The organism is Methylobacterium marchantiae (assembly GCF_042679825.1).
Lineage (GTDB): Bacteria > Pseudomonadota > Alphaproteobacteria > Rhizobiales > Beijerinckiaceae > Methylobacterium > Methylobacterium marchantiae.
The window spans coordinates 112583-222410 of sequence record NZ_JBHTND010000002.1 but is presented as its reverse complement, the minus strand read 5'-3'; the positions used below and the strand labels follow the sequence as shown (position 1 = coordinate 222410).

Annotated in this window: 113 protein-coding genes (2 of these 113 cut by a window edge); 66 read left to right on the top strand and 47 right to left on the bottom strand. The window is 67.5% G+C overall.

What is annotated here, in order from left to right; translation table 11 throughout:
- Positions 1–1101 carry the 3' portion of a UDP-N-acetylglucosamine 1-carboxyvinyltransferase gene (murA, locus tag ACFQ4G_RS02510; RefSeq protein ID WP_238203344.1) on the top strand. It extends 189 nt beyond the left edge of the window, so 1101 of the gene's 1290 nt are visible here — the last part of the coding sequence; its start codon lies off the left edge, out of view; it ends in the stop codon at positions 1099–1101.
- Between the two features lie 12 nt (positions 1102–1113).
- Here murA and ACFQ4G_RS02505 read toward each other — a convergent pair whose 3' ends face one another.
- Positions 1114–1485 (bottom strand): hypothetical protein, encoded by a 372-nt coding sequence (locus ACFQ4G_RS02505; protein ID WP_379039624.1) that lies wholly within the window; start codon positions 1483–1485, stop codon positions 1114–1116.
- Between the two features lie 197 nt (positions 1486–1682).
- On the opposite strand from ACFQ4G_RS02505, the gene ACFQ4G_RS02500 reads away from it, so the two are divergent.
- From ACFQ4G_RS02500 to ACFQ4G_RS02485, 4 genes are read left to right on the top strand one after another with little or no spacing between them, the layout of a single operon-like run.
- On the top strand, positions 1683–2192 hold the full coding sequence (locus ACFQ4G_RS02500) for a DUF2948 family protein (protein ID WP_238203342.1): 510 nt from the start codon (positions 1683–1685) through the stop codon (positions 2190–2192).
- Positions 2192–3487: a histidinol dehydrogenase gene (gene hisD, locus ACFQ4G_RS02495; protein WP_238203340.1), complete on the top strand. Its 1296-nt coding sequence runs from the start codon at positions 2192–2194 to the stop codon at positions 3485–3487. The genes ACFQ4G_RS02500 and hisD overlap by 1 nt, the downstream gene beginning before the upstream one ends.
- 7 nt (positions 3488–3494) lie before the next feature.
- On the top strand, positions 3495–4007 hold the full coding sequence (locus tag ACFQ4G_RS02490) for a UPF0262 family protein (RefSeq protein ID WP_238203339.1): 513 nt from the start codon (positions 3495–3497) through the stop codon (positions 4005–4007).
- A 39-nt stretch (positions 4008–4046) separates the two neighbouring features.
- Positions 4047–4508 carry an arsenate-mycothiol transferase ArsC gene (locus ACFQ4G_RS02485; protein WP_238203337.1) on the top strand — a complete coding sequence of 154 codons (462 nt, stop codon included), beginning with the start codon at positions 4047–4049 and terminating at the stop codon, positions 4506–4508.
- Here the strand turns inward: ACFQ4G_RS02485 and ACFQ4G_RS02480 are convergent.
- Positions 4486–5352: a C40 family peptidase gene (locus ACFQ4G_RS02480; RefSeq protein WP_238203385.1), complete on the bottom strand. Its 867-nt coding sequence runs from the start codon at positions 5350–5352 to the stop codon at positions 4486–4488. The genes ACFQ4G_RS02485 and ACFQ4G_RS02480 overlap by 23 nt on opposite strands.
- A gap of 289 nt (positions 5353–5641) precedes the next feature.
- On the opposite strand from ACFQ4G_RS02480, the gene ACFQ4G_RS02475 reads away from it, so the two are divergent.
- A complete protein-coding gene (locus tag ACFQ4G_RS02475) occupies positions 5642–5974 on the top strand; it encodes a hypothetical protein (protein ID WP_238203335.1) in 333 nt (110 codons plus the stop codon).
- Positions 5975–5981: 7 nt separating this feature from the next.
- Here ACFQ4G_RS02475 and ACFQ4G_RS02470 read toward each other — a convergent pair whose 3' ends face one another.
- The 3 genes from ACFQ4G_RS02470 to ACFQ4G_RS02460 form a co-directional block, all read right to left on the bottom strand.
- The gene (locus tag ACFQ4G_RS02470) at positions 5982–6668 is read right to left on the bottom strand and encodes an SDR family oxidoreductase (RefSeq protein WP_238203333.1); all 687 of its coding nucleotides are present in this window, start codon (positions 6666–6668) and stop codon (positions 5982–5984) included.
- 100 nt (positions 6669–6768) lie between these two features.
- Positions 6769–7485: an MgtC/SapB family protein gene (locus ACFQ4G_RS02465; RefSeq protein ID WP_238203331.1), complete on the bottom strand. Its 717-nt coding sequence runs from the start codon at positions 7483–7485 to the stop codon at positions 6769–6771.
- 49 nt (positions 7486–7534) lie between these two features.
- Positions 7535–8437, bottom strand: a complete 903-nt coding sequence (locus ACFQ4G_RS02460) for an alpha/beta fold hydrolase (protein WP_238203330.1) — start codon at positions 8435–8437, stop codon at positions 7535–7537.
- A gap of 384 nt (positions 8438–8821) precedes the next feature.
- Between ACFQ4G_RS02460 and ACFQ4G_RS02455 the strand changes: the two genes are divergently transcribed.
- The 9 genes from ACFQ4G_RS02455 (at position 8822) to panC (ending at position 16980) form a co-directional block, all read left to right on the top strand.
- A complete protein-coding gene (locus ACFQ4G_RS02455; protein WP_238203328.1) occupies positions 8822–9835 on the top strand; it encodes an AAA family ATPase in 1014 nt (337 codons plus the stop codon).
- Positions 9836–9860: 25 nt separating this feature from the next.
- A complete protein-coding gene (locus tag ACFQ4G_RS02450) occupies positions 9861–10793 on the top strand; it encodes a DUF58 domain-containing protein (RefSeq protein WP_238203326.1) in 933 nt (310 codons plus the stop codon).
- A gap of 3 nt (positions 10794–10796) precedes the next feature.
- Positions 10797–11264, top strand: coding sequence for a DUF4381 domain-containing protein (locus tag ACFQ4G_RS02445; protein WP_238203324.1), 468 nt, complete (start codon positions 10797–10799; stop codon positions 11262–11264).
- A gap of 4 nt (positions 11265–11268) precedes the next feature.
- A complete protein-coding gene (locus ACFQ4G_RS02440) occupies positions 11269–12282 on the top strand; it encodes a VWA domain-containing protein (protein ID WP_238203322.1) in 1014 nt (337 codons plus the stop codon).
- The gene (locus ACFQ4G_RS02435) at positions 12279–13208 is read left to right on the top strand and encodes a vWA domain-containing protein (RefSeq protein ID WP_238203320.1); all 930 of its coding nucleotides are present in this window, start codon (positions 12279–12281) and stop codon (positions 13206–13208) included. Before ACFQ4G_RS02440 ends, ACFQ4G_RS02435 begins: the two co-directional genes overlap by 4 nt.
- Positions 13208–14137: a tetratricopeptide repeat protein gene (locus ACFQ4G_RS02430; RefSeq protein WP_379039618.1), complete on the top strand. Its 930-nt coding sequence runs from the start codon at positions 13208–13210 to the stop codon at positions 14135–14137. The genes ACFQ4G_RS02435 and ACFQ4G_RS02430 overlap by 1 nt, the downstream gene beginning before the upstream one ends.
- Before the next feature lie 194 nt (positions 14138–14331).
- Positions 14332–15570, top strand: a complete 1239-nt coding sequence (locus tag ACFQ4G_RS02425) for a hypothetical protein (RefSeq protein WP_238203381.1) — start codon at positions 14332–14334, stop codon at positions 15568–15570.
- Between the two features lie 84 nt (positions 15571–15654).
- Positions 15655–16026, top strand: coding sequence for a hypothetical protein (locus tag ACFQ4G_RS02420; RefSeq protein WP_379039616.1), 372 nt, complete (start codon positions 15655–15657; stop codon positions 16024–16026).
- Between the two features lie 90 nt (positions 16027–16116).
- A complete protein-coding gene (gene panC, locus ACFQ4G_RS02415; protein ID WP_238203316.1) occupies positions 16117–16980 on the top strand; it encodes a pantoate--beta-alanine ligase in 864 nt (287 codons plus the stop codon).
- A gap of 102 nt (positions 16981–17082) precedes the next feature.
- Here panC and ACFQ4G_RS02410 read toward each other — a convergent pair whose 3' ends face one another.
- From ACFQ4G_RS02410 to ACFQ4G_RS02385, 6 genes are all read right to left on the bottom strand, one after another.
- On the bottom strand, positions 17083–18345 hold the full coding sequence (locus tag ACFQ4G_RS02410; RefSeq protein WP_238203314.1) for an extracellular catalytic domain type 1 short-chain-length polyhydroxyalkanoate depolymerase: 1263 nt from the start codon (positions 18343–18345) through the stop codon (positions 17083–17085).
- 181 nt (positions 18346–18526) lie between these two features.
- Complete coding sequence (gene dnaQ / locus ACFQ4G_RS02405; RefSeq protein WP_238203312.1) at positions 18527–19252, bottom strand: DNA polymerase III subunit epsilon; 726 nt, start codon at positions 19250–19252, stop codon at positions 18527–18529.
- Positions 19253–19287: 35 nt separating this feature from the next.
- Positions 19288–19893, bottom strand: a complete 606-nt coding sequence (coaE, locus tag ACFQ4G_RS02400) for a dephospho-CoA kinase (protein ID WP_238203310.1) — start codon at positions 19891–19893, stop codon at positions 19288–19290.
- Positions 19890–20732: a shikimate dehydrogenase gene (locus ACFQ4G_RS02395; RefSeq protein ID WP_238203308.1), complete on the bottom strand. Its 843-nt coding sequence runs from the start codon at positions 20730–20732 to the stop codon at positions 19890–19892. Before ACFQ4G_RS02395 ends, coaE begins: the two co-directional genes overlap by 4 nt.
- A gap of 40 nt (positions 20733–20772) precedes the next feature.
- Positions 20773–21387, bottom strand: a complete 615-nt coding sequence (locus ACFQ4G_RS02390) for a Maf family protein (RefSeq protein ID WP_238203306.1) — start codon at positions 21385–21387, stop codon at positions 20773–20775.
- Positions 21388–21407: 20 nt separating this feature from the next.
- Positions 21408–22238, bottom strand: a complete 831-nt coding sequence (locus ACFQ4G_RS02385) for a pyruvate, water dikinase regulatory protein (RefSeq protein ID WP_238203304.1) — start codon at positions 22236–22238, stop codon at positions 21408–21410.
- Between the two features lie 639 nt (positions 22239–22877).
- Between ACFQ4G_RS02385 and hemE the strand changes: the two genes are divergently transcribed.
- From hemE to ACFQ4G_RS02370, 3 genes are read left to right on the top strand one after another with little or no spacing between them, the layout of a single operon-like run.
- Entirely contained in the window at positions 22878–23948 is a 1071-nt protein-coding gene (hemE, locus tag ACFQ4G_RS02380) for a uroporphyrinogen decarboxylase (protein WP_238203296.1), read from the top strand.
- Positions 23949–23956: 8 nt separating this feature from the next.
- The gene (hemJ, locus tag ACFQ4G_RS02375) at positions 23957–24409 is read left to right on the top strand and encodes a protoporphyrinogen oxidase HemJ (protein WP_238203294.1); all 453 of its coding nucleotides are present in this window, start codon (positions 23957–23959) and stop codon (positions 24407–24409) included.
- Positions 24410–24423: 14 nt separating this feature from the next.
- Positions 24424–24774 carry a lysozyme inhibitor LprI family protein gene (locus ACFQ4G_RS02370; RefSeq protein ID WP_238203380.1) on the top strand — a complete coding sequence of 117 codons (351 nt, stop codon included), beginning with the start codon at positions 24424–24426 and terminating at the stop codon, positions 24772–24774.
- Positions 24775–24777: 3 nt separating this feature from the next.
- Here the strand turns inward: ACFQ4G_RS02370 and hisG are convergent, their stop codons facing one another.
- The 3 genes from hisG to hemH form a co-directional block, all read right to left on the bottom strand.
- Positions 24778–25758 carry an ATP phosphoribosyltransferase gene (gene hisG, locus ACFQ4G_RS02365; RefSeq protein ID WP_238203371.1) on the bottom strand — a complete coding sequence of 327 codons (981 nt, stop codon included), beginning with the start codon at positions 25756–25758 and terminating at the stop codon, positions 24778–24780.
- Positions 25759–25792: 34 nt separating this feature from the next.
- On the bottom strand, positions 25793–26947 hold the full coding sequence (locus ACFQ4G_RS02360) for an ATP phosphoribosyltransferase regulatory subunit (protein ID WP_238203293.1): 1155 nt from the start codon (positions 26945–26947) through the stop codon (positions 25793–25795).
- Positions 26948–27054: 107 nt separating this feature from the next.
- On the bottom strand, positions 27055–28137 hold the full coding sequence (gene hemH, locus ACFQ4G_RS02355) for a ferrochelatase (protein ID WP_238203291.1): 1083 nt from the start codon (positions 28135–28137) through the stop codon (positions 27055–27057).
- Positions 28138–28238: 101 nt separating this feature from the next.
- Between hemH and ACFQ4G_RS02350 the strand changes: the two genes are divergently transcribed.
- The 10 genes from ACFQ4G_RS02350 to ACFQ4G_RS02305 all read left to right on the top strand — a co-directional run bounded on the left by ACFQ4G_RS02350 (position 28239) and on the right by ACFQ4G_RS02305 (position 38364).
- Positions 28239–29192: a class I SAM-dependent methyltransferase gene (locus ACFQ4G_RS02350; protein ID WP_238203289.1), complete on the top strand. Its 954-nt coding sequence runs from the start codon at positions 28239–28241 to the stop codon at positions 29190–29192.
- 111 nt (positions 29193–29303) lie between these two features.
- Complete coding sequence (locus tag ACFQ4G_RS02345; protein WP_238203287.1) at positions 29304–30824, top strand: bifunctional metallophosphatase/5'-nucleotidase; 1521 nt, start codon at positions 29304–29306, stop codon at positions 30822–30824.
- Entirely contained in the window at positions 30821–31510 is a 690-nt protein-coding gene (locus tag ACFQ4G_RS02340; RefSeq protein ID WP_238203285.1) for a uracil-DNA glycosylase, read from the top strand. The genes ACFQ4G_RS02345 and ACFQ4G_RS02340 overlap by 4 nt, the downstream gene beginning before the upstream one ends.
- A gap of 103 nt (positions 31511–31613) precedes the next feature.
- A complete protein-coding gene (locus tag ACFQ4G_RS02335) occupies positions 31614–32033 on the top strand; it encodes a hypothetical protein (RefSeq protein ID WP_238203278.1) in 420 nt (139 codons plus the stop codon).
- 94 nt (positions 32034–32127) lie between these two features.
- A complete protein-coding gene (gene rlmN, locus ACFQ4G_RS02330) occupies positions 32128–33414 on the top strand; it encodes a 23S rRNA (adenine(2503)-C(2))-methyltransferase RlmN (RefSeq protein WP_238203276.1) in 1287 nt (428 codons plus the stop codon).
- 9 nt (positions 33415–33423) lie between these two features.
- Complete coding sequence (locus ACFQ4G_RS02325) at positions 33424–33906, top strand: hypothetical protein (RefSeq protein ID WP_238203274.1); 483 nt, start codon at positions 33424–33426, stop codon at positions 33904–33906.
- An 85-nt stretch (positions 33907–33991) separates the two neighbouring features.
- Positions 33992–35743 (top strand): gamma-glutamyltransferase, encoded by a 1752-nt coding sequence (ggt, locus tag ACFQ4G_RS02320; protein ID WP_238203273.1) that lies wholly within the window; start codon positions 33992–33994, stop codon positions 35741–35743.
- Between the two features lie 72 nt (positions 35744–35815).
- A complete protein-coding gene (locus ACFQ4G_RS02315; RefSeq protein WP_238203272.1) occupies positions 35816–36595 on the top strand; it encodes a lysophospholipid acyltransferase family protein in 780 nt (259 codons plus the stop codon).
- A 197-nt stretch (positions 36596–36792) separates the two neighbouring features.
- Positions 36793–37164, top strand: a complete 372-nt coding sequence (locus ACFQ4G_RS02310; protein ID WP_238203271.1) for a hypothetical protein — start codon at positions 36793–36795, stop codon at positions 37162–37164.
- A 105-nt stretch (positions 37165–37269) separates the two neighbouring features.
- A complete protein-coding gene (locus tag ACFQ4G_RS02305; protein ID WP_238203270.1) occupies positions 37270–38364 on the top strand; it encodes a DUF2125 domain-containing protein in 1095 nt (364 codons plus the stop codon).
- Between the two features lie 135 nt (positions 38365–38499).
- On the opposite strand, the gene ACFQ4G_RS02300 is transcribed toward ACFQ4G_RS02305, so the two are convergent.
- The 3 genes from ACFQ4G_RS02300 to ACFQ4G_RS02290 form a co-directional block, all read right to left on the bottom strand.
- Positions 38500–39459, bottom strand: coding sequence for a prephenate/arogenate dehydrogenase family protein (locus tag ACFQ4G_RS02300; RefSeq protein WP_238203269.1), 960 nt, complete (start codon positions 39457–39459; stop codon positions 38500–38502).
- Entirely contained in the window at positions 39452–40573 is a 1122-nt protein-coding gene (locus ACFQ4G_RS02295; protein WP_238203268.1) for a pyridoxal phosphate-dependent aminotransferase, read from the bottom strand. The genes ACFQ4G_RS02300 and ACFQ4G_RS02295 overlap by 8 nt, the downstream gene beginning before the upstream one ends.
- Positions 40574–40659: 86 nt before the next feature.
- The gene (locus tag ACFQ4G_RS02290) at positions 40660–41523 is read right to left on the bottom strand and encodes a chorismate mutase (protein WP_238203267.1); all 864 of its coding nucleotides are present in this window, start codon (positions 41521–41523) and stop codon (positions 40660–40662) included.
- A gap of 314 nt (positions 41524–41837) precedes the next feature.
- Between ACFQ4G_RS02290 and metX the strand changes: the two genes are divergently transcribed.
- From metX to ACFQ4G_RS02270, 4 genes are all read left to right on the top strand, one after another.
- Positions 41838–43046 (top strand): homoserine O-acetyltransferase MetX, encoded by a 1209-nt coding sequence (gene metX / locus ACFQ4G_RS02285; RefSeq protein WP_238203266.1) that lies wholly within the window; start codon positions 41838–41840, stop codon positions 43044–43046.
- Positions 43043–43735: a methionine biosynthesis protein MetW gene (gene metW, locus ACFQ4G_RS02280; RefSeq protein ID WP_238203265.1), complete on the top strand. Its 693-nt coding sequence runs from the start codon at positions 43043–43045 to the stop codon at positions 43733–43735. Before metX ends, metW begins: the two co-directional genes overlap by 4 nt.
- A 156-nt stretch (positions 43736–43891) precedes the next feature.
- The gene (locus ACFQ4G_RS02275) at positions 43892–45208 is read left to right on the top strand and encodes an adenylate/guanylate cyclase domain-containing protein (RefSeq protein WP_238203264.1); all 1317 of its coding nucleotides are present in this window, start codon (positions 43892–43894) and stop codon (positions 45206–45208) included.
- Positions 45209–45431: 223 nt separating this feature from the next.
- Positions 45432–45692, top strand: coding sequence for a hypothetical protein (locus ACFQ4G_RS02270; protein ID WP_238203263.1), 261 nt, complete (start codon positions 45432–45434; stop codon positions 45690–45692).
- A gap of 178 nt (positions 45693–45870) precedes the next feature.
- Here the strand turns inward: ACFQ4G_RS02270 and ACFQ4G_RS02265 are convergent, their stop codons facing one another.
- Positions 45871–46638, bottom strand: a complete 768-nt coding sequence (locus ACFQ4G_RS02265; RefSeq protein ID WP_238203262.1) for a methyltransferase — start codon at positions 46636–46638, stop codon at positions 45871–45873.
- 192 nt (positions 46639–46830) lie between these two features.
- Between ACFQ4G_RS02265 and ACFQ4G_RS02260 the strand changes: the two genes are divergently transcribed.
- The 5 genes from ACFQ4G_RS02260 (at position 46831) to ACFQ4G_RS02240 (ending at position 50690) form a co-directional block, all read left to right on the top strand.
- The gene (locus ACFQ4G_RS02260; protein WP_238203261.1) at positions 46831–47874 is read left to right on the top strand and encodes an extensin-like domain-containing protein; all 1044 of its coding nucleotides are present in this window, start codon (positions 46831–46833) and stop codon (positions 47872–47874) included.
- 128 nt (positions 47875–48002) lie between these two features.
- Entirely contained in the window at positions 48003–48470 is a 468-nt protein-coding gene (locus ACFQ4G_RS02255) for a hypothetical protein (RefSeq protein WP_238203260.1), read from the top strand.
- Positions 48467–49126, top strand: coding sequence for a ribonuclease T2 (locus ACFQ4G_RS02250; RefSeq protein WP_238203259.1), 660 nt, complete (start codon positions 48467–48469; stop codon positions 49124–49126). The genes ACFQ4G_RS02255 and ACFQ4G_RS02250 overlap by 4 nt, the downstream gene beginning before the upstream one ends.
- An 18-nt stretch (positions 49127–49144) precedes the next feature.
- The gene (locus ACFQ4G_RS02245) at positions 49145–49990 is read left to right on the top strand and encodes a 23S rRNA (adenine(2030)-N(6))-methyltransferase RlmJ (RefSeq protein WP_238203258.1); all 846 of its coding nucleotides are present in this window, start codon (positions 49145–49147) and stop codon (positions 49988–49990) included.
- Between the two features lie 25 nt (positions 49991–50015).
- Positions 50016–50690 carry a spermidine synthase gene (locus tag ACFQ4G_RS02240; protein ID WP_238203254.1) on the top strand — a complete coding sequence of 225 codons (675 nt, stop codon included), beginning with the start codon at positions 50016–50018 and terminating at the stop codon, positions 50688–50690.
- Between the two features lie 37 nt (positions 50691–50727).
- On the opposite strand, the gene ACFQ4G_RS02235 is transcribed toward ACFQ4G_RS02240, so the two are convergent.
- Together ACFQ4G_RS02235 and ACFQ4G_RS02230 are read right to left on the bottom strand one after the other, a co-directional pair.
- Entirely contained in the window at positions 50728–51015 is a 288-nt protein-coding gene (locus tag ACFQ4G_RS02235) for a hypothetical protein (RefSeq protein ID WP_026176297.1), read from the bottom strand.
- A gap of 125 nt (positions 51016–51140) precedes the next feature.
- Positions 51141–52574: an FAD-linked oxidase C-terminal domain-containing protein gene (locus ACFQ4G_RS02230; RefSeq protein WP_238203252.1), complete on the bottom strand. Its 1434-nt coding sequence runs from the start codon at positions 52572–52574 to the stop codon at positions 51141–51143.
- 303 nt (positions 52575–52877) lie between these two features.
- On the opposite strand from ACFQ4G_RS02230, the gene ACFQ4G_RS02225 reads away from it, so the two are divergent.
- On the top strand, positions 52878–53246 hold the full coding sequence (locus ACFQ4G_RS02225; RefSeq protein ID WP_238203250.1) for a c-type cytochrome: 369 nt from the start codon (positions 52878–52880) through the stop codon (positions 53244–53246).
- Positions 53247–53512: 266 nt separating this feature from the next.
- Here the strand turns inward: ACFQ4G_RS02225 and ACFQ4G_RS02220 are convergent, their stop codons facing one another.
- Positions 53513–54025: a MarR family winged helix-turn-helix transcriptional regulator gene (locus ACFQ4G_RS02220; RefSeq protein ID WP_238203248.1), complete on the bottom strand. Its 513-nt coding sequence runs from the start codon at positions 54023–54025 to the stop codon at positions 53513–53515.
- A gap of 274 nt (positions 54026–54299) precedes the next feature.
- Here ACFQ4G_RS02220 and ACFQ4G_RS02215 point away from each other — a divergent pair, with 274 nt between their 5' ends.
- Positions 54300–54722, top strand: coding sequence for an organic hydroperoxide resistance protein (locus ACFQ4G_RS02215; protein ID WP_238203245.1), 423 nt, complete (start codon positions 54300–54302; stop codon positions 54720–54722).
- Positions 54723–54820: 98 nt separating this feature from the next.
- Here ACFQ4G_RS02215 and ACFQ4G_RS02210 read toward each other — a convergent pair whose 3' ends face one another.
- The 4 genes from ACFQ4G_RS02210 to ACFQ4G_RS02195 all read right to left on the bottom strand — a co-directional run bounded on the left by ACFQ4G_RS02210 (position 54821) and on the right by ACFQ4G_RS02195 (position 58755).
- Positions 54821–55255: an NfeD family protein gene (locus ACFQ4G_RS02210; protein WP_238203243.1), complete on the bottom strand. Its 435-nt coding sequence runs from the start codon at positions 55253–55255 to the stop codon at positions 54821–54823.
- Positions 55252–56244: an SPFH domain-containing protein gene (locus ACFQ4G_RS02205; RefSeq protein ID WP_238203241.1), complete on the bottom strand. Its 993-nt coding sequence runs from the start codon at positions 56242–56244 to the stop codon at positions 55252–55254. The genes ACFQ4G_RS02210 and ACFQ4G_RS02205 overlap by 4 nt, the downstream gene beginning before the upstream one ends.
- A 174-nt stretch (positions 56245–56418) precedes the next feature.
- Positions 56419–57891 (bottom strand): thermonuclease family protein, encoded by a 1473-nt coding sequence (locus ACFQ4G_RS02200; protein WP_449288986.1) that lies wholly within the window; start codon positions 57889–57891, stop codon positions 56419–56421.
- A gap of 15 nt (positions 57892–57906) precedes the next feature.
- Positions 57907–58755 (bottom strand): hypothetical protein, encoded by an 849-nt coding sequence (locus tag ACFQ4G_RS02195; RefSeq protein WP_238203232.1) that lies wholly within the window; start codon positions 58753–58755, stop codon positions 57907–57909.
- Positions 58756–59261: 506 nt separating this feature from the next.
- Here ACFQ4G_RS02195 and ACFQ4G_RS02190 point away from each other — a divergent pair.
- Together ACFQ4G_RS02190 and ACFQ4G_RS02185 are read left to right on the top strand one after the other, a co-directional pair.
- Positions 59262–60176: a lipid kinase gene (locus ACFQ4G_RS02190; RefSeq protein WP_379039602.1), complete on the top strand. Its 915-nt coding sequence runs from the start codon at positions 59262–59264 to the stop codon at positions 60174–60176.
- 27 nt (positions 60177–60203) lie between these two features.
- Positions 60204–60950, top strand: coding sequence for a TerC family protein (locus ACFQ4G_RS02185; protein ID WP_238203224.1), 747 nt, complete (start codon positions 60204–60206; stop codon positions 60948–60950).
- 458 nt (positions 60951–61408) lie between these two features.
- Here ACFQ4G_RS02185 and ACFQ4G_RS02180 read toward each other — a convergent pair whose 3' ends face one another.
- From ACFQ4G_RS02180 to dapD, 3 genes are all read right to left on the bottom strand, one after another.
- Positions 61409–62299, bottom strand: coding sequence for an acid phosphatase (locus ACFQ4G_RS02180; RefSeq protein WP_238203222.1), 891 nt, complete (start codon positions 62297–62299; stop codon positions 61409–61411).
- 205 nt (positions 62300–62504) lie between these two features.
- The gene (locus tag ACFQ4G_RS02175; RefSeq protein ID WP_238203220.1) at positions 62505–63383 is read right to left on the bottom strand and encodes an alpha/beta fold hydrolase; all 879 of its coding nucleotides are present in this window, start codon (positions 63381–63383) and stop codon (positions 62505–62507) included.
- A 179-nt stretch (positions 63384–63562) separates the two neighbouring features.
- A complete protein-coding gene (gene dapD / locus ACFQ4G_RS02170; RefSeq protein WP_238203218.1) occupies positions 63563–64405 on the bottom strand; it encodes a 2,3,4,5-tetrahydropyridine-2,6-dicarboxylate N-succinyltransferase in 843 nt (280 codons plus the stop codon).
- A 231-nt stretch (positions 64406–64636) separates the two neighbouring features.
- Here dapD and ACFQ4G_RS02165 point away from each other — a divergent pair, with 231 nt between their 5' ends.
- Positions 64637–65941, top strand: coding sequence for an HlyC/CorC family transporter (locus tag ACFQ4G_RS02165; protein ID WP_238203216.1), 1305 nt, complete (start codon positions 64637–64639; stop codon positions 65939–65941).
- 85 nt (positions 65942–66026) lie between these two features.
- On the opposite strand, the gene ACFQ4G_RS02160 is transcribed toward ACFQ4G_RS02165, so the two are convergent.
- Positions 66027–66455, bottom strand: coding sequence for a cupin domain-containing protein (locus ACFQ4G_RS02160; RefSeq protein WP_238203207.1), 429 nt, complete (start codon positions 66453–66455; stop codon positions 66027–66029).
- Between the two features lie 22 nt (positions 66456–66477).
- Entirely contained in the window at positions 66478–67326 is an 849-nt protein-coding gene (locus ACFQ4G_RS02155; RefSeq protein ID WP_238203205.1) for a hypothetical protein, read from the bottom strand.
- Positions 67327–67659: 333 nt separating this feature from the next.
- Between ACFQ4G_RS02155 and ACFQ4G_RS02150 the strand changes: the two genes are divergently transcribed.
- Complete coding sequence (locus ACFQ4G_RS02150) at positions 67660–70557, top strand: phosphoenolpyruvate carboxylase (RefSeq protein ID WP_238203203.1); 2898 nt, start codon at positions 67660–67662, stop codon at positions 70555–70557.
- Between the two features lie 160 nt (positions 70558–70717).
- Here the strand turns inward: ACFQ4G_RS02150 and ACFQ4G_RS02145 are convergent, their stop codons facing one another.
- Complete coding sequence (locus ACFQ4G_RS02145) at positions 70718–71437, bottom strand: YggS family pyridoxal phosphate-dependent enzyme (protein ID WP_238203201.1); 720 nt, start codon at positions 71435–71437, stop codon at positions 70718–70720.
- Positions 71438–71632: 195 nt separating this feature from the next.
- On the opposite strand from ACFQ4G_RS02145, the gene leuS reads away from it, so the two are divergent.
- From leuS to ACFQ4G_RS02110, 7 genes are all read left to right on the top strand, one after another.
- Positions 71633–74233 (top strand): leucine--tRNA ligase, encoded by a 2601-nt coding sequence (gene leuS / locus ACFQ4G_RS02140; RefSeq protein ID WP_238203199.1) that lies wholly within the window; start codon positions 71633–71635, stop codon positions 74231–74233.
- Positions 74234–74362: 129 nt separating this feature from the next.
- The gene (gene lptE, locus ACFQ4G_RS02135) at positions 74363–74914 is read left to right on the top strand and encodes an LPS assembly lipoprotein LptE (RefSeq protein WP_238203190.1); all 552 of its coding nucleotides are present in this window, start codon (positions 74363–74365) and stop codon (positions 74912–74914) included.
- A complete protein-coding gene (holA, locus tag ACFQ4G_RS02130; protein ID WP_238203369.1) occupies positions 74911–75942 on the top strand; it encodes a DNA polymerase III subunit delta in 1032 nt (343 codons plus the stop codon). The genes lptE and holA overlap by 4 nt, the downstream gene beginning before the upstream one ends.
- Positions 75943–76050: 108 nt before the next feature.
- Positions 76051–77970 (top strand): tRNA uridine-5-carboxymethylaminomethyl(34) synthesis enzyme MnmG, encoded by a 1920-nt coding sequence (mnmG, locus tag ACFQ4G_RS02125; RefSeq protein WP_238203188.1) that lies wholly within the window; start codon positions 76051–76053, stop codon positions 77968–77970.
- On the top strand, positions 77960–78601 hold the full coding sequence (gene rsmG, locus ACFQ4G_RS02120) for a 16S rRNA (guanine(527)-N(7))-methyltransferase RsmG (RefSeq protein WP_238203186.1): 642 nt from the start codon (positions 77960–77962) through the stop codon (positions 78599–78601). Before mnmG ends, rsmG begins: the two co-directional genes overlap by 11 nt.
- Positions 78598–79443 (top strand): ParA family protein, encoded by an 846-nt coding sequence (locus tag ACFQ4G_RS02115; RefSeq protein WP_238203185.1) that lies wholly within the window; start codon positions 78598–78600, stop codon positions 79441–79443. The genes rsmG and ACFQ4G_RS02115 overlap by 4 nt, the downstream gene beginning before the upstream one ends.
- Positions 79444–79495: 52 nt before the next feature.
- Positions 79496–80389, top strand: coding sequence for a ParB/RepB/Spo0J family partition protein (locus ACFQ4G_RS02110; protein ID WP_238203367.1), 894 nt, complete (start codon positions 79496–79498; stop codon positions 80387–80389).
- A 41-nt stretch (positions 80390–80430) separates the two neighbouring features.
- Here ACFQ4G_RS02110 and mnmE read toward each other — a convergent pair whose 3' ends face one another.
- The 5 genes from mnmE to ACFQ4G_RS02085 form a co-directional block, all read right to left on the bottom strand.
- Positions 80431–81741, bottom strand: coding sequence for a tRNA uridine-5-carboxymethylaminomethyl(34) synthesis GTPase MnmE (gene mnmE, locus ACFQ4G_RS02105; protein ID WP_238203182.1), 1311 nt, complete (start codon positions 81739–81741; stop codon positions 80431–80433).
- Between the two features lie 288 nt (positions 81742–82029).
- Complete coding sequence (rho, locus tag ACFQ4G_RS02100) at positions 82030–83373, bottom strand: transcription termination factor Rho (RefSeq protein ID WP_238203180.1); 1344 nt, start codon at positions 83371–83373, stop codon at positions 82030–82032.
- A 376-nt stretch (positions 83374–83749) separates the two neighbouring features.
- Complete coding sequence (locus ACFQ4G_RS02095) at positions 83750–84409, bottom strand: Smr/MutS family protein (protein ID WP_238203178.1); 660 nt, start codon at positions 84407–84409, stop codon at positions 83750–83752.
- The gene (gene mltA, locus ACFQ4G_RS02090) at positions 84406–85626 is read right to left on the bottom strand and encodes a murein transglycosylase A (protein WP_238203176.1); all 1221 of its coding nucleotides are present in this window, start codon (positions 85624–85626) and stop codon (positions 84406–84408) included. Before mltA ends, ACFQ4G_RS02095 begins: the two co-directional genes overlap by 4 nt.
- A gap of 26 nt (positions 85627–85652) precedes the next feature.
- A complete protein-coding gene (locus ACFQ4G_RS02085) occupies positions 85653–86381 on the bottom strand; it encodes a Tim44/TimA family putative adaptor protein (RefSeq protein WP_238203174.1) in 729 nt (242 codons plus the stop codon).
- A gap of 417 nt (positions 86382–86798) precedes the next feature.
- Here ACFQ4G_RS02085 and secB point away from each other — a divergent pair, with 417 nt between their 5' ends.
- From secB to ACFQ4G_RS02060, 5 genes are all read left to right on the top strand, one after another.
- Entirely contained in the window at positions 86799–87308 is a 510-nt protein-coding gene (gene secB / locus ACFQ4G_RS02080; RefSeq protein WP_238203172.1) for a protein-export chaperone SecB, read from the top strand.
- A gap of 428 nt (positions 87309–87736) precedes the next feature.
- The gene (locus ACFQ4G_RS02075) at positions 87737–88018 is read left to right on the top strand and encodes a tautomerase family protein (RefSeq protein ID WP_238203170.1); all 282 of its coding nucleotides are present in this window, start codon (positions 87737–87739) and stop codon (positions 88016–88018) included.
- A gap of 122 nt (positions 88019–88140) precedes the next feature.
- On the top strand, positions 88141–88626 hold the full coding sequence (locus ACFQ4G_RS02070) for a DUF3429 domain-containing protein (RefSeq protein ID WP_238203168.1): 486 nt from the start codon (positions 88141–88143) through the stop codon (positions 88624–88626).
- Positions 88627–88704: 78 nt separating this feature from the next.
- Positions 88705–90228 carry a histidine--tRNA ligase gene (gene hisS / locus ACFQ4G_RS02065; RefSeq protein ID WP_238203166.1) on the top strand — a complete coding sequence of 508 codons (1524 nt, stop codon included), beginning with the start codon at positions 88705–88707 and terminating at the stop codon, positions 90226–90228.
- A 269-nt stretch (positions 90229–90497) separates the two neighbouring features.
- A complete protein-coding gene (locus ACFQ4G_RS02060; protein ID WP_238203164.1) occupies positions 90498–90791 on the top strand; it encodes a GIY-YIG nuclease family protein in 294 nt (97 codons plus the stop codon).
- Positions 90792–90993: 202 nt separating this feature from the next.
- Here ACFQ4G_RS02060 and ACFQ4G_RS02055 read toward each other — a convergent pair whose 3' ends face one another.
- Positions 90994–91419, bottom strand: coding sequence for a MarR family winged helix-turn-helix transcriptional regulator (locus ACFQ4G_RS02055; protein WP_238203162.1), 426 nt, complete (start codon positions 91417–91419; stop codon positions 90994–90996).
- 159 nt (positions 91420–91578) lie between these two features.
- Between ACFQ4G_RS02055 and ACFQ4G_RS02050 the strand changes: the two genes are divergently transcribed.
- Positions 91579–92904: an MFS transporter gene (locus ACFQ4G_RS02050; RefSeq protein WP_238203160.1), complete on the top strand. Its 1326-nt coding sequence runs from the start codon at positions 91579–91581 to the stop codon at positions 92902–92904.
- 12 nt (positions 92905–92916) lie between these two features.
- Here ACFQ4G_RS02050 and ACFQ4G_RS02045 read toward each other — a convergent pair whose 3' ends face one another.
- A complete protein-coding gene (locus ACFQ4G_RS02045; protein WP_238203158.1) occupies positions 92917–93468 on the bottom strand; it encodes a L,D-transpeptidase family protein in 552 nt (183 codons plus the stop codon).
- A gap of 298 nt (positions 93469–93766) precedes the next feature.
- On the opposite strand from ACFQ4G_RS02045, the gene ACFQ4G_RS02040 reads away from it, so the two are divergent.
- The gene (locus tag ACFQ4G_RS02040) at positions 93767–94453 is read left to right on the top strand and encodes a response regulator transcription factor (protein WP_238203148.1); all 687 of its coding nucleotides are present in this window, start codon (positions 93767–93769) and stop codon (positions 94451–94453) included.
- Positions 94454–94456: 3 nt separating this feature from the next.
- Here the strand turns inward: ACFQ4G_RS02040 and ACFQ4G_RS02035 are convergent, their stop codons facing one another.
- Complete coding sequence (locus ACFQ4G_RS02035) at positions 94457–94678, bottom strand: hypothetical protein (protein ID WP_238203147.1); 222 nt, start codon at positions 94676–94678, stop codon at positions 94457–94459.
- Positions 94679–94864: 186 nt separating this feature from the next.
- Here ACFQ4G_RS02035 and ACFQ4G_RS02030 point away from each other — a divergent pair, with 186 nt between their 5' ends.
- Together ACFQ4G_RS02030 and ACFQ4G_RS02025 are read left to right on the top strand one after the other, a co-directional pair.
- Positions 94865–95317, top strand: coding sequence for a cyclic nucleotide-binding domain-containing protein (locus ACFQ4G_RS02030; RefSeq protein ID WP_238203365.1), 453 nt, complete (start codon positions 94865–94867; stop codon positions 95315–95317).
- Between the two features lie 95 nt (positions 95318–95412).
- Entirely contained in the window at positions 95413–95676 is a 264-nt protein-coding gene (locus ACFQ4G_RS02025) for a YARHG domain-containing protein (protein ID WP_238203145.1), read from the top strand.
- A 108-nt stretch (positions 95677–95784) separates the two neighbouring features.
- On the opposite strand, the gene ACFQ4G_RS02020 is transcribed toward ACFQ4G_RS02025, so the two are convergent.
- The 3 genes from ACFQ4G_RS02020 to zapE form a co-directional block, all read right to left on the bottom strand.
- Positions 95785–98136, bottom strand: a complete 2352-nt coding sequence (locus tag ACFQ4G_RS02020; protein ID WP_238203143.1) for a xanthine dehydrogenase family protein molybdopterin-binding subunit — start codon at positions 98134–98136, stop codon at positions 95785–95787.
- Positions 98133–98612 (bottom strand): (2Fe-2S)-binding protein, encoded by a 480-nt coding sequence (locus ACFQ4G_RS02015; RefSeq protein WP_238203141.1) that lies wholly within the window; start codon positions 98610–98612, stop codon positions 98133–98135. The genes ACFQ4G_RS02020 and ACFQ4G_RS02015 overlap by 4 nt, the downstream gene beginning before the upstream one ends.
- Positions 98613–99087: 475 nt before the next feature.
- Positions 99088–100233, bottom strand: a complete 1146-nt coding sequence (gene zapE / locus ACFQ4G_RS02010) for a cell division protein ZapE (protein WP_238203364.1) — start codon at positions 100231–100233, stop codon at positions 99088–99090.
- A gap of 318 nt (positions 100234–100551) precedes the next feature.
- Between zapE and ACFQ4G_RS02005 the strand changes: the two genes are divergently transcribed.
- The 3 genes from ACFQ4G_RS02005 (at position 100552) to ACFQ4G_RS01995 (ending at position 101891) form a co-directional block, all read left to right on the top strand.
- Positions 100552–101142 (top strand): GNAT family N-acetyltransferase, encoded by a 591-nt coding sequence (locus ACFQ4G_RS02005; protein WP_238203139.1) that lies wholly within the window; start codon positions 100552–100554, stop codon positions 101140–101142.
- Positions 101143–101258: 116 nt separating this feature from the next.
- Positions 101259–101552, top strand: a complete 294-nt coding sequence (locus ACFQ4G_RS02000; RefSeq protein ID WP_238203137.1) for a hypothetical protein — start codon at positions 101259–101261, stop codon at positions 101550–101552.
- A 120-nt stretch (positions 101553–101672) separates the two neighbouring features.
- Positions 101673–101891 carry a hypothetical protein gene (locus tag ACFQ4G_RS01995; protein WP_238203135.1) on the top strand — a complete coding sequence of 73 codons (219 nt, stop codon included), beginning with the start codon at positions 101673–101675 and terminating at the stop codon, positions 101889–101891.
- Between the two features lie 12 nt (positions 101892–101903).
- Here ACFQ4G_RS01995 and ACFQ4G_RS01990 read toward each other — a convergent pair whose 3' ends face one another.
- The gene (locus tag ACFQ4G_RS01990; protein WP_238203133.1) at positions 101904–102590 is read right to left on the bottom strand and encodes a spermidine synthase; all 687 of its coding nucleotides are present in this window, start codon (positions 102588–102590) and stop codon (positions 101904–101906) included.
- A 341-nt stretch (positions 102591–102931) separates the two neighbouring features.
- On the opposite strand from ACFQ4G_RS01990, the gene ACFQ4G_RS01985 reads away from it, so the two are divergent.
- Entirely contained in the window at positions 102932–103153 is a 222-nt protein-coding gene (locus ACFQ4G_RS01985; protein ID WP_238203131.1) for a hypothetical protein, read from the top strand.
- Between the two features lie 69 nt (positions 103154–103222).
- Here the strand turns inward: ACFQ4G_RS01985 and ACFQ4G_RS01980 are convergent, their stop codons facing one another.
- A complete protein-coding gene (locus tag ACFQ4G_RS01980) occupies positions 103223–104896 on the bottom strand; it encodes a formate--tetrahydrofolate ligase (protein ID WP_238203128.1) in 1674 nt (557 codons plus the stop codon).
- 289 nt (positions 104897–105185) lie between these two features.
- Entirely contained in the window at positions 105186–105407 is a 222-nt protein-coding gene (locus ACFQ4G_RS01975; RefSeq protein ID WP_238203126.1) for a heavy-metal-associated domain-containing protein, read from the bottom strand.
- A gap of 281 nt (positions 105408–105688) precedes the next feature.
- Between ACFQ4G_RS01975 and ACFQ4G_RS01970 the strand changes: the two genes are divergently transcribed.
- Positions 105689–107179 carry an EAL domain-containing protein gene (locus tag ACFQ4G_RS01970; RefSeq protein ID WP_238203124.1) on the top strand — a complete coding sequence of 497 codons (1491 nt, stop codon included), beginning with the start codon at positions 105689–105691 and terminating at the stop codon, positions 107177–107179.
- Between the two features lie 105 nt (positions 107180–107284).
- A complete protein-coding gene (locus ACFQ4G_RS01965; protein ID WP_238203122.1) occupies positions 107285–108193 on the top strand; it encodes a TIGR01459 family HAD-type hydrolase in 909 nt (302 codons plus the stop codon).
- A 42-nt stretch (positions 108194–108235) separates the two neighbouring features.
- Here ACFQ4G_RS01965 and ACFQ4G_RS01960 read toward each other — a convergent pair whose 3' ends face one another.
- Both ACFQ4G_RS01960 and ACFQ4G_RS01955 read right to left on the bottom strand, forming a co-directional pair.
- A complete protein-coding gene (locus tag ACFQ4G_RS01960) occupies positions 108236–108775 on the bottom strand; it encodes a protein phosphatase CheZ (protein ID WP_238203113.1) in 540 nt (179 codons plus the stop codon).
- A 56-nt stretch (positions 108776–108831) separates the two neighbouring features.
- Positions 108832–109215: a response regulator gene (locus ACFQ4G_RS01955; protein WP_018046001.1), complete on the bottom strand. Its 384-nt coding sequence runs from the start codon at positions 109213–109215 to the stop codon at positions 108832–108834.
- A 274-nt stretch (positions 109216–109489) separates the two neighbouring features.
- Here ACFQ4G_RS01955 and ACFQ4G_RS01950 point away from each other — a divergent pair, with 274 nt between their 5' ends.
- A protein-coding gene (locus ACFQ4G_RS01950; RefSeq protein ID WP_238203111.1) for a bifunctional riboflavin kinase/FAD synthetase crosses the window boundary here: on the top strand, positions 109490–109828 show its 5' portion. The gene runs 675 nt beyond the window's last position; only the first 339 of its 1014 coding nucleotides appear in the window; the start codon lies at positions 109490–109492; its stop codon lies beyond the right edge, outside the window.

Below are 109828 nucleotides of genomic sequence, written 5' to 3'. Positions count from 1 at the left end.
CACATGGTGGTGGGCAAGCGCCCGGGTGATACGACGGAAACCGGCCAGACCATCCGGCTCACCGCCTCCAATGTCATCGACACCACCGCGCCCTACGAGCTCGTCTCCACCATGCGGGCGAGTTTCTGGGTGATCGCGCCGCTGCTCGCCCGCTTCGGCGAGGCCCGCGTCTCGATGCCCGGCGGCTGCGCCATCGGCACCCGCCCCATCGACCTCATGCTGATGGCGTTGGAGCGCCTCGGCGCCACCGTCGAGATCGACGGCGGCTACGTGGTGGCGAAGGCCAAGAACGGCCTGCGCGGCGGCGAGATCCACTTCCCCAAGGTCACGGTGGGCGGCACCCATGTGGCGCTGATGGCGGCGTCTCTCGCCAACGGCTCCACCCTCATCGAGAACGCCGCCCGCGAGCCGGAAGTGGTCGACCTCGCCGACTGTCTGAAGAAGATGGGCGCGAAGATCGAGGGGGCGGGCACCCCCCGCATCACCATAGAGGGCGTCTCGCGCCTGAACGGCGCCCGTCACATCGTGCTGCCGGACCGGATCGAGACCGGCACCTACGCCATGGCCGCCGCCATGGTCGGCGGCGACGTGACCCTGGAGAATACGCGGGCCGATCTCCTGCACAGCGCCCTCGACGTGCTGAGCACCACCGGCGCCGAGATCACCTCCACGGCCGATACGATCCGCATCCGGCGCAACGGCGGCGGCATCGCGGCGGTGGATGTCACCACCGACCCGTTCCCGGGCTTCCCCACCGATCTCCAGGCGCAGTTCATGGCGCTGATGACCCTGGCCAAGGGCCAGTCGCACATCCGCGAGACGATCTTCGAGAATCGCTTCATGCACGTGCAGGAACTGGCGCGCCTCGGCGCCAGGATCCGGCTCGAAGGCGATCTCGCCATCGTCGACGGCGTGGAGCGCCTCAAGGGCGCGCCGGTGATGGCCACCGATCTGCGCGCCTCTGTCTCCCTCGTCATCGCCGGCCTCGCCGCCGAGGGCGAGACCAGCATCAACCGGGTCTACCATCTCGACCGCGGCTTCGAGGCGCTGGAGGCCAAGCTCGGCCGCTGCGGCGCCGAGATCAGCCGCGTCAGGACCTGACCGCGACCTGCGCTACTGCAGGACGGCACCGCGCTTGGGACCGAAACCGGGAATGTCGCAGCGGCACGGCGTCTGGATCGGGCTCGGATAGGCCGGACAATTGCCCCGCGCGGTGACGCAGACGCTGCCGATGCGCTGGCGGCCGTTGCCGTACTGGCGCGGCAGCGGCCGGCGCTCGCCGTCGTCCTCGTAGGGCTGCCCGTAGCCCTCAGAGCGGTCGTAGCCCCGCGGCTGACCGTATCCGTAGGGCGTCTGACCATAGGGCGCCCGGCCGTTGCCATAGTCGGGGTAATGCGGGACCTGGGCCTGGGCCTGTCCCATTCCGAGGCCCGTCGCCGCGATGAGGGTGGCAAGGGCGATGAGACGTGTGCGTCGGAGAGTCATGGCTGTGGTCGTTCCGATTCGTGATCGTCTTCAGCATGGACCGCACCGCCTGAACGCCGGGTGAGTTCGGCGGAGCCGCCTCGCACAATGATCGCCCTCCCGCAGTTGCCGCAGGGCGGCCACCTCGCTACCTACGGCCGACCTCTCTTCCACATCCGGCACCGATCCCACGGTGTCCGGCCAGATGCGAACCCATCATGGAGCTCCTCAAGCTCGCTGCCCTCGACGCGGAGGATCTCGCCATCCTCTCGGCCCATCTGCAGGATGCGGTCCTGCGCCCGCAGGATCTCGCCTATCTTGCGCCGTCGCACCGCTTCGTCCTGGTGGGGCGGCGTTTCGACTGGTCGGCTCCGGAAGGCACCCCGCCGCGCCGCCGCCTGACCGCCCTCCATTTCGAGCGGGTCATGGCCGTGCGGGCTCGGGGCCTCGCGCCGGGCGCACCATCGAGCAAGCCGCTCGACCTCCTCGCCATCACCTTCGATCCGAAGGAAGATCCGTCCGGCACGATCACCCTGGTCTTTGCCGGCAAAGCGGCGATCCAGCTCGATGTCGAATGCATCGAGGCGAGGCTCAAGGATCTCGGTCCGGTCTGGGAGGTGGAAGGCCGCCCCGACCACGAAGCGGCGGAAGCCGGCCGAGCCGCGATCCAGGGTCATGCCAGCACCGACCTCTCCACCGAAGACGACGCCCGGAAAGATCACGCCTGATGGTGCGCCTCGACAGCCGCGACGCCGATTTCGCCGCCGCCTTCACCAGCCTTCTCAGCGTCAAACGCGAGATCTCGGAGGATGTCGACGAGACCGTGCGCGGCATCATCGCCGGCGTGGTGTCCGGCGGCGACGCGGCGCTGGTGGACTACACCCGCCGCTTCGACCGGCTGGGCGAGGACTTTTCCACCGCGACCCTGCGGGTAACGCCGGAGGAGGTGAAGGCCGCCATCGCCGCCTGCCCGGCCGATTCCCTCGACGCCCTTCGGCTCGCGGCGACCCGCATTGAGGCCTTCCATCGCGGGCAGGTGCCGCAGGATCACATGGCCACCGACGATCTCGGAGTCACGTCCGGCTGGCGCTGGACCGCGCTCGAATCCGTCGGCCTCTACGTGCCGGGCGGGACGGCGAGCTATCCCTCCTCCGTCCTCATGAATGCCGTTCCCGCTCGCGTCGCAGGCGTGCCGCGCGTGGTCATGGTCGTGCCGATGCCGGAAGGGCAGATGAACCCCCTGGTCCTGGCCGCGGCCGATCTCGCCGGCGTGACCGAGATCTACCGGATCGGTGGAGCCCAGGCGGTAGCGGCGCTCGCCTACGGCACCGAGACGATCGCGCCCGTGGCCAAGATCGTCGGGCCGGGCAATGCCTGGGTCGCGGCGGCCAAGCGCCGGGTCTTCGGGCAGGTCGGCATCGACATGATCGCAGGCCCGTCCGAGGTGCTGATCCTCGCCGACGGCCACGCCAATCCAGACTGGGTCGCCGCCGACCTGCTGGCCCAGGCCGAGCACGACGTCGCCGCCCAGTCGATCCTCATCACCGATTCGCCTGACCTCGCCGACGCCGTGGAGAGCGCCGTGGAGCGGGCTCTCGCCACCCTGCCGCGGGCCGACATCGCACGGGCGAGCTGGCGCGATTACGGCGCGATCGTCCTCGTCTCGAATTTCGACGAGGCCGTACCGCTGGTGGACCGCCTCGCCCCCGAGCACCTGGAGATCGAGACCGCCGACCCGGAAGCGCTGGCCGCCAAGGTCCGTAATGCCGGCGCGATCTTCCTCGGCAGCCACACGCCGGAAGCCATCGGCGATTATGTGGGCGGCCCCAACCACGTGCTGCCCACCGCCCGCTCGGCCCGTTTCTCGTCGGGCCTCGGCGTGCTCGACTTCATGAAGCGGACGACGATCCTGCGCTGCGATCCCGCGGCGCTGAGGGCCTTGGGGCCGGCAGCCATCGCCCTCGGACGGTCGGAGGGCCTCGACGGCCACGCCCGCTCGGTGGCGATCCGCCTGAATCTGTGAGGGGACGATGGCAGGCGCAGAACACCCGAGAGCGGGACAACCGGCAGACGCCAAATCCGCCCATCGCCTCGCGGCGGTGACCCTCGACGAGGATTCCATCGGCCGGGGCAACCCCGACCAGGAGCACGAGCGCGCCATCGCGATCTTCGACATCCTGGAGGAGAACCACTTCTCGATCCCCGGACGCGAGGGCCCCTACGCCCTCAATCTCGGCCTCGTGGAGAACAAGCTCTCCTTCGCGATCCGCCGCGAGGACGGCGATCCGGTGATGACCCACCTGCTGTCGCTGACCCCGTTCCGACGGGTGATCCGCGACTACGAGATGATCTGCGAGAGCTACTATAACGCCATCAAGACCGCCTCGCCCACCCAGATCGAGGCGATCGACATGGGCCGGCGCGGCCTGCACAACGAGGCCTCCGAGCTTCTCCGGCAGCGTCTCGAGGGCAAGGTCGACCTCGACCACGACACCGCACGCCGCCTGTTCACCCTGGTCTTCGCCTTGCACTGGAAGGCGTGAGCGCCCTCCCCGTCGTTTGAAGCCCGAGGCGATCCCCGCATGGCGGAAGAGGCCGGCCCGAAGAAGACGCGCGTGCAGTCGGTGCTGTTCATGTGCAACTTCAACGCCGTGCGATCCCTCGCGGCAGAGGCGATCGCGCGCCATTATTTCGGCAAGTCGACCTACGTGCAGTCGGCCGGCGTCCGCTCGGGCGAGCCGGCGGATCCGTTCATGGTGGCGGCCCTCGACGAGATCGGCATCAACGCGTCCAAGCACCGGCCCCGGACCCTCCTCGAGCTGGAGGAATGGGAGGGGCTGAACTTCGACCTCATCATCACCTTGGCGCCCGAGGCCCATCACGCCGCCCTGGAGCTCACCCGCACCAATGCCGTCGATGTCGAATATTGGCCAACTCCCGATCCGACTCTGATGCAAGAAGCATCGCGCGAGCAGCGTCTCGACGCCTACCGCGACGTCCGCGATGGCCTGATCTACCGCATCAAGACGCGATTGAAGGCGTGATCCTGCGGAGCGAGGTCACCGCGCCGTAGCTCTTCTCGGCGATACGCTCCACCGCTCCCGACAAAGGCTCCACTGCCACTGCCATGTGATATCCGTTGGCATGGATGAGGCGGGTCTCGTCCAGCATCATCCCCACATGCCCGCGCCAGAACACCAGGTCGCCCCGCCTCAGACCGTCGAGGCTCAGCGGGAGCGGCGCGCCGAGGGCCGCTTCCTGCTGGTCCGCGTCCCGGGGCGAGGCAATGCCGGCCATGGCAAGGCAGAGCTGGACGAGGCCGGAGCAGTCGAGTCCGAGGCTGGTACGTCCACCCCAGAGATAGGGCGTGCCGACGAGACGCTCCGCGGTGGCGGCATGATCGGGCGCCACCGTACCGACGGGGACGCAATGATCGCCGAAGACGTGAGCGCCATCGGCGAGGCGCAGGAAATCGCCCTCGCGGCCGACGCAGTGGAGCCCCGCGCCGAGACTGACATGGCCGAGCGGCGGCCGCTTCATGTTGGCCGCCGGGTAGAGGAACGTACGCAAGGCCGTCACCCGGTGGGTGGGAGCCGGAGCGTCCGATGAGACGGAAGTCTCCGGCAGGTAACCGACATAGCCATCGCTCCCGAGTTGCACGAAAGCATAGCCGTCCCGGGTCTCGTAGACGGCTACGGAATCGCCCATGACCGCCTCCGTCTCGATCCCCGCCTCCAAGGTTGGCCGGCGCCGCAACGGTGCCGATGGCACGATCACCCGACCGTTCCGGCCCGCGACGTAGCGCTCGGCATCGACGCGGCCATGCAGGCGGAGATCGGCGAGATCGGGACGGGCCGGGATCAGCCTGGGATCGGTAAGATCGGTGATGGGAAACATGATCGCGGCAGTATCGGGGGGAGCGTGGCGTTGTGCAACGACCGCGAGGATGGCCTGATCGACGGATGCGTCGTGCGACATAGTGACGCTTATCTCTGCTTACTTGATAGGCACTTGTCCGGTAAATCGGCCGTCGAAGCGACAGCACGCCAGGGCCCTGATCGAAATTCCGGCGGTGAGGAGGGAATGCGCCGGACGCGTGGGTGTATCGTCAAAATGGTGCAATGCACTGAAGGTCGGGTCGCGCTATCGTTGAGTGATGATGAGCGCGGGCCGAGTCGTGAAGAAGACTTCGAAATCCTTTCAGGATCTGCCGCCGATCCGTGTCCGGCGGGAGCCACCGACGATTTCCGAGGCGGTGGCGGCCGCACAGGATCTCGCGGACGATGTCGAGCAGCAGGTGGAGATCGCCGCCGGCCTGATCGGGCTTCCGGCCGACGAGGTCCGCCCGCACGTCCTCGCCGCCGAGAAACCGAAGCCCGAGAAGATCTCCGAGCGCATCCTCACTTCGGGCAGCCCCAGCCGGGCACCGCGCACCGTGATCGTCGAGCGCCGTACCCGTCCCCCGGTCATCGTGGAGCGGCGTGGCCGCCCGTTGGACGGGAGGCGCTGAGCTCCTCTTACCAAGTCAGAGTTTCGCCGGTGTAGTCCAGATAGACGATCCCAGCCTTGCCGACCTGTCGCTCGAGGATGTCGGCCATCCCGGTAACGCTTGTCTCGACATCGATATCGGCCTCCTCGCCGCCCATCTCCGTCCTGACCCAGCCGGGATGGATCAGAGCGACGCCGAAGCCCTCCTCGCGGTGACGGATCTCGAAGCTGATCGCCAGTGTGTTCAGCGCCGCCTTGCTCGCCCGATACGTCTCCCATCCGCCGCTCTCGTTGAGGGAGACGCTGCCGAGGATGGAACTCATGAAGGCGATGAGACCGCTGCCGTTGAGCCGGTCGCGGAACAGTTCCGCGAAGCGGATCGGGCTGATCGCGTTCGTCAGGTAGACCTGGGCGGCGACATCCCGTGGGACGTCGTGGGCGGGGTCGTGCGCCTGCGTCGCGACGCCGGCCACCAGGAAGATGAGGTCGTAGCGCTGGCCCGAGAGCCGGTCGTGCAGGGCGGTCACGGCTCCGTCATCGTCGATATCGGCGGTCTCGATGGTGAGCGCGTCCGACGCCAGGGCCGCCAAGCCCTGGGATGGGGAGCGCTGCGTCGCGGTGACGGCCCAGCTGCGCTTCAGGAACGCGTCCACCAGACCGAGCCCCAGGCCGCGCGAGGCCCCGACGATCAGTGCGTTCTTGCGTGTCTCGGTCATGACGAGGTTTCTCCGCTGCCGAGTTCGAGAGCCGGCATCACGAGGCTAAGGTTGGGCGATGGTCGCAGGGTGGCAATGGCCGCCGGAGACATGGGTCCCCTCAATCGGCCGTCTGCACCGACCAGGTCGCGTGGCTGATCCGTCCGTCGCGCTCCAGTCCGGCGACCACCGCATCGAGTTCGACGGATTCGACCGCCGTCGCCACCAGGGTCGCCACCACCTCCACGGTATCTTCGCCGCGCTCCACCACCTCGATGCCGCCGACGGGATAATGTGCCGCCTCCAGCCGCTCGACGAGGAGGTCGCGGGCAGGGCCGGCATGGTCGGCCTGTACCGTCACCTGGACCTCGTAGGTGGCCTCGGTCTGGCTCTCGTCGATGGGGACGCGGTTGATGGCATTGACCAGCGGCCGCAGCAGCGTGTTGCCGGACAGAACCGCAGCCGTGACGAAGCACGCCTCCAGGGGAAAGTCCGCCCCGGCAAAGGCGCCCACCGCCGCCGAGCACCAAAGGGTGGCGGCGGTGTTGAGACCGCGGACGTTCATGCCTTCCTTCATGATGACGCCGGCTCCGAGGAAGCCGACGCCCGAGATGACATAGGCGACCGTCCCCACGGCACCGCGGGAGCCTTCGAGGCGCATGCCGAGATCGACGAAGGCCGCTGCTCCGACGGCGACCAGGACATTGGTGCGCAGGCCCGCCGTCCGTTGGCGATATTGCCGCTCGGCCCCGATCATCGTGCCCAGGGCGAAGGCGACGATCAGGCTGATGGCGGAATTGACGAATTCGGGGAGCGGCGAGGAGAGAAGCGAGGTCATCGGTGCTGCATGTCGTCCGCCCATGACGGAACGGTGACGGCATGCGTCCTCACGCCTTCAGGAAGCCGAGAAGGGCATCGAGAGTGGCGGAGGAATTCTCCTCGGCGAGAAAATGCCCGGAGACGATCTCGGCGGATCGCCCCTTCGGCGCGAAGGTACGCTGCCAGGCCGCCAGCGGGCTCTCGTGCGAACAGTCGAGATAGCCGTCCCCGGTGAGGATCAGGGTCGGACAGGCGAGGGTCTTTCCCGCAGACAGGTCGTCGAGATCGGCCTCGCGGTCGCGGGTCGCTCCGGCACGGTAATCCTCGCAGAAAGCGTGGATGCGCCCGGGCACGTTCCAGTTCTCGCGATAGAGGCGAAGGGCCTGCGGAGCGAAGGGGTCGAGACTCTTGGCCTGGCTCCACTTGCGCAGAAGCCCCTCGAAATAGGCCACCGGATCGCGGCCGATCTCGTCTTCGGGTTCAGGAGCCGGTCGGGCCAGGGATTCCCAATGCGACGAGACGCTGGGATCTGCGCCGATCCGTTCCCACTGGACGATGGTGGGCAGGATATCGAGGAGGGCGAGGCGTTCGATCCGGCCCGGTTCGTCGAGGGCCAGACGATAGCCCACCCGCGCGCCGCGATCGTGCCCGACGAGCCCGAACCGGACATGGCCGAGGTGCTCCATGATCGCCACCACGTCGCGGCCCATCCGCCGCTTGGAATAGGTCTCGTGCCGGGCGTCGCCCGCGGGTGCCTCCGACCAACCGTAGCCCTTGAGATCGAGGCACACGACGCGGTGGGTCTCCGCGAGGGTCGGTGCGATACGGTGCCAGCAGGCATGGGTCTGCGGAAAGCCGTGGAGCAGGATGAGGGGAGGCGCGCCCTCCGGCCCACCGCTCCGGGCGAAGAAGCGACCTTCCGGAAGGTCGATCCAGTCCGCGCTGAAACCGGGGAAGAGGTCTGCGCTCACTGTTCGGCCTCCGGGTCCGTCGATCGTGACGGTAAGAAACCGGAAGACCGGCCCAGGGTTTCACAGCCATTACCGGAGATGCGACATAACGCCGATCTTCGATGCGAATTCGGCTCGATTGCGCAGGAAAGCCCCTACGCATGCCTCCTTCTTCACGACATCGCGACGGTCGGGCATTTTGCCCGATCTCATCCTCGTGTTTCACGGGAAACGTCACACGGGATTGACGCCGGTGCTCCGCAGCAGGCACACCCGATCGACATAGGGATCTCTTAAGAATCCGCCCGAGGAGACGCGCATGGTGCTGTACGCCGGCCCTGCCACGATCATGACCCGCTCATCCGTTGCTGCTGCCCTTCGGGCGGCCACGGGCGGCGCTCGCTCATGAGCGATGCCACATTGGCCCCGCGTCCCGCCGCCACGGCGCCGCGCGCTGCCGAGGATGCACTGCGCAGCCGTATCCTCGCCCTTCGCGACGGGCTCAGTCACGGGCTCATCGGCGCCGAGACGCTGGTGGAGCGGCTGCTCATCGGCCTTCTCACCGGCGGGCATCTTCTCATCGAGGGCGCGCCCGGCCTCGCCAAGACCCGCGCGGTCAAGCGCCTGTCCGACGGGCTCGACGGCAGCTTCGCCCGCATCCAGTGCACGCCCGACCTGATGCCGGCCGATCTCACCGGCACCACCGTGTGGCGCCAGGATGCCGGCGATTTCGAGTTCCTGCCGGGCCCGCTGTTCCATTCCCTCATCCTCGTGGACGAGGTGAACCGTGCTCCGCCGAAAGTGCAATCGGCTCTGCTCGAATCCATGGCCGAGGGCCAGATCACGGTCGCCGGACATACCCATGTCCTGCCCGACCCGTTCATGGTGGTGGCGACCCAGAACCCGATCGAGCATGCGGGCACCTTCCCGTTGCCGGAAGCCCAACTCGACCGCTTCCTCCTCCACGTGGTGGTGGAGATGCCCGACGAGGCTTCCGAGCGGCGCATCCTCGACCTCGTCGAGGGAGAGCTGAACCATCATGCCGAGGCGATGCCGGTGAAGCTCACGGTCGCGGAGATCCGCGCCGCGCGTGCCGCGGCCCTCAACGTCCACGTCTCGCCGGCCCTGAAGGACTACCTTGTCCGGCTCGTGGCCGGGACCCGGAACGACAAGGCCGCGCCGGACCTGCGCGCATCGATCGAGCATCCGGCCTCCCCGCGCGGGACGCTGGCGCTGATGCTCGCCGGCAAGGCCCGGGCCTATCTGCGCGGCCGTGACCACGTGATTCCGGAGGATATCTCGGATCTCGCCGCCGATGCCTTGGCGCACCGGATCGGCCTCACCTGGAGGGCGGCCGCCGAGGGACACACCGCGCGCGGCATCATCAAGGGCCTCGTCCAGCGGGTCCGGGCGCTCTGAGCCGGAAGGGCCGCGTAGAACAATCATGGAGTCCTCCCCCGGCCCGACCGCAGATTCCGACCACGGCCCCGGAATCCATCTTTCGGGCGAGGCCCTGATGGGCCTGCGCCACCTCGCCCGTCGCGGAGTCTCCCCCGCGACCCGGACCCTGGCGGGCCTGCCCGGCGGCATCGTCACGCGTCGGCGCGGACGCGGTTCCGAGCCCGACGATGTCAGGCTGTGGTCCGAAGGCGACGACCGCCGCCATATCGACCGCAATGCCACGGCCCGCACCGGCATTCTCCACGTGCGGACTCACCACGACGAGCGCGACCGCGCCGTGGTGCTGCTAGCGGATTTCCGCCCCTCCATGCTGTTCGGCACGCGCCGGGCCCTGCGCTCGGTGGCGGCCGCGGAAGCGCTGGTCCTGCTCGGCTGGCGGATCGTCGGCGATGGCGGCCGGATCGGTCTCGTGGCCGCCTCCTCCGGCGAACCGGTCGTGGTCCGTCCCGGAGGCGGAGAGCGGGCGATGACCGCGGTGACCGGCGCACTGGCCATGGCGCATGCCCAGGCGCTCGCAGCCTCGGACAACGGCGACCCGCCGCTCGACCGCAGCCTGACTGTCGCAGCGAGCCTCCTGCCCTCCGGCGGCCACCTCGTCATCGGCAGTGCGCTCGACGCGCCGGGAGCGGAATTCGATCACCTGCTCACCGTGCTGGCCGAGCGCCTGTCGATCCGCCTCGTTCTCGTCAGCGATGCGTTCGAGCGCACGAAGCCCGCCGGATTCTTCCCGTTCTCCACGAGTGACGGGCAGCGCGGGACGGTCCAGGTCGGCCGCTCCGCGGCGAGGACAGGTCCAGCACCCGACGACCGGCTCATCGACTACGCCCGGCGCGGAATCGAGGGTCTGCGCCTCGATGCGGAAGCCGGGCCCGAGGCCTATGCCCCGCTGATGGAACGTCTCGATGCGGTCCTATAGCGCGTGAACCCCGTGGATTCCCCGACCGGCCTCTCCCAGTTGCGCGGCCTGCACCTGCCGGCCGATGCGAGCAGCGGCGCGCAGGGCGAGGTGGTTTTGGCCATCGCGCTCGGATTCGTCGCCGCCCTGCTGGTCGGTCTCGTCAGGCTGATACGAGCGAGGGCCAGGAACTCGGTGCGGGCCTCGGCCCTGCGCGGCCTCTCCGAGACACGCGCATTACCCTCGGAGGCCCGCCTGATCGCGCAGGCGCGGCTGCTGCGTCGCCTCACCCGGACGCTCGCCGGCGACGAGGCCGCTTCGACGCAAGGGAGTGAGTGGGCGGCGATCCTCGACCGGCTCTTCGCCACCGACTTCTTCAGCAGGGGTGCCGGCGCAGTCGTGACGGAGGGCCTCTATCGGCGCTCGCCATCGGCCGATCCAGAGACCATCGATTCCGAGCTCGGCCGTCTCTTCGCGCGGATCAGGGCCTGACCCGATGCCAGCCTGGTTCACCGCCTTCCTCTCGGCCTTCGATCTCGCCGCACCCCTGGCGCTGCTGCTCCTGCCGCTGCCCGTCCTCGCGGCCAGGGTGCTACCGCCCGAGCGGATGGGATCGAGCGGTGCCCTGCGCGTTCCTGCTTCGCTGGTTGCGGGTTCGGCCCGTGGCGACAGCGTGGCGGCGCGGGGCCGGGGCCGCGCTATCCTGATCTGGACCCTGTGGACGGCGCTGGTGGCGGCTCTGGCCGGCCCCCGCCTCGTCCTGCCCGCCACCGCGCTTCCGGCCTCGGGCCGCGAGATCATGCTGGTCATGGACCTGTCCGGCAGCATGGAGAGACGCGACTTCGACATCGACGGGGAGACCGTGACGCGGCTCACGGCCGTGAAGCGGGTGGGCACCGACTTCATCCGCCGCCGGGCCGGGGACCGGATCGGCCTCGTGATCTTCGCCAACGAATCCTACGTCGCCGCGAGCCCCAGCTTCGACACCGCCACCGTGGCGCGCGCCCTCGACGACGCCACGATCGGCCTCGTCGGCCGTTCCACCGGCATCGGCGACGGTCTCGGCCTCGCCCTCAAGCGGCTGGTGCCGGCGACCTCCGGCGAGGCCGCCGACACACCACAGGCCACCTCGAAAGTCGTGGTGCTGATGACGGACGGTGCCAACAATGCCGGCCAGACCACGCCGCGCGACGTAGCAGCACTCGCCAAGGAGCTCGGCGTCAAGGTCCACACCATCGCACTCGGCCCCCGCGACATGTCCAATGCCGATGGTGAGCAGGACGTGGTCGATGCCGAGACCCTGCGGGAGATTTCGGCCTCCACCGGCGGCACCTTCTTCCGGGTGAAGACCACGGACGATCTCATCGCCATGGCCGATTCCATCGACGCGATCGAGGGCGGTCGCGCCAAGGCCCCCCCGGTGCCTCTGCGCCAGGATCTCTGGCCCTGGCCGGCCGCCCTCGCCTTCCTCTGCGCGGCGGGCCTGCTGGCAGCGAGGCGCAAGGCATGAGCGCGCTCCTCTCCTTCGCCATCCTACGGCCGTGGTGGCTCCTCGCCATTCCCGTCGTCGTGGTGCTCGCCCTGCGCGCAGCCTGGCGCTCGGCACCGTTGGGCGATTGGGCGAAGGCCGTCGATCCCGGCCTGATGGCCTTCCTCGAGAAGCGTGGAGCCGTGCTCGGCGGGCGGCGCCAAGCCAATCTCGCCGCCGCCGTGGCGGCCGGCATCGTCGCCATCGCCCTCACCGGACCGGCCATCGAGCGCCCGGACGCGGCGACCTTCCGCAATCTCGACGCCACAGTGGTGGTGATTGATCTCTCACGTTCCGTCGCCGAGGGCGGCCATCTCAAGGAGGTGCGCCAGATCGCCGACGGTGTGGCCCAGGCGGCGGGGACCCGCAGCGTCGCCGTGGTGGTCTATGCCGGCGATGCCTATCTCGCCGCCCCACCGACCACGGACCGGGACGCCCTGAGCCTCGTCCTGTTCGCCCTGGACGGCGACACCGTGCCCGATCGCGGCACCCATCCCGAGCGCGGGCTCGCCATCGCGCGCCGGACGTTGGAAGAGGCCGGCGTCATCGCCGGGGACGTGGTCCTCGTCACCGACGGAGACGGGATCGGCGACGCGGCCATGCGCGAAGCCACCGCAATCCGGAACAAGGGGTGGCATCTCCACGCCGTGTTCGTACCCGCGACGAAGGCGTTGCCGGCCGGCTCGCCGAAGCCCGACCGGGCGGCCCTCGACCGCGTGACGGGCACGGGAGGCGGCATCACCGTCGATCTCGATACGCCCTCCGCCCTCCTCGATACAGTGGGCGCCAGCACGGCCCAGCATCTGGCGGCAGGGGGCTATACCGTGCTCGCCTTCGCCGATCTCGGGCGGTGGCTGATCCTGCTCGCTCTCCTTCCCGCCCTCGCCCTGTTCCGCAGGAGCGCGTGATGATCGCAGGCCGCCTTCCCTTTCCCTTCATGGGCCGTCTTGCTCTCGCCGGCCATCTCCCCCGGCACTGGACAGGATGGGCCAGGATCGGCGGCATCGCCCTGGCGGGGGCCGGCATCCTCGGCCTCACCCTGGTCTCTGAGCCGCGCACGTCGCTCGGACGCAGCCTGATGAGCCTCGGCTTGCCGGGCGCGGCGGCGTTCGTCCTCACCGATCCGGCCTGGCGCGGACCGGCGCTCTACGAGGCCGGCCGCTACGACGAGGCGATCGCGATCTTCCAGAATGGCGGGCGGCGCAACGCCTACAACCTCGCCAACGCCCTGGCGCGCTCGGGCGATTACCAGGGCGCGATCGACACCTACGACGTCGCCCTGCAATACAATCCGCGCGATGCGGATGCGCAGGCCAACCGCTCCCTCATCGCACGCCTCGTGGCCGAAGGGCCGCCCGACCGCGGCAAGGGTGGCGGCCTCGCCAATGCCACGGCGACGGTGGGCGCGCGCTACAACAAGACCTCGAACCAGGACCCGAACGACGAGGTGAAGGCCTCTTCCGTGGGCGAGGGGCTGGCCGGCAACAAGGAGGGCGGCACCTCCTCCTCGACGCCGGGCAACAGCAAGGTGGCGCGGCGCGGCAAGGCCGAGCAGCAATCGGTGGACTCGGGCAAGGGCGAGGCCCGCGGTTCGGCCAGCGACGCGGCGGGGCGCGGGCGCACCGGTGCCGGTTCGGCCATGGTCGCCGCCGCCCCCGAGCGCGAGGCGCGGCGTGTGACGAAGAGCTTCGAGGCCCACGAGATCCGCCCGGACCGGCTCTGGCTTCAGACCCTGCCGGACGATCCGGGCCGCTATCTCAAGCTGCGCCTGAAGGCGGAGCAGGCGGTGAGGGTGGAAGCCGGCACGGCGGTCCCGGCAGGAAGCAACCCATGGTGAGCCGAGTGTATCCCCCGGATGCCGACCCTCCTCCCTCTGCGGGGGAGGGTGGCCCGCGAAGCGTGGTGAGAGAGGGAAGTGTTGTGATCGGAAAGGTCGCCTCCTTTCCCGCCTGCTCCGCAGGCACCCTTCCCTGCAAAGGGGGGAGGGATCACGGACGGCGCGCCATCCTCCTGCTCGGTGCGCTCCTGCTGATGGCCGGGCCCATGCCCGCCCGGGCCGAAATCTCTCCGGGCGACCTCACCCTGACGGTGACGCCGGAGCTCAACGGCAATGCCTCGCCCTTTTCCCGCGAGATGGTGCTGCTCCACATTCGCGGCGTCTATCGGCAGGCCATCCTCCTCGAGGAGGTGGTCCAGCCCTCGCTGGCGAATTTCAGCTGGACCCAGCTCGGCCGCGACACCTGGTCGAAGACCCGGTTGCCGGACGGACAGGTGGCGGTGGCCTTCGACCGCACGATCGCGATCTTTCCCCATCATCCGGGCGATTTCACCATCGAGCCGTTCATCCACCGCCTGACCGTCAACGACGGCGGCACCCGCAAAGTGGTGGACGTTCCCTCGGCTCCCGTCTCCCTGCCCGTCGCCACATGGACGAAGGAGATCGGCGGCCCAGACGTGAAGGAGCCGTGGTGGCTGCCGGCACGGGACGTGACCATCACCGATTCCTGGAGCCCCGACCCGGAGACGGTGAAGATCGGCGAGACCACGAGGCGCATCGTCACCCTGGAGGCGCAGGGTCTGGTGGCCGAGGGGCTGCCGCCGCGGCCGGTCATGCGCACGCGCGGCATCCTGACCTTCGCCGGACCGGTGACGCGGGAGACCATCATCACACCGACGGGGCCGGTGGCTCGGGCGACCTATCAGTGGGATGTACGCCCCGCCGTGTCCGAGATCGTGCCGTTGGAAGCGATCACCATTCCCTGGTTCGACACCGTCTCACGGACCCTGCGCGAGGCGGAGATCCCGGCGCGCCAGATCGGCGGCGGCCTTCCCGACCGTGAGGAGGATGCCAAGCCCATCGCTACGGCCTCGCCGATGATGGTCGCCGCCGCGGCGATCGGAGCCTTCGGCCTCGGTCTCGCCCTCATCGGCTTCGGCATTCCGGCACGCGGGCGTTCCTCGCGCCTCGACCGCGCTACGCGGCGGGCACTCGCGCGGCATGCGGAGACGGGTGACCGAAAGGCCTTCCGCGCGACGCTCGACCCGGTCTTCCAACGCGAGCCCGAACTGGTAAGGGCCTGGCACTCCACGCCCGTGATCGCCGAAGAGCTGGCGGCCCTGGATGCAGGACTCTACGGCCGAAGCGAGGAGGCGACGCCCGATCTCCGGACATTGGCCGGTTATCTGTCGAAACCCGTGAGAAGCTCCACCGTCCCCGCCCCACCTCCGTCCCGTCTGGCGGAACTCGATGGCAGGGCGCAGCCGCTGTAACCTTTGGTTTACCCTGTCCTGTCAGCCTCGCGCGGGAAGCGGGGTGACATGGACCAGGGGTGCGAGACAGCGAGGGGCCAAGCCATGCGGGCCCTGTTCGGGGCCTTCTTCGTCATCCCGGCATGGTTCGGAGCCGCTCAGGCGGCCGATTTCCGCGAGCGCTGGCCCACTCCTTACGGTGCCGAATCGCAATCTCGCGGTACGATCGTCGAGGTCGAGCCGCCGCCGCGCTATTTTCCACGGGCGGAGGAAGACAGCACGCCGCGACGCTACCGGGCCGCGCCGCGACGGGTCGCCTGCATCCCGAGAAGCGTTCCGATCCCCACCGATGCGCCGGATGATCCGAGCTATGTCGGATCGACCTACGGTCTCGGAAAGCCGAGCTATTACGGCATCAAGCCGGCCCTCGGCGTCGACGATCCGTTCGGCCGCTCCCTGCTGCCCTATTGCAACTGAGACCGCTGGCTCGCCGTCTCTGGCGTCCGGCCGCCGAGTTGGGGTAGTCGCAGGATCGTCCGACAGCGCCCGAGATCCAGAAGAATCCCGATGAGCATCCAAGCCTCGTCCGTCGTCCCTCTCCGGTTCGATGCGGTGGCGCCTCTGCGCGCCTGCGTCTCCGATTGGAAGGCGTCGGGTGACCGCGTCGTCCTGGTGCCCACGATGGGCGCGCTGCACCAGGGCCACCTCTCCCTCGTCGACCGAGCACGGGAACTCGGACGGCGGGTCGTCGTCAGCATCTTCGTCAATCCGACTCAGTTCGGGCCGAGCGAGGATTTCTCGCGCTATCCGCGCGACACCGAGACCGACCTCGCACTCCTTGCCGAAATCGGGGTGGACGCCGCCTACCAGCCTTCGGTGGAGACGATGTATCCGAAGGATTTCTCCACCAGCCTCACGGTCGCCGGCATCACGGACGGGCTGTGCGGCGCCTTTCGGCCCGGTCATTTCTCCGGCGTCGCGACCGTTGTGACGAAGCTCGTCAATCAGGTCCAACCGGACGTCGCCCTGTTCGGTGAGAAGGACTTCCAGCAATTGCAGGTCATCCGCCGCGCCGTGCGTGATCTCGATATCCCCGTCGAGATCGGCGGTGTGCCCACTCTGCGGGAAGAGGACGGGCTCGCTCTCTCCTCTCGCAATCGCTACCTCGACGCGGAGGAGCGGAAGGTCGCGCCCGCTCTCCATCGGGAGTTGGTGCGGATCGCCGAGGGATTGAGAGCCGGCGGAGCGGCCTCGACCCTCGTCGCGGCTTCGACCGATCGCCTGATCGAGGCCGGGTTCGGCACCATCCAGTATCTCAGCGTGTGCGATGCCGAGACCCTGGCCCCGGTGGAGCATGCCACGGGACCGACCCGCGTCCTCGTAGCGGCCTATCTCGGCTCGACGCGGCTCATCGACAACGTCGCGGTCTGATCCGGTCTGCCGGTCGATCGAACTCGGGACTGGATCAACAAGCTTCGGAATCCGCCTTGCCGAGCGGCCATGCGGATTCCGTCCGGCTTTACGGCGATCGATTCAGTAGCGCGGCCGATCCAGGCGATGGGCCAGGAAGAAATCGACCATCGCGCGCGATGCATCGGGTCCGCGTCGATCGGTATGGCTGCCCGACGGATCCCCGCCCGACCAGGCATGGCCGAGGCCGCGCACGACCCAGCTTTCCACCACCACGCGATCCGTCTCGTCGGCGTAGCGCGTGCGGGTGAAGGCGAGGCCGCCTGGGCTCACACCCTCCGAGGTCGAGGGATTCAGGGCCTCGACACCGGCCTGGATGAGCACGTGCTCGCCATTGCGAGGGTTGACCGTGGTGTCGCTCTCGCCATGAACCATGATGGTCGGAACCCGTGCGGCCTGAGCCTGCGCGACACCGACGGGCGTCGACGGGCCGAGGCGCATGGTCGTCAGAGCCGAGGAGATATCGCCGGCGCAACCGGCTGCGAGACCCGAATGGACGCCGACGGCGGCGTAGAGTTCGGGATAGGCCAGGGCGATGTTGGCGGCCGCTGCCCCGCCCGCTGAGAGACCGGCGATATAGACCCTGCGCGGATCGACATTGTGCTCGCTCATCACCGCACGGGTGAGACCCGCGATGATCTCCGCTTCACCGGCGCCGCGCGTCTGGTCGCCGGGCTGATACCAGTTCCAGCAGCGCTGGCCGTGAGCCCGCATGCTCTGACCGGGATAGGCCACGATGAACCCTTCCGCATCGGCGAGCTGGTTCATGGCGGTACCCGCGGCGAAATCGTCAGGCGACTGGGTACAGCCATGGAGCATGACGATGAGAGGAGGCTGCGCCACCGTACGGCTCGGAATGTAGAGCTTGTAGTCGCGCGATCCGGCAGCGTTGGAGAAGGCCCGCTCCGTGAACGTTCCGTCTCCGGCCGGTGGTCCCTTGGCAGTGCCGTCCCGGAAGAAGGAGGTCGGATCGAACGCTTCGAATGCGGAGCCTTGGAGTCCCGAGCCTTGGAGCCCGGTTGGAGAAAGACCCGAATTTCCCGGGAGATTGAACTTGCGGGCCACTTGGCCCAGAGCATCGCGCAGGCGCTCCTGCAGACCTTCGGGTATGATACCGGCCGAACCCATCGGCTTTGCCGTCTCGCCGGAACTCTCGATCCGGTAGGATGCATCGATCGTCTGCCCAGATGCCGAAGGCGTCTGGCGCCCGAACAATCCGCGCTGGATCATGTCGGTGGCTTCCTGTAGCCGGCCCGCTCCTGTCAGCTTGGTCGCTTCGACGATCTCGGCCAGACGCGTCTGTATCCGATTGTGCTGATCATCCATCGCTGGATCGCTTTCATGGGTGATGGGATGCAGCCGACGGGATCCGATCGATGCTGGATGCGAAGTGATCCCGCATCGACGATGGGCTTGTTTCGCCTCCGCGCCGACTCGATGTCTGGAAATGTAAGCGGGTTTTATTGCAATGCAATATGTCTTTTATTGCATTGCACCCTCGCATCCCTCAATCGCCGTCGTTCTCGCTGACGTAATCACGCCAGATCGGACTGGCACCGAGATTTGCGACGAAGGTGGCGTGCTGGCTAACTTCCAGAGGGCTCAGACGGTTGCGCAATCGGCGAGGTCCTGTGGCGATCGGTCCATCACTCACCGTGACGCGGCGTAACGGCTCGGGAGATTCCGCGCTCGCGAGACCGAGGCTGGCCTGCTTGCCCCCTAGGAGTTCGACATAGACCTCTGCCAGGATCTGGGCGTCGAGGAGTGCACCATGCTTGGTGCGCCGCGTCGTATCGATCCCGTAGCGGACACAGAGCGCATCGAGGGTGTTGGACGCGCCCGTATGCTTGCGCCGCGCCATCTGCAGCGTGTCGACGACCGTATCGAGGTTGATTTGCGGCGGTCCCTTTTCGCCGAGCCGGGCGAACTCCATGTTGAGGAAGCCGACATCGAAGGGCGCATTGTGGATGACGAGGGGCGCGTCGCCGCAGAAGGCGACGAAATCCGCGACCACGGCCGAGAAGAGCGGCTTGTCGGCGAGGAACGCATCGGACAGGCCGTGGACGCCGAAGGCACCCTGGGACACCGGCCGTGTCGGGTTGACGTAGCGGTGGAACGTGACCCCGGTCTGGACGTGGTTGATGAGCTCGACGCAGCCGATCTCGATGAGCCGGTCCCCGTTCTTGGCATCCGTCCCGGTGGTCTCGGTATCGAGGACGATCTCACGGAGCATGGTGCGGTCCATTCGAGAGGATACGGAACGATCGGTCAGGCGCGACGGCCGTCGGAGAGGCGCTCGATGAGAGCGTCGACCTGATTTTCGGCACCAGCAAGGCCAAGCCCGGTATCGATGAGGAAGTCGGCGCGTGCGCGTTTCTCCGCATCTGGCATCTGCTTGGCGAGGATGGCGGCAAACGCCGCCTCGGACATGCCGGGACGCGCCAGGACACGCTGCCGCTGAACCTCGGAATCCGCCGTCACCACCAGGACCGCGTCGCATCTCGCGTCCCCGCCGGTCTCGAACAGGAGGGGAATGTCGAGGATCATCAGGGATGCGGCGGCGTGCTCGTCGAGGAAGCGTTGCTCCTCCTCACGGACGAGGGGATGGATTGCGGCCTCCAGCTGAGCAAGGGATTCAGGCCGGCCGAGCACGTGGTCCCGCAGGCGTGCGCGGTCGACGGAGCCATCACTTCCGATCGCATCGGGAAAGAGATCGGCGATGAGGCGGGCACCCGCTCCTCCCGCCGAGTAGAGCCGCCGCACTGCCGCATCCGCGTCATGGATCGGTATGCCGCGCCGGGCGAACATGGCGGCGGTGGTCGATTTTCCCATGCCGATGGACCCGGTGAGCCCGAGAATGAAGGGCCGGGTCATCGCTTCGCCACCAGATCGGCGACGATCAGGGCGCGCAATTCCCGCGTCACCACGGGACGGGTTCCGAACCAGCGCTCGAAACCCGGCACGGCCTGGTGCAGCAGCATGCCGAGCCCGTCGATCACGCGATGCCCTCTCGCCGCGGCTGCCGCGAGAAGCGGCGTCTCCAGCGGCGAATAGACGATATCGGCAACGGCACAGTCAGCGGGCAAGTTTTCCAGCGCGATGTCGAGTTGCGGCTTGCCGGTCATGCCGAGGGAGGTGGTGTTGACGAGAAGCCGCGCGCCGCGGAGAGCATCATCGAGTCCGTCCCAGTCAACGGCTTCGACGCGGGTAGGGTCGAGGCCGGCAATGGCCTCGGACCGCGAGCGCGTACGGTTGGCCACGAGGATGCGGGTCGCCGGACGGTCGAGGAGGCCCGCGACCACGGCCCGTGCCGCTCCCCCCGCCCCGAGGATCACGACGTCGCCGGCATCCACGCTGAGCCAGTCCGGTCCGAGGGTCTCGTCGAGATGGGCGGTAAAGCCGACGGCGTCGGTATTGTCGCCCACGAGACGCCCCTGCCCGTCGAAGGAGAGCGTGTTGACCGCGCCGATCCTCCGGGCGGCGTCCGTCAGCACGTCGGCCCCGGTGAAGGCAGCTTCCTTGTGCGGCAGGGTCACGTTTCCGCCGGCGAACCCATCTGCTTTCAGGCCGCGCAGAAAAGTCCCGAAATCCTCCGGCGCCACGTCGATCCGCTCGTAGGAACCGTCGAGCCCGAGGGTGGCGAGCCAATGTCCGTGGATCATCGGCGACCGGGAATGGGCGATCGGATGACCGACGACGAAGGCTTTGATCATGAATGGGTCTCGCGAGGCGTTCGGGATCAGAAGGCCGGGATCAGAAGGCAAGCCAGCCTTGGCTTCGCAACCGGTCGAGCAATCCGGTCAGCGGCAGGCCGAGGATGGTGGCATGAGCCCCCTCGATCGCTGTGAACAGATGAATGCCGAGGCCTTCCAACTGGTATCCGCCCACCGTGCCGGTGACGCGATCATGCCCGGCGATCGCCAGATAGGTATCGATGGCGGACGCGCTCAGATCCCGCATGGTCAGACGGGCCTCGTCGTGAAGGAGGTCAGGCTCCCGTCCCGGCACGATGAGGGCAGCGGCGGAATGCAACGAATGCGTCTTGTTCGATAGCCGGCTCAATTGAAGTCTGGCAACGTCGAGAGAGGAGGATTTATGAAACACCTCCCCCTCGCAGGCGAGAACCTGATCCGCGGCCAGGACGATCCTGTCTCCGACCGTGGCTGCCACCGCACGTGCCTTGGTGAGGGCCAACCGGAGGGCGAGATCGGCGGGAGTGAGAGGGCCGGCCTCGGCCTCGATGGCGCGCTCGTCGACATTCGGGACCACGACCTCCACGTCGAGGCCGGCAGATTCGAGGAGATGCCTGCGCGTCGGCGAACCGGAGGCGAGGACGAGCGGACGTTCGGGCAGCCAGAGACGGGTCATCACGGATCTCGCTTCGCGCGTCATGCCACGATGAATTTGAGGCGGTGCTCGCGGTGCAGATCGAGGATCGACGCAGCTGTCTCCTCGATCGAGCGCCTGGTCACGTCGATGGTCGGCCAGCGATGCCGGTTGCAGAGTTTGCGGCAGGCAGCGATCTCGTCCGCCACCGCATCGCGATCGACATAGAGCGAGGTGTCGTCGGCCTTCAGGCTGAGGAGGCGGTTCTGCCGAATCTGCACGATCCTCTCCGGAGAGGCGAGCAATCCGACGATGAGCGGCTTGCGGGCATTTTCCAGACTGGGCGGTACCGGCATGCCTGGCACCAGGGGGAAATTCGCGGTCTTCAGGCCGCGATTGGCGAGATAGATCGCGGTGGGTGTCTTCGATGTCCGGCTGACGCCCACGAGGATCACGTCGGATTCGTCGATGTCGAAGGGCAGGTTGCCGTCGTCATGGGCAAGGGTGAAGTTCATCGCGTCGATGCGCTTGAAATACTCGGCGTTCAGCATGTGCTGCGCCCCCGGCCGGGCGGTCGTCTCCGCACCGAGATAGGATTGGAGCAGGGCGTGGACCGGCTGCAGGACGGAGAGGCACGGTGAACCGGTCTCGCGGCAGGCGGCTTCGAGCCGCTCCGTCAGGTCGTGCCCGACCAGGGTGTAGAGGACGAGGCCTGGAGCCGCCTCGATCTCGGAGATGACACGCTCGAGCTGCGCGGAGGACCGGACCAGCGGGTAGACGTGCTCGATGGCCGAGACGCCTTCGTACTGCGCCGCCGCGGCGCGTCCGACATTGATGAGGGTCTCGCCGGTGGAATCCGAGACTAGATGGAGGTGGAAGTAGCTGCGACTCATCGGAAATTCCCATCCCAGGCCATCGGATGGGCGTGAGGGATCACCGGGTTATCCAACACACCTGAGAGCCGGAGTCGACAGATGGGGATAAAGCCACCCGTCAGAGACCCGATCGGAATTCCTCACCGAATTGTCGACTCTTCCGTCAACATGCAACACCAGTGCCCTCGCTCCGATCTCGTTTTGGGAGATTCAAGGAGGGTTCGGGCGGACGGGTACCGTGGTGGCGCACAAGTCCCTGATCGGACTTCCGCTTCTGGAAAGTTAGCGCGAACCCGTTAAAGTCCCGTTAACGCCGGTGCCGAGGGGATGGGGTGTGGATAAGTCCGCGTTCCCATCATCCCCCGTCCAATAGAAAAAACAGAGTCCTAGAATCTCTCTTTTCCTATTAGATAGGCGGGACGGGACAGGCCTTTCCGGCCACCTTCGAAGGCGCTCGAAGCGAAGGGGCTTTCGAGGAGAGGCTCTCGGATCGAGAAGGCCCTCGGTGGTAAAAGGACGTTCCGGGGCGAAGGGATTTCCCGATGCGAAGGGACCTACCCATGCAAAGGGACTTCCCGAGAGCACGCAGTGACGTCATAGCTCTGTCCCGATAGGACCGAACTCTTCCAATCAACGATGGACCGGGCAGAGAGACGCATGACACGTCGTGACACCACCGATCGTGCGCTGATCCAGGTTCTCGAGGGCAAAGCCGCCAGGATTCCGCCCGCCTGGATGATGCGCCAGGCCGGGCGATACCTTCCGGAATATCGCGAGGTGCGGGCCAAGGCCGGCTCCTTCCTCGATCTCTGTTACAACCCGGATTTCGCCACCGAAGTGACGCTGCAGCCGATCAGGCGTTTCGGCTTCGATGCGGCGATCCTCTTCTCGGACATCCTCGTCGTACCCGATGCCCTCGGGCAGAACGTCCGCTTCGTCGAGGGTGAAGGTCCCAGGCTCGATCCGGTCCATGGCCGGGACGAATTCGCCCGCCTGAAACAGGCGGAGGATCCGAGCATCTTCCAGCATCTGGAACCGGTCTTCGAAACCGTTCGACGCCTGCGCCATGAGCTTCCCGCGGAGACGACGCTGCTCGGATTCTGTGGTGGTCCCTGGACGGTGGCGAGCTACATGATCGGCGGCCGCGGAACGCCGGACCTCGCCCCGGCCCGGGCCCTCGCCGATAGCGACACGGCGCTGGTGCAGGAACTCATCGACCGGCTGGTCTCGGTGCAGATCGAGTATCTGTCGCGGCAGCTCGAAGCGGGTGCCGACGCGGTCCAGATCTTCGAATCCCATGCCGGTTCGCTCCCCCAGGCGCCGGATGCGAGCGCCGACGCCCTGAAGCATTGGAGCTTCGCGCCCATCGCCCGGATCGTCGACGGGGTCCGAGCCCGCGTACCAGGGGCCAAGATCATCGTCTTCGCCCGCGGTTCGGGCCTGGAAGGCCATGCCCGCGTCATGGATGAGACCGGGGCGGACGCCGTCGGCGTCGATTGGAGCGTCGACCTGAAGGCCCTGCGCAGTGCCGTAGCGCCACGCACCGTGACCCAGGGCAACATTCACCCCGAAACGCTGATCGAGGGTGGCGAGGCCCTCGACGCCGCCGTGGATGGCGTCCTGGAAGCGACGGCGGGAGTGCCGCACATCTTCAACCTCGGACACGGCATCACGCCGCAGACGCCGATCGCCCATGTGGAGCGGATGCTCGCCAGATTGCGGCGCTGACGGTCCACATGGGCGACACGCTCTATCCCTGGATCAAGGCCATCCACGTCATCGCGGTGATCTCGTGGATGGCTGGGCTGCTCTATCTGCCGCGCCTTTTCGTCTACCACGCGTCGCTGCCCGCCGATGCGGCCTCCTCGGCCCAGTCGGAGACGTTCAAGGTCATGGAGCGGCGCCTGATGAAGGCGATCATGAACCCGGCCATGATCGTCACATGGTTGCTCGGCCTGTTCCTCGCTTGGCAGAGCGGGTTCTACGCCTCCGGCTGGATGCAGGCGAAGTTCGTCCTGGTCCTGGCAATGAGCGGCTGCCACGGCTGGTTCTCGCGGATGGTCAAGGATTTCGCCGCCGACCGGAACATTCGGAACCACCGCTTCTACCGGATGGTCAACGAGGTGCCGACGCTCCTCATGGTCGCCATCGTCGTCCTCGTCGTCGTCAAACCGGGATTCGGTTCATGATTTCATCGCGTAGAATGCAGCAGCGCTACCGGGCATGGGGCTTTGCCGCCGCCGCGATGCTGGGCGCGTCCGGTGCCGAGGCCGCGAGTTTCCCCTGCGAGAAGGCCGAGACGCCCGACGAGAAGGCGATCTGCGGCCACCTGTCCCTCAACGATCTCGACGTCGAGATGGCGGTCCGGTTCGAGATCCTGCGCGGGCTCCTGCCCATGGGCGGCAATGCCAAGCTGCGCGACGACCAGGAGGCGTGGCTGGAGGAAAGACGGACCTGCGCAGCCGACGTCGCCTGCCTGACCAGGGCCTACGAGGCGCGGCTGAAGACCCTGCGCGGCGTCTTTTCGGAATTCGCCAAACAGGGTCCGCTATAGAGCTCAGCCCAGCCGGGCGAGCAGGCGGTCGATCAACGGATTGTCCGCACCGAAGGCGTAGTCGATCCGTCTGACGCTGACCGCACTCGCTCCCGATTTCACGAGGTCGTCGACGAGATCGAATGTCGCATCGACCGGGCAGTGGAGCACGATCTCGGCGCCGCGATGTTCCGGCATGCCGTAGGGGAGCTGCGCATCGTGCAGGGCGCTGATTCCGGCGAGATCGAGATTGCCGTCCTGGGGCATCGCTGCGCGGATCTCGCGGGTCAGGCGGGCGCGCTCCTCCGCCGCGATCCGGCCGAGCACGGTGCGCAGGGCCTTCTTCTGGCTCTGGCCCCAGGAGGCCGTCAGAGAGGCGACGAGATTGGCCTCCGAGCGCAGGATGATGCCGTCGTCGAGGATCTTCAGGGCGTTGGCCGCGAGCGTCGCACCCGTCGTCGTGATGTCGACGATGATCTCCGAAGAGCCGGAAGCGGGAGCCCCCTCGGTGGCGCCGAGGCTTTCCACGATCCGGTAATCGGCGACCCCGTGTTCGGCGAAAAAACGCCGTGTCAGATTGACGTATTTCGTGGCGATGCGCAGGCGTCGCCCGTGGCGAATGCGGAGTTCGGCCGCGACCTCGTCGAGATCGGTCATGGCGCGGACATCGATCCAGGCCTGCGGCACGGCGACGACCACCGTCGCCTGGCCGAAACCGAGGGGCGTCAGCAATTCCACCTGTCCGCGCGCATCGGGGAGGCTCTCGCGGATGAGATCCTCGCCGGTGACGCCGAGATGGGCCGTGCCGCTGGCGAGCTGGTTGGCGATCTCCGAGGCCGAGAGGTAGCGCACCTCCACATCGGGTACGCCCACGAGCTTGCCGCGATAGTCGCGCGCACCCGCTCCTTGCGCGAGCTTCAGCCCGGCTCGCGCGAAGAACGCGGAGGCGTTCTCCTGCAGGCGTCCCTTCGAGGGTACGGCGAGAACGAGGGGACCGTTGGGCACGTCTCGGCCGGAATCCTGCGGAATCGGAGCGGTCTCAGCCACGGGATGATCCTTCCGACGTAAGCACGCGTGACAGCCAGATGGCGCAGCCCACTGCCGGCATCGGGGTCGGGCTGCCCAGATGCTGGAGCAGTCCGTCGTAACGGCCGCCGCCGACGAGGGGAGCACCCGCCCGCTCCCGCGTCACCTCGAAGATGAAGCCGGTATAGTAATCGAGATTGCGCGCGAAGCTGCCGGAGAAGCGGAAGCGCTCCACGTCGAGACCGCGAGCGGCCATGAAGCCGGTGCGCTCCTCGAACAGGCCGAGGGCCGCCTCCAGGGGCGCGTAGATGATGCCCGCCGAGGATGCGAGCTCGCGCATGGAGCGGGCGGCCTGATCCGGATCGCCCGAGATGGCGCGGTAGCGCTCGACGACGGCACGGTTCTCCGCATTGAGTCCGGCTCCGCCATTCGCCTGCGCCGAGGCCTTGGCGAGGAAGCGCTCCGCGATCTCGCCGGCGCTGCGGCCCCCGACGCGGGAGATCCCGGCGATCGACAGTACGTCCTCGACGAAGGCGCGCACGCCCTTCGGATCCTGGCCCTGGATCGCGGCGAGAAGCCCGGCATGCGGGTCTTCCACCGTCGCGACATTGGTGACGTCGTCGAGGGAGCGTCCCGCCGCGAGCGCCCGCAGGGTCCGTCGCTTGGCGGCCGGCGGCACGTTGAGACCGTCGAGGAGGGCATCGATGACGCCCATATCGCCGAGCCTCACCGAAACATCGCCGGCTCCGAGGAGGTCGAGGCCTTCGAGGGCGAGGCCGAGCACTTCGGCATCCGCCGCCGGGACATCGGTACGGCCGATGGATTCGATGCCGGCCTGCAGGAACTCCTCCGCCTCGCCCGAGCCGAGCCGGAAGACCGGGCCGAGATAGCTGTAATCGGCGGTCGCGCCCACGCCCTTTGTCAGATGCTGGCGGCAGACCGGGATCGTGAATTCCGGCCGCAGGCAGAGTTCGGCCCCGGACGCATCCTGCGTCACGAAGATGCGCCGTCGGATCTCCTCGCCGGACAATTCGAGGAACGGCTCGACCGGCTGGAGCACGGCCGGGGTCACCGCGCCGTAGCCGTATCCCGAGAAATGCGCGAGGAGCCGCGTTCCCTCATCCGCTCGCACGGTGTCGATCGGATCGACTGCCTCCGGTCTCGTCATGATTCACTCGCCGTCTGATGCGCGTCCTTTATCAACCGCATCCGGACTTGGCGACCACCCTGGGAGCGCGAAGAACGCCGATCCCGCATGCGGATAGGAAGCCCGGATCAGATCCAGCCCTGCAATTCGCGGCGGACCACGTTCTCGATCACCTTCATCCCGAGATCGCTGTCGTTGAGGCACGGAATGTAGGCGAAGCGCTCGCCGCCATTCTCCTCGAAATAATGCCTGTTCTCGCCGTCGAGCTCCTCCAGGGTCTCGAGGCAATCGGCGGTGAAGCCCGGCGCCACGATGGCCATGCGCTTCACACCGGACTTGGCCAGGTTCTGGACGGTCTCGTCGGTATAGGGCTTGAGCCATTCCTCGTTGCCGAAGCGCGACTGGAAGGTCGTTCGCATCCGCTCCGTCGAGAAGCCGAGGGCCTCACGGATCAGGCGGCCGGTCTTCACGCACTGGCAATGATAGGGATCGCCCTTGAGAAGATAGCTCTTCGGCACGCCGTGGAACGAGGTGAGGATCACCTCCGGCTCGAAATCCAGCTTGGCGAGTCCCTCGCGGATGGAAGTGGCCATGGCCTCGATATAGACCGGGTCGTCGTGATAGGGCGCAGAGACTCTGACGGTCGGCTGCCAGCGCATCTGCATCAGCGCCTTGAACGCCTGGTCGCAGGCGGTGGCCGAGGTGGCTGCGGCATATTGCGGGTAGAGCGGCACCAGCAGAATGCGGTCGCAGCCCTGGTCGAGCAGGGCCTGGATGCGCAGCGATACTTCCGGCTTGCCGTAGCGCATGGCCCAATCGACCACCACCGCATCGCCCATCGCCGCCTGCAGCCGCTCGGATTGCCCACGGGTGATGGTCTTCAGCGGCCCCTCGTCGCGCTCGTTGTTCCACACGCTGGCATAGTCGCGCCCCTTCGGCCCGGGACGCTTGGTGAGGATGATGAGATTGAGGATCGGCCACCAGATCAGTCGCGGCACTTCGATGACGCGCCGGTCGGACAGGAATTCCTTGAGATAGCGGCGCATCGGCCAGTAGCTCGTGCCCTCCGGCGTGCCGAGATTCATCAGGAGCACGCCGACCCGGCCCCAGCGCACGCGAGGATGCTCCGGCGGGAGGGCGGCGGTCTCGGAGGAGCCTGTCTGCAACGGCATGATGTCCTTGAGGGACGTCGGTTCGACGCGTTCGTTCATCGGGTTTCCGAAGCGCCCGGGTTCGGCGCAGTTGTCTGGGGAAGCATATCTATCTAGAGCACGAGACCTGCCAGCGACCATCTCGTCAATGAAGGCGCGACATGCCGTCTCCCCGGTACTTCTTCAACCACTTCATGCCGTTCACCGGCTACCCCTATAAGGGGGCACCGACCGTCTGCAATCTCTGCGGATCGGGCGAGACGGTGACGGTGGCCGAAACCGACCGGCGACTGAAGACGCTGAAATCCATCGCCTGCGCCCAATGCGGACTGATTCGCACCGACCCTATGCCGACCCCGGACGAATTGGCGCATTACTACGCCCATGCCTACCGGGCGGATTACCAGCTGGCCTTCGCTGGCGGACCGCCGCGCCATCACCTCAACCGAAGCGCCCGTGAGGCGACCTTTCGTGCGGATCTCCTCGCTCCGAAACTGAAGCCCGGCGCGCGAGTCCTGGATTTCGGTTCGGGCTCCGGCGAGTTCCTGGCGGCCGCCCGGGCGAAGGGCTGCGAAGCGGTCGGCGTCGAGCCCGGGCGGGACTACTCGGCCTATGCCCGCGAGCATCACAAGGTCGAGGTCCTCGACGATGCCGATGACGACCGCTTTCCCGCCGGGCATTTCGACGTGATCTCGACCCACCACGTGCTCGAACACCTGCGCGATCCGGCGGTGGTGATGGAGCGGCTGTCGCGCTGGCTGAAACCCGACGGGGTCCTCTACGCCGCGGTTCCGAATATGGCCGCCACCGGCAAGCCGCCGCACGAGCGTTTCCATTTCGCCCATGTCCACGGCTACGTCCGCGAGACCTTCGATCTCCTCGCCCGCCGGGCCGGCCTCGTGCCCCATCCCGATTACTGGCGCGAGGACACGACGGTGATCTACCGGAAGACCGATGCGCCGGTGGGCGAACTGGCCAATCCCGGCCTCGCCCAGCGCCTCGCCGTCGATCTCAAGCCGATGCCGGCCGCCGCCTACCTGGTCTCCGGCGCCTGGATCTGGCCGATGATCCGCCGCAACGCCAAGGCGGTCCGGGACGGTTTCGCGTCGCGCTAGGAACGATCCCGGTTTCATGAGGCCGGTGTCGCATCGGTTTCATCCTCGGTGTCCACATTCGGCGGTGAGAGGGTCGTCCACTGCCTGTCCCGCTCGTGGAGATCTGCCGCAATGCCTCGTCCTACCCGTCGTCAGACCCTGAGCCTCGGACTCGGGGCGGGTCTCGCGACAGGCTGGCCGTCTCCGGCCTCCGCCGGGTCGATCGAACCGACCTTCACCCTGCTTCTCGTCAACGACGTCTACCTGATGTCGGAGGTGGACGGCCGCGGCGGCTTTCCCCGTCTCAATGCGGTGGTGAAGGCCGAGCGGGCCCGCGGCGTGCCGATGCTCTACGCCCATGCCGGCGACACCCTGTCCCCTTCGCTGATGTCGGGCTTCGATCGCGGTGCGCATATCATCGAGCTCCTGAACATCGCCCCCCCCGACGTCTTCGTGCCGGGCAACCACGAATTCGATTTCGGCCCCACCACTTTCGCCCAGCGTATGCGGGAAGCGGCCTTTCCCGTCTTCGCCGCCAATCTTCGGAGTGCGGAAGGCAAGCCGCTGACCGGAATTCGCGACCGGACGATCGTGACCCTCGGAGGCATCCGGATCGGGATCGTCGGCATCGCCCTCGCGAGCACGCCCGAGAAGTCGCAATCGGGCGATCTCGTCTTCGGTCCCGAGATCGAGACATTGCGGACGCAAGCCCAGGCCCTCCGCGACGAAGGGGCCGACTTCATCGTCGGGATCTGCCATACGGCGCGCGTCACGGACGAGGCCATCGTGGCGGCGCGGATCGTCGACATCCTGCTGTCGGGCCACGATCACGACCTCATCATGCAGTATGACGGCCGCAGCCTCCTGGTCGAGTCGAGCTTCGACGCCCGCTACGTCACCGCCATCGACGTTGCCGTGACGGTAAAGGGGGACGGAAAGACCAGATCCCTGTCGTGGCATCCGAACTTCCGTGTCTACGACACCGCCGACGTCACGCCCGATCCCGAGACCCTCGCTCTGACGCAGCGCCTCGAAGGGCGGTTGTCGCGGGAGCTCGACGTGTCGGTCGGGACCATCAGCACACCCCTCGACAGTCGCATCTCCACGGTGCGTCTCCGCGAGGGGAGTTTCGGCAACCTCGTCGCCGACGCCCTTCGCGCGGCGACAGGGGCGGAGATCGCCATCACCAATGGCGGCGGCATCCGTGGCAACCGGCTCTATCCAGCGGGCACCGTCCTGACCCGGCGCGACATCCTCACCGAACTCCCCTTCGGCAACACGACGGTTCTGGTCTCGCTGAAAGGGGCACAGGTGCGCGACCTGCTGGAATCGGCCTTCGCCGATCTCGGCCGTCCGGCCGGACGGTTCCCGCAGGTCTCCGGTCTCGTCGTCACCCTCGACCCGGCGGCGGGTGCGGGACACCGCATTCTGTCCATTCTGGTGGATGGGAGACCGCTCGACGAGGCGCGCTCCTACACCGTGGCCTCGAACAACTTCCTCTACGATGGCGGCAACGGCTACGGCATCCTCGCCGACGGGCGCACTCTCATCGGCGCCACCGACGGCAAGCTCGTCGCCAACGAGGTCATGGCCTATATCGGCCGGCATGACCCCCTCTCCGTTCCCGATGATGGCCGGATCGTGATTCGGTGACGGCATCCGGTCCTGTCTCCACCGCCCTCGACCGATTCCGGTCCTCCGGCTCGTCCTGGCTCCGGCTGCCGTTCTTTTCCGGAGATGCGGCCGATGCCGTATGCGCGCGGGTCGATCGCCGGATCGCGGAAGGTTCGAGCGTCCTGCCCTCCCCCGACACCGTCTTCCGTGCCCTGACCCTGACGCCCCTGGAAGCAGTCAAGGCCGTCATCCTCGGCCAGGACCCCTACCCGACACCGGGCGACGCCAACGGTCTCGCCTTTTCCTATGTCGGTCCCCGCCGGCTTCCGGCCTCGCTCAAGGTGATTCTCGCCGAACTACCGGGTGCTCCTACGAGCGGTGATCTCACACCCTGGGCACGGCGTGGCGTGCTACTCCTGAACTCGGCCCTCACCGTCGAGGCCGGCAAGTCGGGTGCGCATCTGCGCTACGGCTGGTCCGCCCTCACCGATCAGGCCGTGAAGGCCGTGTCTGATCGTTCCGAACCTGCCGTGTTCCTGCTCTGGGGCGCGCAGGCGCGGTCACGCGCGGCGCTCATTGATCGGGCGCGCTGCGGAGTGGTCGAGACCGGCCATCCCTCCCCCCTCAACCGCCATCGCGACTTTTCCGGAACACGACCCTTCGACGAGGCCAATGCCTGGCTCGTCTCCAGGGGCGCCACACCCGTCGACTGGTCCCTCGGCTGACAGGGCGAAAGGGTCGCTTTGACAGGCTGATCGGGCAGTCTATCTCGGAAGAGCAGCATAAGCGGAACTTAAGAATCCGCATCGCCTCGAGGAAACGCCGTCCATGCGCCTGAAACCCGTTCTCGCCGGTGGCCTCGCCGCTGGTCTGCTCCTGACTAGCCTGGCCGAGGCCCAGATCCGAAATGCGCCGCCGCCGCGGGCCCTGGAATTTGCCGCCTACATCTTCGCCGCCGCCAATGTCTGCGGCTACCGGATCGGCGTCGATGAGTTCGACGCCCTGCTGCAGAAGCAGGGTGTGAAGGCCGCCGATGTCGGACCGCGAGGCCCCTTCGGCGGTAAGGTCCAGACCATCTTCGCGCTGATGTCGAACCAGATGCAGCTCAACCGCGAACAGGCCTGCCTCGCGGTGGCCGGTGAATACGGCCCGGAGGGCAATGTCACCAAGAACGTGCTGCTGCCGCCCGCTATGGAAGGCGCACCAGCCGAATCGAAGCCTCCGGCCGAGGCCAAGCCGGCCCAGTAGGCCCCGCCATTCCGTGCACGCATCGGGACCCATTCGCGTTCCGGTGCGGGATCGCCTATATCGGACCCGTTCCAAGTCCGAAGGTCAGAGATCCATGGCGACGGCGTCGTTCGACACCGCCGGTCGCGACGTCAACGTCGTGACCGCAATCGAGAAGCTCCCCGAGTTCCAACCGGATGCCGTCCCGCCGGGACGGTCCTCCCTCATCGGGCTGACCCGCGAGGAATTGAAGGGGCGCCTTGCCGCCATCGGCGTGTCGGAGCGCGAGCAGCGCATGCGCTCGGGCCAGCTCTGGCACTGGCTCAACGCGCGCGGTGCCACTTCCTTCGATCAGATGACCAATGTCGGCAAAGGCCTCAAGGCCGAGCTGGCTCAGGCCTACACCCTCGAACGCCCGGAAGTCGTCAGCGAGCAGATCTCGCGTGACGGTACCCGCAAGTGGCTGCTGCGCATGGCGCCCACCGGCAAGCACGACCACAATCGCGGTGCCGAGATCGAGTGCGTCTACATTCCCGGCCGTGGGCGCGGGACCCTCTGCGTCTCGTCCCAGGTCGGCTGCACCCTCACCTGCAGCTTCTGCCATACCGGAACGCAGCGGCTGGTGCGCAACCTGACCGCCGCCGAGATCACGGCGCAGGTGGTGGTGGCCCGCGACCGGCTGAACGACTGGGTCGGCCAGAACCCGGTGCCCGCCGGCGAAGACGAGACCCGCCGCGCCGTCACCAACATCGTCTTCATGGGCATGGGCGAGCCGCTCTACAACATCGACAACGTCATCGATTCGGTGGGCGTCATGTCGGATCAGGAAGGCCTCGGCCTCTCGCGCCGGCGCATCACCGTCTCGACCTCCGGCGTCGTGCCGCAGATGCAGCGGCTCGGGGTCGAAGCGCATGCCATGCTGGCGATCTCGCTCCATGCGGTGCGCGACGACCTGCGCGACACGCTGGTGCCGCTCAACCGCAAGTATCCCCTGGCCGAGCTGCTGGCGGCCTGCCGCAACTATCCCGGGCTCAACAATGCCCGCCGCATCACCTTCGAGTACGTCATGCTGAAGGGCGTCAACGATTCCGACGCAGATGCGCGCGAACTCGTCCGTCTGCTCAAGGGCATTCCGGCCAAGATCAACCTGATCCCGTTCAATCCCTGGCCCGGCAGCATCTACGAATGCTCCGACTGGGAGCGGATCGAGCAATTCTCCGAGATCGTCTATGAGGCCGGCTACGCTTCGCCGGTCCGGACGCCGCGCGGTCGTGACATCCTGGCGGCCTGTGGCCAGCTCAAGAGCGAGACCGAGAAACTGCGCGCCCGCGCCCGGATGATGCTCGAAGACGGGATCGGCGCCGAGGGAGTCTATGCCGGGGCCGATGACGACGAGGCCTGATCGCATCCCATGCGGCTCCTCGGCCGTCTGATCTGGGCCTGCCTCGCTTTGTGTCTCGCCATTCCCTGCGGGGGCCTGGTTCTCGTCGCCGTCATTCTGCTCGATCCGGTCTCGAGCGAGGTGCTCACCCGTCTCGGCCTGTTCGGCTTCTTGCAAGGGATGACCGATCTCGCTTCCGGGATCGGGCCCGACGCGCTGCTTGTGCTGGCTGCAGGTATTGCCCGGGCCGGATTCATCCTTCTGGTGCTACCGCCTGTCGTCATGGCGCTGATCGGCGAGGCGATGGGCCTGCGCAACGCCCTGGCATATGCGCTCGGCACGGGCATCTCCACCGCCCTGATCCCCTGGTTGATGCGGGGCGCATCGGGCTCCGCTGCCACCCATCATCTCGTCGTCGAGGGCAGGGTGACCGCCCTGCTGTTCCTTGCGGGAGCGGCTGCCGGGCTGGTCTATGGCTGGATCGCCATACGCGACCGGCCGGCCGGCGCCTGAAACGTCACCCCTCTCGAAACGTTGCCCGTTCCGGATCATCGTTCGGCACCTGGATCGGTGGAGAGCCCTGCATGACGGATGTGGCATGACCGGACGTCGCTTCAGCCTCGCCTTCGCGTTCCTCTGCAGTCTCCCTGGAGCGGTGTCTTCCGGACCGGTTCTCGCTCAGGCCATCCGCGCACTGCCTCCGATCCCGTCCGACGATGCGCGCATCCTTCCGGTTCTCGGCGCCCACGGCATGGTATCCTCGCAGGATGCCCTGGCGACCCGCATCGGCGTGTCGATCCTGAAAGGCGGCGGGAATGCCGTCGATGCCGCCGTCGCCGTCGGTTTCGCCCTCGCGGTGACGCTGCCCCAGGCCGGCAATCTCGGCGGCGGCGGGTTCATGCTCGTCCGGCTGGCCGGGACGGGCGAGACCGTGGCGATCGATTTTCGCGAGACGGCGCCTCGTGCTGCACGGGAGGACATGTTCCTGAAGTCCGACGGGCAGCCCGACCGGGGCGCCTCCACCCGCACCGGAAAGGCCGTCGGCGTTCCCGGCTCCGTACGGGGATTGGCCGAGGCGCACCGCCTCTACGGCTCCGGCCGCTTCACCCTGGCGCAGCTCATCGCTCCGGCCCGGGCGCTGGCCCGGGACGGGATTCCCGTCGAGGGCGGGCTTGCCGATTCGCTTCCCCGCGCCAGCGACCGCCTCGGCCGCTGGCCATCGAGCCGGGCCGTGTTCTTTCGCGACGGCCGTTCCCTCACGCGGGGCGATGTCCTGGTCCAGCCCGATCTCGCCGCGACCCTGGCGGCCATCGCCGAACGTGGTCCCGACGCCTTCCATACCGGTCCCATCGCCGAGCGGATCGCGGCTGCGGTACAGGGCGCCGGCGGGGTGATGACAGAGGAGGATCTTTCCGCCTATCGCCCCGTGATCCGCCAGCCGATCCGGGGGAGCTATCGCGGCTACGAGATCGTCTCGATGCCGCCGCCGAGTTCCGGCGGCGTCCACCTCGTCGAGATCCTCAACATCCTCGAAGGGTTCGATCTCGCAGCGATGGGTGCGGGCAGCGCGCAGGCGCTCCATACCCTCGCAGAGGCGATGAAGCCCGCCTATGCCGACCGCGCTACCTGGCTCGGCGATCCGTCCCGCTCGGAGGTGCCGGTGCGGGGCCTCACCGCCAAGGCCTATGCCGAGACCCTGCGCGCCGCGATCGACCCTGCCCGCGCCCGCTCGGCGGAGGCTGTGAAGGCCGGGGACCCGCTTCCCTACGAATCCGACCACACCACCCACTACTCCGTGGTGGACCGTGCCGGAAATGCCGTCTCCACCACGACGACGCTCAACTTCTCCTACGGTCTCGGCCTCGTGGCAGAGGGGACCGGCGTTCTCCTCAACAACGAGATGGACGATTTTTCCGCCAAGACCGGAAGCGTCAACGCCTACGGCCTCGTGGGCGGTCCGGCCAACGCGGTGGCGCCCGGCGCCCGGCCGCTCTCCTCGATGACGCCGGCCATGGTGCTGAAGGACGGACGCCTCGTCCTCGTCACCGGAAGCCCGGGAGGGAGCCGCATCATCTCCACGGTGCTGCAGGTGATCGTCAACGTCATCGACTTCCGCATGAACCTCGCCGAAGCCGTCACCGCGCCGCGCATCCACCATCAGTGGCGCCCGGATACGCTGTTCGTCGAGGACGGGCTCTCTCCGGATACCCTTGCGCTGCTTCGGGCGAAGGGGCACGAGATCCGGGTAGGATCGAGTTCCGGATCGGCCAATTCGGTGATGACGGGGAACGGGCTCGTGGCCGGAGCCTCTGATACGCGCCAGCGCGGAACCCTCGCCGAGGGGGACTGACGCCCATCCGGAGCACCGGATGGTGCCGCGGGAGCGCCCGCGCTACAGGAGGGGCATCATCCTGGGTTTCCGATGCTCATTCTTCGCTCCATCGCCTTCAACATCGTCTTCTATCTCGCCACCGCCCTCGTCGCCCTCGGCGGGTTGCCGGCCCTCGTCTCCGAGAAGGCCACGATTCGTGTGGCTCAGTTCTGGGCGCGGGTGAGCCTGTGGCTGCTGAGGGTGGTGGGCGGCGTGAGCGTCGAGTTCAGGGGGCTGCATCATCGACCGCCCGGCGCCCTCCTCGTGGCGGCCAAGCATCAATCCGCCCTCGAAACCCTGGCCCTCGTCACCGCCTTCCCGGACTTCGCCTACATCCTCAAGCGCGAGCTTCTCTGGATCCCGCTGTTCGGCTGGTTCCTCTCTCGCTCCGGCATGGTCGCCATCGACCGATCGAAGGGCGCCCGCGCCATGGCCGCCATGAACGAGGCGGCCGCACGTGCCATCCGCGAGGGACGCCAGCTCATCATCTTCCCCGAGGGAACCCGCAAGGCGCCAGGCGCACCTCCCGTCTACAAGCTCGGCATCACCCACCTCTACGCCGCCCTGGGCGTGCCCTGCATGCCCGTCGCCCTCAATAGCGGCCTGTACTGGCCCCGCCGCCAGCTCACCCGCCGGCCCGGCACCACCGTCATCGAGTTTCTTCCACCCATCGCCCCGGGGCTCGAACGCACCGCCTTCTTGGAAGAGATGCAGAAGCGGATCGAATCCGCCTCCGATGCCCTTCTCGCCTCCGGTCGGGCCGAACTGGCAGCGCGCGGTCATGCCGTGCCCGAGCCCGCCTCCGTCGGCGAGCCGTCCCGAACCGCCTGACCTCTCGTTCTATCCACAGGCTGTGGATAAGTGCTCCCGAGGCCCCGTTCGCAGAGCGAAATAGGGACTCTTGACGGTTCGAAACGGTTAAGATTATTCTGGAACATATGGCGAACAGAGAGGCCATTTCCGGTCTGGTGCCGCAGGGCCCGAACGGATGGCGATCGACGCTGAATCCGTGATCCGGAGACCCGCCCATGCGCGAAGTACGTCTGAGGACGGCAGCCAGCCTGCGCGGCACTCCTGCCTTGGCGTTGAGCGCTTGGCGCGGTCGTTCCGGGCGCCGCTACGTCGTCGGCATCCACGAGCTGGCCGAACTCGAACTCGACGATATGGGGGAGGCTGTGGTCATGGCCGTGCGTCGGAACTCGGCGGGAATCGGCGAACTCGTCGCCGTCGCCGCGGCGGGTTCGAGCCCGCGGGAGCGGCTGACCCGCAACTGGATCGCCCGTGCTCGCCATGGCGGCGCCACCGAGATGCATGTCCATCGCTTGGCCGAGGACGAGGCCGAACGGGGCCAGATCGTCGCCGACCTTCATGTGGACCGGACCACGAACGCTGCTGCCTGAATCGATGGGCGGCCATGCTTTCGCCGCGTTGAGACCCGCCAAAGCTCACTCACGGATATGCCTCGTCGATGGCGATGGGGTTCTTGAGATCGAGGCGAGTGGACGATGGCGCAGGGACCGGACTTGACGGCCAGGAAACGGCCCTCGCGCACCGGCCTGTTCCTGCCCTACATCCTCCTCCTCGCCGTCGTTCTCCTGTGGAGCGCCGGCTGGTTCTGGATCCGCGGTAAGGCGGAATCCGAGATGGATGCCTGGCTCGCCCGCGAGGCCTCGGCCGGACGCAACTGGACCTGCGCCGATCGCTCGATCACCGGCTATCCCTTCCGCATCGAATTACGCTGCGCCTCCCTCGCCTTCTCCCGAGCTGACAGCCGCTTCACCCTCGGACCGCTGACGGCGGTCGTGCAGGTCTATCAGCCGCGCCAGGGCATCCTGCAGGCAACAGGACCGTTCCACGTGGAACAGGACGGTCTCGTCGCCGACGCGACCTGGACCGCACTGGAAGCGAGTTTCCATGGCGCCTCGGACGGATTCGTCCGCGCATCCCTGGTGGTCGATGCGCCCAAGGTCAGCGTGAAGAATGCCGGGCCGCAACCGATCGACGTCGCCGCTAAGCACCTCGAATTCCATGCCCGTCCGACACCCGCCCGCTTCGCCACGGATGGCGCGGTCGATACGAGCCTGCGACTGACACAGGCCGCCGTGCCGCTCCTCGACCCATTGCTCGGCAATACGACCCCCGTCGACATGGCCCTCGACGCCACGGTGAACCAGGCGGCGGTCTTCCGGACTGGACAGGTGGCGCGGGAGCTCGAAACCTGGCGCCAGGCCGGCGGCAGCCTCGAGATCGCCCTGCTCTCGCTGGTGAAGGGCGATAGCCGTCTTCAGGCCCAGGGGAAGATCGCTCTCGACGACGAGCACCGCTCCACCGGCCAGATCGATATCCGCGCCGCCGGAGTGGAGGCCCTGGTCGGCCAGATCATGGGCCAGCGCTTCGGAGCCGAGAAGGGCGCGCTGATCGGAGGCTTGGTCGGCAAGCTCCTCGGCGGCGGCAGCCGTCGCCAGGAAGCGGAGACCGGCACTGCGCCCGTGTCGGGGGATGCGTCCCTCAAGGCGATGCCACCCCTGCGCCTCGCCGAGGGACGCCTGATGCTCGGTCCATTTCCGATCCCCAACGTCCAGGTGCCGCCGCTGTATTGAGCGCGCCGTCATCCTGAAGTGCCGCTTCGCGGTGCCTCATGATGAGGTCGTGATGAAAGAATGGACGTTTTTGCTGGGGGGCGACGCCGAACCAGCCCGCCACGCCCATCTTTCAGGCCTCCATCTTTCAGGACCCTACCGCCCCGAGACCGGTTCGTCCTTCGCCGGCTCCGGCGGGGTTCGGCTGCGGCCGAAATCCGCTTCCGCCGTTTCCTGCCCCAGGGCGACGATACCCCGGCGGATGGCGCGGGTACGGGTGAACAGGTCGAACAGCGCATCGCCGTCGCCCCAGCGGATGGCGCGGGCCAAGGCCGCCAGATCCTCGTTGAAGCGGCCGAGCATCTCCAGCACCGCCTCCTTGTTGGTCAGGAACACGTCCCGCCACATGGTCGGATCGGAGGCGGCGATGCGGGTGAAATCGCGAAAGCCGCCGGCGGAGAACTTGATCACCTCCGACTGCGTCACGGCTTCGAGATCGGCGGCGGTGCCGACGATGTTGTAGGCGATGAGGTGCGGCACGTGGCTGGTGATGGCGAGCACCAGATCGTGATGCTCCGGCGTCATGCTCTCGATGATGGCGCCGAGTCCTTCCCAGAAGGCCTGGACCCGTGCGGTCGCGGCCCCGGCGGTGCCCTCGGGCGGGGTGAGGATGCACCAGCGGCCCGAGAACAGGGTCGAGAAGCCGGCATCGGGGCCGGAATATTCGGTGCCCGCCACCGGATGGGCCGGGACGAAATGGACGCCGTCGGGCAGATGCGGCGAGACGGCGGCGACCACCGAAGCCTTCACCGAGCCGACATCGGAGACGATGGCACCGGGTTTCAGATGCGGCGCCATGGCCTCGGCGACGGCACCCACCGCGCCCACCGGTACGCACAGGATGACGAGATCGGCGTCCGCGACCCCGGCGGGCTCGCTCGTCGCCTCGTCCGCGAGGCCGAGCGCCTTCACCCGATCGATCACAGCAGGGTCGCGATCGATGGCGACGATGCTCCGCGCCAGCCCGTATTGCCGCGCGCCCCGCGCGATGGAGGAGCCGATCAGTCCAAGGCCGATGATGGCGAGGCGCTCGCAGACAGGGCTCGCCTCAGGCACGGATGCTCTCCTTCACGAAGGCGGTGAGCGCCGCGACGAAGGCCTGGTTGGCCTCTTCGCTGCCGATGGTGACGCGCAGGGCGTCCGGCAGACCGTAGGACGTCACTCTCCGCACGATCACACCGCGCGCGGCGAGATAGGCATCAGCCTCCGCCGCACTGCGTCCGGGTTCGTCGGGGAAGTGGACGAGGACGAAGTTCGCGACACTCGGGGTGACGACGAGGCCGAGGGAGGAGACGACCTCGCTCGTCCAGGCGAGCCAGGTCTCGTTATGCGCGACCGCCGCCGCCACATGCGCCTCGTCGGCGATGGCGGCGGCACCGGCCGCGATGGCACTGCCCGAGAGGTTGAACGGCCCGCGGATGCGGTTGACCGCGTCGACCACCTCCGGCGGACCCACCATCCAGCCGATGCGGAGCGCCGCGAGGCCGTGGATCTTCGAGAAGGTGCGGGTCATCACCACGTTCTCGGATTCGAGGACGAGTTCGAGCCCGGCGCTGTAATCGTTGGTCCGCACGTATTCGGCATAGGCCCCGTCGAGGACGAGGAGCACGTGCGGAGGCAGGCCGGCATGCAGGCGCCGGATCTCGGCGAAGGGCAGGTAGGTGCCCGTCGGATTGTTCGGGTTGGCGAGGTAGACGATCTTCGTGCGCGGCGTGACGGCCGCCAGGATGGCATCGACATCGGCGCGCAGGTCGCGCTCCGGCACCACGACGGGGACGCCGCCCGCGGCCAGGATGGCGATGCGGTAGACCAGGAACCCGTGCTCGGTGAAGATCCCCTCGTCCCCCTCGGCGAGATAGACGTAGGCGAGGAACGAGAGGAGCTCGTCCGAACCGGCGCCGCAGACGATGCGGGCGGGATCGAGCCCGTAGCGGAAGGCGATGGCTTCGCGCAGGCGTGTGGAATTGCCGTCCGGATAAAGCGCGAGACGGAACGCTTCCTGACGCATGGCCTCGATGGCGAGCGGGCTCGGGCCGAGCGGCGTCTCGTTCGAGGAGAGCTTATGGACCTTCGCCGCGCCGGGGGCACCGCTCTTGCCGGGCACGTAGGCCTCGATGGCGAGGACTCCCGGGCGGGGAACGGGACGGGATGCAGAGGGTGCGGAGGACATGGGCGCGGGCCGGCTGGAGTTCAGGCTGCCCCTCTAACCCAGCTTGCCGGTCTTGACGAGGGAACCGGCCGTTTCGAAGCTCGCTCTCACACCCGGAACCGGGCCGCGTGGCTTCCGATCTCGTCGAGCGTCGCGACCTCGGCGCCGGCCCGCTCCAGCGTCTCCCTCAACTGCCGGCTTCCGACACCGCCCGGCACGGCGAGAAGGAGACAATGGCCTTCAGCATTGACCGCCCGTGCGACGACTTCGCCGTAGAGATCCTGCAGGGCGCGTGCGGTTTCCGGCGACCATCGCCCGAGTCGGGTGGCGTGCAGCACCCAGTCGCGCTGGGCGGCGGCCGGGTCGTCGAGGGGGTTGGCGACGACGAAGACCGGCGTGCCGGCGGGATGGGTCGGGCGCTCGATGAAGGGAAGGCGCGCGATCACCTTCGGTCGGCCTTCACCGGCGAGACCTTCCCACCACGGCGCCTCCGGGCTCGGAGGCGCGGAGCCCTCCGGGTCGAGCCGGAAGATGCCAAGATCACCGCGGGATGTGGCCACGGCCTGGATCACCGCCGCGCAGGTGGGATGCGGCCGGTAGGGCACCGTGAAGCCGAAATGAAAGCGCGCGGAGTCGCGCATCGGGGCGTCGCCGCCCGAAATGTCGGCATGGACACTGAACGGGGCCTGGACCCAGGTGAAGGTGGCGATGATGACGCGCCAGATTCCCTCCACCGTGTCGAGGGGCAGGAGCCCGCGATGGCGCTCGGCCACGCGTCGCATCATCGCGGCCTCGCGGCCGGGCCTGAAGGCCGATCCGCTGGCGGAGGTCCGTTTGACTGCGATCAGCCGGTCGATGATCGAGCCGCGCTGGATCAGCAGGGCGTGCATCTCCGCGTCGATCCGGTCGATCTCGGCGCGCAGCTCGGCGAGGTTGTCGAGGGGCGGTGCGGGTCTCGTGGTGAAGCGCATGCGGGATGTCGAGTCCGGCGACGGGTACGGGATGGCCGCCCCCGCATGAGGGCAACGGCCCGTCGTGTCTACGTTTCCGAGCGCCCGAGGGCCAGAGCCGCGCTACATTCCTTCGCACGTGCCTCCGCGCGCGTGCCTGCGTGCTCGGCCCCTTTCGTTGACGCCCGTGCATACGCACATTACGCCCGATGAGCGTCCGGCTTTGCCGGGCACCGATGGGGATGGACCTTCGCGACGCGTCGATAGGGTGGCGACAGGCTGCCCCCTCGCATCACCGCGAAAGCGAATCGGCGAACAACGCGCGAAGACGCCTGATGACCATGTCGCTCGATAGTCTCGCAAGGCCCGACGAAGGCAACGTGCGCCCGGACGGGATTCCGACGGATGCGCCGCCCTCCCTCGACCCGCGGAGCCCCGTGGCCGAGTTCGGTCTCGACGAACCCCTGGCGATGGATGCCGGCGTCGATCTCGCGCCCTTCCGGATCGCCTACCAGACCGCCGGCACCCTCAATGCCGATCGCTCGAACGCGGTGCTGATCTGTCACGCACTCACCGGCGACCAGCATTTTGCCCACACCCATCCGGTGACGGGCAAGCGCGGCTGGTGGGAGACGCTGGTGGGACCGGGCAAGCCCGTCGACACCGATCGCTACTTCGTCATCTGCTCGAATGTGATCGGCTCCTGCATGGGCTCCACCGGCCCGGCCTCCACCAATCCAGCCACGGGTCGGCCCTACGGCCTCGACTTTCCGCTGGTGACGATCCGCGACATGGTCCGCGGCCAGGCCATGCTCCTCGACCGGCTCGGCATCCGCGACCTGTTCCTCTGCGTCGGCGGGTCGATGGGGGGCATGCAGGTGCTGCAATGGGCCGCCCTCTATCCGGACAGGGTCTTCGCGGCGCTCCCCATCGCCACGGGCGCCCGCCACTCGGCACAGAACATCGCCTTCCACGAGGTCGGCCGGCAGGCGATCATGGCCGACCCGGCCTGGGCGGAAGGACGCTATCTCGAAGCGGGGACACGGCCCGCCAAGGGGCTCGGCGTGGCGCGGATGGGCGCTCACATCACCTACCTCTCGGAGCCGGCCCTGCACCGCAAGTTCGGCCGCCGCTTCCAGGGCGGCTCGGCCCCGACCTTCTCGTTCAACGCCGATTTCCAGATCGAGAGCTACCTGCGCCACCAGGGTCTGAGCTTCGTCGAGCGGTTCGACGCCAACGCCTATCTCTACCTCACCCGGGCGATGGATTACTTCGACCTCGCGGCCGATCATGGCGGCGTGCTCGCCAACGCCTTCCGCAACACCAGGACACGGTTCTGCGTGATGTCCTTTACCTCGGACTGGCTGTTCCCCACCGCCGATTCCCGGGCCATCGTGCATGCGCTCAACGCAGCCTCGGCTCCGGTCGCCTTCGTCGAGATCGAGAGCGACAAGGGCCACGATGCCTTCCTGCTCGACGAGCCGGTGATGTTCAACGCCGCCAAGGGCTTCGTCGACGCCGCCGCGAGGGCGAGAGGATTGTGAGATCGGTGACCCGCGTGGCCCCCGCCCCCTGGAGCGCGACCGATACGCTGCCGCGCAGCGACGGCGCCCGCGTCGATCATCTCGCGGTGCTCGGCCTCGTACCGCCGAGCGCCCGCGTCCTCGATATCGGCTGCGGCGACGGGACCCTCCTCGCTCTCCTGCGCGACCGGCGCGGCGTCGACGGACGCGGCATCGAACTGTCCCGCGAGGGCGTCAACGCCTGCCTCGCCCGCGGCTTGCCCGTGATCCAGGGCGATGCCGATACCGACCTCGCGAATTATCCCGACGATGCCTTCGACGTGGTGGTCCTGTCCCAGACCATCCAGGCGACGCGCAACCCGCGCATCGTGCTGGAGCACCTGCTGCGCATCGGCCGGCAGGTGGTGATCTCCTTCCCGAATTTCGGCCATTGGCGGGTGCGCTCTGAACTCGCCTTCCGCGGACGCATGCCGGTCACCGAGCTGATGCCGGAGGAATGGTACGAGACCCAGAACATCCATCATTGCACCATCCGCGACTTCGTCGGCCTGTGCCGGACCGTGGGCGCGCATATCGAGAAGGCCACCGCCCTCGATGCGCGCGGGCGGCCGATGCGGATTTCGATGCCGTGGTGGGTCTGGAACCTGATGGGCGCGCAAGGGGTGTTCCTCCTGCGCAGGGGCGACGGGTCGTCGTCGGGCACGGCGTAGGGCGCCGGCCCGAACAGCGACCATCGCCTTTCGGGCCGACGCCGGGCGAGCGGCGCCCGGTCGATCGATCCTCCCATGCGGCAACCTCGACCGGTGTCTGAATCGACGACATCCGGCATGAGAAGCGGCCGATGAAGCGCAGAGGGAGCCGTCCTGTTGAGAACTGGGGATCGAGACCGGACACGGGCGGAAGAGCCGCGTTCGCCGACGATCACGAAGCTGCAGCAGGTCTCGAGCGGACGATCCTTCGCCCTGCACCTGCTCATCGTTCTGGTGCTGCTCGCCACCGCGCAGACCTATGACGGATCGATCCACGGACTGGGACACTGGATCGTGCTGTCGGCTTATGCCGCGGCCTCGATTCTCCTGGCCTTCGTCTCCCTGCGAACGTGGCCGGAGACCACCGGCGAGACCGGCCCGGTGGACCCGTCCCGAGGCTGGCTGTCCTGGGGCTGGCTGTCCTGGGGCTCGACCCTGCTCAATGCCAGCGTCGCGATCTACGTGCTCATCGAGCACATGTTCCTGGGCGCGGCGGACACGGAAGAGGCGGCCGCCGCGGCCAGCCGGCTCCCGGCCTTCCTGATCCTGCTGCAGACCGCACTGACCATGCGCGTCTGGCACACCTTCGTGTTCGCGGCCCTGGTGACGGCGGGGTGGGGCGGCGCCATCCTGTTCGTCTACCTGTCGCCCGAGAGTCACCATCTTGGGCCTCACGTGACCCTCGACGAGGAGGTACCGGGTCTCCTCACCTTCATGGTGGCCAGCCTCGTGGTCCTGGACGGCATGCGGCGATTGACCTGGGCCGTGGCGACGACGTTCCGCCTGGAGCGGGAGCGCCTGATGCTCACCCGGTTCGTGCCCGCCGCCGTCGCCGAGGATCTGGCGCGGAGCGGCCGCCCGGGTGAGGTCCAGGAACGGCATGCCTGCCTGTTCGCCCTCGATATCCGCGGGTTCTCCACGCTGACGCGGACACGGCCTCCCCAGCAGGTGTTCGAGATCCTCATGGAAATGCGCGCGCTGACGCACCGGGCCGTGACGGAACGCGGCGGCATCATCGACAAGTATATCGGCGACGGGGTGCTGGCGCAGTTCCTCGTCGGCCCACCCCAGACCCAGGCACGGGCGGCCCTCACCTGTGCCGAGGCCGTCCAACTGCGGCTGACGGCCCTGAACCAGCGCCTCGAGAAGAAGGGCTTGCCGTCCCTGCGCGTGGTCATCGCGCTTCACGCCGGCGACGTCCTCGTCGGCGTCTTCGACGACGGTCATCGCGCGGAGTTCACCGTCCTCGGTCCGGCCATGAACACCCTCGCCCGGATCGAGGCACGCGCCAAGGCCGTGGATCTCCAGATCGCCATCTCGGAGGACTTTCGCGATCTTCTCGCCGGATCCGGAGCGAGCGGCCTGAACTGGATTCCGGCCGCGGTGGAAGATGCCGGTTCGCCGGGACCTCGGCTCTACGCGGTCGCGCCCTGAAGGCTCGAGAGGAAAGAATTGCCCGGATCGATCGAGATAAAACTGATATATCATGATCGTTATCAGTATTTTATCGGATGTCATGTATGCTCTGACGTTGTTAATCCCGGATGCTTCGTGCGGCGCGGCACGTCATAGATGAGATTGGCCACCTATATTAGTTTTATACAGAGAGAAACGGACCAATCATCTGGTCTGTACTGTGAGGAAGCTAAGAAACGCCATGACGAACCGTATCGCCGCCGTCGCTACCGCCCTTGTGCTTGGCGCTGCTTCGATCTCTTCCGCAGCCGCGTTCGAGCGCCCCTCCCGCTACACCTCCTATTCGCCCTACGACATCACGGAGACGGGCTCCCTCAACGAGGTCCGCCGCCCTCCCGCCTATCTGGGCTGCCCGATGAGCTCGGCCGCCGAAGGCAACGCCAACCAGCCGAGCTTCCCGGTCCAGCAATACGGTCAGACCTCCGGCGGAAACCGCTGCTGATCCCCTCCATGAAAGCGATGGACATGGTTCTGAAGGGCTTTTCCTACGCCATGATCGGCGTCTTCACCGGCGGCCTGGTCTTGACGATCATCGGTTCGGCCAACGCGTTCCTGGGCTCGTAGGGCCGACCGTTCATCGATACCGAGACTGCGTGCGGCGGAGCGAAAGCTCCGCCGCTTCAGCGTGATCGATCCCGTCGGATATCCAGGGTCGCGACCTCGTAGGTGACCGCGGACCCGCTCTCCTCGAACCGTCTGATGACCGCGCGGAGGGCACCTGGCGACAGCGACCCGGCCGAGCCCGGCGTTCCGGCCCCGATGCTGCGCAGCGCATGGAGAAAGGACCGGCCGTCGGCATGCCGCTCCACCACCGGCTCCAGCGACAGGTGGCTCGTGCAGCCTTCGAAGCGGAGCCGAGCGAGGGCATCCGCCGTCGGATAGGACGGCGTCGCTGGGTGATGACCAAAAGCCGCATGGGCATCGCGCCATTCGCGGAAGGTGTCCGAGGCCAATGTCGTCACCGCGAGGAATCCCCCCGGAGCGAGCAGGCCCGCAAGCCGGCCGAGCGTGCCTTCCAGATCCTCGAACCATTGCGCCGCCAAGCTCGAACAGATCAGGTCGAAGCCGGGCGACAGGCAGGGACGCTCGCCGTCCATGACGAGAAACGCCGATCCGGGCCGATCCTTCAGCCGTTCGCGGGCCCGCTTCACCATGGCGGGCGCCAGATCCGAGACGATCAGCACGCCGGGCGCCACGTGATCGAGGAGGGCCTGGGTCAGAAAGGCGGTGCCGCAGCCGATCTCGAGGACTCGCGGCGACGGAGGGAGAGGAAGAGAAGCGATGCGTTGTGCCAGCCGCCGAGCGACCATCGCCTGGATCACGCCGGCGGCATCGTAGCCTTCGGCCCCGTCGAAGGCCCGGGCCACAGCCTGTTTCCAGGGACGCATCGGGACCGTCTTCGGGGGGCATCTGTGCGGCTGCGATAGCCTGGGCGGGAGACGGGCTCAAGCGTGGAGCCGCCGCTGTACGTCCCGCCTCTCGGGACTTGGCGCATGACTCGTCCACACCCGTCCACAGGGGTGCGGATCGCTCCGCATCGTTGACGAACGCTTTACGGAAAGCCGCCCATTGTCCGGACCATGTGGCGTAGCGTACTCGCGTTTTCCGTTCTCGGACTCATTGGCGCAGGTCTCACCGGCTGCGGACGCAGCGCGTTCGAGAGCCGCGAGCCCTGGCGCGACCAGACCGAGCAGGCCTGCAACGCCCGCCGGCTGGTGGAGACCACCGAGTTCGTCACGCCGGTGAAGGAGATCAACGGCCCGGGTGTCTGCGGCATGCTGCAGCCGTATCGGATCACCCGTCTCGGCAAGGGCTCCGTCGTGCTGAAACAGCGGATGACGCTCGCCTGCCCGGCCCTGGCCGAGGCCGAGGCCTGGCTCGCCGACACCATCCAGCCCGCCGCCAACCTGTATTTCGGCCAGCCCGTCGCAGAGATCAACGCGGGTTCCTATGCCTGCCGTGGCCGCAACAACCAGGCCGGCGCCAAGCTCTCCGAGCACTCGTTCGGCAATGCCGTCGACATCATGTCGTTCAAGCTCGCCGACGGCTACGTCATCACCGTCAAGGGCGGCTGGCGCGGCACGGAGGCCGAGCAGGGCTTCCTGCGCGAGGTCTTCGTCGGTGCCTGCGCCCGTTTCTCCACCGTGCTGGCGCCGGGCTCCAACGTGTTCCACTACGACCATATCCACGTGGACCTCGCCCGGCACGACCCACGCGGCCTGAAGCGCATCTGCCAGCCGCTCATCAAGTTCGTGCCGCAGCTCGGCGCCGACGGCGTGCCCCGCCCGGTCTCGCGTCCTCGGCCGGTGGAGCGCCAGCCCGCTCCGCCGCAGGCTCCCGTCGACGTGGAGGAGGACGATCCCTACGGCGTGACGCCGATGTCCTCGAACGAGCGGGCCCGGTCGAACCCGCATTTAGCGCGCGCGCCCGCACCTGCCCTGTCCGCGCCGGCTCCCTCCGTTCGGGCACCCTCGGCCTATGCTTCGGCACCCGTGGCGCGTCCCGTGCCGCGGTCTCAGACGTCCCGTCTGGCGGCGGTGCCGACCTATGCCGAACCGGCGCCGGGCTTCTCCGACGAGCCGCTGTCCCTTGCAGCGCCCGGTCTATCGGATCCGATCTACTGAGCGCGAAACTGTGCTCCGGCCGCCCCATGCCGGAGCGAAAACGACGTCGCCTTGTCCCTTGCGCTTGACAGCGCCCGGCCAGACGCCATCGTCCCGGGATGAACGGACTCCAGCGAAAAGACGCCGGCATGCGCCCGAATCCCATGCTCACCGCCCTGGCCCTCGGCCTCGTCCTCGCGGGCAGCCTGCAGCCAGCTTTCGCCCGCTCGGGGCGCGAGGAGATCACGCCGGCCGAGGAGCGTGAATTTCCCTTCGATGGGCAGATTCCGGGCTGTCAGGATTCCTCTGTACTGGAGCAGATGTCGAGCCAGTTCGCCGAGAAGGAGGCGAAGTTCTGGAACTCGAGCCTCACCATCATCGCCTACGACCGTATCGAGCGCACGGCCTGGCGCCCCTGGGGCCTCGACACCTATCCCCGCCGCTTCTGCAGTGCGGTGGCGACCACGTCGGACGGGATCAAGCGCAAGGTGGACTATTCCGTACGCGAGGGCCTCGGGATAATCGGCGTGACCTGGGGCGTCGAGTTCTGCGTCCACGGCCTCGACCGCAACCTCGCCTATGCCTACGCCACGGCCTGCCGCGAAGCCCGTCCGTGAGGACGGCGTCGGCGCTCGTCGCACTGGCGCTGACGGCGCTCTCGGGCACGGCACAGGCTCAGGGCTACGGACGCGGCGGCACGCCCGGCGAGTTCGATTTCTACGTGCTGGCCCTGTCCTGGTCGCCGACCTATTGCGAGACTGCGGGACGGCGTGATGCCGACGGCCAGTGCCGGCCGGGGCGCGGCCTCGGCTTCGTCGTCCACGGGCTCTGGCCGCAATACACGCGAGGCTACCCGTCCGATTGCTCTTCCGTCGAGCGTTCTCCCACCCGTCAGGCCATGGATGTGGCCGGCGAGGTCTATCCGAGCGAGGGATTGGCCCGCTACGAGTGGCGCAAGCATGGGACCTGCTCCGGTCTCGATCCGATGTCGTATTTCAAGGCTGCCGCTCAGGCGCGTGAGGCGGTGAACATTCCACCCGCCTTCGCCAAGCCTGATTCCGATACGCGCATCGCGCCCGTCGACATCGCCCGCCAGTTCGTAGCGGCCAACCGTGGGCTTCGCCCGGACATGATGTCGGTCACCTGCACCAGGGGAGAGTTGCAGGAGGTGCGAATCTGCTTCACCAAGGACCTGCGCGGCTTCACGCCCTGTCCCGAAGTGGCGCGGCAGAATTGCCGTGCGGGCGAGATCGCCGTCGACGCGAGCCGGTGAGCCCATGAACCTGCGCCCATGAATTACAGGCACGCCTTCCACGCCGGCAATTTCGCCGACGTGCTCAAGCACCTCGTGCTGACGCGCGTGCTCCACCATCTCAAGGCCAAGCCCACGGGCTTTCGCGCCATCGACACCCATGCGGGCCTCGGCTTCTACGACCTGACCGGTGACGAGGCAGGGCGCACCGGCGAGTGGCAGGATGGATGGGGTCGCCTCGACACCCCCTTCCCCGACGAGGTGGAGGTGCTCTTCGCGCCCTATCGCGAGGCCGTCGCCGCCACCAAGGCGCGGCACGGTGCGGACATCTATCCGGGTTCGCCGGCGATCATCCGCGAATTTCTTCGGCCCACCGACCAGGGTGTCTTCGTCGAGTTGCACCCCGCCGACGCCGAGATCCTGCGCGAGCGCTACAATCAGGATCCGCGCACCAAGGTGATGCATCTCGACGGATGGACCGCCCTCAACGCGCTGATCCCTCCCCCGGAACGCCGGGGCGTCGTGCTGATCGACCCACCTTACGAAGAGCTCGGCGAAGTCGACCGGCTCGGCGCGGCCCTGGCCAAGGCCGTGGCGAAATGGCCGACGGGCATCTATCTCGGCTGGTATCCGATCAAGGATGTCGACCTCATCGACCGCATGGTGGCGGAACTCGACCGCTCGCTCTCCCGGCCCGCCCTGCGCATCGACCTGATGATCTCGGAGCCGTATCCCAACCGTCTCAACGGCAACGGCCTCATCGTCATCAACCCGCCCTGGCGCCTTGCCGACGAGGCGGCCCTGTTTCTACCCGCCCTGGCCGAGCGGCTGGCGCGGGGCGATTACGGCGCGTTCCGCTGCGATGCATTCGGCATCGAGGCTTGAACTCTGCCGTGAAGGTCTTCCATCGATGAGTTCCGCGATTCCCATCGCCAGCGCGGCGATTCCGGGCAGCATCGAGACGATGCGTCTCGTCCGTTACGACGATGCCTACTCGATCATGGTCGGCACGGCCGAACTGATGAACGACCGGCATCGCGACTCGGAGCGCGCACTGGCCACGGTCACCTGCGCGCGACTCGGCGGGAACGCGGCGCCGAAGATTCTCATCGGCGGCCTCGGCATGGGCTTTACCCTGCGCGCGGCGCTCGATGCCCTCGGCCCGCGGGCCGAGGTGGTCGTGGCTGAACTGATGCCGGCTGTGATCGCCTGGGCGAGCGGTCCCCTCGCCCATCTCTTCACCGGTAGCCTCGACGATCCGCGCGTCAGCCTGGTCGAGGCCGACGTGAACCGCCTTATCCAGTCGGGACAGGCTCAGTTCGATGCCATCCTCCTCGACGTCGACAACGGCCCCAAGGGGCTGACGCGCCGGGAGAATGACCGCCTCTACGATGGCTGGGGCCTCAAGCGGGCGCATTACGCCTTGCGGGACGGCGGCATCCTGGCGGTCTGGTCCGGAGGGCCGGACCGCCGATTCAAGAAGCGGCTCCGGCGCTTCGGCTTCGATGTCGAGGAGCACCGCTATCCCGCCCATCCCGGCGGGCGCCGTCACGTGCTCTGGATCGCGGTCCGGCGAGACGGGTAGTCCATTCTCCCCCGCCACGATCCCGAGACGATCGGCGTCAGTAATTATAGGAGCGGCGCGGGTAGGCCTGATTCGGCGCATAGCCGGCTCCGCGTTGCTGTACGCGGGAGCCGTACTCGATCTCGCGCTGCTGCTTGGCGCGGCGGTTGGCGAGGTAGCGCCCGCCAATGCAGCCCGCCACCGCGCCCACGACGCCGCGCTCGGCGAGGTAATGCCCGGCGAGGCCGCCGATGATCGCGCCCTTGATGCAGCCCTTGGCTTCGGCCGCCCCCGTGCTCGCCACGGTGAGCAGCGCCAGGGCCGAGAGCGTTGCAACGATGCGCATGATCATCCTCCAGCATTTCTTCGGGCACGAATTCTTCGGGCACGAATTCTTCGGGGATGAAACACCGGCCCGGAGCTTAGCGTTCCGGGCATGGTTCGGGTGATGGCAAGAAACCGCGACGCGCCTCAGGCGGCGACGCGTCCCTCCAGCGGGAATACCTTGGCGGGGTTCATCAGCCATTTCGGGTCGAACACGTTGCGGACCCGCATCTGCTGGTCGAGGTCGGCCTGCGCATACTGGAAGCGCATGAGCTCACGCTTCTCGATACCGACGCCGTGCTCCCCGGTGAGGCAGCCGCCGACCTCGACGCAGAGCTTGAGGATCTCGTCGCCGGCGGCCTCTGCCTTCTGCAACTCGCCGGGCTTGTTGATGTCGAACAGGATCAGCGGATGCAGGTTGCCGTCGCCGGCATGGAACACGTTGGCGACGCGCAGCCCCTTGTCGGCGCAGATCGCGCCGATGCGATCCAGCACCAGTGGCAGCTGGCCGGTAGGGATCGTGCCGTCCATGCAGATGTAGTCCGAGATGCGACCCGTGGCGCCGAAGGCGGATTTGCGGCCCTTCCAGATCGCGGCGCTCTCGGCTTCGGATTTCGAGACCCTGATACTGGTGGGCCGGTAATCGCGGGCGATGGCCTCGATCCGGCCCAACATCGCCTCGCATTCCGCGTCCGACCCTTCGACCTCGATGATCAGCATCGCCTCGGCGTCGCGGGGGTAGCCGGCCTGCGCGAAATCCTCGGTGATGAGGATCGCCTCGCGATCCATGTATTCCATGGCCACGGGGATGATGCCGGCAGCGATGATGGCGGCGGTGCAGGCGCCGGCATCCTCCACCGAGGAGAAGCCGACCAGAGCCGGGCGTGCCCCTTCCGCCGCGCGCAGGATGCGCACCGTGGCTTCGGTGACGATGCCGAGCTGGCCTTCCGATCCGCAGATCAGACCCAGGAGGTCGTAGCCGGCGCTGTCGAGATGGGCGCCGCCGATCTCGGCTACGGTGCCGTCGTTCATCACCAGGGTGACGCCGAGCAGGTTGTTGGTGGTCACCCCGTATTTCAGGCAATGCGCGCCGCCGGAATTCATCGCGATGTTGCCGGCGATGGTGCAGGCGAGCTGGCTCGACGGGTCTGGCGCGTAGAAGAACCCCTCGTGGCTCACCGCCCCCGAGATCGCGAGGTTGGTGAGGCCCGATTCCACCCGCGCGACGCGGTTGTCGAAATCCACGTCGAGGACGCGCGTCATCTTGGCGACGCCGAGGATGATCGCATCTTCCTGGGCGATTGCTCCGCCGGCGAGGGAGGTGCCGGCTCCGCGCGCCACCACACGCACGCCGTTGGCATGGCAATAGGCCATGATCGCGGAGACCTCGGCGGTGGTCGAGGGCAGGACCACGGCGAGCGGCATCTTGCGATAGGCCGTCAGACCGTCCGTCTCGAAGGCGCGGCGCTCGTCCTCGGTGACGATCAGGGCCTCCGCCGCCACGAGTGGGCGCAGGCCGGCGATGATCGTCTCGCGTCGGGCAAGGGTGTCGGGATCGGGGATGGGAAAGGCGATCGACATGGGGCGCAGGCTCCTCGGCGTATCGACCCGTCTTCAGCTCTCGCTCAGCTTGGAAGGACTAAAACTTGGCGGTGAGCCGTTCAGGACAATGGAATTGGACGACGTCTAAACGAAAACCGGTTTCGGTGCATCCGTTTGTGGTGTGCCGACGTTTGCCCCGAAGCGAAAACGCCCGATCGGGCTTCCTTTCGTCGCAGGGACCCTAGGTGAGTTTGGAACGTTCCCAGTCTCGATCTGTTCTAAACCAAAAAGCTCTGCCATAAGCTAGACCGGCTCATGCCGCCCAACGGAGGAAATAAAACGATGCGTCACCTCATCCTCGGCGCCGCGCTCGCGCTGATGCTCCCGATGTCCGCGCAGGCCCAGGAAGCCGGCGACGCTGCTGCCGGTGAGAAAGTCTTCTCGGCGTGCAAGGCCTGCCACAATTTCGAGAAGAACGGCGTCGGTCCGAGCCTCAAGGGCGTGTACGGCGAAAAGGCCGGCGAGGGCCATGACGGCTACAGCTTCTCCGCCGCGCTGAAGAATTCCGGCATCACCTGGGACGATGCGAATCTCAAGGAATGGCTGAAGGATCCCAAGGCCAAGGTGCCCGGCACCAAGATGGTCTATCCGGGCCTCAAGGACGACAAGAAGATCGCCGATCTGATCGCCTACCTCAAGACGAAGTCCTGACGAACAGGGGCCGCAGCCGATTACAGCGGTTGCGGCTCCGAACCTTCGTCGCCGAGAATACTTTGTCGATCGTCACCGAGGCCGCTCCCGTTCACGCAGGGGCGGCCTTCCTGTGTCGCGGGTCATCGACCGTGCTGCGCGAAGCATGGCCGTCATGCGGCTTATCGGAGCGGTGCTTCGTTTCCGCTCGAGAATTACGGCACCGGAACGGTCCATTCCGTCTTCAAGGAGAGAATGCCGGATGACCGTTACTTGGAAAAAGACCGTTACGTGGAGATTGCGGGTCCCGCATTGGTGCCGGTGACGTTGTCGTGGAGCGCGCCACGCAGCATCACCAGGGAATCGAGGAGGGCTTGGCGGGCATCCTCCGACATGCCGGTGAGAGCGCCGGCCAGACCGGGGACGCAATCCATCCGTCCCTCGAGGTCACGCCCCTTGAGGGTCAGGAAGATGCTGACCTGACGTTCATCGGCCCTATCGCGGGCTCGGCGGACATGGCCCGACGCTTCGAGGCGTTTGAGGAGAGGCGTCAGCGTCCCGGAATCGAGGAACAGGCGCGTACCGATCTCCTTCACCGTCAGGCCCTCCTGTTGCCACAGGACGAGGAGGACCAGATATTGTGGATAGGTCAGGTCATGGGCGGCCAGCAGCGCACGATAGGCCCGCCCGAAGGCGTGAGCCGCGGAATAGACTGCGAAGCAGAGTTGGCTGTCGACGCTGCGGTCTGACGCGGGAACTTGGTCGATCGCCGTGGTCTGCGTGTTGCGCCGGCCTGCCATGGTAGCGGCCTCCTTCTCTGTCGGGTGCGGTGTCGAGTCCGACCCGGGTACCCTATCTAGTTGAAAATGCGGAATGGTCACCCTCACACGCGGCAATCCCGCAAGAGGATTGCGCGCAATCGAGTTCGATGCCATATGAGATATCAGTTGTGCGCAACCTAGTTTGTGTGCGTCGGACGGATCGTCTGATGCGCAGCACCTCCCTCAACGGTCGAACCGTCCGGCCCCGTGGTCGGATCTACCCCCTCATTCCACTGGAAGCAGAAAGAAGACCATGAAGGCTCTCTATACCGCTCATGCCCATGCCACCGGCGGCCGTGAAGGCTCCGCCTCCACCGACGACAACGCGGTCAATGTCACCCTCGTCACACCGAAGGAACTCGGCGGCGGCGGCGGGAACGGCACCAACCCGGAACAGCTCTTCGCCACCGGCTATGCCGCCTGCTTCCTCGGCGCGATCAAGTTCGTCGCCGGCAAGGACAAGGTGAAGATCCCCGAGGACGCCAAGGTCGAATCCTCGGTCGGCATCGGTCCTCGCGACGATGGCGAGGGCTTCGGTCTGGTCGTCACCCTCAAGGCCACTCTGCCCGGAATCGAGCGCGACAAGGCCGAGGACCTGGTGAAGCGCGCTGACGTGGTGTGCCCCTATTCCCATGCCACCCGCGGCAACATCCAGGTCGATATCAGCGTCGCGTAGACCGCACGCCATGCACGGGCCGGAGAGGCTTGCCCTTCCGGCCCGTTGTCTCGCACAGGTGTCGTTCGGGAAACGGCATCCATCTTGGCGTACCGACGTCAGGCCACGGTCACGATCAGCACGGTTCCCTCGATCCCCGTGACTCGGATGCGGGTACCCGTCGCTGCATCGGGTCCCGAGACGCGCCACAGCGTGTCGTTGACCTTGATCCGCCCGAATCCGTTGGTGATCGCGGTATCGAGGTGGAATTCCTGGCCGATCAACCCTTGCGCGCCGCGGTTGAGGCTGTTGGGGCGTCCCGTCATCCGCTTCTGGGCCAGGATGACCAGCCCGACCGAGAGTCCCGCGAAGAAGATGATCTGGGCCTGCCACGGCATCGGCACGACGGCGACTTCGAGCCCCGTGACCAGGGCCGCGGTGCCGAGCCAGACCAGGAACACGCCCGAGATGGCGAGTTCCGCCCCCATCAGGATCAGCCCGATGAGGATCCAGGTCCAGACCGGACCCAAGGCCGCCAGAACATCGAGGATCACGCGGCGCTTCCCCCGGTCGGCCCGACCTTCGGCGGCAGGCCGGAGCTCTTGCGCTGCGGAGCCGATCCCTCGCCGAATACGTTGCGGGTGATCTCGGCGATGCCGCCCAGGGTGCCAGCAAGGGCCGCGGCCTCGATCGGCACCACCACCACCCGCTGGTTCGGCGCCGTGGCAAGGGCCTTGATCGCATCGACGTATTTTTCGGCCACCAGGAAGTTCGCCGCCGCAAGGTCGCCCTGAGCGATGGCTTCGCTGATCAGGCCCGTTGCCCGAGCCTCGGCCTCCGCGCTGCGCTCGCGGCCCTCAGCGTCGCGAAAGGCCGCCTCGCGCCGGCCCTCGGCTTCGAGAATGGCGGATTGCTTGCGGCCCTCTGCGCGCAGGATGTCGGCCTGGCGATGGCCTTCGGCTTCCAGCACCGAGGCGCGCTTCTCGCGCTCGGCTTTCATCTGGCGCGCCATGGCGCCGGCGAGATCGGCGGGCGGCAGGATGTCCTTGATCTCGATCCGGGTCATCTTCACTCCCCAGGGGGATGACGCCGCGTCCATGACGTGGAGCAGTCGCTCGTTGATCTCGTCGCGGTGGGACAGCAACTGATCGAGATCCATGGAGCCGACGACAGTGCGGATGTTCGTCATCGTCAGCGTCATCATCGCCGTTTCGAGGTTCGAGATCTCGTAGGAGGCCTTGGCCGCATCGAGCACCTGGTAGAACACCACCGCGTCGATCTTCACGCCCGCATTGTCGCGGGTGAAGGCCTCCTGGCTCGGCACCTCGATCACCTGCTCCATGACGTTCACACGCCGGCCGATCCGCTCGACATAGGGAGCGATGAGTCCCAGCCCGGATTCGAGGGTGCGCGAATAACGGCCGAACCGCTCGACCGTGTAGACGTAGCCCTGCGGAATGATGTTGATGCCGATGGCGAGGGTGACCACCACGAGGACGACGAGCGCCACCGCCACCACGCTCAACCCGATCGAGAGATCCATTCGCGTCCCCTGCCGCCGCACCGCGACATTGACACCGCGCTGCGCTTTCCGTGCAAGCTCGGCCGTCGTGAGACGGCACGTTTTGTCAGGGCTCCCCTACCGGCTAGGCGGGGCGGCCGGACCCGTACCGACCGGCGTCGAAAACCGATCTCCCTCCCATGCCGAGCCGGCGCCTTACCGCGCCCACACCCCCAGGCGTTCCGTCCGCGCCCGGTCCTCGGCCGCGACGAGGTCGGGGGTCGCTTCCGAGGAGGCACGGCCTCCGCCGTTGAACAGGACGACTTCCGAAAGATCGCGGCCCTCCACCGAGCAGAGATAGGCCTCGCTCCCGGCCACCGTCTGGCAGGTCACCGGGCGCCCTGCGAGGTAGCGGGTCAGTTCCTCCGGCTGGCCGCCGCGGACCCACTCCACGCCGAACAGGCGCACGAGCTTGCCGCCGACGCGCAGGGTCGCGGTGTCGATCACCTCGGTCTTGCCGGTGACGGCGTTGGAGGGCTCCGGCGGCTTCGTCGGAACCTCTTCGGCCGAGGGGGGGCTCGGTTCTTCCACGGGCATGCCGGGAGGGTTCGCGGGGGATACGGTCTCGCGCGGATTGACCAGCGTGGATGGCTGGCTCGGGGCCTGCTGAGGCGGAGCTGGGGCTGGCGCCGGAGTCGAATCGGGCGTCCTTGCCTCCTGTCGGGGAAGCTCCGCATCCGGTGCGATCGTCGGCCTGTCGTCCCCGCCGCTATTGGCGAGGACCAGGACGACGACGAGCCCGCCGAGCAGGCCGGCACCGGCCAGCGTACTCGGCCGGGTCAGGACATGGCCTTCATCCGGACGAAGGCGGCGCAGCCCGTTCCCGGCCCGGGCGAGCAGGCCGGACATGCGAGGCGCGCCCGTTGGTTGCGATCCCTGAAGCGGCGTTTCCGGAAAAGAAGAGCGGGTGCTTCCGGTGAAGGTGGACAAGCGTTCGCGGGCGATACCGATCGTCGCCCGTGCCTTGTCGCCGAAACCGGCACCGATCCGGATACCTCGCTCACGCAAGGTCAGCTGGGCGCCCGAGCCCGGAATGCGACTCTGCCGATCGGCGAATTGGTGCCTGACCCCGCTCAGGGTCTCCGACCAGGTGGCGGAGACCGCGGTCGCCGCAGCCCTCCCCCTTGCGGCCGAGCGGGCCATCACCGAGCGTGCGAGCTCCGATTGCGTCTCCACGAACCGCGCCGTGGCCGCCTTGATCTCCTCGGAGGTAGTGGGCTCGGGCAGCGGTTCGACGACGGGCTTCGGCGGGACCGGCACGAACAATGCCCCGTGGCGCTCCCGCAATTCCGCAAACAGTTCCTCCAGGGTCAGCGGACCGTTCTCGCCCTCGCGCGGCGTGCCGGACCGATCCACGATCCTGTAGAAGGGGGGAGCGGCGGCCGGCTCGACCACGGCCTCGGCAAGCAGCTGCAATGTCCGTCGCGCCACCGGAAATGCATCCTGCCGGCGGATCTCCGCCTCGATCAGTACCCTCACGGATTCCCGTGCGGCTCGTGCTGCGACGATGGCCGGCGCCTCGACGCCTTCGGACACCTTCGTCGCCGTGGGCGTCCTGCCCGCGGCGCGATTCTTGTCCCTTACGGGATCCTTGTCTCCGGATGGGTTCCTGGCTGCGGTCGATGTCATCGGTTCGAATGTGTCTCAGGCGCCATGCTGCGTCGCTGCTGCGGCGCTCAGCGGTCCGGGTGCGTAGCGGCGCAGAACCCGGCTCGATTCGGACACGATCACCGGGCGCGGCCCGTTGAAGGAGACTTCGAGGGTCAGTTCCGCGACGCCCTGAGAGCGCGCGCCGTTCCGTGGATTGTCGGCTCGAAAATCGAAGGTGGAGCGCACGATGCAGGTTCCCGTGCCGACGCTGCAGGCGATGCGCGCGGAGCCGCCCTGCATCACGTAGCGTCGTTCGGGCCAACGCCGGACGAAGCGGCGCTTCTCCGCCATCAGGGCGGAGAGCGACAGAATGCGGCCGTGGAAGCGGACACGTTCCGCGTAGAAGCGCGGCGCCGCGGCGACCATGCCGTCGCCGGAGGCGGAGACGGTATCGAGATAATCCTCGCTCAGCCGTTGCGCCTTGCCGGCCCATTCGGGGAAGCGGTCGGCGGAGGCCACCGCCATGCCGGGAGCGACGGTGATCGGGAGCGCGTTCGGAGGGGCATTCGACAGCCGGCGATGCGAGCGCCTGGCGCCCGCTTCGGCTTGGCGGATGCTGCGACGGGTGCGTTGCGGCGCTTCGGCACTCTTCTCCTCGGCGGATGAAGCGCTGGCATCGGCCGTGGCGGTGTCGGGCTTCGTCGCCTGGGATGCGCTGCCCTGTAGTGTGTCCTTTTCGGCCAGGGGCGAAGCGGGCTTCGCTTCGGCTTTCGGCTCGGGCTTCGTCTCCGCCTTGGCCGGAGGATCGACCCAGGCCGGACGCGTCTGGGCGTCGACATTGCCGGCGGAGAGGAGCGCGCCGAGCAGGGCGGCCGAGCAGGTGGAGAACAGACCGTAGCGCATGGCATCTCACCGCTGTCGCGAACGACGTGGAGGGTGGGCACGACCGCATCAGAGCGCCCGGCCTGGGGGAAACGTCAAGGTCGGGCTTTCGGTTGCCCGCGTGGTCGAGATGGCTCGACGTGCGAACCTGCCGTCCCGCGAGCGTTAGCACGACGCACCGATCCGCCGCTTACCCGTGGTATCGTTCCACGCGCTATGCCCGCTGTTCCCACCCCTCGGAATCCGACCGGCCTCGGGACGTCCACGATCCGGCGGCATGGACATCTCCTTTTGCTTCATGCCTCCTCTCGCTGCCGCTACCCCTTGCCATCAGCGCGCAAGCGCCCACCTCTGGAGAGCTTGACGGGTCCGGGCCCCTCTGGCGGCCGAGGCGTCGGCCGCGATGTCGGACCCCTTCTTTGCCTTTGCGCTCACGCGGCGCGAACGCACCGGGGGGTTCTGATACACGTGGTGGTCTCAATGATTTCGCGAGGCATCTCGCGATGCCCGTCCGTGGAGGCTTACGCGTGAGCGCTGCCTCCACCCGCCGTGCGCTCCTCCTCGTCAATCCGAACGCGCGCAACGGTTCGTTCTCCCTCGATTCCGTCCGCGAGGCCCTGCGTGATGCCGGTATCGAGCCATTCGAGCCGCCGGGCGATCCCGATTGCACGGCGGTGATCAAGCGCCATGCGAAGGAATGCGATCTCGTCATCCTCGGCGGCGGCGATGGCACCATGAACTCCGCCGCACCGGCCCTGGTCGAGACCGGCCTGCCGCTTGGCATCCTGCCGCTCGGCACCGCCAACGATCTCGCCCGCTCCCTCGGCCTGCCCACCGACCCGGTGGAGGCCGCGCGCCTCATCGGCACCGCCCAGCCGCAGGCGGTCGATCTCGGCTGGGTCAACGGCCGCTACTACTTCAACGTGGCGAGCATCGGCTTCTCGGCCGAGCTGGCCGGCGATCTCACGTCCGAATCGAAGAAGAAGTGGGGCACGCTCGGCTACGCGATCGCGGCCATGCGGGTTCTTCGGCGGGTGCGGCCGTTCACGGTCTATCTCGAACACGACGGGCAGACCGAGACCATCACGACGATCCAGGTCTCGGTGGGCAACGGCCGGCACTACGGCGGCGGCATGACGGTGGAGGAGACGGCTACCGTCGATGACGGCAAGCTGGATTTCTACAGCCTCGAAGTCTCGCATTGGTGGCGGTTGATCGCGCTGCTGCCGGCCCTTCGCCGCGGCACGCAGGGCAAGGCCGCCGACGTGCGCGCCTTCAACACCACCGAGATCGTTGTGAAGACCAAGAAGCCGAGGCCGGTGAATACGGACGGCGAGCTCTCCACCTACACGCCGGCCCATTTCAAGGTCGTGCCCAAGGCCATCCGGATCTATGCGCCCGAGCCTTCGGCGCGCCCCGGCATCATTCCCACCGCTTCCTGACCTGACGACGTTCGAGGTTCTCTTTCCGTGGATTCCCTTCTTCAGCTCGCCGCAGACCCCACCGCCTGGGTGGCCCTCGCCACTCTCATCGTGATGGAGGTGGTGCTCGGCATCGACAACCTGATCTTCATCTCGATCCTCACCAACAAGCTGCCGGCCCATCAGCAGACCAAGGCCCGCCGCATCGGCATCGGCCTCGCGCTGGTCCTGCGTCTGGGCCTGCTCGGCACGGTCGCCTACATCGTCCACCTGACGCAGCCGGTCTTCGAGATCTTCGGCAAGGGCTTCTCCTGGCGGGACATGATCCTCATCGCCGGCGGCCTGTTCCTGCTGTGGAAGGCGACGAAGGAGATCCATGAAAGCGTCGATCCCGATGACGGGCATGCGGAGACCTCATCCCCCGTGACCCTGAGCTTCGCCGCCGCCGTCGGCCAGATCCTGGTCCTCGACCTCGTCTTCTCCATCGACAGCATCATCACCGCCGTTGGCATGACCGATCACGTGCCGATCATGGTGATCGCCGTCATCACCGCCGTCACCGTCATGCTGCTCGCGGCCGACCCCCTGGCGCGCTTCATCGCCGCCAACCCGACCGTGGTCATGCTCGCCCTCGGATTCCTGATCATGATCGGCATGACGCTGATCGCGGAGGGCTTCGGAGCGCATGTGCCGAAGGGCTACATCTACACCGCCATGGCCTTCTCGGCCGGTGTGGAGGGGCTCAACCTCCTCGCCCGCCGCAGGAGGCGGGCGAAGCAGACCGGCCCGGTCTGAAGGGGAGGCTGTTTCACGGGAAAACGAAGAAGGGCCCGACCGGGAGACCGGCCGGGCCCTTCTTCGTTCGGGAGAGGGTAGGCCGTCACCGAGAGCTGATCGATGGTGACGGCGGCTTCCTGTGCGTAGGCCCTGGAACTCAGCGCGACCGTGCCCGTCGCCAGGGCAGTTCCAATGGTCGCCGCTAAGCAGGTTCGCGTTGGTAAGCCAACGCTTCACCCAGCTTGGCTTATCGATGCGTCGCAGGTTCTTGTCGCAGAACCGGGGACCACTTCTGCGAAACCTGCCTAGCCCGATCCGCCGAAGCGGGGCTTCGCGCTAGGTCGATCGGAGGAGTCGGGGCATGGGGAGCTTCCTGGAACGCCTGCCGCCAATGAAGGCGACAGGCGTGCTCTTGAAGGTCCCGAGCTTGGATATAAAAAAAGTGTTTCGGTATATAAGCTTAGAGTAGTTCGACGCTACAAGATCGGCTCGCGCAGCGCCGAGGTTTCGCGAGCACAGATGGCCTGATCGGGAGGCGAACCTTCCTGAGAAAGGTTCTTTGCGAGTTCGACGCGAGCGCGTTCGAAATCCGCACGGAAGCCTGCATCACCCTGGAGCGAGCTGACGACGACGCTGGCGGTCGTACGTCCGGCCTCGACATCGCTTGCCCAATGCACACCGCAGACGATGCGGTTCTCGCCATAGGCCTTGCCGCGCACGAAGAACTGCGTCGCCTTCTCGGGGACGAGGGCCGCGAGAATGGACGCATAGGCCCATCCCTGGGTGGCATGGCTGGACGGGAAACTATAGGCGTCGCCGAGTTCGCGCGTCCGTGCCACGCAGATCTCGGCCTCGTTGCCGACGAAAGGACGCAGCCGGCGATAATGCTCCTTGAGCGAGCGGGTGGCCCGGCTGATGTCGAGGCGGGTCCGCTCCAGCAGCGTCATCAGGGCCGGAGAACGGGACTGGTCGATCTTGCGGCCGAGCACGCAGGCGAAATCGTCGAGAATGGCGGAAGGTCCGTCGGCCACGTCGGCCGTGGCGAGGTCCCAGCGTGCGCTGCCCTTGAGGGCGCGGGTCGCCGAGAACACCGTCTTGTCCGCCGCTTCGGCAGCAGATTGTCCACGGGGCGGAGGAGGCAGGATCGCGACGGCATCCGGCGCAGTAGCGTCGGAGAGGTAGGGAGCCCGTGCGGCCTTGCCCGGCGTCAGCGGCGTCGTCGCCACGGCCGGAGCCGAACGGGGCCTCGCCTCGGTCGCGCTCGGATCAAGGGTGTTCGGGGCGGGGACCTGCGCCCAGGTCGAGCCCGTCATCAGTGCGAATGACGTCAGCGCGAGCGACGCGACAGCGGGAAGCAGGGGAGACATGACAGCGGCTCTGGATGAAGGACGTCGGGATCGTCAGACTGCATTTGGCCATACTGTCCCTGAACGACACTCGTATGGCACCCTGAGCGCATGACATTTCTCCATTCCGTAATGGATTTGATGGCCGATCGTTTCCTGGGTCTCTTTCTTCCTCCGATACATTTCTGTCGTCGGCACAGCGATGCGGACGCGGCCCGCGCCGATGTCAGAGGTTGGCGCGGATCGCGGCGGCCACCTCACCCGGATATTCCTCGTGCGGGCTCAGGGCACCCGGGATCGACGCCTTGGCCACGCGGCCGGAGGCGATGAGCGCATCCATCTCGGCGCCTGAGCGGCGGGGTGCGCGCTCCGGGCGCAGCACGAGGATCGGGGGAAGATCGTCCCCTTCGAACAGGGCGAGGAAATCCTTGCGGGCCTTGAACGGGTCGAGGCCACCGGTGACGAAGGCGGCCGTGCCGAACCGACCGCCGGGCTGGAGGGTGACGGCGTGCTTGTCGGCGATGATGCCGGGCGTGACATGGTCGGGATCGGCATAGACATGCGCGCGCATCATCCGGCCGATCACCGGCGGGCTGATGTTGACCCGATAGAACGCCTCGCCGATGAGCGGGAACTCGATCACCTTGCGGATGCCCGAGAACAGTCCGCGGCGCGATTCGCCCATGGCGGTGGGCAGCGGCCCACGCCACGTGGGCGCCACGAGAACGAGCCGGTCGAACATGCCTGGATGCCGTCGCGCGGCGGCCACCAGATAAGGTGCCGCATGGCCCGCCGCGACGCCGATCGCATACGGACCTGGTACCGCCGCGATCAGGGCGTCCATGAACGCATGGAAGGTCACCGGTTCCATGGAGATCCGGGAACGCGGATGGTTCCCGAAGCCCGGCCAATCGGGGACGAGACAGCGATAATCGTGGCCGAGATTTTTGGCGAGGGGCCGCATCTCGGCGCGCGCCGAGATCGACGACAGGGCCGGTAGCAGCAGCGCGGCCGGGCCGCTCCCGACGATGTCGCAGGGCGTCGGCACCTTGCGCTCCCGCACGTCGAGCTGGAAGCCGCGGGTGGAGTGGGCCGGTTCGATCATCGCTCGCAACCCCTCATCCGTCACGACCTGCGTCAGTTCGAAAATCTATGGCGCCACCGACCTCCGCACAGGGCGACCCGGCGTCGCGAGCCGGATCGAATCGCATGCTCGGCCAACCTCCTCTGCGCGGGGAGGTGGGCCGCGCAGCTTGGGAGAGAGGCGAAGACCGAGGGGCTGCCTCAGGTGCGAAGCAACTCGTTGATGGCGGTCTTGGAGCGGGTGCCGGCATCCACGCGCTTGACGATCACGGCGCAGTAGAGGCCGGGGCCGGGCGTGCCGTCGGGCAGATCCTTGCCGGGCGTGGTGCCGGAGACCACCACCGAGTAGGGCGGCACGCGGCCGTACATGACCTCGCCGGTGCTGCGGTCGATGATCTTGGTGGAGGCGCCGATATAGACGCCCATGGAGAGCACGCTGCCCTGGCCGACGATCACGCCCTCGGCCACTTCGGCGCGGGCGCCGATAAAGCAATCGTCCTCGATGATGACCGGGTTGGCCTGGAGCGGCTCGAGCACGCCGGCGATGCCGGCACCGCCGGAGATGTGGCAGTTCTTCCCCACCTGCGCGCAGGAGCCGATGGTGACCCAGGTGTCGACCATCGTGCCCTCGCCCACATGGGCGCCGAGATTGATGAAGGACGGCATCAGCACCGCGCCGGGCGCGATGTAGGAGCCGCGCCGCACGATACAGCCCGGCACCGCGCGGAAGCCCGCCTCGCGAAAGTGCTTCTTCTTCCAGCCCTCGAACTTCGAGGGGACCTTGTCCCACCAGTTCGCGCCGCCGGCGCCGCCATGGATGATCTCCATGTCGTTGAGCCGGAAGGACAGCAGCACCGCCTTCTTGAGCCACTGGTTGACCTGCCACTCCTCGCCGGCCTTCTCGGCCACACGGACCTTGCCGGAATCGAGCAGGTCGAGGGCCTCGTCCACGGCGTCGCGCACGGCGCCCTTGGTGGAGGTGTCGATGCCGGCGCGCTCCTCCCAGGCAGTCTCGATGGTGGCGGCGAGGTCGGCATGGGACATGGGGGCATTCCGGTCGGTAAGGGGAGGGCTGTGCTTACAAAAGGCGGCCGGGCCTGTCACCCATCACGGATGGGGAGTGAGGTTTGTGGGGAGAGGCTTGCTCCATGCCCTCCCGCGCGGCCACGCGCTTCGAACCACAGGATCGATTCGGTCGTGGGTTGGTACTAAGAGAAGGCCTCGCCAAGACCGGCACCGTGCCGGGATGACGCGCCCTGGTGCGACGACCGCCTGATGGATACGCATACCGATCTCTGGCTCGCCGCGAGCATCGTGGTGATGTCGCTGCTGCTCTCGGCCTTCTTCGCGGGGGCCGAGACCGCGTTCACTGCCGCCTCTCGGGCTCGGATGCTCTCCCTGGAGAACAGCGGGGACCTCCGCGCACGCCTCGTGAACCGCATCCTCGCCTCGCGCGAGCGTTTCATCGGCGCCATGCTGATCGGCTACAACATCGTCGCCATCGGCGCCTCGGCCTTCACCACCAGTGTGCTGACGACGATCTTCGGCAAGAGCGGCGTGCTCTACGCCACGGGCGTGATGTCTGTCCTGGTCATCGTCTTCGCCGAGGTGCTGCCGAAGACCCTCGCCATCAACAAGCCGGACCAGGCCGCGCTCTTCATGGCACGGCCCGTCGCCTTCATGGTGGCGCTCCTCGGGCCGGCGGCCATCGCCATCGAGAATCTGGTCAGGCTGATGCTGCGCCCCTTCGGCGTCACCATCGGCGAGCATCAGTCGATCCTCTCTCCCACCGAGGAGATCCGGGGGCAGGTCGCCCTGCTTCATCGCGAGGGCGGTGTCGCCAAAGCCGAGCGCGACATGCTCGGCGGCCTCCTCGATCTGCACGAACTGACCGTCTCCGAGGTCATGGTGCACCGCACAAAAATGCGCATCATCAACGCCGACCTGCCCTCTGAGGAGATCGTGCGGGAGGTTCTGGCCTCTCCCTATACCCGCATGCCGCTCTGGCGCGGCACCTCCGAGAACATCATCGGCGTTCTCCACGCCAAGGATCTTCTGCGCGCCCTCGATGCGGCCGGTGGCGATGCGTCGGGTCTGAAGGTCGAGGCCCTGGCTCTCGAAACCTGGTTCGTGCCCGATACGACGTCGCTCCGCGATCAACTCAAGGCCTTCCTCACCAAGAAGACCCATTTCGCCCTCGTCGTCGACGAGTACGGCGAGGTGATGGGCCTCGTCACCCTCGAGGATATCCTGGAGGAGATCGTCGGCGACATCGCCGACGAGCACGATGTCGCGGTCTCGGGCGTGCGGCCCCAGGGCGACGGCTCGGTGAATGCCGACGGCTCCGTCGCCATCCGCGACCTCAACCGGGCCATGGACTGGAGCCTGCCCGACGAGGAGGCCACGACCATCGCCGGCCTCGTCATCCACGAGGCGCGGGCCATTCCCGATACCGGCACCGCCTTCAACTTCCACGGTTTCCGGTTCCAGGTGCTGCGAAAGACCAAGAACCGCATCACCTCGCTGAGAATCACACCCCTCGTTCCGATGATCGCGAAAAAGGGCGAGGAGGAGGGGTAGGGCGAAGGACCGGTTCCCTCGGACTTCCGCAGCGAAGCGGACGGTGAGCCGGGGCCCGGAGCCGGATGCCGCGAAGCGTCCGGTCCTATCCTCGTGGTGTCGGCCGCCAGCCCGGCGGGGCCATCTCGAATCCCTCGAACCGGAAGGCCGGGGAGACGGTGCAACTCACCAAGGTCCATGAACCGAGGCTCGTGGCGGTCTGCCAATGCCCGGCCGGCACGACGATCTGCGGATGCTGTCCATGGGCGAGGTCGGGGCCGAGATAGGTAGCGGTGGCGTCGTGCCCGTTCGGGCTCGTGGTGATGACCATCGGTGCGCCGGCATGCCAGAACCAGATCTCGGCGGCATCGACGCGGTGCCATTCGGAGGTCTCGCCGAGATCGAGGAGATAATAGATCGCGCTTCCGACGGAGCGGCCGTCGATCTCCTTCGGATCGCGAAACGTCTCTCGGTAATGGCCGCCTTCCGGATGAGGCTGCAGCCCCAGCCTGGCGATCACCTCGGCGGCCTTCATTCCATTCCCCTCTTCGAGTCCATCACGGTTGTCCCGCCGGGATGGCACCTTGCGGCAATTGCAGGCCTCGCGGGACGGCGCCGTCCCCGATTCCGGGCTCTCTCCCGGCTCCTTCGCCGGCGGAGGGCTTGGGCTGTCGCGGTGATTTCGCGACGGGCTTTGCCTTCTCCTTCTCCTTCTCCTTCGCCTTGGCGACAGGAGGCTGCTTGACCTCCGGAGCATCGCCGCAGCGGCGGTGATCGAGCCGCGCCAGGGCCTCGCCGGCCTCGGAAACGACGTTGAGAAAATCGGGCAGGACGGTCAGCTGCTCGTCCCAGCGCACCGGTCCGCCCGTCGCCGCCTCCAAGGATGCAGGCGTCCCGCCCCGGCGCAGGGCCAGGAGATCGGGGCCGAAGGCGGTGGCGGCCTTGTTGCCGATGACCACCTGCAGCACCTGCGTCGTCTCCGGTGTCAGCGGGCGAAGCGGGTTGTCGACAGTGATGGTGCCGCTGCGCGTCACCCAGAGCGAGACCGCGCCATGACCCTCGTAAAAGGCGCCCTGACCGTTGTCGCAGACCACGATGAGCTCCGGCAGCTTCACGGGGGCGAGGTTGGCCGCCGGCATCAAGGCGGGCGCGACATCTTTCGGCTCGCCGGATTTCACGGCTGGTTTCGCCACCGGTTTCGGCCTGGGCTTCGGTTTCGGCTTGGGCTTCGCGGCCGGAGCCTCGACCTCTCCCGCCGGCGCGGCGTCCTCCTGGGCGAAGACGGGTGCGCCCCCCAGCATGACGGAGAAGAGGACGGCCGAGGTCGTGAGGGCGAGCCGGCTCGCGGCCACCATCATCCGCGACCGAAGGGGGAAAAGCGGATTGCCGAAGGGGAGGGGCGGCATCGAAGAAATCTGCATGGGCCCGAGGGTTACCCCAGCCGGGTCCAGGTTGCATCCACTTGCTGCCGATCGCGAGACACTTGCCACGTCTCGCATGGGTGCTTTCGCACGAGGGCGGGGCGTCGACGCCGACATCGCCATCGGACGCGTCACGGCCGGAACGGTCCTTGCGTCTCTGCTCGACCCTTGCGTCGAGGGGATGCGGAGCCGAAACCATCCGGCGGTGGATGGTGGATCGCCATGCGCCCATTGTCGCCGGATCGACGCCCAACCTGATCTAAGACGGTTCGACTTCAACACCGCCCTGCTCTTCCTCTACCCAGACAAGGTCGATCGATGCGCATGCTTGACCGCAGCCCAGCCCATGCGGTGCCCGATCCCGCCGATCTCGAACAGGATCTCATCGCCCTGATCGAGGGATCCCGCGAGCAGGCGAGCGAGGATCCGTTTCGCAACCCCGTCCTCGCCGTGACCCTCGCGATCACCCGGCGCTTCGACCGCGAGGAGATCGGCGATGACGAACTCGACAGCTTGTTCGCGCGGCTGCGGATGCAATCCCTCGTCGCCCGGGCCGAGCGACTGCGCGGCTATGTCGGCCTCGATCGCGACGCCCATGCATCGGCGGATTCCACCATGCCGGCGCGCCTCGTGGCGGCGATCCCGAAGAGCGCGGGAGATTTCGAGACGTTTCGCGATCTCGTCGGGCGCACCGGCTTTGCCGTGGTCTTCACCGCCCACCCGACTTTCGGCATGCCGAAAGCGGTGGCGGGGCTGATCGCCGAGGCCGCATCCCAGGACAAGGAGGCCGCGCGCCTGCCCCTGATGGAGAAGGCCGCGACGCTCTCGACCCGGCCGGATGCGAGGATCAGCCTCGACGACGAGTTCGATCAGGCCTGTCATGCCGCCAATCACGGCCGTACGGCCCTGGACAGCTTCAATGCCGGCCTGCTCGATGCTGCGCGCGCCCGCTGGCCCGACCGCTGGTCCGAGCTGGTGACCAAGCCTTTCGCCATCGCATCCTGGGTCGGCTGCGACACGGACGGGCGCACCGATATCGGCTGGTGGGACACGTTGCGGTACCGCCTGGAATCGAAGCGCATGCAGCTCGACCGGGTGATGCGCCACCTGCCTGACGTGCCGGCGACCAGGGTCGTGCGCGACCTGACGCAGGGCGCGCTGGCGGCCGTCAATCGCCAGCTCGCCGTCGCCCCGCGACTCGGCACCAAACCTTCGCTGGAGGCGGTCCATCGCTTCGCGCTGGCTCTCATCATCGAGCGCGAGCGGGCACAGACCGATTCCGGGCCGATCCTGGCCGGGCTCGCCGGAGCGCTCGGGGGTGTGGAGAGCGACGAGGACAAGCGCGCCATCGCGCTCCTGCGCTCGGGCATCGCCACGCACGGCCTGTCGAACGCCCTGCCGCATTTCCGGCTCAACGCCAGCCAGATCCACAACGCGGTTCGTCGGGTGATCGACCTCGAAGGCGAGCCGACGGACGCGGCGCAGCGGCGCTCGCACCTCTCCACCATCCATGCGCTTCTCAACGACGTGCATCCGGTGGCCGTCGATTTCGGAGCGCTCGCCGCCGAGCGGGCCTCGGCTGCCCGGCTGATGATGACCATCGCGCAGATCCTCAAGCATGTGGACGGCACCCATCCGGTGCGATTCCTCATCGCCGAGACGGAGACCGGCTACACCCTGCTCGCCGCCCTCTGGCTCGCCCGGCATTACGGGATCAGCGACAAGGTCGAGATCACCCCGCTGTTCGAGACGGCGAGTGCCTTGGAACAAGGCATCCGGGTACTCGACGACGCCCTGCGCAATCCGCATTGGCGGGCCTATCTCAAGCGCATCGGCCGGCTCACGGTGCAGTTCGGCTACTCGGATTCGGGCCGCTATGTCGGCCAGCTCGCCGCGAGTTTCTGGATCGAGCGCCTGCGCCTGCGCATCACCGACCTGATGGTGCAGAACGACCTGACCGGTGTCGAGCTCGCGATCTTCGACACCCACGGCGAGTCGATCGGGCGCGGCGCACATCCGACCTCCCTGCGTGACCGCCTCGCCTATCTCGCGCCGGAAGACGCCCGCCGAAGGAACCGCAAGGCCGGGATCAAGGTCCGCCTCGAATCGAGCTTCCAGGGCTCGGACGGCTACCTGATGTTCGGTACGCAGGCGCTCGCCCGCGCGACGGTGGAGCGGATCGCCGAGCACGTCTTCGCGTTCGATGTCGCCGACGATGATTCCTTCGCCGACTACGTCCTGTCTGATGCCCCCGGAGCCGACGAGGCCGACGACCCGATCTACGGCGAGGCCGATTTCGCCGCCGAGTTCTTCACCGTGGCCCGCCAGGACATGGAGGCGCTGGTGGACGACCCCGGCTATGCCGCACTCCTCGGCACGTTCGGCCCGAGCCTCCTCGACCGGACCGGCTCACGCCCCGTGGCGCGCCAGTCCGACGGCGGCGGCCCCAGCATGATCACCCATCCGCGTCAGATGCGGGCGATCCCCAACAACGCGATCCTGCACCAGCTCGGCTATCTGGCGAATTCCCTCCACGGCCTCGGCCGGGCGGCGAGCCGCGCGCCTGACCTGTTCCGTGACATGCGCCGTGATTCCGTCCGGTTCTCCCGGGCGTTCCGGCTGGCCCAGCACGCCTCGGCAGTCGGCGATCTCGACGTGCTGCGCGCCTATATCGACACGCTCGATCCGGCGATGTGGCTAGAGCGGGCGCGGCGTACCCAGCGCGACGACCGGCGCGACGAACTCGTCATCATCGCCATGTCCCTGGATCGCCTGCGCCTCGCGCCGGATTTGCGTCGCCTGTTCGGCCGCCTCACCAGCGATTGGCTGAGCCTGCAGGCGGCGGCTCCCGATCTCGGCAAGATGTCGGTGCGGCTGACCCTGCTGCATGCGCTTCGCCTCGCCCTGATCCACCGGATCTGGTTCCTAGCGGTGCATATTCCGGGCTTTCGTCCGCAATCGGGCATCACCCGCGAGCAATTGATCGAGCGCTTCCTGCGCCTCGATATCGATGGCTGCCTCACGATGCTGGACGAGATCTTCCCGGTCACGCCCGATCCGACACTCGGGCTCAATTTCGGCGAGCCCGCCGGCCCGCGCGATGTCGGCACCTACGAATCGGAGCACAAGACGATCTTCGGTCCGATCCGCCAATCCTTCGCCCGCGTCCGCGAACTCTCGGGGATGATCCAGCACGAGGTCGGCGCCTTCGGGTAGGGCGGAAGGAACGCCGTGAATCCCGGGTTCCGCTGCGCGGCCCCGGGAAAGGTGATGAGGCAGACGATTCCTCACTTGACCACCGCCCCTTCCCTGGCCGCCCGGAGCGACAGCACAGGGTGAGCCGGAGAAGGGGCGGAACGTCGCGAAGCGCCCGATCTCAGGCTCCCGCGGCGCGGGGGCGCTCTCCGAAGATCGCGGTGCCGACGCGGATATGGGTGGCGCCCATCTGGATCGCGGCCGGGTAGTCGGCGCTCATGCCCATGGAGAGGATGGGCAGGTTGTGGCGCTCGGCGATGCGGGCGAGCAGGGCGAAATGGGCCGAAGGCGGGGCCTCGGCCGGCGGGATGCACATCAGCCCGTTGATCGCGAGCCCGTGGGTCTCGCGGCATTCGCTGAGCAGAACGTCCACCTGAGAGGGCGAAACCCCGGCCTTCTGCGGCTCGTCGCCGGTATTGACCTGGACGAGCAGCTTCGGCGTCCGGCCCGTCCGCTCGATCTCCTTGGCCAGGGCCGCGGCCAGCGATAGCCGGTCGAGGGCGTGGATCACGTCGAACAATTCCACTGCCTCGCGGGCCTTGTTGGACTGGAGCGGTCCGACGAGATGAAGCTCCACATCCGGAAAGCGCTCGCGGAGCGCCGGCCATTTCGCCTTCGATTCCTGAACGTAATTCTCGCCGAAAACCCGATGCCCAGCCTCCAATGCGGGCACGATCCCGTCCGCAGCGATGAGCTTCGAGACGGCCACCAGCGAGATCGTCGCCGGGTCCCGCTCGAAATCATGCGCGGCCTGGACGATCGTCTCACGCACGGCCTTCAATCCGGCGACGACGTCGGCAGCATCCGGATGGGCGTATCTCGGCGGGGTGGTGTCGGGCATGGTGTCTCGTCGGCGAAGGAGGGGTGGCGGTTTGCGCCTGACCTATCACCCGCAACGCAGGCCGCAAGCGCAGGGCTCCGCAGGAAGGGCTCAGTTGACCGGCAAACGTGCCGTGCTAGTCCGGCATCCAATCGATCCGGCGCCGCGTGAGGCGCTTCGCCAGCTCGTCCTGGCCCGCATCCCAGAGTCCATACCATGACCTCCTCCCCCACGCCCGCCCCGGAGCGCTACAACGCCAAGGATGCTGAGCCGCGCTGGCAGGAGGCCTGGGCCGCGCAGGGCATCTACGCGACGCGCAACGACGACGAACGACCGAAATACTACGTGCTGGAGATGTTCCCCTATCCGTCGGGGCGGATTCATATGGGCCATGTCCGCAACTACGCCATGGGCGACGTGGTGGCCCGCTACAAGCGCGCCAAGGGCTTCGCCGTGCTTCACCCGATGGGCTGGGACGCGTTCGGCCTGCCGGCCGAGAACGCCGCCATGGAGCGCAAGGTCAACCCGCGCGAATGGACCTACGCCAACATCGCCACCATGCGTGGCCAGTTGCAGAGCATGGGCCTGTCCCTCGACTGGAGTCGGGAGATCGCCACCTGCGACCCCGATTATTATAAGCACCAGCAACGGATGTTCCTCGACTTCCTCGCCAAGGGCCTCGTCACCCGCCGCACGGCCAAGGTGAACTGGGACCCTGTGGACCACACGGTGCTGGCCAACGAGCAGGTCATCGACGGGCGTGGCTGGCGCTCGGGCGCGCTGGTGGAGCAGCGCGAGCTGACGCAATGGTTCTTCAAGATCACCGACTTCGCCCAGGACCTCTACGACGCGCTCGACGGGTTGGAGCGCTGGCCCGAGAAGGTCCGGGTGATGCAGAAGAACTGGATCGGCCGCTCGGAGGGGCTGGAAGTCCGGTTCGCTCTCGATGGCGCGAGTGGTGATGCCTCCGAGGTCAAGGTCTACACCACCCGCCCCGACACGCTGTTCGGCGCAAAATTCCTGGCCATCGCCGCCGATCATCCGATCGCGGCCTCGGTCGCTGCCACCCGTCCCGAGCTGCAGACCTTCATCGAGGAATGCCGCCGCACGGGCACTGCCCAAGCGGCCATCGACACGGCGGAGAAACTCGGCTTCGACACGGGCCTGCGGGCGCGCCACCCTCTCGACCCGTCCTGGCTGCTGCCGGTCTACGTCGCGAACTTCGTGCTGATGGAATACGGCACCGGCGCCGTGTTCGGCTGCCCGGCTCACGACCAGCGCGATCTCGACTTCTCCAATAAATACGGCCTCGGCAACACTCCCGTGGTCTGCCCGGAGGACCTGGATGCGGCGAGCTTCGTCATCACCGACACCGCCTATGACGGCGACGGGCGGATGATCAATTCGAGCTTCCTCGACGACATGACGACGGACGAAGCCTTCCACGCCGTCGCCAACCGGCTGGAGGGCGAAATTCTCGATGGCGAACCCGTGGCGCAGCGCAAAGTCCAGTTCCGCCTGCGCGACTGGGGTGTCTCGCGTCAGCGCTATTGGGGCTGTCCCATTCCGATCATCCATTGCGAGGCCTGCGGCCCGGTGCCGGTGCCCGTCTCTGACCTGCCGGTGAAGCTGCCCGACGAGGTCTCGTTCGACACCCCCGGCAATCCGCTGGAACGTGACCACGCCTGGCGCAACGTACCCTGCCCGCAATGCGGTGCTCCGGCGCGGCGCGAGACCGACACGATGGACACCTTCGTCGATTCGTCTTGGTACTACGCGCGCTTCACCGCGCCCTGGCTGACGGATGCTCCTACTGACCGCGCGGCCGTGGATCATTGGCTGGCGGTGGACCAGTATATCGGCGGTATCGAGCACGCGATCCTGCATTTGCTCTACGCGCGCTTCTTCACCCGCGCCATGCAGGCGACGGGCTGGTCGGGCGTGTCGGAGCCCTTCGCCGGCCTGTTCACGCAGGGCATGGTCGTCCACGAGACCTACAAGGACCAAGCTGGCGCTTGGGTTCAGCCTGCCGATATCCGCATCACTGCCGAGGGTGGCGAGAGGCAGGCGTTTCACGTGAAAACAGACGCGCCGATCTCGATCGGCTCGATCGAGAAGATGTCGAAGTCGAAGAAGAACGTGGTCGATCCCGACGACATCATCGCCAGTTACGGCGCCGATACGGCCCGCTGGTTCATGCTGTCGGATTCGCCGCCGGAGCGTGACGTGATCTGGACGGAGGATGGCGTGCAGGGCGCGGCCCGCTTCGTCCAGCGCGTCTGGAGGCTGGTCTCGCTCGCAGCGGGAGTTTCCACGGGCGAGGGAGCGACTGACGCCGTCCTGCGCAAGGCGGCCCACAAGGCCCTCGCTGCCGTGGAGGAGGATGTGGAGCGTCTGCGCTTCAACCGCTGCGTGGCGCATATCTACACGCTGTCGAATGCCCTCGACGAAGCGCTGCGTGCGGGCTCGGTTTCGCGCTCCGCGGCAATGGAAGCGGCCGGCATCCTCACGCAACTCGTGGCGCCGATGATGCCGCATCTCGCCGAGGAATGCTGGTCGGCCCTCGGCCGCGAGGGACTGGTCGCTCAAGCCGCGTGGCCGGCGGTCGACCGAGCTCTTCTCGTGGAGGACGAGATCACCCTCCCTGTCCAGCTCAACGGCAAGAAGCGCGCCGACGTCACCGTGCCTCGCACGGCCGATACGGCCACGGTGGAAGCCCTCGTCCTTGCCGATGAAGCAGTCCGGAAGGCGCTGGAAGGCCGCTCGCCTCGCAAGGTGATCGTGGTGCCTGGCCGGATCGTGAACCTCGTGGTGTGAGGAACGGGGATGTCTGTGAGAACGACCATCGTCCTGCCGCAGAGGAATCGTAAAGCTTGACGCTTATACGAGTGACGTGAGGGGCGGGATCGCCGTAAACAGCGAGACCGGACGGAGAGCGGTGCTGCGATGATGATGCATGGGTTGAGACGGGCGGTACGGTCTCGTGCGGCGAAGGTCGCGCTGGTTTCGCTCATGGCCGTCAACCTGTCGGCGTGCTTTCGCCCGCTCTATGGCCCGACCGCGTCAGGCGAGCCCATGGCCGCCCTTCTCGCCTCGGTGCAGGTCGACGACGTCTCGACGGCGTCCGGCCAGGAGCGGCTCGGCCATTACTTGCGCAGTGAGCTGATCTTCGATCTCGACGGTTCGGGCCAGCCCTCGCCGAAACGGTACCGCCTGAAGATGCAGGGCAGCGAAGCGGTGCAGACCCCGATCGTGTCTTCGCAGACGGGACGCGCCGAAGCCGGCACTCTGGTCGGTACCATCCGCTTCTCCCTCGAGACGCTGGACGGTACGAAGATCATCAGCGAGGGCGTGGCTGTTGCCACCACGACCTACGATCGTTCGATTCAGCGCTTCGCCTCTCTCCGCGCGGCCCGCGACGCCGAGATCCGTCTGGCCAAGACATTGGCCGACCAGATCAAGACGCGGATCGCTTCCGTGCTGGTGACCAAGCCCTGACCGCCGTCAAGGCCGGCGATATCGAAGCTTTGCTGCGGCGCGGACCTGCGTCGCAGGTCGCGGTGATCCTCGTCTACGGGCCCGATACCGGCCTGGTCTTCGAGCGCGCAAAACGTCTGGCCGAGAGCTTCGTCACCGACCCGTCCGACCCCTTTGCCCTGGTGAAGATCGAAGGCGATGTCCTGGCCTCCGATGTCGGGCGGCTGGTGGACGAGGCCAGTACGGTGGGCCTGTTCGGCGGCCAGCGCAGCATCTGGGTGAGGCCTGGAAGCCGGAACTACGCGCCGGCCGTGGATGCGGCCCTCAAGGCCGAGATCGCCGGTGCCCGCATCGTCGTCGAGGCGGGAGACCTCGCCAAGAGCGCTCCGTTACGGACGTTGTGCGAGAAGTCGACGCGTGCCCTCGCATTGCCTTGCTATGCCGATGACGAACGAACCCTCGCCGACCTCATCGACCGCACGCTTCAGGACAGCGGGCTGCGTATCGCTCGTGAGGCGAGGGACGTCCTGGCGATGAGCCTCGGCGGCGACCGGCGCGCGAGCCTGTCGGAGATCGAGAAACTCGCCCTCTATGCGCAGGGTCAGAGCGAGGTCGGTCTCGACGACGTCGAGGCCGTGGTGAGCGACGTCGCCGGCAGTGTGCTCAACACATTGATCGACGCCGCTTTCGTCGGTCGGAGCGAGGAGGTCGAGCGGGATTACCGCCGGTTCCGGCACGAAGGCATGGACCCTTCTGTGATGCTCGGTTCAGCCCTGCGCCATGCCCTGACGCTCCTCTCGACGCGAGTCGCAGGGGAGGGACAGAGCCCGAGCATGATGGTCGGCAATTGGCGCGGCCTGCATTTTCGCCGCAAGACCATCGTCGAAGCGCAGCTCGGGCGATGGTCTCCGGTCGCCCTGCGCCATGCGGTTCAGCTACTTCAGGAGGCCGTGCTGGCTTGTCGCCGCTCGCAACCCGACCTGGCCCATGCCCATGCTTCGGCGACGCTCCTGCGCATCGCCACGGAGGCCGCTCGCCGACGGGGATGATGCTGGATCGACGTTGCGTCGGCTCAGCTTCCTGCCAGACGCATCGGGAAAGCTCGGCCCGACCCTGTCCGTCGTTGACGACTCGCTCGCAGCGCGCCTAATCACCCCATGTCCCAGACGAGTCCATCTTTCGACGTGGTCGTGGTCGGCGGCGGTCACGCCGGCGTGGAAGCCGCCGCCGCATCCGCGCGCATCGGCGCCCGCACCGCCCTCGTCACACATTCCGCCGCCACGATCGGGGCGATGTCGTGCAACCCAGCCATCGGCGGGCTCGGCAAGGGCCATCTCGTTCGTGAGGTCGACGCGCTCGACGGGCTGATGGGCCGTGCGGCTGACGCAGCTGGAATCCAGTTCCGCCTGCTCAACCGGCGCAAGGGCCCCGCGGTGCGCGGCCCTCGCACCCAGGCCGACCGCAAGCTCTATGCGTGCGCGATGCAGGCGGCCGTGGCCGGGACCGCCAATCTCGTCGTCGTCGAAGGCGAAGTCGCGGATATCCAAGTATACGGGCCACAGGTCCAGGGAGTCGAGGCGGAGAAGCCCTGCATCGCCGGCGTGGTCCTGGCGGACGGCCGGACCATACCCTGCGCGGCCGTCGTGCTGACCACCGGCACGTTCCTGCGCGGGCTCATCCATATGGGTGAGGTGCAGGTTCCGGCCGGGCGCATCGGCGAGGGGCCGTCCATAGGCCTCGCCCAGACCCTGGACCGCCTCGGCTTCACGCTGGGACGCCTCAAGACCGGTACGCCCGCGCGCCTGGACGGCCGCACCATCGACTGGTCCGGTCTCGACATGCAATCGGCGGACGACGATCCCGTGCCGTTCTCCACGCTGACCGATCGGATCACCACAAAGCAGATCCAGTGCGGCATCACCCGCACGACACAGGCCGTACACGATCTGATCCGCGCCAACCTTCACCGCTCACCGATGTATTCCGGCGGGATCAGCAGCCGTGGCCCGCGATACTGTCCGTCGATCGAGGACAAGGTGGTGCGCTTCGGCGATCGCGAGGGGCACCAGATCTTCCTGGAGCCCGAAGGCCTCGACGACCCGACTGTCTACCCCAACGGCATCTCCACGGCGCTTCCCGAAAGTGTTCAGCGCGAGCTGATCGCCCTTATCCCAGGTCTCGAACACGCGGCCATCGTGCGGCCGGGCTATGCCATCGAGTACGATTATGTCGACCCGCGCGAGCTCGACACCACGCTTCAGGCCAAGCGCCTGCCCGGCCTGTTCCTCGCCGGGCAGATCAACGGCACGACCGGCTATGAGGAAGCGGCGGGGCAGGGGATGGTGGCCGGCATCAACGCGGCGCGTCTGGCCGGTGGCTCTCCCTTGTCGAGCTTCGACAGGGCCGAATCCTATCTTGGCGTGATGATCGACGATCTCGTCACGCACGGGGTCAGCGAGCCCTACCGCATGTTCACCTCGCGCTCCGAGTACCGGCTGTCGCTTCGCGTCGACAATGCCGACGAGCGCCTCACCCCGCGCGGAGCTGCGCTCGGTTGCGTCGGCTCGGAACGGGCCGAGCATTTTGCCCGATCGCAGGGCGAACTCGAAGCGGCGCGAGCGCAGCTGGATACACTCAGCCTGACGCCGGCCGCGGCGGCTCGGCAGGGCATCGCTCTCAATCAGGACGGCATCCGTCGCAGCGCCTTCCAGCTCCTGTCTTATCCGGAGATCGGCTGGGATCGGCTCGCCGATGTCTGGCCCGAACTTAGGAGCGTGTCTCCCCGTATCGCCGACCGCCTGCGAACAGACGCGACCTACGCCGTCTATCTCGATCGGCAGAGCGCCGACATCGCCGCCTTCCGGCGCGACGAGGCCGTGGCCTTGCCGATCAGGCTCGACTACGCCGCCATTCCCGGGCTGTCGAACGAGATGCAGGTCAAGCTCGAAGCGGTGCGGCCGGGCACGCTGGGGCAGGCGGCCCGCATCGAAGGCGTCACGCCGGCGGCTCTGACCTTGCTGGCCGCACATGCGCGCCGTGCCGATCGCTCCACCCCGGCTGCCCATCATGGCTGCTAGGCAGGACGATCGCGCGCGAGTCCTGGCGCAGGCGAATGTTTCACGTGAAACGGCCGAGGCGCTGGAGCTCTATGTCGAGCAGTTGAGACGCTGGCAGAGCGTCAAAAACCTTGTCGGTCCTGCCACCCTCGCCGAGGTATGGACGCGCCATATCGCCGATGCTCTGCAACTCCTCGACATCGCACCCGACGCGACCACTTGGCTCGATCTCGGTTCGGGAGCCGGCATTCCCGGTCTCATCCTCGCCATTGCCGGCCGCGACAGGCCGGGGTTTCAGGTCGACCTGATCGAGAGCAATAGCCGCAAATGCGCCTTCCTCACCGAGGCCGCGCGCTTGACCAAGGCCCCCGCGCGTATCTGCAACCGGCGGATCGAGGATGCGATCGGGGACCATGTCGGCGTCGCGGTGGTCTGCGCCCGCGCACTCGCACCCCTCGACCAGTTGCTCGCCTGGACCGAACCGCTGTTGACAACCGGCACCATCGGCCTGTTTCCCAAGGGCCGTGATGCACAGGCGGAATTGACCGATGCAGCGCAACGGTGGAGATTCGTTTACGATCTGTTGCCGAGCCGTACCGAGTCGGAAGCGCGGATCGTCCGCGTCACGACCCTCTCCCGCGTGGATTCATGACCATCGAACCCTCCTCCGCCTCTGAGGCGACGCACGAGCGGCCTCTGCGCATTCTTGCTCTGGCCAATCAGAAGGGCGGCGTCGGCAAGACGACGACGGCGATCAATCTCGGTACGGCCCTCGCCGCCATCGGCGAGCGCGTTCTGGTGATCGACCTCGATCCGCAGGGCAATGCTTCGACCGGGCTCGGGATAGACCGCCGCTCGCGCCGGGTTTCCACCTACCACGTGCTCGCGGGGGATGCCTCTCTCGCCCAGGCCGTAGTGCCCACCGCCGTACCGAGACTGCTGGTCGCTCCTTCGACCATGGATCTCCTTGGTCTCGAACTCGAAATGGCGAGTTCGTCCGACCGCGCTCATCGCCTGCGCAATGTCATGAAGGATATCGGACGGGCCGGTTCCGCGACGGAGGGCGTCACCTACGTCCTGATCGACTGCCCACCCTCGCTGAACCTGCTCACCATCAATGCCCTGGCGGCGGCCGATGCGGTGCTGGTGCCGATGCAATGTGAGTTCTTCGCCCTGGAAGGGTTGAGCCAACTCCTGCGTACGGTGGAACAGGTCCGTGCGGCCCTCAACCCAAGGCTGACGATTCAGGGCGTGGTGCTGACCATGGTCGACCCGCGCAACAACCTTTCGAACCAGGTAGCGGCCGATGTCCGCGGCTTCCTCGGCGACAAGGTCTACGAGACCACGATCCCGCGAAACGTTCGCGTCTCGGAGGCTCCGTCGCACGGAAAGCCGGTGCTGCTCTATGATCTGAAATGCGCCGGCTCGCAGGCCTATCTCCGTTTGGCCTCCGAGGTGATCCAGCGCGAGGGCCGGCTCCCAGTGGCGGCATGATCCTTTGGTTTTCTCGTAGATGCGTAGCGTTTCGGAGTTGAAGCAGGTGGCGATGGCGGATGAAGTGGCGCGGCCCCGGCTCGGGCGCGGGCTCGCGGCCCTGATCGGGGATGTGGGAGACGATAACGGCGATGCGGGCAAGCCGCAGGCACAGCGCAAGGTCGCCGTCGAGTTTCTGCGTCCCAACCCACGCAATCCACGCCGCCGTTTCCACGAGACCGAGCTCGACGAACTCGCCGCCTCGATCAAGTTGCGCGGCATCATTCAGCCCATCGTCGTGCGGGCGCTGGCGGGCGTTCCCGACACCTACGAGATCGTTGCGGGTGAGCGCCGTTGGCGCGCCGCTCAGCGGGCGGGTTTGCATGAAGCCCCCATCGTCGTGGTGGAGATCGACGATCGGACCTCCCTCGAATACGCCATCCTCGAGAACGTCCAGCGCAGCGATCTCAACGCTATCGAGGAAGCCGCCGGCTACGAGCGGCTGATGAGCGAGTTCCGCTACAGCCAGACAGAGCTCGCCGAGATCATCGGCAAGAGCCGCAGCCATCTCGCCAATACCCTGCGCCTGCTGCAGCTTTCCAGCCCGATCCAAGACCGCGTGGTCGCCGGAGAGATCACGGCCGGTCATGCTCGCGCGCTGCTCGCCGTGAGGGATCCCGAAGCCGTGGCCCGCCGCATCGTGGCCGAGGGCCTGTCCGTCCGTGAGGTAGAGGCGCTCGCCTCGGCCGAGGTGCCAGAGGGGGATGCACCGCGCCCCGGCCGTCCTCGGAAGCCCGAGCGAGACGGCCGGGTCCGCAGCCTGGAACAGGCCATGGCGCGAGCCCTCGGCGTCTCCGTCTCCCTCAAGGCCAAGGGCCAGACGGGCGGGGAAATTCGCATCCGTTACGAGACGGCCGAAGAGCTCGACGATCTGTGCCGGCGGTTCAAGATATCGGATGGGGCCTGACGGCTCCGAGCCACCGAACAAACTGGCCGGACGAGCCGGTTCTACTTTCCGATACAGAAGCCCGAAAACAGGCGGTCGAGCATGTCCTCGACCCCCACCTTGCCGGCGACTTCGCCGAGGGCCCGGACGGCGAGGCGTAGGTCCTCGGCCAGGAGTTCGGGGAAAGCAGGGCCGGACAAGACCCGGTCCAGGTGATCGCGACAGCGGGTGAGGCCATCGCGATGGCGCTCCCGGGTCACCAGGGCGTCGCCGCCGCCGAGCGACGCCTCCGCGCGCGCCTCGATGAGACCGAGAAGCCGGTCGATTCCCTCGCCCGTCACTGCGGAGATGGCGATATCGCTGTCTGGAAGAGCACCGAGATCGGACTTCGTCCGCACCGAAACGGTTCGATCCGAAATGAGGGCCGTACTGCCATCGTCCGGCTCATCACCTGCGTGAAGGGCGAGGATCAGGTCCGCTTGGTTCATTCGCTTGCGGGTACGACGGATGCCTTCGGCTTCCACCGGATCGGCTGTGTCGCGCAGGCCCGCCGTATCGACGATGATGACCGGCAATCCGCCGAGATCGCAGCGGATTTCGATGAGGTCGCGGGTGGTGCCCGGAACTTCCGAGACGATGGCGGCATCCCGCTGGCTCAGCGCATTGAGCAAAGTCGATTTGCCGGCATTCGGCGGCCCGGACAGCACCACGACGAATCCCTCCCGCAGGCGTTCCCCGCGCCGGCCATCGGCAAGAACCGCCGCGATCTCGTCACGAACGGCGCGCGCCTTGGACTGGAGGGCGGCATCGAGGGCAGCATCGTCGACGTCCCCTTCATCAGCGAAATCGAGGGCGGCCTCCGCACCAGCTAAAAGGTCAATCAATCGATCGCGCCAATCGGCGACCTTGCGTCCGAGCACGCCGTCGAGCTGACGCAAAGCCTGACGCCGCTGAGCGTCGGTCTCCGCCTCGATGAGATCGGCGGCTCCTTCCACGGCTGTCAGGTCCATGCGCCCGTTCTCGACGGCACGGCGGCTGAAGGCACCGGGTTCGGCGAGACGACAGCCGGGATACGCTGCCAAGGCCGCCATCACGGCGGAGCGCACGGCGAGACCGCCATGGAGATGAAGTTCGGCCATGTCCTCTCCGGTGAACGTGCCCGGTCCAGGCATCCAGGCGACGAGAGCCGAGTCGAGCACCTCACCGGTCGCAGGCTGGCGAAGAGTGCGCAGGGACAGGCGACGGGGCGGGGGGAGGCGCTTGGTCAGGCTCTCGATGAGGGAGCCGGAGGCAGGCCCGCTGATCCGGATGACGGCAACGGCAGCGCGCCCGAATCCACTGGCCGGTGCGAAGATCGTTGTGCCGTCGCTCATCGCGGAAATCCTGCGGGGCGCACCAGCGCGGGATGGGTTTTCTCGTGTTGGATTAGTGTTAGCCGGCGAATAATCTTATTTCCAAAAGAAAACGCCTTTGTTCGACGGGGGCTTGATCCATCCTGAAGTGGCCGCGTCGCCGGGTATGGTAGAAGCCCACTAGGTCACTTTGCGCCACTAGGAGGGGCCGGTCGTCACGGAAGCGGAAGCAACCCGGCGTCAAGGGAACGAACCTCGCTCCATCCGACGGCCCGGCAGGGAGCGTCCGAGACGGAGCGAGGAACGGCGTCAGGTGTTCATGGAGTCGAAGAAGTCGTTGTTGCTCTTCGTCTGGCGCAGCTTGTCCATGAGGAACTCGATCGCGTCGGTGACGCCCATCGGGTTGAGGATGCGGCGCAGCACGTAGGTCTTCTTGAGCGAATCCGGCGGGACCAGCAGTTCTTCCTTACGGGTGCCCGAGCGGGTGATGTCGATGGCCGGGAAGATGCGCTTGTCCGAGACCTTGCGGTCGAGGATGATCTCGGAGTTACCGGTGCCCTTGAATTCCTCGAAGATCACCTCGTCCATGCGCGAGCCGGTATCGATGAGTGCGGTGGCGATGATCGAGAGCGAACCGCCCTCTTCGATGTTGCGGGCGGCACCGAAGAAGCGCTTCGGGCGCTGCAGGGCGTTGGCATCGACACCGCCGGTGAGCACCTTGCCGGAGGACGGCACGACGGTGTTGTACGCGCGGCCGAGGCGAGTGATCGAATCGAGCAGGATGACCACGTCGCGGCCGTGCTCCACGAGGCGCTTGGCCTTCTCGATCACCATCTCGGCGACCTGGACGTGACGGGTGGCCGGCTCGTCGAAGGTGGAGGCGATGACCTCGCCCTTCACCGAGCGGATCATGTCGGTGACTTCCTCGGGCCGCTCGTCGATAAGCAGCACGATGAGGTAGCATTCCGGGTGGTTGATGGTGATCGACTGCGCGATGTTCTGCATCAGCACGGTCTTGCCGGTGCGCGGCGGCGCCACGATCAGCGCGCGCTGACCCTTGCCGATGGGGGCGACGATGTCGATGATCCGCGGCGAGAAATCCTTCTTCGGCGGAGCATCGAGTTCGAGCTTGAAGCGCTTCGTCGGGAAGAGCGGCGTCAGGTTGTCGAAATGGACCTTGTGCTTGATCTTCTCCGGATTCTCGAAGTTGATCGTGTTGACCTTGAGCAGGGCGAAATAGCGCTCGCCGTCTTTCGGGCCGCGGATCGGTCCCTCGACGGTGTCGCCGGTGCGCAGGCCGAAACGGCGGATCTGGGTGGGCGAAATGTAGATGTCGTCGGGGCCCGGCAGGTAGTTCGATTCCGATGAGCGCAGGAAGCCGAACCCGTCCTGCAGCACTTCCACAGTGCCGGCGCCGATGATCTCGACCTCCTTGGCAGCGAGCTGCTTCAGGATAGAGAACATCAACTCCTGCTTGCGCATGGTGGAGGCGTTCTCGACCTCGACCTCCTCGGCGAAGGCGATCAGATCTGTGGGTGTCTTGGACTTGAGGTCCTGGAGCTTGACCTCGCGGTGCTGGCTCAGATCGGCGGCGACCAGCCCCATCTCTGCCGGCGGTTCCACGGGAGTGAGCGAATCGTTCTGTGACGTCATGGGAGAATTGGAACCGACGATGGACGAGGGTTGATCGGGCTGGACAGTCGGAGGAGCGCCGGATGCCTTGTCGGCACCTTTGGTCGGAACGTCGGTAAAGACCGGTTCCGCGCATCGTCTATGGGGAGCCTGGGGCTCCCGGATGCAACACGGCGTAAAAGGAGGGAATTTTCCTTATCGCGATTCCGCATTCGGCTCAAGTCCCCGCCAGGCGCGAATTCGCGCATGGCGCGAGCCGGGAACGATTGCTCCGCGATCTCACGCCGGTCGGCCCATGACGACGAGAGCGATGATTGGAGGGTATGCGCCTCGGCAGATCGATCGCCGCGACCGGCCCGTCTTCGCGTCGTCCGCACAGTGGCGTTTCAGGCCGGCCTCAGCGCCGCCTCAGGCGGACATAGAGGGCGCCTGCGCCGCCATGATGGCGCGCCGCCTCCTCGAAGCCGAGGACGACACCGCGGAGCTCCGGCGAACGCAGCCAATGCGGAACGCTTCGGCGCAGGACGCCGCGCTCGGAGAAGGCGTCGTCATAGCCCGCCCCGCCGCCCTTGCCCGTGACGACGAGGACATGGGCGTGGCCCGCAGAGCGGCAGCGCATCAGGAAGCCGACCAGGGCGCCGTGCGCTTCGGTCTGGTACATTCCGTGAAGGTCGATCCGCGCTTCCACCTTGAGCGATCCGCGCCGTAGGGCGAGGCGCGCCTTGCGTTCGAGGCCGGGCAGGGACGGGGCCGTGACGACCATCGCCGGTGCCGCCACCGGCGATGGCGGCGGTGCCGGCTTCAGGATGCGTTTCGCCGCGGCCTTGAGCGGCACGGGGGGCTTTGCAGCCACCGGCGCCGCGGCCTTGGTGGTGGCGGCCTTGGCGGTGGGATTCTGCGTATCCGCCTTCGTCTTCGAAGACGGGGGAGTGCCGGTCGGTACCGCCTTGGCCTTCGGCACGGCACGTCCGCGCAACGGCGTGATCAGCCGCGCGATCTCGCTCCAGAGGAACGCGTCCTCGCCCGACAATCCGCGGGGCCTGCGCGGCATCCTCATGGAGCACCAGCCGCGGCGGGCGAGCCGGAAGGGGACGTACGCGGCTTCGGCAGCAGGACTACGAAGCCCACCGGATCGCGCAGGTTGCCGGCGGCGATCCCCGCCGCCTCGCCGGTGCCGAGATAGAGGTCGCCCCGTGCCGGGCCGACGATGGCCGAGCCGGTATCGGCGGCGACCACGAGACGCCCGGCGGCGTCCTCTCCGGCGATCCGTCCTTCGAGCCAGAACGGCGTTCCGTAGCGCCACAGGCTGGAATCGACAGCGAGGCTGCGGCCGGGGGTCAGCGGGATGCCGGCCGCGCCCGGAGGGCCGAGGCTCGGGTCCTCCACTTCGGCGAGGCGGAAGAAGATGTAGGAGGCGTTGGCGCGCATCAGCGGTTTGGCGAGCTCGGGATTGGCGCGGAGCCAGCCGGTCCAGCGCGGGAGCGTCAGTCCTTCGAGGGGGAGGTGTCCCGCTTGGACGATGAGCTTGGCCACCGAGGTGTAGGGCCTGCCGTTGCGGCCGTCATAGAGCACGCGGACCGCACGCCCGTCCGGCAGGCGGACCCGGCCGGATCCCTGGACCTGGAGCACGAACAGGTCGACCGGGTCGCGCAGGTAGACGAGGGGCCGGGCGCGCTCCCCGATTCCGCCATCCTCGATGGTCGCACGATCGGGATAGGGCTCGAACCCGGTCCGCGTGGCCCGTGCCGCCCGCAAGGCCGGGTCGAGGCCGGGCCGCGTCTCGCCGGGGCCGAGGCTGACGAGGTCGTCGGGTCGGGCGAGGGCAGGGGTGGAAAAACCCGGACCGGCGGAGAGGTCACCGGTGAGTTCCGGCTCGAAATAGCCGGTGAGGAAGCCCGTCCGTCGCGGCGGACCGCCCGCCTCGCCCGGCCTGACGATGCGGTAGGCATCGAAGTTCCGCACGAAGAAGCTCCCGGCCTCCTGGGGCTTGGCCGAGGCCGCGCGGGCGCAGGCTGCGGCGAGGTCCTCCGCTGAGCCGGTGACGGTGGGGGCGATCTCGACCGGAGGGGCGGCGCAGGTGCGGCGGAACGCATCGAGGGCAGCGGCCGCTTCCGTGCCGGGAAAGCCTTGCAGAGCCTCGAGGTCCACGGGCTCGAGAACCGCTCCGCCGACGCGAAGCGGCCCGGCCGCGACAGCGACCGGGCCGGGAAGGAGCGCTCCGACGAGAGCGAGGGCGGCGAGAGATGCGATCGTCCGATACCAGAAACCGGTCACGACATACCCCGAAAGATCCGGACGCCTCAGGCGCCGGCTTCCGTGGCGACGAGCTGCCAGTTCGGATCGCGGCTGCCCAGGGTGCGAGCGAAGGTCCACACGTCCGGCACCTCGGCCACCGCTTCGGCATTGCCGTCGATGACCTTGCCATCGGGGCTGCGGGTCGCGGTGATGAGGTGCGAGAGGAACCGCACGGTCACCTGCGCCACGCGGTTGCGCACGTCGACGGCCACGATCTCGGCCTTGTCGAGGGAGACGAAGGTGGTCTCCACCGTCTCCTGGCGCGATTCGCGGGCGGTGATCTCACGCTCGAAACCCTCGCAGACCTCCTTCGAGAGCAGGCTGCGCAGGGTCTTGCGGTCCCCCTTGGCGAAGGCGATCACGATAGCCTCGTAGGCGCCCTTGGCACCTTCGACGAAGGCGCGCGGATCGAAGTTCGGCTCCACCTGGACAACGGCTTCGAGCCCGTGGGCGACGGCCGAGCCGGGCTCTGCGATGCCGCGCCAGTCGCGCGCTTCGGCGATGGCGGCCGGTGCCGAATCGGGCTGGGGCTGAGGCCGGTCGGCACCGGGCAGACGCACGACGTTGTCACCCTCCGCCCGAGCCGGTGATGCCGGATTGCGATTGCGGTCCACCGGCTTGAACGGCGAGCGCTCGGTTCCGGTCTTCTGACCCAGCACCGAACGGAGCCGCCAGATGACGAACACCGCGAGTGCCAGGAAGATCAGGGTCGTCAAATCGAAAGAATCCTGCATCACCGATCCGATCGTGGCCGTCGCACGACATACTTGTTCGAGGGGGCTCCCGAAATCCCGCCGCTGCGTCCTTTAACGGAGCGCCGCGCAAGGATCGAGCCGGAGAATCCGAGGCTTCCGCCCGGAATGTAGGGGCGCGACCCAAGAGGTCAGCCCGCATATGGGACTCCCCGCGCGCTGTATCCAGGCAGGGAGGAGCCATGCCGGAGGCCTCAGGGTCAAGAGCGGATCATGAAGTCCGGAGACGGCTTGGTTTCGCGGCTCGAACCCGGCGCGTTGCCGCTCGTCTTGTCGGAGGTGGCCCAGCGTGTTAGCGCGCTGTCGCTCGGAACCGGCCCTGCGACGATCGGACGATACGCCACGTCAGTGAATCGCCGAGGTGCCCCGAAGGACCCCGCGAAAGAGGACGAGAACGCCATGGCCGATACCCCGGCACCAAACGGCAACGGCGCGGCTCCCGCCGAAGACCAGACGCCCGCCATCAACGCGCTGGCCCAATACGCCAAGGATCTCTCTTTCGAGAACCCGAATGCGCCGCGCTCGCTCCAGCCGCAGGAAAGCGGCCCGCAGATCAACATCCAGGTCAACGTCAACGCCAAGCAGCTGGCCGAGGCCGATTTCGAGGTCGAGCTCACCCTGGAAGGCGATGCCAAGATCAACAATGAGGTGCTGTTCGCGTTCGAGCTGAACTATGCCGGCATCTTCCGCATGCGCAACATTCCGCAGGACCAGCTCCACCCGGCGGTGATGATCGAGTGCCCGCGCCTGCTCTTCCCCTTCGCGCGCCAGATCATCGCAGAGGCCGTGCGCAACGGCGGCTTCCCGCCCCTCTATATCGATCCGATCGATTTCGTCGGCCTCTACCGCCAGAAGGCCTTCGAGGCGCAGAACCAGCAGGCTGACCAGACCGGTCCTCTCGCCTCCTGATTCGCGCCCACCGTCGCTTCGCGATCCTGACGATACACGCCCCTCCGCTTCGGCGCCGGGGCGTTTTCTTTCGAGCACGCGACATCCCACCGTCTTGAGAGCAGCGGCCTTCCGCGCCCGACGGACGCCTCGACCGGAGGCGGGATCAGCCGCCCCGATAGGATGCGGCGAGGGCCCGCAGGGCTGCCTGAGCGCGTGCGTCGACGGCCCGGGCATGGAGCGTCACCGTCGAGACCGGCAATTTGGGGAGACGTCGTGGCGTCCCTCACCCTCCGTCCTGACGATGGCGGCATCGATCTCGCCCCTTTCGAACTCCGTCATGAGATCGTGCGACGGCGCGATCCGCACCTCCAACACCAGACCGCTGCCGTCGATCCCGAGGCGCCGCAGGTCGCGCCGGCAAGGACGCCGCCTATCACAAGGCCCTCGTGGCCGGCATCTACGCCGCCATGCGCGAGACCTTCGCGGTGCCGGAGAACGATCTGTTCACCGTGATCCACGAACACACGGATTCGGCCTTCGCATACGATCCGGCCTATCTTGAAACCAGCCGCGATGACGACCTCGTGGTGATCCAGATCACCGCCAACGACACCCGCGACACCGGCCAGAAACGGGCCCTGTACGGGGGCGATCGCCCGCAACCTCGCGGCCGATCCGAAGGTGCGGCTGGAGAACCTGTTCATCAACCTCGTGGAAGTTGCACGTGAAAACCGGTCGTTCGGCAACGGCGCGATGCAGTACGGGCCGGTCGCCGCAGGGAGCCTGATCATCCGGAACCGCACCCGGGGGCGAAGGTTGGCCGGCGAGAGATCGAGGAGCTTCCCGCCGGATGGCCAAGGCCGATAGACGCACGCTGACCGTGAGCGAACCCCGCTCCGTCCCGTGGCTCGGCATCCTGCTGGGCTACGGACCGATGCTGCCCTTCGCGATCGGCGCGGCTCTCGCCTGGTGGCGCCGCGACGATCTCGGTGAGGCGATCCTCTATCTCACCATCCTGTGGGGATGTGCCATCCTGCTGTTCCTGTCGGGCGTGCGCCGCGGCGTCAGCTTCCGTACCGAGGGCGGTCCGACCTTCATCCAGATCGCCACCATGCTGGGCCTGTTCAGCCTCGGCTTCATCGCCCTGGTCGCGGCCTCCCTCGGGCAGACGGTGACATCGCTGGCCCTCCTCATCGCCGGCTTCACCACCGTGGCAATCCTCGATCCGCTGGCTGCCCGCACCGGGGAGGCGCCGCTCTTCTTCGCGCGGCTGCGCCCGACGCAGATCCCCATCGCCATTCTGAGCCTGTGCGCCCTGCTGGCCCTGAAGCTTTGACCCCCGCGCTTGCCGCTCGGGAGCGCCCGCGATAGAGCCCGCCTGACATCGACAGCCCGAACGCAAAGCGAAATCACCATGGCCAAGGCCGAATCCGCGAAGGCCGACACCCTGAAGGCGCGCCTGCCGCGCGGCTTCGTCGACCGCCGCGCCGACGAGATCGCCGCGCAGCACCGGATGCTGGAGACGATTCGCCAGAGCTTCGAGCTCTACGGGTTCGAGGCGCTGGAGACCCCCTTCGTCGAGTACACCGAGTCGCTCGGCAAGTTCCTGCCCGACCTCGACCGCCCGAACGAAGGCGTGTTCTCGTTCCAGGACGACGACGAATCCTGGCTGTCGCTCCGCTACGATCTCACCGCGCCGCTGGCCCGCCACGTGGCCGAGCATTTCGACGCGATCCCGAAACCCTATCGCAGCTTCCGCGCCGGCTACGTTTTCCGCAACGAGAAGCCAGGTCCGGGCCGCTTCCGCCAGTTCATGCAATGCGATGCCGACATCGTCGGCGCGGGCTCCGTCGCGGCGGATGCCGAGATCTGCATGCTGATGGCCGATACGCTGGAGAAGCTCGGCCTCTCCGGCCAGTACGTCATCAAGGTCAATAACCGGAAGGTGCTCGACGGCGTCATGGAGGCGATCGGCCTCGCCGGCGAGGACAAGGCCGGGCAGCGCCTCACCGTGCTGCGCGCCATCGACAAGCTCGACCGCCTCGGCGTCGATGGCGTGCGCCAATTGCTCGGCGAGGGCCGCAAGGACGAGAGCGGCGACGTCACCAGGGGGGCCGGGCTCAGCCCCGACGCCATCGAGCGCATCCTCGCCTACGTCTCGTTCCAGGCGGCACCCGATTCCGAGGGCGACCGGATGGCATTCTGGGAGCAGTTCTTCGGCTCGTGGAGCGACGTCGTCGGCTCCTCAGAGACCGGCCAAGAGGGCATCGCCGAGCTGCACGCGATCATGCGGCTCTGCGCGGCGGCGGGCTACGGCCACGACCGCATCCGGGCCGACCCTTCCGTGGTGCGCGGGCTCGAATACTATACCGGCCCGGTCTACGAGGCGGAACTGACGTTCCCCGTCACCAACGAGGACGGCCAGACCGTGCGGTTCGGCTCGGTGGCCGGCGGCGGCCGCTATGACGGCCTCGTCGGGCGCTTCCGCGCCGAGCCGGTGCCGGCCACCGGCTTCTCCATCGGCGTCTCGCGCCTGATGTCGGCGCTGCAGCTGATCAAGAGTCCCTTGCTGGAAGGCACCGCCAAACCTGGCCCGGTGGTGGTGCTGGTCCTCGACCGCGACAACATCGCCGATTACCAGCGCCTGGTGGCGCGCCTGCGCGAGGCCGGCATCCGGGCCGAGCTCTATCTCGGCGGCTCGGGCATGAAGGCGCAGATGAAATACGCCGACCGGCGCGGCTCCCCCTGCGCCATCATTCAGGGCTCGAACGAGCGCGAGGCCGGCGAGGTCCAGGTGAAGGACCTGATCGAGGGCGCCAGGGCGGCCGGCGCCATCGCCAGCAACGCCGAATGGAAAGCCGCCCGCCCTGCCCAGTTCTCGGTCAAGGAAGACGAGATGGTCGAGCGCGTCCGCGAGGTGCTGGCCCGGCATTTCTGAGAACGGCGGCTTCGCCTCATCCTTGCGCTGGGTCCCGGCTCACCTTCCGCTGCGCTGCAGGCGGCCGGGAAAGGTGGCGCTTGGATGGAAGAGGGCGGCGGTCTGACGATGCTTCACCCTCTGGACCCGCTCCCCTTTCCCGGACGCCCGAAGGGCGATCCGGGACCCAGCCAGCGGCACTCTCCGTCCACGCCTCGGCGAGGTTGTATTGTCTGTCGCGCGCAATCCCTGCTAATCCGCAATCCATCAAGTGGCTGGAGGCGCGATGGATGGGGCCGGCGGGGTTCGTCTACATCCTGGCGAGCCAGCGAAACGGCACGCTCTATACCGGATCGACCACCGAGCTCGGCCGACGCGTATGGGAGCACAAGACCCGTCTCAAATCCGGTTTCACCAGTGACTACGCCGTGACGAATCTCGTCTGGTATGAAACCTATCCGCATGTGAGCTTGGCCCGGCAAAGGGAGTACGCGCTCAAGCGCTGGCGCCGTGCCTGGAAGATCGCTCTCATCGAAGCGATGAACCCGGACTGGCGCGACCTCTACGATGATCTGAACGTGTAGAACGGCGGCTTCGCCTCATCCTTGCGCTGGGTCCCGGCTCACCTTCCGCTACGCTGCAGGCGGCCGGGAAAGGTGCCGACTGGATGGGGAGGGCGGGGTCTGACCGACGCTTCGACCCCTCCGGCCTTGCTCCCCTTTCCCGGACGCCCGAAGGGCGATCCGGGACCCAGCCAAAGGACTGCGTCGCGCCAGCGACACGATATCAGACCGACAGCGCGAGCCGCGCGGCGGCCCGGCGCAGGTCGCTCGCCGGCTCCGCCCCATAACGCTTCTCAAAGGCTTCCTGCGCCCGCTCCCAAAGGGGCAGCGCCTCCTCCATCCGCGCCAATCCCGCCGCGGTGAGGGTGAGAGACCGGGTCCGGCCATCCGGTCCCGGACCGGCGGCGACGAGGCCGTCCCGGGTCAGGGGGCGCAGGGCGCGGCCCATCGTGGTCCGGTCCATCACCATGATCTCGGCGAAGGCGTTGATGGAGATCGGCCCGGCCCGGCCGAGACTGCGCAACAGGCTGTACTGGCTGGTACGCAGGCCTGTGGGCGCCAGATGCTGGTCGTAGAGTTGCGTCAGCCGCCGCGACGCTTGGCGAAGGGCGAGGCAGTGACACGGCGAGATCGGCGCCGGCTGGTCCATCGCGACAGGTCCTGAAGATGCGATCACGGGGGTGCGAGTGAGATGCTTGTCTAAAGGGTGCATATGCGCCTAAGCAATCGTCTCACCACGCGCACCGGCAAGCCGCCTTCACGGCCGGTCGTCGCGCCGGACCACCATGCGGGACCCCGAAGAGGCCGTATGTCCAACGCCACACCCTTCGGCTCGCTGTCGAACTCCGTCGCCGCGCCCCTTGCCCGCCGCAACGTTCACTATGGCTGGGTCGTCGCGAGCGTCACCTTCCTCACCATGCTGGTGACTGCGGGAGCCGTCGGCGCACCGGGCGTGCTGATCCTGCCGCTTCAGAAGGAATTCGGCTGGGACACGGCGACGATCTCCTCCGCGCTCGCCGTCCGCTTCGTCCTGTTCGGTCTGATGGGTCCCTTCGCCGCCGAACTGATGAACCGCTACGGCCCGCGCCGCATCGTGCTCCTGGCGCTTCTCCTCATCGCCGGCGGGCTCCTCGCATCCCTGTTCATGAGCGAGGTCTGGCAACTCGTCCTGCTGTGGGGCGTCGTCGTCGGCATCGGGACGGGACTCACCGCCCTCGTCCTCGGCGCGACCATCGCGACCCGCTGGTTCTCGCGCTCGCGCGGCCTCGTCATCGGTCTCCTCACCGCGAGCTCGGCCACGGGCCAGCTCATCGTGCTGCCGCTGCTCGCGGCCCTGACCGAGCAGCTCGGCTGGCGCGCGGCGCTCCTCGTAATCTGCGGCCTGTTGCTGACGGTAGGCCTCGCGGTGATGGCGTTGATGCGTGATCGCCCGGAGGAGATGGGGCTGGCCCCCTACGGCGACATCGCCGCCGCCGGTACGGTTCCGGGACCGGCGGTCATGGCCGGCAGCGCACTCGGAGCGCTACGGGAGGCGTCGCGCACGGGCGTGTTCTGGGTGCTGTTCGCCACGTTCTTCATCTGCGGGGCCAGCACCAACGGGCTGATCCAGACCCATTTCATCCCCCTCTGCGCCGATTACGGCATCGGTCCGGTGCAGGGTGCGAGCGTGCTCGCGGCCATGGGCATCTTCGATTTCATCGGCACGGTCGCGTCCGGATGGCTGTCGGACCGCTATGACAACCGCTGGCTCCTGTTCTGGTATTACGGCCTTCGCGGCCTCTCGCTGATGTTCCTGCCCTTCTCGGATTTCTCCTTCGTCGGCCTTTCCGTCTTCGCCGCCTTCTACGGGCTCGACTGGATCGCCACGGTGCCGCCCACCGTGCGGCTCACTGCCTCCCGGTTCGGCCGCGAGAAGGCGAACCTCGTCTTCGGCTGGGTGTTCGCCGGGCACCAGCTCGGGGCCGCCACCATCGCCTACGGCGCCGGCCTGTCGCGCACCGCCCTGTCGAGCTACCTGCCGGCCTTCTTCGCCGCCGGCGCCCTGTGCATCCTCGCGGCCGTCCTGGTCCTCACCCTGTCGCGTCCGGGCGAGCGGCGGGATGGGGTGCCGGCCGGTCTCCCGGCACGGGGGTAGCACATGCGGTGGTCAGAGAATCCGCAGATGCGTGCGCGGCCCGAGGCGCCGCAGAAGCCGGACGAGGTCCGTGCGCTTCACCGCCACGCAGCCTTCCGTCGGGAGGTATCCCGACCGCGCCACGTGGAGAAAGATCGCCGAGCCGCGGCCCGGCCGGATCGGATGGCGATTGTAGTCGAGATCGACAACGAGGTCGTAGAGGCCGTCTTCCCGCCACATCGCTTCCGCGCTCACGCCGGGAGCCGGCAGGGTGATCGGGCGGTTGTAGCGCCGGTGGTGCGGCTCGTCGCACCAGCCGTCGCTCCGTCGCGTCGGGCGCAGCGCCAGCGCCGTTCGTGGACGCGCGCCGAAATGGTCCGGGCGATAGGCTCCGGCCAGGAGTCGGAAACGGCCCCGTGGGGACCGGCCGTCCCCTTCCCGCTTGACCTGACCGACGCCCGAGCGGCCGAGTGCGCAAGGGATGATCGTGCCCGCGGCGAGAATCTGCCCTCGGGTCGGGTCGCCCACGAGCCGTCGGACGCGGATCTGGGCGAGAGTCGTTCGGATCTGGAGTCTGGAGATCATGGTCGCCTTATCGCCCGGACGAACCGGGCCGGACCAGCCCCAGACGAACCAGCCCGAGACGTGCCGGCTCGACAGGGGCGACTATGCTCGAAAGACGATCCCGTGCGAAACTTTTTCGGCTTTCGAACCGTCCGGGACGTGCGAAGTCGGCCTTCGTCCCGAACGCGTTCAAGGTTCTGACATAAAAGGTCCTTCACTCTGTTGTTTACGCTGGCGGCCGGCGCCTCGGCCGTCTCTCAAGATTTGGGGATCTGCCCATTCGGGCGCATCCCGGTTGCGTGTGAAAGTATATCGGCCGATGTCGACCATCCATCGCCTGCTCATCTGCGACGACGACGAGTCGTTGCGTGAGACCTTGATCGAACAGCTCGATCTCTATGAAGAGTTCGTCATCCTCAGCGCCGAGGATGCGAAGAGCGCCATCGCCCGCGTGGCGGAGGATCGGATCGATCTCGCGATCATGGATGTCGGCCTGCCCGACATGGACGGGCGCGAGGCGGTACGGGCCATGCGCCGCAACGGGTATCGCGGCCCGGTGATCATGCTGAGTGCGCAGGATTCCGAAGACGACATGGTGGAGGGCCTCGAGGCCGGCGCCAACGACTATGTCGCAAAGCCCTTCAAGTTCGCCGTGCTGCTCGCCCGCATCCGCGCCCATCTGCGCAGCCACGAGGCCAGCGAGGACGCCGTCTTCCAGATCGGCCCCTACACGTTCCGCCCCGGCGCCAAGCTCCTCGTCTGCGAACGTGGCTCGAAGCTGAAACTCACCGAGAAGGAGACCGCGATCCTGCGGTTCCTCTACCGTGCCGGCCGCGAGGTGGTGGCGCGCGACACGCTGCTCGCCGAGGTCTGGGGCTACAACGCGCAGGTCACCACGCATACGCTGGAGACGCACATCTATCGCCTGCGCCAGAAGATCGAGCCGAACCCGGCCATCACCGCCATCCTGGTCACCGAGGGCGGCGGCTACAAGCTGCTGCCCTGAACCTCAGGCGGCCGCTGCCGGCCGGTCATCGCTGGGCCTGTAGAAGGCGGCGATCTCGCGGATGAGATCGCGCTGCTGCTCGTCGACGAGATCGGACAGGATCTCTTCCTCGTGCCTGTCGATGACCGACACCAGCCGGATATCCGGATAGCTGCCTTCGAAGATCACCAGGACTTCGGTCTGGGCGTAGGGATCGTTCGGATCCAGGCAGAAGTGATTGGCCACCGCTCTATCCGTCTTCGTGTCGGTCGGGAGACGCGTGTATCCACCGGCTTCATGACACCTGTTCGATCGGTGTGATGCGTGGCGAGCCCACTTCCGGCGATGCGGGCGGGATTTCCTCCCCTGCCCGCCATCGGCTAAGGCTTGCTCGGCCGGAGAGACGTCTCCGTCTTGCGGGAGCGGGTGGCATTGGGACTCGACGACGACATCGCGATCCTGGCGGCGGCCCCCCTGTTCGGCTTCATGGAGCGCGATGCCCTGCGGCTGCTCTCCTTCGCCGCCGAGCGCCGCAACCTGATGCCGGGAGATGTCCTGTTCGCCCGGGACGAGCGCACCGATGGCGGCTTCGTGGTCATGTCGGGGACGATCGAGGTCGCGTCGCGCGTCACCGGCGGCGAGCCCATCGCGGTCGGCCGCTCCGCCCTGATCGGCCGGATGGCGCTGTTCCTGCGCGGTGAGCGGCCCAGCGATGCCCGCGCCGTCACGTCGGCGGAGGTCGTCCGCATCACCCCGACGCTGATGCGTCGCGTGCTCGAAGAGTTTCCCGATGCCGCCGATGCCATCCATGCGGCTCTCGCCGACGATCTCACCGAACTGACGAGGGGGCTCGACGGCGTGCGCGCCAGGATCGACGCCTCGTGACGGGGTGCTCCGCCTAGCACAGGCTCAGGGGAGGCGGAGCTTGCGAAGTCGGCCGAAAAGCCCGCACTCTCGCACGACCCCTCCCGGAGCTGCCGATGCGACCTCTCGTGATTCTCAGTCTCGCCTGCCTGCCGGCATCCCCGGCCCTGGCGGCGTTCCCGTGCGACGAGCTCTGGGGCGAGCGCAACGCGGTCTATGCGGAGGCCGGCTATTGCTTCAAGACCCAGCGCGGGATCGCGGCGTTCGGCAACGCCCAATGCCGATTCTCCGACATCCGTGACGTTCCGCTTTCCGCCCGGGATCGGGCGAAGGTCGCCGAGATCGTGCGCGAGGAAGCCCGCAACGGATGCCGCGACTGAGGAAGCCGCAGGCGTTGAGGGCCGGTGCGGTGCGACCGACGCCCTGCGGATGATTTCAGGGAAGGTGACCCTCCGACCCGGGATATCCGGGCCGGAGGATGTCGTGGCCTAAGAGCTCAGCTGGTCGCGGATCGGCAGCTGGCGGATGCGGCGGCCGGTGGCGGCGAAGACCGCGTTGGCGATGGCCGGTGCCACGGGCGGGACGCCCGGCTCGCCGACGCCGCCGAGCGGACGGCTGTAGTCGCTGGTCTGAATCAGATGGACGTGCAGCTCCTTCGGTGCGGCGTCGAGACGGGTGATCTCGTAGCCGTCGAAGTTGTTCTGCTGCGCACGTCCGTCCTTGAAGGTGATCTCGGCCGATAGAGCCAGACCCATCCCCATGACGACCGCGCCCTCCATCTGCGACCGGATGCGCTCCGGATTGACGTGCGGTCCGCAATCGACGGCGATGTCGATGCGCTTCACCGAGACCTCGCCCTTGGCACCCACCTCCACCTCGGCAGCGACCGCGGTGTGGGTGACGAAGCTGTAATGCCCGGCAATGCCGAGGCCCCGTCCCTTCGGCAGCTTGCGGCCCCAGCCGATCCCCTTGGCCGCCGCCTCGATGACCCCGCGCAGGCGCGCGGTCTCGATCGGGTAGCGAGCGGGATCCTCGCCGTAATTCCACACGTCGCCGATGCTGGTGGGATCGATCACCCGGTCGGGGCCGATCAGCGCCAGAAGGTATTCCTTCGGGTCCCGACCCGCCGCATGCGCGAGTTCAGCCACGAAGGACTGGATCGCGAAGGCGTGCGGGATGTTCGAGACCGAGCGGAACCAGCCGATCCGCACATGCGCATCCGCGGCCGGGTTCTCCAGGCGAATGTTGGGCACGTCGAACGGCGTGTTGGTGAGCCCCATCCCGAGTTCGAAGGGCAGCTCGTTCTTGGCGCCGGCCGCGAAGATCGAGCCGATCGTCGGAGCGGCCGAACGGTGGAGCCAGGCCACCGGCATGCCCTTGGCGTCGAGGCCCGCTTCCAGGCGTTCCACCGAGATCGTGTGGTAATAGCCGTGATGGAGATCGTCCTCGCGGGTCCAGGTGAGCTTGACCGGCGCGCCATCGACGGCCTGCGAGCACAAGGCCGCCTCGACCACGTAATCGGGCTTCGACTTGCGGCCGAAGCCGCCGCCGAGCAGCGTCACGTTCACCCGCACCTTGTCGGCGGGCAGGTTGAGCTTCTTGGCCAGGCGGTCATGCGTCGCCTGGGGAGCCTGGGTGCAGGCCCAGGCCTCGCAGAACCCATCCTTGATCCGCACCGTGGCGGCCGGCGGCTCCATCGGGGCCTGGACGAGGTGGGGCACGAAATACTCGGCCTCGATCCGCTGTTTGGCCTTGGCCATGGCACCGTCGACGTCGCCCTGGTTGCGCACCACCTTGCCGGGGGCACGCGCCGCCTTCTCCAACTCGCCGCGGAAGGCGACGGAGTCGTAATGGGCGTTGGGGCCGTCGTCCCAGGTGATCTTCAGGGCCTCGCGGCCCTTCATCGCCGCCCATGTGTTCTTGGCGATGACGGCGACGCCGCCGATCGGCTGGAACTCGGACGGGATCTCGGGAGCGTCGATCTTGAAAACCTTGACCACGCCGGGGACCTTCATGGTCTCGGCATCGTCGTAGCTCGCCACCTTGCCGCCGAAGACAGGCGGGCGGGCGACGAGGGCGTAGAGCATCCCATCGAGGCGGATATCGAGGCCGTAGATGGCCTTGCCGGTGGTGATGTCGCGGTTGTCGATGAGGCCGATCTTGCCCTTGCCGATATACCGGAAGGCCTTGGGGTCCTTCAGGGTCACGCTCTCGCGGGCTGGCACGGCGAGTTCGGCGGCGGCTGCCGCTACGTCGCCATAGCCCAGGGTCCGCTTCGACTTCGCGTGGGTGAGGACGGAGTTCTCGGCCTTCACCTCGGAGGCCGGCACGCCCCATTGCTTGGCGGCGGCCTGGACCAGCATGGCGCGGGCCGCAGCACCCGCATGGCGCAGATGCGGGAAGAAGTGGCGCAAGCTGCGCGAGCCGTCGGTGTCCTGGTTGCCGAACCGGGCCTCGTCGCCCCAGGCCTGGGCGACCTTCACCTTGGCCCAATCGGCCTCGAGCTCGTCGGCCACCACGAGGGCGACGGAGGTACGCACGCCCTGGCCCATCTCCGAGCGATGGCAGGTGATGGTCACGGTGCCGTCGGGAGCGATGGCGACGAACACCTTGGGGTCGTCCTGCCACCCATGCGGCATGGCATCGGCGCCGAACTTCTTCGGCTCGTCCTTCTTGTCCTCGGCCCGCGCGGAATCGCGCCAGGAGAGGGCGAGGACCAGGGCGCCCATGCCGCCGAGCATGGCGCGGCGGCTGACATTGGCGATGGCGCTGGGAGCTTCGGGCGTCGCGGTGGCGACATCGGCCGAGAGATCGGCCATGAGCTTGGCTTCGTGGATCACAGGCGCTCTCCCTTGTTGGCGGCCGGCGCGTTTCCGGCGGCCTGATGGATCGCGGCGCGGATGCGCGGATAGGTGCCGCAGCGGCAGAGGTTGCCGCTCATGGCCTCGTCGATCTGGTCGTCGTTGGGCTTCGGGGTGTCCTTGAGGAGGGACGCCGCCTGCATCATCTGCCCGCACTGGCAATAGCCGCACTGCGAGACGTTGAGGTCGCGCCACGCCGCCTGGACCGGGTGGTTGCCGTCGGGCGAGAGCCCTTCGATGGTCACCACCTCCTGGCCCTCGGCCGCGGAGACGGGGGTGACGCAGCCGCGAACGGCGGTGCCGCCGAGATGGATGGTGCAGGCGCCGCACAGCGCCTGACCGCAGCCGAACTTGGTGCCGGTGAGGCCGACTTCGTCGCGCAGGAACCAGAGCAGCGGCATGTCGGGATCGCCGTCGAAGCTGCGTTCAGCTCCGTTCACGGTGAGTTTGATCATCGGTGTATCCTGTCATCGATCAGGCCACGGACCGGTCGAGATCGGCTGTCCACCAATCCGTCGGGGTCGCGAATAACCTCGGAGGTCGTCGTTCAGGCGCGGAGGGCGCGCGACGTCGTCGCCGTCCCGCATCGAAGCGTGCCTGAGGTGCGGCAGCGGATCCGGCGCCCCTCGACAGGGAGCCGTCGCAGTGCACGAAGCCCCCACGCCCCGTACCTCATAATGAATCCAATTAGACGGTGCGGGTGCTGCGGTGCAACGGTTAGCAGCCACGGGCACCACTTCCGTGAAGCTCGGCCATGGGTCCGGTGTGCTGTTGCGCACAATACGTGTTCGACCCGTGCGCCGTGGTCCGTCTTCACGCGTTATCTAGGCCGCTCTACCGGCGTCGTGCCCGCCAAGCTCGGTCACGAGTGTCATCGTCCGAATCGACCCGGACGTCTCCAGGGGGACGCAGCGTCGTCCTTCCTCGGGCTCAGGTCTCGACCAGCCCGGAGCTCGACCCGCTCGCTTCGGAATCCCCGCGCCCGTGCGGGAGTGCGAGGTATTCCGACGAGCGCATCTCGATGAGGCGGGAGACGGTGCGATCGAACTCGAAAGCCTCCCGGCCCTCGGTGGCCGTGTAGAGGCCAGTCGGCTCGGCCGCGGCGGAGGCGATCAGCTTCACATGAGCGTCGTAGAATGTGTCGACGAGGGTGATGAAACGCTTGGCCTCGTTGCGGTTCGCCTCGCCCATCACCGGGATGTCCGAAAGGATCACTGTCTGGAAAGAGTGGGCGATGGCCATGTAGTCGGAGGCGCCCAGAGGCTGGGCGCAGAGGTCGGCGAAGCCGAACCGGGCGACGCCGGCGGCTTCCTCCGGCACCGCCACCTCGCGGCCCTTCACGCGGATCGTGGCGGCCTTGCCCTTCGCCTTCCCGGTGAGGCCCTTGAAGGCCTGGGCGAGAGCGGCCTCGGCCACCTCGTCGGCGGGCACGTGGTAGACCGAGGCGCCGCCGAGCTTCTCCAGGCGGAAATCCGTGCGGGAATCGAGGCGCAGGATGTCGACGCGGCTCTTCAGTTCGGCCACGAAGGGCAGGAACAGCGCCCGGTTCAGCCCGCCCTCGTAGAGCCGGTCCGGCTCGACGTTGGAGGTCGCCACCACCGTGACTCCACGCTTGAACAGGGCTCCGAAGAGCCGCCCCAGAATCATCGCGTCGGCGATGTCGGTCACGGTGAATTCGTCGAAGCAGAGCAGGGTCGCCTCGTCGGCCAGCGCGTCCGCCACCACCGGGATCGGATCGTCGCCCTTGGCCGTGCCCGCCTTCAGGGCCTGCCGGTGGGCGTGGATGCGCTCGTGCGCGTCCGACAGGAAGCCGTGGAAATGAACGCGGCGCTTCGGCCCCGGGGCGGCCTCGTGGAACAGGTCCATCAGCATGGTCTTGCCGCGCCCGACCGAGCCCCAGATGTAGAGGCCCTTGGGCGGACCCTCGCTGTCGCCGCTGCGCCCGAACAGCCAGCCGAGCGCGCTGCCCTTCTTCGCCCGCCGGCGCCGGTCGAGATCCTGCACCAGGCGGTCGAGGGCACGCACCAGATGGATCTGGGCCGGATCGCGCTCGATGGCACCCGACGAGACCAGCATGTCGTAGCGCGCCGAGACCGGACCCGGAGGATTCGTGCCTCCCTGCGAACTGGCGGACGAAGCGGAACCGGACGGGGAATTCACGGCGATGACGACCTTGGATACGGAAGGGCGCGGCGACCGCGTCCCTATCGACAGGACCGACCCGACGACCCGTGTGCCGCGCGGAACCGGAGGGATCAAGCGGGGCACTCGGGCGGGATGACGTTTTGTTGCATTGCACAAAACAATCGGCGATGCCATCTGGTGGCCTCCTCGAGGGAGGTCACGCCCGGAGCCAGCGCAGTTGCGCGATGTCATCCGGAGCACGGCACCACGATGCCTGATACCATTCCGACCGGCCTGAACGTCCGGCGCCTCTGGCCCAGCGACCGTGCCATGGTCGAGGCCTATTTCCTGCGGCTCGACCCCGATACGAGAGCCAACCGCTTCATGGCCGCCTTGAGCGATGCGGCCGCCCTCGCCTATGCGGCCCGCGCCCTCAAGGTGGAGGGGCTTGTCTTCGGCGGTTTCGTCGAGGGGGAGTTGCGGGCGCTCGGCGAGCTGCGCCCGATGAATGGTCCGATCCCGGGTTTCGGCCTCGGCCGCGAGGCGGAGGCCGCCTTCGCGGTGGAGCGCGGATTCCGCCGCAACGGCCTCGGCCATGCGCTCTTCCGCCGGATCGTCGCGGCGGCGCGCAACCGTTCCGTCCGGGAACTGCATGTCCGCTGCCTCAGCCGCAACGCTCCCATGCGCCGCCTCGCCGCGAAGCTCGGCGCCGAGGTGACTCTGGCCGACGGCGAGGCGGAGGGGGCCCTGACCCTCGCACGCCGGACACCGATCTCGCTCTGGCAGGAGGGCGTGGACGAGGCCCTGGATTTCACCCTCGCTGTGGCCGCCGCCGCTGAGCCGCTGAAGCGGGCGGCATAACGGACCACGTGACGGATTGGCGGCGACCGGCGTCGGCCCTATCCTGCAACGACGACCGGGTAGGCTCCATCGGCCTCGTGCTCGGCCCGAACCCGCTTCGAGAAGACCGCCTCGCCATGAGATTCGTGCTTGTCGCCTGTGCCGTCCTGGCTCCAATCGCCGTCTCGGCGCAGGAGCGGCCGGCAACCCCCGCCATGCTCTGCGCCGACGCCCACGCCCTAGTGAGCCGGGTCGGCGCCATCGTGATGACGACGGGGCCGATCACCTATGACAGGATCGTCCGCGATGGCGGTTTCTGCCCACTGCCCGAAGCACCCAAGCCCGCTTTCGAACTGACGCGGGACGTCGCGAAATGCTTCGTCGGCTATGTCTGCCGCGACAAGTTCAACGAAGGCAGTACGCGCGACTGAGCGGCGGCATCGGCCGCCTTTACGGCCAAGCTGCCATCTTGCGGCCAAGCCTCGACCCGATCGCCGCCGCACGGTTCCCCTAGCAAGGTCCGATCGATCAGGATCGAGGGGGCCTTTTGCATGACCAATGCCGATGACCCGGCCCAGGATAGGCGCATCCCGGAGGGAAGCGCTGCGATCCGTCTGGAGCGATGCGTCGCGCATACGTTGCGCGTCATCGAGGCCGCCCGCGTCGAGCGCGAGGACGCTCCGGTGAAGGCGGCCCGCCGGCATCTCGCCGAGATCTACGGCGTGACCCGTCTGAGCCGGCGGCTGGAGCGTCGCAGAAACTCGGCCTGAATTCGGCGGCGTTCAGCGCTGTGGGCGACCCGGCTTGCCCGCGAGCCAGATGGTGTGACGGGCGCCGCTGGTGCCGTTGGCCCGGACCGGTACCTCGTCGACGGCAAATCCGGCCCGGCGAAGACGCTGGGTGAAGTGTCGGTCCGGATGCGCGGACCACACCGCGAGCACGCCTCCGGGCCGCAGCGCCGCCATGGCGGCGCCCAATCCCGCTTCGTCGTAGAGCCTGTCATTGGCCGGCCGGGTGAGGCCGTCGGGCCCATTGTCCACGTCGAGCAGGATCGCGTCGTAGGCGGAGGTGGCCGAGCAGATCGCCTCGACGATGTCGCCGATCCGCAATTCCACCCGGTCGTCGGAGAGAGCATCCGCCGACAGGGCGCTCAAGGGGCCGCGCACCCATTCCGCCACGTTCGGCACGAGTTCGGCGACGACGATGGCCGCATCCGGCTTCAGGGCATCGAGGGCGGCGCGCAGGGTGAATCCCATGCCGAGACCGCCGACGAGGAAGCGCACGCCCGCGCGGGCGCCGATCCGTTCCGCGGCGAGATGTGCCAGCGCCTTCTCCGAGCCGCTGAGCCGGCTGTTCATCAGCTCGTTATGCCCGAGCTGGATCGAGAATTCGGTGCCGCGCCGAAGCAGGCGCAGCTCGCCCGCATCCCCGGGGATTGGTGCGGTATCGACGACGATCCAGGGGATCATGGGCGGGATCGGGGGCAGGGCGACGACATGTCCACCCGGCTAGCATAGAGGCGGCGACGGATCACCCGACCTGCAGCGCGATCACGCCTTCCGGCATGGCGATGGTGGATGGATGCGAGCCACCCTGTCTTTCTTCCCTCTGCGAAGAAAGCGGCCAGCCAAAACGTACCGGGACCGTATCAGATTGCCGCTCTTGGGTTCCTGAAGGTGTCAGAAAGGGAGCTCTTTCACGAACCGTCACGCCTTCGTGCGATTTAGTGCATTATCAACGGTGATTTTCAGCCTCATAGACGAGGTGTAAGGAATTTTTATTCATCGTCGGAATGAGCGCAGTGAGCCCGATGGCCAACCATCTTTGCCTTGATCCCCATGATCCCTACGCTCAGGCGGAGGTTCTGGTCGTGTTCGAGGGGACACTTCCAGAGATCCGCCTACTGTCGGCCATCGATCAGGAGGGGGACGACATCCTGCCGGACCTCGTCGAGCAACAGAGGCGCGACCTGATCCAGGAGATCGCCGCCTTCCTCGATCCGGATTCCTACGGAGCGCGCGCGGCGGCCTGACCGCCGGCCTGCGCTCGGCATCCCTTGGGTGCCATCGCTCCCCGCGTTAGGGGAGCGATGGCGTCGGGACTAGAACAGTCCCTCGATCTGCCCGTTGGCGTCGAGATGGATGCCTTCGGACGCCGGGACCTTGGGCAGGCCCGGCATGGTCATGATCTCACCGCAGATCACCACGACGAAGCCCGCACCGGCCGAGAGCCGGACATCGCGCACCGAGATGAGGTGGCCCGAGGGTGCGCCCATCAGGTTCGGATCGGTGGAGAACGAGTACTGCGTCTTGGCCATGCAGACCGGCAGGTGGCCGTAGCCGTCCTTCTCGAACTGGGCGAGCTTGGTGGCGGCCTTCGATTCCACCTGGATGTCGGCGGCGCCGTAGAGCTTCGTCGCGATCGTCTTGACCTTGTCGGTGAGCTTGGTCTCGGTCTCGTAGGCAAAGGTCAGCGGCTTCTGCTCGCCTTCGGCCAGCTTGACCACGGCCTGGGCCAGTTCCTCGGCACCGGCTCCGCCTTCCGCCCAATGCTTGCAGGTGATCGCCTCGACGTCGAGCTTGTCGCGGCAGAGTTCCTTGAGCTTGGCGTGTTCCGCGTCGGTGTCGGCGTAGAAATGGTTCACGCCGATGACCACGGGCAGGCCGAAGCCGCGAACGTTGGCGACGTGGCGGGCGAGGTTGGCGAAACCCTTCTCCAGGGCTTCGAGGTTCTCGGAGCCGAGCTCCTTCTTCGAGACGCCGCCATGCATCTTAAGGGCGCGCACGGTGGCGACGATGACCACGGCCGAAGGCTTCAGCCCCGCCTGCCGGCACTTGATGTCGATGAACTTCTCGGCGCCCAGATCGGCGCCGAAGCCGGCTTCCGTCACGACGTAGTCGCCGAGCTTGAGGCCGGCGCGGGTGGCGATCACCGAGTTGCAGCCATGGGCGATGTTGGCGAAGGGGCCGCCATGGATGAGGGCGGGGTTGCCTTCCAGGGTCTGAACGAGGTTCGGCTGCAGCGCGTCCTTCAGCAGCACGGTCATGGCGCCCGTGGCCTTCACGTCGGCGAGAGTCACCGGCTTGCGGTCGCGGGTCTCGGCGATGACGATTCGGCCGAGGCGCGCCTCGAGGTCGTCGAGATCCTTGGCGAGGCAGAAGACGGCCATGACCTCTGAGGCCACGGTGATGTCGAATCCGTCCTCGCGCGGGAAGCCGTTGGCGACGCCGCCGAGCGACTGGGTGATCGAGCGCAGGGCCCGGTCGTTCATATCGACGACCCGGCGCCAGTGGATGCGGCGCACGTCGATGTTGAGTTCGTTGGCCCAGTAGACGTGGTTGTCGATGAGCGCGGCGGCCAGCGAATGCGCCGAGGTGATGGCGTGGAAATCGCCGGTGAAGTGCAGGTTGATCTGCTCCATCGGCACGACCTGGGCCTTGCCGCCGCCGGCCGCTCCGCCCTTCATGCCGAAACAGGGGCCGAGCGAGGGCTCGCGCAGGCACATCACCGTCTTCTTGCCGATACGGTTCAGCGCGTCGCCGAGGCCGACCGTGGTCGTGGTCTTGCCCTCGCCGGCCGGGGTCGGGCTGATGGCGGTGACGAGGACGAGCTTGCCCTCGGGCTTCGATTCCAGCGACTTGATGAAGGCGTGGTCGATCTTGGCGATGTGCTTGCCGTAATGGTGCAGCGCGTCGTCCGGAATCCCGATCTTCTCGGCGACCTGCGTGATCGGCTTCAGGGTCGCCGCGCGGGCGATCTCGATGTCTGAGGGCATTCGTCTCTCCCAGGTCTGTCGTCGCGATTGGCGTCGCGCTGGCGTTTGTTTAGGTGTCGTGGTCTCGTCGCCGGGCGCACCCTGCGAAGGTCCCCGTCACCGGGGATGTCTTGGGGCAGTCCCGGCCCTGGAGCCAAGCTCCGCCGCTGATATCACTTTGGTCGAAGGCGCAAGCAAAAGCGCCTCGGAATTTTTCAACCCACCGGCAAAATTTCATTTGAGATCGGGACGGTGCGCGCAAAATCCACTTCGCGAACCTCCGCGTCGCAGGCGGGGACAGGAGTTTCGATCAGCCCGTCATCGCCGTCGCCGTGTAGCCGGCCTGGTCCAGCGCCTCGGCGATCGTCAGGCTCTGGGCATCGGTGGTGAGGGCGACGCGGCCATGATCGAGGTCGACGACGACATGCGCTTGCGGATCGATCCGAAGAATGGCCCTGCGCACGGCCTCCGCACAGCCGTCGCAGGTCATGCCGTCCACCTGCATCAGCAGGTCCACCCGTCTCGCGTCCATCCGCCGTCTCCCGTCTCTGGGTACGTCCGGGATCTATGTAGAGCCAAATCCCGTGCCGCCGCGAGGGGCTACGGTGCGTCGGGCCGGAGCAGGATGCGAGACTGGCTGAAGCCAAGCTTGGAAGCTCATGCAACACATGGCAAAAAACCGGTTCATGCAGCCCGCACGAGTCTTGTGAGACCTCTCCGTCTCGGCGACAACCGGGGCCTGTCTCGATTCGCGATCGCCGCAACCGGGCCGTCGTGATCTCCATCGATCGTCGTGAGGGTAAGAGTATTCCGATGGCCCGGATCGTCGGCCGACGCACGGGTCCGTGGGTTCTGAGCCTCATCGGGTTCGTGGTCGTGGCGCCGCTCGCAGTGATCTCTCCCCTTGGCGGCGCCTTCGGATTGGCGGCCCTGAGCGGCCTCGTCGCCGTCCTGTCCGCGCGCCGGGCGCGGAAGCTCGACCTGCGCTGCGAAAAGCTGTCGGGCGAGGTCGATATCCTGTCGCAGCGCCTCGTACGCCTGGAGACGGTGGCGCGTCTCATCGCCGACCAGCAGATGCGGATTGAGCGTGCTCGCGTCGGCGAGACGGGTGCGATGACGGGATCCATGGACGACAGGCCGGCGGAGAATGCCTCGGTCTCGGCCGCCATCGAGGAGGTCACCACCGAGATCGGCCTGCTCAGCGGCATCGTCCGCGAACTCGCCGCCGTGGTCGCGACCCAGGACGGCGAGATCGCCCGCCTGAAGGAGACGCCGCCGCCCGCTCCGATTCCCTCACCGCCTCCGGTGGTCCGCAGGGTCCCCGTCGAGGGAGCGATCGCTCCACCGCCCTCTCTCGCCCCGAAGACCGAAGCGATCGGCACGCCCTGGGTGCCACGCTCCTGGCCGCCGCAGGAGCGCTCGGAGAACGCTGCCGACGCACCGCCCCCGGATCGCAGCCGGGACGCCGTCATGGTCGAGGCCTTCGGTGGCGACGGGCTCGAAGTCCATCTCCAGCCCATCGTCTCGCTGCCCCAGCGCAAGGTCGTCTCCTACGAAGCGCTGGCGCGCCTGCGCGTCGGTACCGATATCCTGAAGCCGAACCTGTTCCTGCCGGTCCTCGAACGGCACGGGCGGACCACCGAGCTCGATCGCCGCATGCTCCAGCTCGTCGCCACGGTGGCCCGCCACCTCGCCGGGCGCGGCAGCCAGGCGGTGGTGACCTACGCCCTGTCGCCGCGTTCGCTGTTCGAGCCCGGATTCCTGCGCACGCTGCCGCGGCTGCTCGCCGGCGAGCCCGACCTGTCGGGACGCCTCGTGATCGCGCTGCCCCAGTCGAGCTGGCGTAGCCTCGACGCCGAGCAGGCCGGAGCGCTGGCGGAGCTGCGCGGCCGCGTCGGCTTCGCCCTCGACCGGCCGGTGGACCTACGCCTCGATCCGCTGGCGCTCGCCGACCGCGGTGTCGGCCAGGTCAAGGTGCCCGCCGACCTCCTGCTTCGCCCCGGCTCCCGCCAGGCAATGCCCGACATCGCCCTCGACGACCTCGTCGCCTCCCTGTCCAGGGCCGGTATCCGGCTGGTGGCGGAGGCCGTCGAGCGCGAGAGCGACGTTCCGGATCTGATCGATCTCGACGTCCCGCTGGCGCAGGGCTCGGTCTTCGCCCCGGCCCGGGCGGTGCGGGCCGAGGTTCTCACCGCCGCGCCGCCACCGGCCTCCGTTCCGCCTGCGCCCGAACCCGCCGGCGAGGACCCGGAGCCGCCGCCCCAGCGCCGCCCGTTCCGCGACTTCCTCCGCCGGGCCGGCTGAGCTTCCGTCGGCCGGGATACCTGCCGCGTTGATTTCGGCGAACGGCCGGCTTAACCGGTCGGCCATCCCTCCTTGCCGCAATTCCTTGCCAGTCAGGCCAGCCTCATGAGCGAACCGATCGCGCGCGCGACGACGCAGATCCCGACCCTGAACGGGCTTTCCGCCGTCGCCGACCGCTACGACCTGATCCTGTGCGATGTCTGGGGCGTCCTGCATGACGGAACGCGCGCGCATGAGGGGGCTGGCGATGCGCTGATCCGCTTCCGCAACCTGAACGAGGACGGCCGCCGCCGCCGGGTCATCCTCGTCTCCAACGCGCCCCGTCCCTGGGCCGGCGTTCAGGTCATCCTCGACGGATACGGCGTGCCGCGCGAGGCCTACGATGCCATCCTCACCTCCGGCGACCTGACCCGCCGGCTGATCGCGGAGCATCCGGGCGAGCGCATCCACCATCTCGGGCCGGAGCGCGACGCGACGATCTTCGATCGCCTCGACATCCGGCTCGTGGGGGAGGCGCAAGCCGACCGCGTGGTCTGCACCGGCCTGTTCGACGATACCTGCGAGACGGCTGAGGATTACCGCGAGACCCTGGCCGGTTTCCGGGTGCGGCAGGTGCCGATGATCTGCGCCAATCCCGATCTCGTGGTCGAGCGCGAGAAGAAGCTGATCCCCTGCGCCGGCTTGATCGCGCAGGCCTATGCGGAGATCGGCGGCGCGGTGACCTATGCCGGCAAGCCGTATCGCCCGGTCTACGAGGCGGCGCTCGCCATGGCGGGGGATCTGAACGGCGGCAGCGCACCGGATATCACCCGGATCCTCGCCGTGGGCGACGCGTTGCGCACCGACATCGCCGGGGCGGCGGCCTATGGCATCCCGAACCTTCTGGTGGCGCGCGGCATCCATGCGGAAGAGCTCGGCGTCGTCGCCGATCACGACACGTTGGGCGATGTCGCGGAATGGCTCGCTGGCCAGGACGTTCGCCCCGACGCCGTCATCGAGCGGCTGGTCTGGTAACGCCCTCGAGCTTCGCGGACCTTGAGCTCCGCGACCTGAGGATCACGAGAACAAAGCGTCGATCTCGTCCTGGGCGGTGGCCGGTCCCTTGATCTGCGGTCCGTTGAGGAGCAGCAGCTCGGCGCGCACCCGGCGCTCCACTTCGGTCGGGTCGACGCCGCCCTCGTCCTTGGCCTTCACGGCGGAGGCGAAGCGCGACAGGCGCCCTTCGAGCTGGCGAAGGGATTCGCTGACTTTAGAGATGCGCTGCCCGGTAATGTCCTGGAACGTGCAGGCCTCGAAGATGTCGTTCATCCGCGCCTCGACGGCGGCACGGTAGTTCTTGTCGTCGGGCAGGCCGAGGATTTCCTCGGCCGCGGTCATGATCGAGTTCGTCGCGCCCGCCGTCGCCTCGACGACGCTGCCGAGTTCCTCATGCGCCATCGGAAGCCGGTCGCGGGTGAGCTCGTTGGCCCGCAGGGCGGCGATCTCCTTGCGGACATGGGCGATGTAGTCGGCGATGTCGATCAGCTCTCTGATCAGAGACGGCCGCACCGTCACCGGTGCCTTGCCGACCGTGCGTGCCTGTTCCGCCATGGCCATCGCCTATCGCTCCACGATCGTGCGAACCGCTGAAGAATAACGAGCGAATCTGCGGCTCAAGCGCCGCAGACAGCCTCGATCTTGCTCTTCAGGGTCGCTGCATTGAAGGGCTTGACGATGTAGTTGTTCACGCCGGCCTTCTTGGCCGCGATCACGTTCTCGGTCTTTGATTCGGCGGTGACCATGATGAACGGCGTGGTGCGCAGGGCCTCGTCGGCGCGGACGTGGCGCAACAGCTCGTATCCCGTCATCGGCTCCATGTTCCAATCGGAGATCACGAGACCGTATTTGCGGTTCTTCAGCCGGGCGAGAGCGGCGGTGCCGTCCGAGGCATCGTCGACCTCTTCGAAGCCGAGCTGCTTGAGCAGGTTGCGGATGATGCGGACCATCGTCTGATAATCGTCCACGACGAGGATCGGCATGCCGAGATCGAGGGCCATGGGTAGGGGTGCTCCGTCGGTGTATAGGGCCGGTGCGGCGCACCGCGAGCCGGTAAAGGGCAATGGTCTGGGGAAGCGCCGCCACGCGCCGCCTCTCATTCGGGAAAGTACCGCGATCGGCATTGCGAAGCGGTTAACTGCGCAGGGGATCGCGCATCCCGCTGCGATCTGGCCTCCGCTTCCCTTGACCCTTCCCCGGCTTTTCGACAGGTTCCGCGCGAATTCCCCACGGTCGCCGCTCCGGCCGCAGCTTTGTCGAGACCGCTTGAATCCGATGGCGCCTGCCGACGATCCTTCCGCGCGCCCCGGAGCCGGCTCCCCGTCGGGGCGGCCCTTCACGATCTGCCGCGAAGACGAGACGGTGCCGGCGATCCTCGCCGGGGCCATCGCCGCGATCGGCAATTTCGACGGTGTGCACCGGGGCCACGGCGCCCTGGTCGAGGCCGTCCGCGAGGAGGCGGACAGGCGTGGCGTCCCGGCGGTGATGCTCACCTTCGAGCCCCATCCGCGGGCCTATTTCGCGCCCGATCTGCCGATGTTCCGGCTGACGGGCCCCGTCGCCAAGGAGATCGTCTTCGCCCGCCTCGGGCTCGACGGCCTGATCGTGCGCCGT

What these genes read in the sequence shown, in the direction of transcription:
- ACFQ4G_RS02245 (WP_238203258.1), top strand. Translation starts at nt 49,145, where the DNA reads ATGAATTACAGGCACGCCTTCCACGCCGGCAATTTCGCCGACGTGCTC.
- ACFQ4G_RS02255 (WP_238203260.1), top strand. Translation starts at nt 48,003, where the DNA reads ATGCGCCCGAATCCCATGCTCACCGCCCTGGCCCTCGGCCTCGTCCTC.
- ACFQ4G_RS02470 (WP_238203333.1), bottom strand. Translation starts at nt 6,668, where the DNA reads ATGACCGAGACACGCAAGAACGCACTGATCGTCGGGGCCTCGCGCGGC.
- ACFQ4G_RS02290 (WP_238203267.1), bottom strand. Translation starts at nt 41,523, where the DNA reads ATGCGCTTCACCACGAGACCCGCACCGCCCCTCGACAACCTCGCCGAG.
- ACFQ4G_RS02410 (WP_238203314.1), bottom strand. Translation starts at nt 18,345, where the DNA reads ATGGATGATCAGCACAATCGGATACAGACGCGTCTGGCCGAGATCGTC.
- ACFQ4G_RS02230 (WP_238203252.1), bottom strand. Translation starts at nt 52,574, where the DNA reads ATGTCGATCGCCTTTCCCATCCCCGATCCCGACACCCTTGCCCGACGC.
- rlmN (WP_238203276.1), top strand. Translation starts at nt 32,128, where the DNA reads ATGGCGACGGCGTCGTTCGACACCGCCGGTCGCGACGTCAACGTCGTG.
- ACFQ4G_RS02215 (WP_238203245.1), top strand. Translation starts at nt 54,300, where the DNA reads ATGAAGGCTCTCTATACCGCTCATGCCCATGCCACCGGCGGCCGTGAA.
- ACFQ4G_RS02025 (WP_238203145.1), top strand. Translation starts at nt 95,413, where the DNA reads ATGCGACCTCTCGTGATTCTCAGTCTCGCCTGCCTGCCGGCATCCCCG.
- ACFQ4G_RS02220 (WP_238203248.1), bottom strand. Translation starts at nt 54,025, where the DNA reads ATGGCAGGCCGGCGCAACACGCAGACCACGGCGATCGACCAAGTTCCC.
- hisD (WP_238203340.1), top strand. Translation starts at nt 2,192, where the DNA reads ATGGTGCGCCTCGACAGCCGCGACGCCGATTTCGCCGCCGCCTTCACC.
- ACFQ4G_RS01985 (WP_238203131.1), top strand. Translation starts at nt 102,932, where the DNA reads ATGGCCAACCATCTTTGCCTTGATCCCCATGATCCCTACGCTCAGGCG.
- dnaQ (WP_238203312.1), bottom strand. Translation starts at nt 19,252, where the DNA reads ATGCTCCGTGAGATCGTCCTCGATACCGAGACCACCGGGACGGATGCC.
- ACFQ4G_RS02155 (WP_238203205.1), bottom strand. Translation starts at nt 67,326, where the DNA reads ATGCCGCCCCTCCCCTTCGGCAATCCGCTTTTCCCCCTTCGGTCGCGG.
- zapE (WP_238203364.1), bottom strand. Translation starts at nt 100,233, where the DNA reads ATGCTGGTCTCGTCGGGTGCCATCGAGCGCGATCCGGCCCAGATCCAT.
- ACFQ4G_RS02160 (WP_238203207.1), bottom strand. Translation starts at nt 66,455, where the DNA reads ATGAAGGCCGCCGAGGTGATCGCCAGGCTGGGGCTGCAGCCTCATCCG.
- ACFQ4G_RS02455 (WP_238203328.1), top strand. Translation starts at nt 8,822, where the DNA reads ATGAGCGATGCCACATTGGCCCCGCGTCCCGCCGCCACGGCGCCGCGC.
- dapD (WP_238203218.1), bottom strand. Translation starts at nt 64,405, where the DNA reads ATGTCCCATGCCGACCTCGCCGCCACCATCGAGACTGCCTGGGAGGAG.
- ACFQ4G_RS02200 (WP_449288986.1), bottom strand. Translation starts at nt 57,891, where the DNA reads ATGACATCGACCGCAGCCAGGAACCCATCCGGAGACAAGGATCCCGTA.
- ACFQ4G_RS02465 (WP_238203331.1), bottom strand. Translation starts at nt 7,485, where the DNA reads ATGACCTCGCTTCTCTCCTCGCCGCTCCCCGAATTCGTCAATTCCGCC.
- ACFQ4G_RS02420 (WP_379039616.1), top strand. Translation starts at nt 15,655, where the DNA reads ATGCGGGCCCTGTTCGGGGCCTTCTTCGTCATCCCGGCATGGTTCGGA.
- ACFQ4G_RS02325 (WP_238203274.1), top strand. Translation starts at nt 33,424, where the DNA reads ATGCGGCTCCTCGGCCGTCTGATCTGGGCCTGCCTCGCTTTGTGTCTC.
- ACFQ4G_RS02425 (WP_238203381.1), top strand. Translation starts at nt 14,332, where the DNA reads ATGGCCGGGCCCATGCCCGCCCGGGCCGAAATCTCTCCGGGCGACCTC.
- ACFQ4G_RS02040 (WP_238203148.1), top strand. Translation starts at nt 93,767, where the DNA reads ATGTCGACCATCCATCGCCTGCTCATCTGCGACGACGACGAGTCGTTG.
- ACFQ4G_RS02350 (WP_238203289.1), top strand. Translation starts at nt 28,239, where the DNA reads ATGCCGTCTCCCCGGTACTTCTTCAACCACTTCATGCCGTTCACCGGC.
- ACFQ4G_RS02315 (WP_238203272.1), top strand. Translation starts at nt 35,816, where the DNA reads ATGCTCATTCTTCGCTCCATCGCCTTCAACATCGTCTTCTATCTCGCC.
- ACFQ4G_RS02110 (WP_238203367.1), top strand. Translation starts at nt 79,496, where the DNA reads ATGGCGGATGAAGTGGCGCGGCCCCGGCTCGGGCGCGGGCTCGCGGCC.
- metX (WP_238203266.1), top strand. Translation starts at nt 41,838, where the DNA reads ATGACCATGTCGCTCGATAGTCTCGCAAGGCCCGACGAAGGCAACGTG.
- hemH (WP_238203291.1), bottom strand. Translation starts at nt 28,137, where the DNA reads ATGAACGAACGCGTCGAACCGACGTCCCTCAAGGACATCATGCCGTTG.
- ACFQ4G_RS02260 (WP_238203261.1), top strand. Translation starts at nt 46,831, where the DNA reads ATGTGGCGTAGCGTACTCGCGTTTTCCGTTCTCGGACTCATTGGCGCA.
- ACFQ4G_RS02240 (WP_238203254.1), top strand. Translation starts at nt 50,016, where the DNA reads ATGAGTTCCGCGATTCCCATCGCCAGCGCGGCGATTCCGGGCAGCATC.
- ACFQ4G_RS02305 (WP_238203270.1), top strand. Translation starts at nt 37,270, where the DNA reads ATGGCGCAGGGACCGGACTTGACGGCCAGGAAACGGCCCTCGCGCACC.
- secB (WP_238203172.1), top strand. Translation starts at nt 86,799, where the DNA reads ATGGCCGATACCCCGGCACCAAACGGCAACGGCGCGGCTCCCGCCGAA.
- ggt (WP_238203273.1), top strand. Translation starts at nt 33,992, where the DNA reads ATGACCGGACGTCGCTTCAGCCTCGCCTTCGCGTTCCTCTGCAGTCTC.
- hemJ (WP_238203294.1), top strand. Translation starts at nt 23,957, where the DNA reads ATGGGCGACACGCTCTATCCCTGGATCAAGGCCATCCACGTCATCGCG.
- ACFQ4G_RS02045 (WP_238203158.1), bottom strand. Translation starts at nt 93,468, where the DNA reads ATGATCTCCAGACTCCAGATCCGAACGACTCTCGCCCAGATCCGCGTC.
- ACFQ4G_RS02145 (WP_238203201.1), bottom strand. Translation starts at nt 71,437, where the DNA reads ATGCCCGACACCACCCCGCCGAGATACGCCCATCCGGATGCTGCCGAC.
- ACFQ4G_RS02450 (WP_238203326.1), top strand. Translation starts at nt 9,861, where the DNA reads ATGGAGTCCTCCCCCGGCCCGACCGCAGATTCCGACCACGGCCCCGGA.
- ACFQ4G_RS02195 (WP_238203232.1), bottom strand. Translation starts at nt 58,755, where the DNA reads ATGCGCTACGGTCTGTTCTCCACCTGCTCGGCCGCCCTGCTCGGCGCG.
- coaE (WP_238203310.1), bottom strand. Translation starts at nt 19,893, where the DNA reads ATGACCCGGCCCTTCATTCTCGGGCTCACCGGGTCCATCGGCATGGGA.
- ACFQ4G_RS01990 (WP_238203133.1), bottom strand. Translation starts at nt 102,590, where the DNA reads ATGATCCCCTGGATCGTCGTCGATACCGCACCAATCCCCGGGGATGCG.
- ACFQ4G_RS01960 (WP_238203113.1), bottom strand. Translation starts at nt 108,775, where the DNA reads ATGGCCATGGCGGAACAGGCACGCACGGTCGGCAAGGCACCGGTGACG.
- ACFQ4G_RS01975 (WP_238203126.1), bottom strand. Translation starts at nt 105,407, where the DNA reads ATGGACGCGAGACGGGTGGACCTGCTGATGCAGGTGGACGGCATGACC.
- ACFQ4G_RS02050 (WP_238203160.1), top strand. Translation starts at nt 91,579, where the DNA reads ATGTCCAACGCCACACCCTTCGGCTCGCTGTCGAACTCCGTCGCCGCG.
- ACFQ4G_RS02005 (WP_238203139.1), top strand. Translation starts at nt 100,552, where the DNA reads ATGCCTGATACCATTCCGACCGGCCTGAACGTCCGGCGCCTCTGGCCC.
- ACFQ4G_RS02440 (WP_238203322.1), top strand. Translation starts at nt 11,269, where the DNA reads ATGCCAGCCTGGTTCACCGCCTTCCTCTCGGCCTTCGATCTCGCCGCA.
- ACFQ4G_RS02180 (WP_238203222.1), bottom strand. Translation starts at nt 62,299, where the DNA reads ATGTCTCCCCTGCTTCCCGCTGTCGCGTCGCTCGCGCTGACGTCATTC.
- ACFQ4G_RS02435 (WP_238203320.1), top strand. Translation starts at nt 12,279, where the DNA reads ATGAGCGCGCTCCTCTCCTTCGCCATCCTACGGCCGTGGTGGCTCCTC.
- hisS (WP_238203166.1), top strand. Translation starts at nt 88,705, where the DNA reads ATGGCCAAGGCCGAATCCGCGAAGGCCGACACCCTGAAGGCGCGCCTG.
- ACFQ4G_RS02235 (WP_026176297.1), bottom strand. Translation starts at nt 51,015, where the DNA reads ATGCGCATCGTTGCAACGCTCTCGGCCCTGGCGCTGCTCACCGTGGCG.
- lptE (WP_238203190.1), top strand. Translation starts at nt 74,363, where the DNA reads ATGATGATGCATGGGTTGAGACGGGCGGTACGGTCTCGTGCGGCGAAG.
- ACFQ4G_RS02430 (WP_379039618.1), top strand. Translation starts at nt 13,208, where the DNA reads ATGATCGCAGGCCGCCTTCCCTTTCCCTTCATGGGCCGTCTTGCTCTC.
- ACFQ4G_RS02055 (WP_238203162.1), bottom strand. Translation starts at nt 91,419, where the DNA reads ATGGACCAGCCGGCGCCGATCTCGCCGTGTCACTGCCTCGCCCTTCGC.
- hemE (WP_238203296.1), top strand. Translation starts at nt 22,878, where the DNA reads ATGACACGTCGTGACACCACCGATCGTGCGCTGATCCAGGTTCTCGAG.
- ACFQ4G_RS02150 (WP_238203203.1), top strand. Translation starts at nt 67,660, where the DNA reads ATGCGCATGCTTGACCGCAGCCCAGCCCATGCGGTGCCCGATCCCGCC.
- ACFQ4G_RS01955 (WP_018046001.1), bottom strand. Translation starts at nt 109,215, where the DNA reads ATGGCCCTCGATCTCGGCATGCCGATCCTCGTCGTGGACGATTATCAG.
- ACFQ4G_RS02095 (WP_238203178.1), bottom strand. Translation starts at nt 84,409, where the DNA reads ATGAGGATGCCGCGCAGGCCCCGCGGATTGTCGGGCGAGGACGCGTTC.
- ACFQ4G_RS02395 (WP_238203308.1), bottom strand. Translation starts at nt 20,732, where the DNA reads ATGATCAAAGCCTTCGTCGTCGGTCATCCGATCGCCCATTCCCGGTCG.
- ACFQ4G_RS02500 (WP_238203342.1), top strand. Translation starts at nt 1,683, where the DNA reads ATGGAGCTCCTCAAGCTCGCTGCCCTCGACGCGGAGGATCTCGCCATC.
- ACFQ4G_RS02295 (WP_238203268.1), bottom strand. Translation starts at nt 40,573, where the DNA reads ATGTCCTCCGCACCCTCTGCATCCCGTCCCGTTCCCCGCCCGGGAGTC.
- ACFQ4G_RS01970 (WP_238203124.1), top strand. Translation starts at nt 105,689, where the DNA reads ATGGCCCGGATCGTCGGCCGACGCACGGGTCCGTGGGTTCTGAGCCTC.
- ACFQ4G_RS02490 (WP_238203339.1), top strand. Translation starts at nt 3,495, where the DNA reads ATGGCAGGCGCAGAACACCCGAGAGCGGGACAACCGGCAGACGCCAAA.
- ACFQ4G_RS02370 (WP_238203380.1), top strand. Translation starts at nt 24,424, where the DNA reads ATGCAGCAGCGCTACCGGGCATGGGGCTTTGCCGCCGCCGCGATGCTG.
- ACFQ4G_RS01995 (WP_238203135.1), top strand. Translation starts at nt 101,673, where the DNA reads ATGACCAATGCCGATGACCCGGCCCAGGATAGGCGCATCCCGGAGGGA.
- mnmE (WP_238203182.1), bottom strand. Translation starts at nt 81,741, where the DNA reads ATGAGCGACGGCACAACGATCTTCGCACCGGCCAGTGGATTCGGGCGC.
- ACFQ4G_RS02335 (WP_238203278.1), top strand. Translation starts at nt 31,614, where the DNA reads ATGCGCCTGAAACCCGTTCTCGCCGGTGGCCTCGCCGCTGGTCTGCTC.
- ACFQ4G_RS02205 (WP_238203241.1), bottom strand. Translation starts at nt 56,244, where the DNA reads ATGGATCTCTCGATCGGGTTGAGCGTGGTGGCGGTGGCGCTCGTCGTC.
- ACFQ4G_RS02225 (WP_238203250.1), top strand. Translation starts at nt 52,878, where the DNA reads ATGCGTCACCTCATCCTCGGCGCCGCGCTCGCGCTGATGCTCCCGATG.
- mnmG (WP_238203188.1), top strand. Translation starts at nt 76,051, where the DNA reads ATGTCCCAGACGAGTCCATCTTTCGACGTGGTCGTGGTCGGCGGCGGT.
- ACFQ4G_RS02505 (WP_379039624.1), bottom strand. Translation starts at nt 1,485, where the DNA reads ATGACTCTCCGACGCACACGTCTCATCGCCCTTGCCACCCTCATCGCG.
- ACFQ4G_RS02270 (WP_238203263.1), top strand. Translation starts at nt 45,432, where the DNA reads ATGACGAACCGTATCGCCGCCGTCGCTACCGCCCTTGTGCTTGGCGCT.
- ACFQ4G_RS02000 (WP_238203137.1), top strand. Translation starts at nt 101,259, where the DNA reads ATGAGATTCGTGCTTGTCGCCTGTGCCGTCCTGGCTCCAATCGCCGTC.
- ACFQ4G_RS02060 (WP_238203164.1), top strand. Translation starts at nt 90,498, where the DNA reads ATGGGGCCGGCGGGGTTCGTCTACATCCTGGCGAGCCAGCGAAACGGC.
- ACFQ4G_RS02175 (WP_238203220.1), bottom strand. Translation starts at nt 63,383, where the DNA reads ATGATCGAACCGGCCCACTCCACCCGCGGCTTCCAGCTCGACGTGCGG.
- ACFQ4G_RS02345 (WP_238203287.1), top strand. Translation starts at nt 29,304, where the DNA reads ATGCCTCGTCCTACCCGTCGTCAGACCCTGAGCCTCGGACTCGGGGCG.
- ACFQ4G_RS02070 (WP_238203168.1), top strand. Translation starts at nt 88,141, where the DNA reads ATGGCCAAGGCCGATAGACGCACGCTGACCGTGAGCGAACCCCGCTCC.
- ACFQ4G_RS02085 (WP_238203174.1), bottom strand. Translation starts at nt 86,381, where the DNA reads ATGCAGGATTCTTTCGATTTGACGACCCTGATCTTCCTGGCACTCGCG.
- ACFQ4G_RS02385 (WP_238203304.1), bottom strand. Translation starts at nt 22,238, where the DNA reads ATGAGTCGCAGCTACTTCCACCTCCATCTAGTCTCGGATTCCACCGGC.
- panC (WP_238203316.1), top strand. Translation starts at nt 16,117, where the DNA reads ATGAGCATCCAAGCCTCGTCCGTCGTCCCTCTCCGGTTCGATGCGGTG.
- ACFQ4G_RS02115 (WP_238203185.1), top strand. Translation starts at nt 78,598, where the DNA reads ATGACCATCGAACCCTCCTCCGCCTCTGAGGCGACGCACGAGCGGCCT.
- ACFQ4G_RS01980 (WP_238203128.1), bottom strand. Translation starts at nt 104,896, where the DNA reads ATGCCCTCAGACATCGAGATCGCCCGCGCGGCGACCCTGAAGCCGATC.
- ACFQ4G_RS01965 (WP_238203122.1), top strand. Translation starts at nt 107,285, where the DNA reads ATGAGCGAACCGATCGCGCGCGCGACGACGCAGATCCCGACCCTGAAC.
- ACFQ4G_RS02485 (WP_238203337.1), top strand. Translation starts at nt 4,047, where the DNA reads ATGGCGGAAGAGGCCGGCCCGAAGAAGACGCGCGTGCAGTCGGTGCTG.
- leuS (WP_238203199.1), top strand. Translation starts at nt 71,633, where the DNA reads ATGACCTCCTCCCCCACGCCCGCCCCGGAGCGCTACAACGCCAAGGAT.
- rsmG (WP_238203186.1), top strand. Translation starts at nt 77,960, where the DNA reads ATGGCTGCTAGGCAGGACGATCGCGCGCGAGTCCTGGCGCAGGCGAAT.
- ACFQ4G_RS02265 (WP_238203262.1), bottom strand. Translation starts at nt 46,638, where the DNA reads ATGCGTCCCTGGAAACAGGCTGTGGCCCGGGCCTTCGACGGGGCCGAA.
- ACFQ4G_RS02015 (WP_238203141.1), bottom strand. Translation starts at nt 98,612, where the DNA reads ATGATCAAACTCACCGTGAACGGAGCTGAACGCAGCTTCGACGGCGAT.
- rho (WP_238203180.1), bottom strand. Translation starts at nt 83,373, where the DNA reads ATGACGTCACAGAACGATTCGCTCACTCCCGTGGAACCGCCGGCAGAG.
- ACFQ4G_RS02310 (WP_238203271.1), top strand. Translation starts at nt 36,793, where the DNA reads ATGCGCGAAGTACGTCTGAGGACGGCAGCCAGCCTGCGCGGCACTCCT.
- ACFQ4G_RS02360 (WP_238203293.1), bottom strand. Translation starts at nt 26,947, where the DNA reads ATGACGAGACCGGAGGCAGTCGATCCGATCGACACCGTGCGAGCGGAT.
- ACFQ4G_RS02390 (WP_238203306.1), bottom strand. Translation starts at nt 21,387, where the DNA reads ATGACCCGTCTCTGGCTGCCCGAACGTCCGCTCGTCCTCGCCTCCGGT.
- ACFQ4G_RS02165 (WP_238203216.1), top strand. Translation starts at nt 64,637, where the DNA reads ATGGATACGCATACCGATCTCTGGCTCGCCGCGAGCATCGTGGTGATG.